This window comes from Streptomyces celluloflavus (assembly GCA_000720995.1).
Classification (GTDB): domain Bacteria; phylum Actinomycetota; class Actinomycetes; order Streptomycetales; family Streptomycetaceae; genus Streptomyces; species Streptomyces celluloflavus.
Window position 1 is genome coordinate 53209 of the sequence record JOEL01000010.1, and the last position, 115343, is coordinate 168551.

Below are 115343 nucleotides of genomic sequence, written 5' to 3' on the forward strand. Positions count from 1 at the left end.
GGATGGACGGGCTGACCGCCGCCCGGCGGCTGCGGTCGGGCGGGGTGACCGTACCGATCCTGATGCTGACCGCGCGCGACACCGTCGGCGACCGGGTCACCGGACTGGACGCCGGCGCCGACGACTACCTCGTCAAACCCTTCGAGCTGGACGAGCTGCTGGCCCGTATCCGCGCACTGCTGCGCCGCAGCTCGTACGCGGCGGCGGCCGGTGCGCAGCCCGAGGAGGGCGAGTCGCTGGCCTTCGCCGATCTACGGATGGACCTGTCGACCCGCGAGGTCACCCGGGGCGGACGGCAGGTCGAACTGACCCGTACCGAGTTCACCCTGCTGGAGATGTTCCTCGCCCACCCCCGCCAGGTCCTCACCCGTGAGCAGATCCTGAAGGCCGTCTGGGGCTTCGACTTCGAACCCACCTCCAACTCCCTCGATGTGTACGTGATGTACCTGCGCCGCAAGACGGAGGCGGGCGGCGAACCGCGCCTGGTGCACACCGTGCGGGGGGTCGGCTACGTCCTGCGGGCCGACGGCGGCGCGGAATGAGCGCCACGGCACCGCCCCAGGGGCACCCGTCCGGCGAGGGACTGACCGCGCGGGCCCGCCGCCGCTACCGCCGGATGCCGCTGCGCTCGCGGCTGGCGATGCTCACCGCGCTGGCGGTCGCCGTCGCGGTGGCCCTCTCGGCCGCCGCCTGCTGGCTGATCACCCGCGACCGGCTCACCGAACAGCTCGACACGACGCTGAGCACGGTCGAGGTGGACTCCGGGTACGTCCAGGCGCTCACCGCCAAGTGCACCGGCGCCGCCCCCAACGTGCGTTTCCAGCCCACCCCGTACACGGTCCAGCTGGTGTCGGCGACCGGCGGGTCGTGCACCGCGCCGGAGAAGTCGCGGATCCCCCCGCAGCGTTCGGACGTGGCGGTCGCCGCCGGGCGGCTGGCCGATTCGGTGCACACCACCCGGGCCGACGACGGGACCGAGATGCGGGTGTCGACCGTGCCCTACCACGGTGCGGTCACCGACGCGGCGGGCGGCCGGCTGGCGATCTCCGTCGCCGCGCCCATGGGCCAGGTCACCGAGCCGCTCGATCAGCTCGCCCTGGTACTGCTGATCGTCGCCGGGGTGGGGGTGCTGGGCGCCGCGACCGCCGGGCTGGGGGTCGCCCGCGCGGGCCTGCGGCCCGTCGACCGGCTGACCGCCGCCGTCGAGCACGTCGCCCGTACCGAGGACCTGACCATCCGCATCCCCACGGAGGGCGAGGACGAGATCGTCCGGCTCTCCCGCTCCTTCAACGCCATGACCGCGGCGCTGGCCGCCTCCCGCGACCTCCAGCAGCAGCTGATCGCGGACGCCGGGCACGAGCTGCGGACGCCGCTGACGTCGCTGCGGACCAACATCGATCTGCTGGTGCGCAGCGAACGGTCCGGCCGGCCGATCCCGGCCGCCGACAAGGAGGCGCTGCTGACCTCGGTGAAGGCGCAGATGGGCGAGCTGGCGGCGCTGATCGGCGACCTCCAGGAGCTGTCCAGGACACCGGAGGCGGGGCCCGGCAGCGGGGCGGCGGTACGGGTCGTGGCGCTGCACGACATCGTGGGCGCGGCCCTGGAGCGGGCCCGGCTGCGCGGCCCGGCGCTGACCGTCACCGCGACCCTCGACCCCTGGTACGTACGGGCCGAACCGGCCGCACTGGAGCGCGCGGTGGTCAATCTGCTGGACAACGCCGTGAAGTTCAGCCCGGCGGGCGGCACCGTCCTGGTCCGGCTGGCGGCCGGTGAGCTGACGGTCCGCGACCACGGCCCCGGCATCCCGGAGGACGAACTGCCGCACGTCTTCGAGCGGTTCTGGCGCTCCCCGTCCGCGCGCAGCCTCCCCGGCAGCGGTCTGGGCCTGTCGATCGTGGCCCGTACGGCGAAGCAGGCGGGCGGCGGCGTACGGCTGCGGTCCGCACCGGGCGGCGGCACCGAGGCGGTACTGACCCTGCCAGGTGCCCCGACCCCACCACCGGATCTGCCGGGGAACGGCGCGGGGGAGAAGGCGTAGCGGTGCCTGGCCTCGGCCTGCGGCTCACCCCGCCCGGACCCAGCCGAGCTGGCCGTCCTGCGAGCGGCCGTCGAGCGCTGGTTCACGGTCTGAGCAGCCGCCCGTGTCGCCGGCCCCTCTGAAGCCCGGTGACGCCTGCGCCGCCCCGGACGGTGCCCGGGGCGGCGCGGGCGTCCACGGTCACGGTCCGGGGGTCGCGGGGGCGAGCCAGAGGCCGGTGAGCGCGTCGATGAGGCCGGTCGCGCATGCGTCCCAGCCGGGCCGTGCGGGGTGGGTGCCGTCGGCGAGCGCGCGTTCGCGTTCGGCGAGCGTATGGACCAGCGTGAGGCGCGCCATGTCGCCGCGTTCGAGCCGTACCGGCGGCGGCAGACCGGGCAGGCAGTTGTTGAGCCCTTCGAGGGCGCGCTGCACCGACGGCCCGAACGCCTCGTCGATCATCAGCTCGCGGAGCACCGGATCGGCCATCAGCTGGGCGCCGAACCGCGCGTACCAGGTGGGGCTGCCCAGCTCGGCCAGGTGCTGGATGCCGGGGCGCACCAGGCAGGCCACCCAGTCCCGTACCCGGTGCGAGTCCCCGGTCTCGGCCAGCATCCGCTCGCGCAGGGTGTCGATCCGCCCGGCGTGCCTGCGGACGACGGCCCGCAGCAGATCGGTCTTGGTGCCGAAGTGGTAGCCGACAGCGGCGTTGTTGCCCTGTCCGGCGGCCTCGCTGATCTGGCGGTTCGACACGGCGAACACACCGTGCTCGGCGAACATCCGCTCCGCCACCGCGAGGATCGTCTCCCGGGTCCCTTCGGAGCGGGGGGACCGGGCGGAGCGGACGGTGCGGACCGTTCGGACGGACTGGGCGGCCTTCCCCTCCACCGTCACCACCTGACCGGGACTTCACGGAGGCCGCCGACGAGCAGCCCTTCGATGCGGCGCAACTCCGGTACGGGGACGGCGAGTTCCAGAGTGGGCAGACGGCGCAGCAGCACGTCCAGCACGGTCTGGAGCTCCGTGCGGGCGAGGGACTGGCCGAGGCAGGAGTGCGGTCCGGTGCCGAAGGACAGATGCGGGTTGGGGCTGCGGTCCAGGCGCATACCGCCGGCGCCCTCGAAGGCGCCCTCGTCGCGGTTGGCGGCGGCCATGCTGCACACCACCGTGGTGCCGCGGGGCAGTACGGTGCCGGCCACCTCGATGTCCTCGGTCACGTAACGGGGCATACCGAACCCGGGGTTGGCGTCGAACCGCAGGACCTCCTCCACCGCCGTACGCACCAGCGAGCGGTCGGCGACCAGCCGCTCCCACCGCCGGCGGTCGGCCAGCAGCAGCGCCACCATCTTGCCGATCATGTTCGCGGTCGTCTCGTGCCCCGCGATCAGCAGTGCCTGGCCGGTGGCGATCAGTTCGGTGTCCGTGAGGCGCCCGCCGTCGGCATCGGTCGCGGTGAGCAGCGAGCTGAGCAGATCCTCACCCGGTTCGGCGCGCTTCATGTCGAGATGCGCGGCCAGGTACGCGTGGAACTCCGCCTGGGCCGTCTCTATCTCGCCCTGCCCGTACCGGGTGAGGTTCAGCAGCATGTCCGACCAGCGGGCGAACCTGTCCCGGTCGGTGTCGGGGACGCCGAGCAGATCGCAGATCACCCAGACCGGCAGCGGGAAGCCGACGCTCGCCTTCAGATCGGCCGGCCCGCCGCGCTCGACCATGTCGTCGACCAGCCGCTCGGCCATCGCCTCCATCCCCGGCCGCAGCGCGGTCATCCGCTTGACCGTGAACCACTTGGTCAGCATCCGCCGCCAGCGCTGCTGACCGGCGCCGTTGAGGGACGCGGCCATCGAGTCGTTGAACACCCCGCCGGTCTCGTTGGCGGAGATCCGGGCGGCGTCGTCCGCGTCCAGCCGGCGGGTGCACCGGGGATCGGACAGGACCTGCTTGACATCGTCGTAGCGGGTGAGCAGCGACGCGCCGTCACCGCTGGGCAGTACCACCGGTGCCACCGGACACCTGTCCCGCAACTCCGCCCATTCCGCGGGAGGTTCCAACGCCCCCTCGACCGGCAGCGGATAGGTCGGCGTACGTCCGCCGTCTTCCTGGCTCACCACTGTCTCCCCTCTCCTGGCTGTCCTCAGTGAACGCGGCCCGCTCGGGCAAGTCAATCAGCTGACTTAAGGAGAGTTCTCCCCGAACGGCAGCTGTGAGCCCGACAGTTCGGCGCGGATACCGTCCCGTTCGACGTGGATACCGCGCAGCCGGACGTCACCGGGCGTCTTCGGCAGCTGGAAGGAGAACGACAGCTGGTCGGCGATCTGGGGCTTGGTCAGCTCGGTCAGCGCGCCCAGCACCTTCGGGTCGATGCCGACCTTCGCCAGCAGCCACGGGTGGTCGACCACCACATCGACCAGGTTGACCTTCATCAACTCGGCGATGAAGCACGGCGATCCGGTCAGCTCGTGCAGCTTCTCCTCGCTGTGCAGCGCCGCCTGGACGTACTGCTCCGGGATGCCGATCCGGTCCGCGATGGCCGGGATGCTCAGCATTGCCTTGATCTTGGCCGCCTCGTGGGCGACCCGGTCGGCGGCCTTGCGGGTGAGCCGCAGGCCCTCCTCCTCGCCGGTGCCGGGACGGTAGACGGCGACATCGCCGATGTCCAGGCGCATCCGGCTGATCTCGGTGGCGATTCCCCGGTCCCCCGACCGCTGAATGCGCGCCTCGGCCCGTACGCGCAAGGTGTGCCCGGCGAGCGGCAGTTGGCCGACGGCGCGGATCCGGTCGGTGCCCAGTGCGCTGAACTTGACCTGAGAGGCGCCGAGTTCGCGGTTCATATCGTCGAAGGCGAGCAGCACGCTGCCGCGCATGGTGCCGATCGTGGCGCCCTTGACGGCGGTCGGCAGCTCGCCGTCGATCCGCACATCGTCCGCCGTCACCTCGGCCTTCGCCAGGGTGACCCGGTCGGCCGCCACATGGGGGACGATCACGCGCACCTGGTCCAGGCGCTTGCCGAGGACCTGGGTGAGGAAGGGGAATCCCTTGATGTCGACTTCCGGCCGGGCCGTCAGATGCAGCGCTTCCTTGATTTTCTCCTCGGCCTTGTTCTGCGCGTACAGGACGGCGAACCGGTCGGTGACGGTGAGGAGCGCCGCGCACACCAGGACGGCGACCAGCAGCTTGGCGGTGAGCGGTACGGCGGCGAAGCGGCTGATGCCGCGCTTCGCCCGGCGGTGGTCCGGCGCCTGCCATGCCTCCTCGTCGGCACCGTCATCGTCCGAGCGCAGCCCCAGGCCCAGGGGATCGTCGCTGTCGTCCCGTTCGTTGAGGTACGTACGGCGGAAGGGGGCGGGAGCGGGAGCGGGGACGGGCTCGGGGTCGGGGACCGGCTCGGGGTCCGCGAGGGCGGCCAACTCCGCGTAGGGGTTGGGTATTTCGCGGGAGGTGGCCTGGGGGTCCTGGTGCGCTTCGGTGCCGCGGTGTGCGCCGTCCGGAGGGGGCGGGGCGGGGGAGTGGGGGGAGCCTGCGGAGTGGGGGGAGTGGTGTGCCGTGGGGGTTGAGGCGGAAGGTGAGCATGATGAAGGTATGCGTGTGGGGGTTCGCATCCGCACATCCCACCATGGGCCGGTCCCTCGAACGCAAGTCTTACCAGTGGTAAGTGAGGTACGCGAAGGTTGTCCGGCCGGCCCGGCGACAACGTGTCAGGCGGTGGAAAGAAACGTGTCACACCGTGGAATGAGCACCACCGACCCGGCGTTGAACCAGACTCCCTTCGTACCGTCCGACTTCGCTCGTATCACCTGACACACCTGGCATCAGCTGCCATTGCTTGACGGGGCCTCTGCTGTCCGGCACCGCTCGTACCGTCAGGTGCCGCTCGGTTCCGTCCGTCGCGCTTCGGTTCCGTCCGGCGCCGGACCCACCGTCCACCGCTCGTCCTTGATCCACCGCTCGTCCACCACCCGCCGGAAGAAGGCTTCTGCTGTGAAGATCGCCCCCACCATCGTGGTAACCGGAGCAACCGGCAATATCGGCCGGAGCCTTGTCGGCCGACTCCTCGCGGAGGGTGCGGCGGTCCGCGCGCTGACCCGTGATCCGGCGCGCGCCGGCCTGCCGGACGGAGTCGAGACGCTGCGCGCGGATCTGACCGACGAGGCGTCGCTCGAACCGCTGCTGGCCGGTGCCGACGCCCTCTTCCTCAACCTCGCGGCCGGTGGCGGCCAGGCCGCGGCGGCGGTGACCGGCGCCGCGGTGCGGGCCGGGATCCGCCGGATCGTCCTGAACTCGTCGAGCTCGGTGACCGACACCCCGGCCGACGAGGAGAACCACATCGCCCGGATGCACGCCGGCGTGGAGCGCGCCGTACGCGACTCCGGCCTGGAGTGGACCTTCGTACGCGGCGCCAACTACGCCACCAACACCCTCGCCTGGGCCCCCTCGATCCGCGAGTCCGGCGTGGTCCGCGAGGCGCACCCGGACGCGGGCGGTGTGCCCGTGCACGAGGGCGACCTCGCGGACGTCGCCGCCGTCGCCCTGCTGGACCGCACCGGCGCCCACCTGAGCCGGGCCTATGTCGTCACGGGCCCGGAGCAGAAGACGATGGCCGAGCAGGTCGCCGAGATCGGGCAGGCGATCGGGCGCCCGACGCGGGTCGAGCGGATCTCCGAGGAGGCGGCCGCGGAGGCGATGGCGCGGCCGGGCTTCCCCAAGGAGGCCGCGCTGGAACTCGTCCGCCTCTTCGGCCGGTCGGTCGGCGCGCCCCTCTTCCCGGTCTCGGACGCCGTCGAGAAGGTCACCGGCCATCCGGCCCGGACGTTCGCCCAGTGGGCGCGGGAGCACGCCGCCGATTTCTCCTGACCGGCACGGGAACGGGTACGGGCACGGGAACGGAGCGTCCGGGGGGTGCCCGGTCAGGAGAACGCGGCCGCCGTTCCCGCTCCGCAGCACTGCGCCCCGCCGCCTGCTCCGGCAGGTGGCGGGGCGCTTCGTCGGGACTCGTCGGGACTCAGTCGGTCGCGTTCGCCGGCTGCCGCTGGACGGCGGTGACCCAGGCCGCGAGCAGTGCCTCGTACTCGGCTTGCTCGTCCGGTGAGAGGGGGCGGCCCGCGCGTTCGGCCATGAAGTCCCTGATCGCGCAGTTGGCGCTGGCGACAGACCAGCCCAAAGCCGGACCAGAGGTCATAGGTGGGCACATGCCACCGATGTTAAGGGCAAAGGGTGACAGTGCGCTCCCGATATCCCACAAGAGCCGCCCCGCCTCCGTCCCACGGCAGTCGCTTCTCCTCCTACTTCACGACCGTGATGCGGTCCGCCTTGGGCGGGGTCAGCGGGGACTGCGCCGAGGAGTGGGCGGTCAGGTAGGTGGTGAAGGCGTCGAGGTCGGAGGGGCCGACGTACTTGTTGGCGGCGTCCTTGAAGGCGGGGAAGCCGTCCCCGCCGCCGGCCAGGAACTCGTTCATGGCGACGCGGTAGGTCTTGGCCGGGTCGATCGGGGCGCCGTTCAGCTGCACCGAGTCCTTGACGACGCGGTCGGCGCCGGTCTTGGTCATGTCCAGGGTGTAGGTGAGGCCGCGGGAGATCTGGAGGATCTTCGGGGAGGCCGTGTTCGGGCCGCTGACCTGCTGCTGGAGACCGGCCAGGAGTTGGGCGCCGGTGAGGTCGATGACGTTCATCATGTTGGTGAACGGCTGGACGGTGAACGCCTCGGCGTAGGTGACGACCCCGTCGCCCTCACCGCCGGACGCCTGGTAGGCGAGGTCGGCGCGGATACCGCCGGGGTTCATCAGGGCGAGCTGTGCGCCGCCCTGGCCGGCCGGCTGGGTGGCCTCCAACTGGGCGTCGGCTATGACATCGCCGAGCGGTGACTCCGGGGCGTTGGCGCCGCGGCCCGCGATGTCCGCGGAGATGTGGCCGACGGGGCGGCCGGCGACCGGTGCGGCGAGCTTGTTCCAGCGGGCGATCAGCGACGTCATGTCCGCCGCCTTGGGCTGGGTGCGGTTCACGACGTGGTTGACCGCGCCGGGCGCCTTGACGCTGGTGCGCACGATGTCGCCGGTGCGCCGGTCGTACGTCAGCGTGGTGTCCGTGTAGAGCCGGCCGAACGAGGCGGCGGAGGTGACGGTGCGCGGCATCCCGGACGGGTCCGGGATGGTGCAGGTGTACGCCTGGTGGGTGTGGCCGGTGACCAGCGCGTCGACCTTCGGGGTGACCTTCTTGGCGATCTCCGCGATCGGGCCCGAGATGCCGTCGCCGGGGCCGGGGCTGTCGCAGTTGTAGTTGTACGAGGTGGAGGCCGGCAGACCGCCCTCGTGGAGCAGTGCGACGATCGCCTTCACGCCCTGGCGGTCGAGGATCTTGGCGTACTTGTTGATGGTCTCGACCTCGTTGTGGAACTTGAGGCCCTTGATGCCGTTGGCGTTGACGATGTCGGGGGTGCCCTCCAGCGTCACCCCGATGAAGCCGATCTTGACGCCCTTGTGCTGCCAGACCGTGTACGGCTTGAGCAGCGGCTTGCCGGTCTTCTCGTCGGTGACATTGGCCGTCAGGTACGGGAAGTCGGCGCCCCGGTACTTCTTGCCCTTCTCGAAGCAGCCCTCCGCGGGGTGGCAGCCGCCCTTCTGGATGCGCGTCAGCTCCGCCCGGCCCTCGTCGAATTCGTGATTGCCGACGGAGGTGACGTCCAGCTTCAGCTTGTTCAGCGCCTCGACGGTCGGCTCGTCGTGGAAGAGTCCGGAGAGCAGCGGGCTGGCCCCGATCAGATCGCCGGCCGCGGCCGTGACCGAGTACGGGTGGCCCTTGCGGGCGGTACGCAGCGACTGGGCGAGGTACTCGACGCCGCCCGCCTCGACCGTCTTCTTGGTGCCGTCCGGCTGTATCTCCTCGACCGTGCCGGAGGAGCCCTGTGGCGGTTCGAGATTGCCGTGGAAGTCGTTGAAGGAGAGCAGCTGCACATCGACCGTCCGGCCGGCGGGCGCCGGGTGGCGGCTGTCGGCCCCGGCCGGCATGGCGGTGGCGGTGATGCCGAGCGCGGCGGCCAGCGCGGCGGCCCCGGCCGCCGCTCTGCGCGCGATGCGGCGCCGTGGAGGTGTCGCAGACATGTGATCCCCTTCGTGGACCCCGGCAAGGTGCCGTGGTGTGTGTCCGAGCGGTCGGCAGCCTATGGTCAACGCGCGTAGCGCGACAGGGTTGCCGGGTGACGAACGGGTTGCCGGTGAGCACCGGGGCGGTGCGCCGGGGTGCCGGGCCAGGCCGCGGACCCGGCACCGGTCACCGGACCCGGCAGGGTCGTACGCTTCGGGCATGACTGACGCTGCACAGGAGACGGGCCGGACCGGCCGCAGGATTCAGGTGGCCGACGAGCTCACACCGGAGGAGGCCGCGGCCGCCCTCCGGCTGATCGAGCGGGCCGCGCGTACCGACGGACAGCCCGCCGTGTCCGAACAGGGGCGGCTGCAACTGCGGGGCGGAGGGCGGCAGGGGGTGCGCCATCTGCTGGTGTACGTCCCGGCGGAGGACGGCGAGGAACTCGTCGGATACGGGCAGCTGGAGGACACCGACCCGGTGGAGGCACCGGCCGCCGAACTGGTCGTCCACCCCGGACACCGCGGCCGCGGCCACGGCCGGGCGCTCGGCACCGAGCTGCTGACACAGTCCGGACGCCGGCTGCGGGTATGGGCGCACGGCGGCCACCCGGCCGCCCGGCACCTCGCGCAGACCCTCGGCCTGACGCTCTTCCGGGAACTGCGCCAGATGCGGCGCGGGCTGGCGGACCTGACACTGCCGGAGCCGGTGCTCCCGCCCGGGGTGACCGTACGGACCTTCCGGCCGGGCGCCGACGACGCGGCCTGGCTGGAGGTGAACGCGGAGTCGTTCGCCCACCACCCGGAGCAGGGCGCACTGACCCAGCGCGACCTGGACGACCGCAAGGCCGAGACCTGGTTCGACCCCGAGGGCTTCTTCCTCGCGGAGCGCGAAGGACGCCTGATCGGCTTCCACTGGACCAAGACGCACGCCGAGGAGGGCCTCGGCGAGGTGTACGTCCTCGGAGTCCGCCCCGGCGCACAGGGCGGCGGCCTCGGCAAGGCACTGACCACGATCGGCCTGCGCCATCTGGCGGCACAGGGCCTGCCGACGGCGATGCTCTACGTCGACGCGGACAACGCACCGGCGGTCACGGTCTACGAGCGCCTCGGATTCGTCACGCACGAGAAGGACCTGATGTATCGGTCGGAGACCTGAGGGGACCTGAGGGGACCTGAGGGGGCGTTACGGGGCGGGCGGGGGTGGTGGCGGTAGGGGGCGGCCCTTGTGGTTACGGGGTCCTGTCGTCAAGGTCCTGTCCGGCCGCCCGCCGCCGCTCCGCGAGCCGCTCCAGCGACCAGGCGGTCCACGGGTGTTCGGGCCCGAGCACCCTCGCCCGCGCATCGGCCACCAACTCGGCCTGCACCACCGCTTCTTCGAGCAGACCGAGCTCAGCGAGGACTCGGCTCAGCAAGGAGCGGGCGGCGAGGGTCTTGGGGTGGTCCGGTCCGTAGGTGCGCTCCAAGGCCGCAACCACGCCACGGACGAGGGGCAGGGCCTGCCGCTGATGACCGGTGGTGATCAAGGCGAAGCCGTGGTTCAGTTCGGCGGCCAAGGTGATCGGGTGCCCGGGGCCGACCACGCGGCGGCAGTCCGCCAGCAGCTCGGGTCCGGTGACCGGGTCCAGCTCCGGGCCGACCGTGAACTCCAGCAGATACGTCCGCGCGATGAGCGTCGACGGATGGGCCGCGCCCAGCGCGGCGGTTCGGCCCGCGACGGCCCGTCGCAACAGCGACACCGCCTCGGCCTTCCGGCCGAGCCCCCAGACCAGCACCGGGGACAACCCCACACAGCTCTCCAGTGTTTCGACGGCATCCGCGCCGAACGCGGCGGTGCAGTCCGCGAGGGCGAGGCGATGGGCCGCCTCCGCTTCCTCGTACCGTCCGAGCCGGTAGAGGGCCCGCCCGACCCGTTGACGGATCGCGATCACCACGGGGTGGCTCGCGTCCAGCAACCGCGTCCCGCGCGCGACCGCGTCCTGCGCCACCGACAGCGCGGACGCGTAGTCGCCCGCCCGGTGCAGGGCCACCACGAGCCGCAACGCGCAGTCCAGCACGCGCGTCACGGTCGCCGGACCGGCTTCCGTCCACTGGACCGCCCGGCGCAGCAACGCCCGGGTATGCGGCGCGAACGGCGCCGGCGGCGGGTCCTCGCGCGCCCACGGCCGCGTCACGTCGGGCAGCACCGCGCCGAGCAGTTCGGCGGCGGCGCCGAGAAGCGCGTCACGGTGCTCTCCCGGGGTGCCCCGGGCGATGCTGTCGAGCAGTACCCCGTGGGTGCGCACACAGCGGGGCGGACCGGGGACGAGGCGGGTGAGCGAGTGGTCGAGCAGTCCGCGGAGCGCCAGCTCCACCCGGGGGCGGGGCAGCACCGCACCGATGCCCGCACCGGCCAGCAGGTGGAGCGGCAGCGGATCGTGGGACCAGCAGGCGAGCAGCTGGATCAGGGTCGTGGCCTCGGGCAGCCCGTGAGTGCGCAGTGCGTCCAGGGACAGTTCCCAGGTGCTGCTGGCGAGATGGCGCGAGTCGTGGCCGCTGCCGTACTCGGCCCCTTGGTCCAGCAGTTCGATGGCATCCACCTCGGGACCCCGGTCGAGCGCCCGCCCGTACTCCGCCATGCTCCACGGATCGATCACCTGGTGTGCCAGGTAGCCGCCCGCGAGGGTGAGCGCCAGCGGCAGCCGCCCGAGCCGGTCCGCGATCTCGGCCGCCTCCTCCACCGTCCCGCTCTCCGGAGCCAGATCGCACAGCACCCGCGCCGCGTCCTCCCGCGGCAGCACACCCACGTGGTGCAGCTCGGCACCGGGCCACCAATGCGCGGCAACCTGCCGGGTGGTGACCAGGGTGGTGCCGCGCGGGCTGGTGCGCAGCCAGCTGCCGTCGCGCAGGACGGCCGGGTCGTCGGCGTTGTCGATCACCAGCAGCCAGGGCTGGTCGGACCGGTCCAGCCGGTCCCACACCAGGTCCGCGGCGGCCCGCAGCCCGCTGCGGGCGGCGGTGAGCTCACCTTCGCCCGCCCCGCGGTCCGCGGCGACGGCGAGCATTCCCGCGCGTAGTGAGGTCAGATCGGAGGCGTTGACCCACAGCCCGGTCCGGCCGCCCTCGGCGGTCGCGGAACGGAAGATCTCGGAGGCGACGGCGGTCTTGCCGCAGCCGCCCAGGCCGTGCAGCACGTAGACCTGATGAGTCCTGCCGTCTTCGAGGGCGGTACGCAGCCGCCCGAGCAGTTCCACCCGGTCGCGCAGGACCACCGGAGTGCGCCCTACGGCCGGTCGCCGTACGGAGTCCGGCGCCGTCCCCGGCGCGGCGGTCCGGGCATCACCGTGGTGGTGGTGCTCGGTGATGTGCTGGTCCCCACCGGACTGGTAGACCCGGCCGTTGTCCGCCGCCCGGCCCTCGGTCGGCCCAATCACGGCTCGGAGATGTGCAGGTCGCGTCCGGCCTGGTAGATCCGGGAGTCGCCGGAGGCGGTGGCGTGCTGTGAGACGGCCGGGGCGGGTGCCGCGTCGGGTGCGAGTGCGTCCAGCAGGCTCCGCAGCTCCACCACGGCCTCGGGCCGGCCGACCAGCAACCGCCTGATCCGGCCCTGCCACTCGGCTGCCAGTTCCTCCTCGGCGGCCGGGTCTCCGGCCAGATCCTCCCGGGTGCTGTCCAGCTCGGCCGCCACCGCTTCGGCCCGCTCGGGCCAGGCTCGGCGCCAGAGGGCGACGACCCCGTCCCTGGTGTGCTCCCAGGCGTCGGTCGCCATCAGTGTGACGAGGGTCAGGCTCGCGTTCTGCGCGAGCGTGGTCAGCTCCGGATCCATGGCGCACGCTCCTCGCGCTGCTGCGTACCGGTCGACATATCAGCGGACGGCGGGCGGTCCGAGCGGGGCGATCTCCCGCTCGAAGAACTCCGGGAACTCCTCGCCCTTGCGGTACAGGGACTCGAAATCGGTGACCGTCGCCGCGATCTGCCCGGGATCGATGAACCGTCGCGCGCCCGCGCCCTTCAGTTCCTCGTCGTAGATCACGGCGTACATCACCGAGTTCCCGAGGACGACGACCTCGGGCAGCGGTCCGTCGCGCTCCACGTCGGCGATCTCCCGGGCGTCCAGTACCCGGATCTCCTCGCCCAGCTCCGACCGGAGCCGGAAGGAGTTCATCTCCCATTGGAGGTACGGACTCACGGGGAATTCGACGATACGGAGCCTCCGGAACGCCAGGCCGCGTCGAGCGGTGTCCCGGAAGTACGCGGCAACGGAATCCCGCTCGGCCTCGATCAGCCGCAACGCGCCCGCCCAGTCTCCGGCGGCGAACGCGTCCCAGCTCGGCGAGCCCTGCTCCGTGAACGTCTGGCCGCGCTCGATCTTGGCAAGGAGATGGATGTCGCCCTCGTAGAACCGGCCGAAGTCGTCGAGGTAGTCCGGCCTCTTGAGAACCTCGCCGGAGCCGTCACGGAAGCACTCAAACACGGGGAATGTCCTTCTTCGCCGCGATGAGCATGCTGCGGGGGATGACCACGAGGCGTTCGTCCAGGCCGATCGAGACTCCGTCCGGCAGGCGGGTGCCGAGGGAGGCGGTGAGGTCCCGTCCGATCACGGCGATATCGCCATTCTCCAGCTCCCAGATGTCCGGGCATTCAGGACCGGAGTTGGTCGTACCCAGCTCCAGGGCCGACTTCCCCAGCCGCCTCTTGAAGTTCGTCCCCGGGTCCGCTTCCCATGGCCTGCCCATGATGCCGCCCCTCTGCTGCCTCGTTACGGAAATGTAGCAGCGGTGACCCGGTCAAGTACCTTGTGCTGCACGGCACTTGGGCTGATCGGGTGAAGGGTGTGGGGACGTGTGGCCTGGTGTGATGTGCCGGGTTCGGCTCGGGAGTCGAACGAGCATGAGGCGGAAGTATTCCTCCCGCTGAGCCGGGGCGTTTGCGACGACCACTACAACTCAAGCGGGTCACTGCCGGGGCTCCGGCTCGGTTTGGGCCACCCATGACACCGCCGCCGCGAGATCGGGTGCCGTCCCGGCGGGGGTGTAGGTGAAGCCGTCCCACTCCTCCAGGGCCCTGGGCTCCTCGGGGCGAAGGTGGCCGGCGCCGCCGTGCAGCGGCCGGTGGCGCCGGTAGATGTCCAGAGGCGGGCGGCGCCGCTTCTCGTAGGGCGCGAGCGGATCCAACGGGTCCACAGGTGCGGTCGCACGCGATGGCTGATTCGGCGGTCCGGGTCGGCTGTGCTTGCCCATGCTCTCGATGGTCTCAGGCCGCAACCGTGGTCGGGCGAGCAGCGCCGAGATCCTTCGCCCGGGTGCAGACCTCGTCCACTGTGGCGGTTGCGATTGCGTGCCGAAATGGCGGCGGCCCCGTGGCTACCGGGGCCGCGTCGTCTGGGGGTTGGGTGCCCTGGGCCACGTAGGTCAGGCGGCGGGGAATCCCCCGTGCTTGACGGCGGTGACGAACGAGGTCCAGTCGGCTGCGGGGAAGACGAGGGCTGGGCCGTCCGGGTCTTTGCTGTCGCGGACGGGGACGATGCCGTGGGCTTGGGTGAGGGCGGGGGAGAACTCGAGGCATTCCCCGCCGTTGGCGTCGCTGTAGGAGGACTTGACCCAGGTGAAGGTGCGGGAGAACTCGATGCACTGGCCTCCGTTGGCGTCGCTGTAGGACGACTTGACCCACTCGGCGGCGGAGAGATCCACGGCGGGGTTCATGCTCGGTACTCCTTCAGCAGAGTTGCGATCAGGGCTAGTGATTGGTCCGGGGACAACGCATGTGCCCTCAGCAGATCGTAGTCATCCATGGCGGCATCGACCGTTTGTGCGGAGTCGTGCATCCTGCCTCCTACCCGGGTCTCCGTGTACAGCACCGTGGGGGAGTCCGTGAAACGCAGCACAATGAAGGGCTTCGTGGACGCGGCCGGAGCACCCGCCGTGAACGGCATGATCTGAAGATTGACGTGCGGCAACTCGGCAGCCGTCAGCAGGTACTCAAGCTGCCCGGCCATGACCGCGGTGCAACCTACGACCGTGCGCAGGCACGCCTCATCAAGGATGGTCCACAGGAGCGGTGGAGTGTCCCGTTCGAAGACGTCACGTCGCCGCACGCGTGCGGCGACCTTGCCTTCGATTGCCTCTGTCTTCTCCCGGGAGAAGTAGGCTCCGAAGATGGCCCGCGCGTAGTCCTCCGTCTGGAGAAGCCCCAACACGACGCTCGATGAGTAGGCAAGTATCCGCGACGCCTTCCGCTCCAGGTTGAGGTACGGAACGAACCAGCTCGGGTGATCTCCCTCATCGATCCTCCGCAGCAGCCCCGCGAATAGCTCACCGGTCCCGAACACGGTGTCGCAGCCCTTGGCGAACTTCTCGCTCGGCCTGGGCAGCAGCGTCCCGGACTCGACCTTGCTGACGTAGCCCTCGGAGTAACCCGTGGCATTGCCCAGATGCTTCTGCGTGAGCTTGCGGGCCTGACGTACCTGTCTGACGTCACGCCCGAAGCGCTGGAGCGGATTCAAGTGCTCGGGTGGGGATGTCTCGTCCAACGCTATGACCTCTCGTCATGTCGGTGCACGGCAGCATCGAGGCAGGTCACTGTCTTGAACGGTGCCTCCTCAAGCAACCCGATTCTATTGCCCGTTGCGTTGCCCTGGTGACCAATTGACTACACCCGGTGTCCAGTCGGGTCGGTCGAACGCCAGCCCACCGCCACACGCAGGACCCCCGCGACGCGCGAACGTCCGGGGGCGTGGCCCTCAACCCCCTGGAGGTTGACGACATGTCGCACCCTAGCCGAAGGCGGGAAACCCCCGTTCCGTACATCACGGCCTGGAGTGAAGAGCGGGTCGCCGTCAGGACGCTCACGGTGCGCGGCGATGGTGCCGGGCTGTGCTACCGCGACGAGACGCCGGCCGACCGGGATGCGCAGGGTGTGCTGTGGAGCCGTCTCATCGAGGCGCCGGGGTGTGGGAAGCCCAACTTCCGCTCGGTGCACCCGGTTCGCCAGCGGCGGGCCGTGCTGGAGGGGCTGTGTCAGGTCTGCGGGGGACCGGCCAGCCGGACCTCCCGGGGATGGCTGTTCCTCCTGCCCAGGTCCGGTCCCGCCGAGCTGTCGGCCGGCTGGCCCGAGGGTGCGCACTGCACCAAACCGCCGGTCTGCGTGCCCTGCGCCGCCACCGCCGTCCGTTACTGCCCGCACCTGTCCGAGCCGGTCGCCGTCCGCGTACGTAAGCCCCGGCCGCGCGGTGTCTTCGGCGGCTTCCACGCACCCGGCGCCACCGGGCGGCTCGCCTCGTCGGACGACGGCTATCTGCCCTACGGCCACCAGCACACGTCGTGGTTCCTCGCCTCCCAACTCGTCGTCGAGCTGCGCCGCTGCACCGTGGTCGACCTCGACTCGGAACTCGTATGACTCCCGGGCCATCTGTTTGCCGTTGCCCCGAGACCGAGTGGCGCGACGACGGCACCGGTCAGGCCATCCACGACGTGCTGCGCCGGCAGGTGCGGGAGAGGGTGCGGCGGAAGGCGGCCGGGTCCGGCCATGGAGCGGATCAGCTTCACCGTTCTGCTGCAGGCCGCCGCCGATCAGGTCACCACCGCCACCGGCATACACACGGCCGGACCCGACCCCTTGCTCGGACCGTTGGGCCGGATGGTCCTGGACAACCTGCTGCCCACCGCGCGGCGCCGGCGCGTCAAGGCCCGCAGCCGCAAGAACCCAACGAGCAAGTACGGGCCGAACGCAGGAAAACACCCGCAAACCACCCGGACCTACGCCCTTTCTGTCGAGATCCACGTCATGGAAGACGGACTCGCATCACGCCGCCGCCGGTAAACGCAACGGCGTTGGTCTCCGGCTGCTGAATCGATCACCTGCTCGGGCTGCCCATCACGCCTTGGGCGACTTGTAGATGGTGGCGGCCATCGCTCCCAGTTGCTTGTTGGCCTTGAGCGCGAGGTCGATGGCATCGCTCACGGAGTCACTGGGCACCGGAATGTTGTTCACGTAGATCGCGAAGGCGTAGCGGCGGCCGTCCTTCGCATCGATATAGCCTGCGAGCGCCTTCGTGCCGAGAGCCAGCTTGCCCTGGTAGGAACTGACCAGGGTGCCGGTCTTCGCACGGATGTGTCCTGCGGCGGGATCGGTGCGCTCGATGACGTCGGCAAGCGAACCGTCGACGCCCATGCTCGGCATGGAGTCGTAGAAGACGTCGAAGTCGTCCTGTCGTGCCAGTTGCCGCAGCAGCGCCACCTGGGCAGTCGGCGTCGCCTTGTCGCCGGGGAGGCCCTGGGCATCGACGAGGCTCACTGAATTCGGATCCACACCTGAGTGAGTGAGGAACTCCTTCTCGATCTTCATGCCGTCCGCATAGGTTCGTTGCCCGTTGTGTGCTGCCATCAGTGGCGGCAGAAGGTTCGCCCCGAGATTGTGGCTGACCTTGTTGATCAGCTTTGCGTACTCCTTGAAGGGCGGAGAAATGTAGGTCGCCGATACGGGCAGCGAGCTCACTTCCGCCGACGGAGGAAGCTTGCTGTCGGGGTTCGCTCCCAGCGAGGGGGCGGATACGCCGACGCCGTTTCTGGCGAGTGCCTCGATGAGGACGGTGCGGGCGAACGCCGCCGGGTCGGGAACCTGGTAGGTCGTCACGAAGGGAGCCTTCACGTCCGCGGGCACGGAACCTCGGACCCGAATATGACCAGGACTCACGCTTTCGGTCGTCACCGTCGGCTTGCTTCCGGCGGGTGTGGTCGTCACCTGCGCGTCGACGCCGAACGCGGCCGTCTTCGGGCGCCAGTCGACCTTGGCCGGCTCGCCGGGTGCGCCCGGCGTGATGAGCACGTCGATCAGGTTGTCGTTGACGATGGTCGGAGTGACCGGCACCCCGCCGATCGACACCGGATCCCAGAGTCGGTTGTCGATCACCACGTCGCCGTCGACATGGCGGACTCCACTGGCCGCGACCTGCCGAGCCAGCTCGTTGACACCCGCCAGCGGATCCTCTTCGGTGATGGTCGCCATGCCGGGTACGGCGTTGGCGTCATAGTGGTCGAAGTCGGGGGCGTCCAGTCCGCCTGACGCGGTGGTCCGCCCACCGAGTGCCAGATCGCCGCTTCCGACCAGGATGAGATCGCCGGAGAGCCGCCCGTCCGCGGAGACCGTACCCGAATGCACCACGGGCGTACGGAAGCGATGGTCGTCACCCAGGACATCGAGCGCAGCACTGACCGCGAAGGTCTTGGCCGTCGAACCGGTCATGAACTGAGAACCGGCGCCCTTGGATTGGACGACCTTCCCCGTCTGCAGATCGGCGACCTGCAGGCCCCACTGGCCCGACGACCACGGCGCGGTACTCATGAGCTTCTGCAGGTCGGCGCTTACCCGTGTAGCACCCGGTGCCGGAGAGGCCGAGTTGTCCGTGGAGTTGTGGGAGCACGCCGTCATCGCCACGGCAGCCGTCATCGAAGCGGCGAGCGCCAGGGCTGTACGCCGCCGTACCCGAGGTGTCTTGATTCCGGAGAGGGAGTTGCTTGACATTCGTTCTTTCCTGTTCGGCTTTCGCGCTCGATCGAACGCTTCCGGCCTGGTTGCTGCGCGGCGGCTAGGACTTTCCGCCCTTGCCGATGGCGATGCTGCCGTTGCGGGTCCGGACGGCCACGGAATGGCCGCTCGCGTCGTCCTTCGCGACGTTCACGGTGACGTCGCCCTTCTTCGCGGCCGTGCGGACCGCGTACTTCGATTCCGGCAGGCCCAGCTCGACGTCGCCGTCCCTGCTCCGCACGTCGACCAGGTCGGGCACGGCGGCCAGGCCCAGGTCGACGTTGCCGTTCCGCGACGTGACGCTGACGGACCGGGCGGAGATCCCGTCGCCCTCGATGCTTCCGTCGCCGCCTTCCAGGGCCAGCTTGGCTCCGTGGAGGTCCGACAACCGGACGTCGCCGCCGGCGGTCCTGGCCGAGAAGTCCGCGGTGAAGCCGGTGGCCTCGATGCGCCCCTTGCCGCTCTCGGCGGTGACGGCGACGGCGCGCGGCACCTTCACGGTGTACTTCGCGCTGCAGTCCACCGAGATCCCCGTGCAGTCCAGCGAGAGTGTGAGCGTGCCCCCTTCGAGCTGCCAGCCGGACCCCACCTCCCCGCCAACCTTCCTGCCGCTGACCCGTCGTTCCACCTGAACGCCCTTGATGTCGGCGGCCACCAGCGCGAGGTCGGCGGAACCGGAGTTGACGGTCAGGCTGCCACCGGCGAAGTCGAAGGACTTCGATTCCACGGTCGCGTCGGCCGATGCGCCGTCCGTGGTGCAGGCCGTGGCGGCGAGGCCGAGGAGCGCGGCTCCGCCGAAGGCGAGAAGCGTGCGCGTGGTCGGTTTCATCGAATTCTTCCTTCGTCAACGAACATGGTGGTGTGGATTCCCGCACCCCGGTTCACGAGCGCAGCGCCCGGACCGCGACCGTGCGCGACACCCGGGCCGCCTGCAGGACCAGCGCGAGGCAGGTGGTGACCAGCGTCCCGGCGGCGAGCGCCCCGAGCGTGGCCCAGGGGAGGCCCGCCAGGACCCGGACGGCGTCGATCCGGGCTCCCAGGGCGATGGTGAGACTCGACACGGCGACGAACAGCGCGCCGAAGACGATCGCCGTCCCCGCGTAGATCGCCCCCTCGTAGACCATCGACCGGGTGACCACGCCCGGCCGCGCACCGGCCACCGTCACGACGGCGGAGTCACGGGCGCGCTCCCGCCCGACGAGGGCGATCACGGCGAGGCCCCCGACCCAGGACACGACGAAGACCCAGCCCAGCACGACCAGGATGTTGTCCAGCCCGGCGCTGCCTCCGGGCATGACCTTCCCCATCACCATGAAGAGGCCGACGAACGACAGGGAGAGCGCGAAGGGCAGCACCGTGGTGACGCTCCTCGTCGCGCGGGCCCGGCACGACTGCACGGCAAGGTGCCAGGCGACGCCGCGCGAGGGCACCAGCGCCGTCCAGAGCTTCATCAGCGGGGTGAGCACCCACGGCCCCATCAGCAGCAGCAGGCAGACGAGGAAGAGGTTCCCGGCGAACGCGAAGGCCGTCCGCTGGGCCAGCCCGCCCTTGAGTTCGAGGCCCAGGCCGGGGACCCACATCCCGACCACACCGGCGAGCAGGCACAGGGCGAGGCCACCGCGTGCCACGCCCGGCCGCGCCGGGGGACCGGAGAAGTCCCGGAAGGCGCGCATCTCCGGCGTCCGGGCGGCCCGCCGGGTGACGCCCCAGCCCCCGAGCAGGCACGGAACCAGTCCGAACAGCACGCTCACGCCGACGTACCAGTATCGGAACCCGACCGAGGCCCCGTGCAGTTCGAGACCCGTCCCCTTCCACTGCGCGAGGGCGACACCCGCGACCAGCAGGGCGAGCGGTGCGGCCAGCGCGCCGGCCACCGCGCCCAGCACCACCATCTCCGTCCGCAGGATGAACCTGACCCGGTGGCGCGGAATCCCGAGGATCACCCACAGGGCGTGCTCGCGCCGCTGGGTCGTCAGCGTCAGACCGACCGCGGAGGCGACGATGCCCACGGCGGCGAGCACGGTGAAGAAGACGATGTTGCCGCCGAGGGCGATCGACGCGGAGACCATCCGTGCGTCACCCGCCGCCCGCGCCGCCGAGACGGCGGTGAACATCGCGATGGCCGAGCCCGCCGAGCACGCCGCGCCGACCGTGGCGCACAGGAGCGTCCACCACCACATCGACGCCTGCAGGCGGATGTCCGACAGCACGAGCCGGATCACGACTCCTCCCCGCCCGCTTCGTCCGCCGACTGCGCCGCGAGGACGGCGTCGCCCACCGCGCGGGAGTCGCCACCGGGGATGACGGCGTGGACCCGCCCGGACCCCATCACCACGACCTGATCGGCCCGCGCGGCCGCATGAGGGTCGTGGGTGACCATGAGCACCGTGCTCCCCTGCGCGGGAAGCGCCTGCAGCCAGTCGAGCACCACATGACCCGACTTGAGGTCGAGCGCACCCGTTGGCTCGTCGGCGAAGACGATCCGCGGCTGGTTCGCCACCACCCGGGCCACCGCGACGCGCTGGCGCTCGCCACCGGAGAGGCGGTCGGGGCGTCGCCGCGCGTGCTTGGCGATGCCGAGCCGCGCCATGGCGTCCTCGACCCGCGCCCTGGGCACCCGGCGGCCGGCGAGCCGCGCCGGCAGGGCGATGTTGTCCTCGACCGTCAGCGAGCTGACGAGGTTGTACTCCTGGAAGACGAAGCCGATGTTCTCGCTGCGGAACGCGGCCTGTTTGCGGGGGCTGAGTGAGCGGACATCCGTCCCGAGGATCTCGACGGACCCCGCGGTCGCCCGCTCCAGCCCGGCCGTGCAGAGCAGGAGCGTCGACTTGCCCGAACCGGAGGGGCCGACGACGGCGGTCAGCCGGCCTTCGGGAATCTCCAGGTCGATGTCGTGCAGGACGCGCGTCGTCTCGCCCCGGCGGCCGGGAATGGGGAATTCCGTCCGAAGGCCGCGCAAACGAATGCACGGCACGGGAGCGGTGGTGGAAAATGGCATGAATCGAGGAAAGCAGGGCCGGGCAGTGGAGTGCACGGGTGCCTGCACTGCTATTGGAGGTAGACTTGGATCTACCGCCCGACCGATCCGAACTGTGCGAAAATTTTGATCATGGCGCAGATTCGTGTTGCCCGGAGGCTGCTGACCGAATTCGTCGCAGTGGCCGCCTTTCCGATCCTCCTGATTTCCGTTCTCGCTGCGCCGGTCTCGGTTCCGGTGGTGGCCGAACTGGACCGCTCCAGGGCGCAGTGGTGCGGAGTCCGGACGATGCCGCTGCGGCCCGCCGACCGCAGCTGGCCGCAGTGGGTGGCCGGTCGGCTGCGGGCACGGTCGGTGTGGAGGACCGACCTCCCCGTGTTCGTCACCGCCGCGCTCCTGTCCGCGCTCTCGCTGTTGGTGGGCTTCTTCGGATTCTTCGGCGCTCTGGCGCTGATTTTCTCCCCCGTCTTCTGGGGTTTCGGCATCGCCGCGAAAGTCGGCCCGTTCACCCCGGCCGCCCTGTGGGAAACCCTCGTGGCGGTGCCCGCGGGAATCGCCCTCGGTGCGGTCACCGTGGGCGCGCTGGCCGGGATCTCCCTGCTCCGCGACCTGCTCCTGCGGGCCTTCTCGGGGAGCCGGAACCCCGACCTGCTCGCGAAACTGGAGGAACTCCGCGCCAGCCGGGCCTCGCTGACGGCGGCCTTCGAGAACGAGCGCCGGCGCATCGAGCGTGACCTGCACGACGGCGCCCAGCAGGAACTCGTCGCCCTCGTCATGCGCCTGGGAATCCTGGAAGCCGCAGCGACGGCCACCGACCAGGAACGGATCGTCCAGCTGGCCCGCCAGGCCCAGGCCCAGGCGGAGCGCGCGCTCGAACGGCTGAGGGAGACGGTGCGCGACATCCACCCCAGCGAACTGAGCGATCTCGGTCTCATCGCCGCCGTCCGGGAACTGGTGGCCAGATCACCGTTGCAGGTCGAACTGACCAGCACCGGTACGGACGCCTGGCTCTCCTCGCCGATCGCCACGGCCGTGTACTTCACGGCCTCCGAGGCCCTGACGAACATCGCCAAGCACGCGGGCGTCGGGAGCGCCCGGATCGAGATGCGGTGCACCGAGAGCGGCGTCCGCGTCCGGGTGGGCGACGACGGCGCCGGCGGCGCGCGGATCAGTACCGGATCCGGGCTCTCCGGGCTGCGTGAGCGGATGCGAAGCGTCGGTGGGAACCTCGAAATAATCAGCCCGCCGGGCGGCGGAACGGAGGTCGTGGCATCCGCCCCGGCCCAACCCCCGTGGTGACGGAATTCGACAGGGAAAAGCGATGGGAAATCGATTGTGAGAATCATCCTGGCGGACGACAGTCTGCTGATACGCGCCGGAATCCGGGAGATCCTGGTTTCCCATGCCCACGACGTGATCCGCGAATGCGAGGACGCCGACGAACTGGTCGCCGCTGTCGACGACCTCGCCGCCGCCGGAGCCGCCCCCGACCTGGTGATCACGGATGTTCGCATGCCGCCCGGGAACACCGACGACGGACTCCGGGCCGCGATCGACATTCGGTCGCGGCACCAGGACCTGCCGGTACTGGTCCTCTCCGCCTACGTCACGGGCCCGTACGTGCGCGAACTCCTGAACGGCCCGGGCGCCGACGGGGCAGTCGGCTACCTGCTCAAGGAGAAGGTGGGCAGAGTGGCGGAGTTCCTGCGGGCCGTCGAGACGGTCTCCGGCGGCGGAGTGGTGATCGACCCCGAGGTGATTCGCCACGTCACCCGCGCCGATCCGCCGCGGGGCCCGCTCGCCCGGCTCACGGCCCGCGAACAGGAGGTGCTCGCTCTCATGGCCGAAGGCCGCTCCAACGCGGAGATCGCGGCAGAGCTGTTCCTCTCGGGCGCCGCCGTGGCCAAACACGTGGGGAACGTCTTCCTGAAACTCGGCATGCCCTCCGGCGAGGACAACCGCCGGGTGAAGGCCATCCTGACCTGGTTCGAATACAACTAGGACTTCAACGCCGTTGCGTTTACCAGCGGCGGTGTGATGCGAGTCCGTTTTCCATGACGTCGATCTCGGCAGAATGGCATCGGCTGGTCTGAGAGGGCGAACTCCTTGGATCAAATGCCCTGTCAGAGTTCCCGGAAGTAGACCGCTACCGGTAGTTGGACGCATCCGAGGCTTTCGTACAGGGCTCGGGCCGGTGTGTGGAAGGTGTCGCCGCCGGAGCCGATCTCGACCATTTCCGCGCCGAGTTGCCGCATTTCGGCGAAGGCGTGCTCGCACAGTGCGGTCCCGATCTGATTCCCGCGCTGATCCGCCGCGACGGCGAGCATCGTGATCGTGCCGTACCCGCGCGCGGGTTCGACGCGCCAGCCGACGTACCCGGCGATACTGCCGCAGATCTCGGCGACCGCCACGTACCGGTGCTGCTCCGGGGCATGCAGCTCGGGGATCTCGGCGCGGTAGTCGTCGCGCCAGTTGCCGTGCTGAATGCCGAAGATGACGTCGCCCACCAGCGGACGGAAGGACTCCTCGTAGAACGGCTGGAATGTGTCGACGGTCAGCTCGGTCAGACGCGTCAGGTCGTTCTGGGCGAATTCGCGAATGAGCATGAAGTGCGCCTCTCGTAACCGAGGGAGGAAAAGGACACCTCTGGCCCGCTCGCGCCGCGTCGCGGCGGTGGCGGCGAGGACACCGGCCGCCGGGCAGCCGCTCGTCAGGCCGCTACCCCTCCCGCCCTTCCCGCCCCTCCCGCCACTCGCGCGCCAGCATCGCGTAGATGACCTCGTCGCTCCACGAGCCGTCCAGGAACTCGTTCTCCCGTAGATGGCCTTCGCGGCGCATGCCGAGGCGTTCCAGGAGGCGGGCGGAGGCGGTGTTGCGGCCGTCCAGTTCGGCCTGGATGCGGTGCAGGTGGAGGTCTTCGAAGCCCAGTTTCAGCAGGGCGCGGCTCGCCTCGGTGGCGTAGCCGCGGCCGGCGGCGTCCGGGTGGAAGACGTAGCCGATGCCGCCCTGGCGGTGTTCGCGGCTGGTCCAGACGAAGGTGACATCGCCCACCAGCTGTCCCGTCTCGCGGACGACGACGGCGAGTTGGAGGATGTCGCCCTCGGCGCGCAGGGTGGTGCGGGCCGTCTTGGCGGCGACGGAGGCGCGGGATTCGGCCTCGTCGAACGGGCCCCAGTACAGATAGCGGCAGACCTCGGGGCGGCGCTGGTAGGCGTGGATCGCGTCGAAATCGTCGGTGTGGACGGGGCGGAGATCCAGGCGTTCGGTGCGTATCGGGTAGTGCGGCGTGTACGGCAGCGGCGGCGTCGGTGACGCGGAAGGCGTGGGCACGGCGTCAGCGTACGCAGCACAGGTTGACAGGTGCAGCCCACTTCCCTCACCCTTTCACTACTTAATTAGTGGAATGGCTGGTGGGGTGGCCAGGAGGAGGGGAAGGTGACGCGGTCGATGGGTGGCAGGACCGGCCGGGCCTCGGGGCGCACCGCGATCGAGGTGATCGGCCTCGGCAAGCGGTACCGCCGCCGCTGGGCGCTGCGCGACTGCACCTTCCGGTTGCCGGCCGGCCGTATCTGCGCCCTGGTCGGGCCCAGCGGCGCCGGCAAGACCACGCTGCTCTCGCTCGCGTCCGGGCTGATCCGGCCCACCGAGGGGGTCGTCCGGGCCGGCGGTGCGGACCCGGCCACCGCGTCCGGCCGGGTCCGCACCGCCCACCTCACCCAGGGCAAACCGCTCTACCCCCGGCTGACCGTCGCCGAGACGTTGCGGATGGGCCGTGAGCTCAACCCCGGCCGCTGGAACGGGGCGCGGGCGGAGCGGATCGTCCGGGACGGGCAGGTCCCCCTGGACGCCCGGGTCGGCACCCTCTCCGCGGGCCGGCGCACCCGCGTCGCGTTCGCCCTCGCGCTGGCCAAGGAGCCCGAACTCCTGCTGCTGGACGAGCCGCTGGCCGATCTCGACCCGCTCGGCCGGCACCAGATCGCCGGACTGCTGCTGGCCCAGGCCGCCGAGCACGGCACCACCATCGTCCTGGCCTCGCATGTGCTCGCCGAGCTGGACGGGATCTGCGACTACCTGCTCCTCCTGGGCGGCGGGCGGGTGCGGCTGGCCGGCGAGGTCGATGACGTCATCGGGGCGCATGCCCTGCTGATGGGGCCGCACGGAACTTCCGGCGGCCCGCCGCAAGGAATCGCCGGAGGGTCGCCGCGGGGCAGCGCCGCCGCCGGGCTGCCGCCGGAGATCGCTGCCCACACCGTCGTCGACGCACAGCTGACAGCTGGTCAACTCACCGCTCTGGTACGGCGAAAGGGGCCGTTCACCGGCCCCTGGGAAGCCGTGGAGCCGTCCTTGGAGGAACTCCTGCTCGCCTATCTGCGCGCGCCCGACGCGCCCGAGCTGATCGCGCCCAGCGCCGAACCGGTCTCGCCGCGGCTGCGCCACAAGCCCGGGGTGCCGGGCCTGCCCCGTAACGGGCCCGCGGCGGGGGCGGGTGCCGTACCGGTCACCCGGACCGGGCCCGCGGGCCGGGGCACCCCACATCCCGCCGGCCGGCCGGCGGTCGCCGGACCGGCGGTGTACGACCAGCACAACGGCAAGGGAGCGGTGGCATGAGTACGACGGCACACCAGGGGACGGGCGGACGCGCGCACACCGCGGACGGCACGCAGGAGACGGGCCGTGCCGGTGAGGGGGGCGGCCGCACACCGCTGCGCGGGCTGGTCTGGCTGGTCTGGCGCCAGCACCGGGCCGCCTTCGGCGCGCTGTGCCTGATCGTGATCGGCGGCGCCGTCTGGCTCGCGGTACTGCGCGGCCGGATGGCCGGGTACCTCGACGCCCACCACATCGCCGGCTGCTCGCTCATCTCGCTGGACCCGCGGTGCGCGGGCACCCAGGAGGCGGTCTCCGACTTCCGCGGCGCCTACGCGCCGTCCCTCCGGTACGCCGCGATGGGGCTGCTGCTGTTCCCGGCCGTGGTCGGCGTGTTCCTGGGCGCCCCGCTGATCGCCCGCGAGCTGGAGAGCGGTACCCACAAGGTCGTCCTGACGCAGTCGGTGAGTCCGCTGCGCTGGCTGGCGGCGAAGACCGCGCTGCCCGCGCTGGCGGTGCTCGCCGCCACATCGGCGCTCTCGGCGGTCTTCGCCTGGGTCTGGCAGGTCGGCGGCGACGAGGTGTCCGGCACCTACTGGTACTCCGTGCTCGGCTTCAACGCGCTCGGCCCGGTGCCCGTCGCCTACGCGCTGCTGGCCCTGGCCGTCGGCACACTGGCGGGTCTGCTGCTGCGCCGTACGGTCGCCTCGATGGCCGTCACGCTGGGCGTCATGGCGGTCGTCCAGAACCTGTTCCTGCTGGTCAGGCCGTATCTGCGGCCCACCGCGAGCGCCGTGTTCCCGAACCACGAGTCGGTCCAGCTGCCGGACGGCAGCTGGCCTCAGCAGCAGGGCTACGTCACCGGTTCCGGCGCCCGGCTCGCCGACAACGCGTGCGCGTCGTTCACCGGCGATTACGAAGCGTGCCTGCGCGACCACGGCGTGGCCGGCACGTACTACGACAACCACCCGGTGTCGCACCACTGGCCGCTGGCGTGGACGGAGGCCGGGATCGTGCTGGTCCTGGCGGTGGCGCTGACGGTGATCGTGTTCCGGGTGTTCAAGCGGCGGTTCGGCTGAGACGGCCGCCCCCGGGCTCCGTTCCAGGCCCCGGTTCCAGGCCCCGCCCGTGGGCCCGGAGCCGGGGCCGCCGCGGGTAGCGGGCCGCCCGGGGCACCGCCCTCCCCGCGCAGCCCAAGATCCGGTAAAACCCCGGGGAGTGGTGTCCCGCTTGCCTGGCCGCCATATCCGCGTTACCGGCGATTCAATATCGCTTGCGAGCATCACTGAATGCAGCCCGCTGTGCCGAACACCCCCACCACGAGGCTCCGTATCGCTCCGTTCTTCCCGTCCGACGCGCCCGGAATCCCCGGAGCGCGGAAGAATGAGGACATGAACCAGCAGCCCGGTTCCCAGGTCCCGGCCCGGCCCGAGACGCCGCCGGTGCAGCCGGCCGCGCCGGGGGCCGCGGTTCCCCCGGCCCAGCCGTCGGTGGGTTCCATCGCCGCCCACCGCCCGCACGCCGCCGGTATGCCGCTGCCCGAGCTGGAGCCGGACCTCGACGCCGACGCGGACGCGTACGAGGAACGGGGCGTCCTGGGCGCGAACGGCGAGGAACTGCCGACCGGCCGCTTCCTGGACCGGGAGCGCAGCTGGCTGGCGTTCAACGAGCGGGTGCTGGAGCTGGCCGAGGACCCGGCCACCCCGCTGCTCGAACGAGCCAACTTCCTGGCGATCTTCGCCAGCAACCTGGACGAGTTCTTCATGGTCCGGGTGGCCGGCCTCAAGCGCCGGATCGCCACCGGAGTCGCCACCCGCTCCGCATCCGGCCTCCAGCCCCGCGAGGTGCTGGAGCTGATCTGGACGCGCTCACGCGAACTCATGGCCCGGCACGCCGCCTGCTACCAGCAGGACATCGCCCCCGAACTGGCCGAAGAGGGCATCCACCTCATCCGCTGGCCCGAGCTGACGGAGAAGGAGCAGGCCCGCCTGTTCACCCTCTTCCGCCAGCAGATCTTCCCGGTCCTCACCCCGCTCGCCGTGGACCCCGCGCACCCCTTCCCGTACATCTCCGGCCTGTCGCTGAATCTGGCCGTCGTCGTACGCAACCCGGTCAGCGGCCACGACCACTTCGCCCGGGTCAAGGTGCCGCCGCTGCTGTCCCGCTTCCTGGCGGCGTCCCCGCAGCGCTACGTCCCCCTGGAGGACGTCATAGCGGCCCATCTGGAGGAGTTGTTCCCAGGGATGGAGGTGCGCGCGCACCACATGTTCCGGGTCACCCGCAACGAAGACCTCGAAGTCGAGGAGGACGACGCGGAGAATCTGCTCCAGGCGCTGGAGAAGGAGCTGATGCGGCGGCGGTTCGGCCCGCCGGTCCGCCTGGAGGTCGAGGAGTCCATCGACCCAGCCGTCCTCGATCTGCTCGTCCAGGAGCTGAAGATCTCGGAGGCCGAGGTCTATCCGCTGCCCGGACCGCTGGACCTGACCGGCCTCTTCGGCATCGGGGCGCTGGACCGGCCGGAGCTGAAGTACCCCAAGTTCGTGGCCGGCACCCACCGCGATCTGGCGGAGGTGGAGTCCGCGTCCGCCCCCGACATCTTCGCCGCGCTGCGCGCCCGCGACGTCCTCCTGCACCACCCCTACGATTCCTTCTCCACCTCCGTGCAGGCGTTCCTGGAGCAGGCCGCCGCCGACCCCGACGTGCTCGCCATCAAGCAGACGCTCTACCGCACCTCGGGCGACTCGCCGATCGTGGACGCCCTGATAGACGCCGCGGAGTCCGGCAAACAGGTCCTCGTCCTCGTCGAGATCAAGGCGCGCTTCGACGAGCAGGCCAACATCAAGTGGGCCAGGAAGCTGGAGGAGGCCGGCTGCCATGTCGTCTACGGACTGGTCGGCCTCAAGACGCACTGCAAGCTCTCGCTCGTCGTCCGCCAGGAGGGCGAGGTCCTGCGCCGCTACTCCCATGTGGGCACCGGCAATTACCACCCCAAGACGGCCCGGCTCTACGAGGACCTGGGGCTGCTGACCGCCGACCCGCAGGTCGGCGCCGACCTCTCGGACCTCTTCAACCGGCTCAGCGGCTACTCCCGGCGGGAGACCTACCGCCGGCTGCTGGTCGCCCCCAAGTCGCTGCGGGACGGCCTGGTGCAGCGCATCGCCACGGAGATCGCGCACCACCGGGCGGGCCGCCCCGCCTACGTCCGCATCAAGGTCAACTCGATGGTCGACGAGGCCGTCATCGACGCGCTCTACCGCGCCTCGCAGGCCGGTGTGCCGGTCGATGTGTGGGTCCGCGGTATCTGCGCGCTCCGCCCGGGGGTCGCGGGCCTGAGCGAGAACATCCGGGTCCGCAGCGTCCTCGGCCGCTTCCTGGAGCATTCGCGGGTGTTCGCCTTCGGCAACGGCGGCGAGCCCGAAGTGTGGCTGGGCAGCGCGGACATGATGCACCGGAACCTCGACCGGCGGATCGAGGCGCTGGTGCGGGTGGCCGATCCGGCGCACCGCGCGGCCCTCAACAGACTGCTGGAGACGGGGACTTCGGACACCACGTCCTCCTGGCACCTCGGCCCGGACGGCGACTGGACCCGGCAGGCGGTGGACGCGGACGGCGTGCCGCTGCGCAACGTACAGGAAATGCTCATTGACGCCCGGAGGCGCCGGCGTGGCCCAGCGACATGATCTGCCGACCGGGGCGACGGCCGGTCCCCCCGGCACCGGACCCGACCCCGGCGGGGTGCCCGGCGCCCGTGCCGCGGTGGCGGACGGCCACCGCGCGCGCGGCGGCGGACCGGACGGGCGGTACCGGCCGGCGGACGCGTACGGACCCGTGGATGCGTACGGGCCGGTGGACGCGTACGAGCTGTCCGGGGCGTACGAACTGCTCGCGCCGAACGGGCTGTTCGGGCCGTACGGCGTCGACGAGCCGGGGCTCGGTGCCCGGACGGCCGGTGAGGTGTTCGCCGGCTATCTGCACCGGCACGCCGCGGACTTCCTGCGCAGCCTGCGGCTGCACCGCGAGAGCGGCTCGGACGCGGAAGGCGCCGGGGAGGCCGCCCGGCAACTGCGCGGCGCCGCCCGCCGGATCAGCGCCACGCTGCACACCTTCCGGCCGCTGACCGAGGAGGCGTGGGCCGACCAGCTCCGGGCGGAGCTGAGCTGGCTGTCGGGCACGTTCGCCCGCGAACAGACCTGCGCGGCCCGCCGCGACCGGCTGATGGCGGCGTTGCAGCGGCTCACGGGCCGGGGGGAGCGGGCCGGGGGGAGCGGCCGCGGTGACCGTACGGGCGCGGGGGCGGGCGCCGGGGCGCGGACCGCCGGGCGGGACGCCGAACCGGACGCCGAGCAGGATGCCGGGAGTGCGCTGTCGGCCGGTGCGGCGCGGGCCGGGGCGCTGCTGGACCGCCAGCTGACCCTCGCCCGCACCCGCGCGCACTCCGCCGCGCTCCAGGCGCTGGGTTCCTCCCGTTTCCACGCGGTGGCGGACTCCGTGGCGGTGCTCGCCTCCGAGGCGCCACTGGTCCGGCCGGCCGCGGAGCTGCCCGCCGCCGAGGCGCTGCCGCCGCTGGCCGGGCACGCGTACCGCCGGCTCGCCGAGGCGGTCGGCACGCTGCCGCTCTCCCGTACCGGGCACCCGTACCACGCCGACGCGCTGGCCGCCGACCACCGCCAGGACACGCCCTGGCACCAGGTGCGGCTGCTGCTGCGGCTGAGCCGTTACGCCCAGGAGGTGATCGCGCCGGAGCGCGCCGATGCCCGGCTGGCGGAGGCGGGCCGGGCGCTGGAGCGGCACCGGGACGCCGCCGAGGCCGCCACCGCTGCCGCCGCCGCGGCCCGTACGCCCCGGATCGCCCCGGCCACCGCGTACGCGCTGGGGGTGCTCCACGCCGACCAGCGGCACGAGGTGGCGGCGGCCCGGTTCGCGTTCGGCCGGGTGTGGCTGCCGGCCCCCGCGCCCGCGCCTGGTTCCGGACCGGGGCACGGAGCGGGCTGAGCCGGCGGCGGCCTGGCAGGCTTCGAGGGCACGGACGGCCGGACGGCCGGGCAAGGGGAAAGGACGGAGACGTGACGGTGGCACAGAAGCCGGTACGGGCGGCGGGGTGTGTGCTGTGGCGCCGCGCACGGTCCGCGGACGGACTGGAGATCGCGCTGGTGCACCGCCCGAAATATAACGATTGGTCGCACCCCAAAGGCAAACTGAAGCGGGGTGAGGACGCCGCGGCCGGTGCGCTCCGCGAAACGCTGGAGGAGACCGGTATGACGTGCGACCTGGGGCCGGAACTCCCCACCGTCCGGTATCCGGTCAACGGCCGGCCGAAGGAGGTCCGCTACTGGGCGGCCGAGGCCACCGGCGGCTCGTTCTATCCGAACGCGGAGGTGGACCGGATGCTCTGGCTCCCGCCCGCCGACGCGCGCCGCGTCCTCACCCAGGGATGGGACAGGGAGCTGGTGGACGCCCTCCTCGACGCGCTCGACGCGACCCGGGGCGCGTCGTAACGGCGAGCGCGGCGACGCGGGGCGGTGCGGGGCGGTGCGTGCGCGCGTCCGGCCTCAGCGCCGCCGCAGCGCCGGGTCGGCCACGGCCGGCGGTACGTAGTAGCTGTCCGCCCGGTTGAGATCGGTGCCCGGCGGCACGATCGCGTCGATCCGGTCCAGCACCTCCGCGCTCAGCGTCACCTCGGACCCCTCCAGCAGCCCGTCGAGCTGGTCGAGGGTGCGCGGGCCGATGATCACGGAGGTGACCGCCGGGTGGGACCGGACGAACGCGGTCGCCAGATGCGGCAGCGACAGGCCCGCCTCGGCCGCGACCTCGGCCAGCGCGCTGACCGCCGTCGCCTTCCGCGCGTTCTCCGGGATCGACAGATCGAACTTCTGCGCCTCCAGCCCGGCCCGCGAACTGGCCGACAGAGCACGCCCGGAGAGCCAGCCCGCGCTCAGCGGACCCCAGGTCAGCACGCCCATGCCGTAGCGCTGCGCGGTCGGCAGCACCGCGGCCTCCACGCTCCGCGCCAGGAGCGAGTACGGCGGCTGCTCGCTGCGGAAGCGGATATGCCCGCGGCGCTCGGCGGTCCACTGTGCCTCGACGATCGCCTCGGCGGGGAAGGTCGAGGTGCCGACCGCCCGCACCTTGCCGGACCGTACGAGGTCGGAGAGCGCGGACAGCGTCTCGTCGATGTCGGTGGCCGGATCGGGGCGGTGCACCTGATAGAGGTCGATGTGGTCGGTACCCAGCCGGCGCAGGCTGTCCTCGACCGCCCGGACGATCCAACGCCGGGAGTTCCCGCCCTGGTTGGCGTCCGGGCCCATCGAATTGAAGAACTTCGTGGCCAGCACGACCTCGTCGCGCCGCCCCTTGAGGGCCTTGCCGACGATCTCCTCGGACTCGCCCGCCGCGTACACGTCCGCGGTGTCCACGAAGTTGATACCGGCGTCCAGCGCGCGGTGCACGATGCGCACCCCGTCGTCGTGGTCCGTGTTGCCCCAGGCGCCGAGCATCATCGCGCCCAGCGCGTACTCGCTGACCGAGATACCGGTGCCGCCGAGGATCCTGCGCTTCATGAGCCGCTCCTTCTCCGAATGGCCGGTGGGCACGGGCGCCGCGTACGGGCCGTGACCGGTGTGCGCACCACCTTGCTGCCCCGCCGCGGGGGCACCAGGCCCGTCGCAGCCCGGGTCCGGCGGAACCACCCGACCGGCCGGACCGCACGCCCCGGGATACGGCAGCTCCTGGACGCGCCGGAGCACCCCGTCCCGGCCGTGGTCACGGGCCGGGGCCCGGACACCCTGGCCCGGAACACGCCGGGCGCCCGGCTCACCCCCGAGGCGCCAGCGCCTCCCACCGCACCGTGACCTCGCCCTGGCGCCGGCGGCGCGGGTCGCCGGTGAGCGGCCAGTCCGCCGCCAGGGCGCGGACGGCGGCGAGCCAGCGCTGTCGCGCGCCCAGGGCGCCCAGCGGCGCGGCGCCGGCCCAGGCGCGGTCGAAATCGCGCAGGAAGGCGTGCACGGGCTCGCCCGGCACATTCCGGTGGATGAGCGCCTTCGGCAGGCGTTCGGCCAGGTCGGACGGGGTGTCCAGGGAGCCGAGCCGGGTCGCGAAGGTGACCGTGCGCGGCCCCTCGGGGCCCAGCGCAACCCAGACGTGCCGCCGCCCGATCTCGTCACAGGTGCCCTCGACCAGCAGCCCGCCGGGCGCCAGCCGCGCGCACAGCCGCTGCCACACGGCTGCCACCGCGTCCTCGTCGTACTGGCGCAGCACGTTCGCCGCCCGGATCAGGACCGGCGCGCGGCCCGGCCCGCCCGGCAGCGGCACCTCGAAACCGCCGTGGACGAAGTCCAGCCCCGCCCGCTCGTACGGCCGGGCCGCCTCGACCCGCGCCGGATCGATCTCGACGCCGACGACCCGCACCGCGGGGCAGGCCGTACGGAGCCGGGCCAGCAGCTCCACCGCGGTCCAGGGCGCGGCGCCGTACCCGAGGTCCACGGCGACGGGATCCGCGCTGCGCCGCAGCTCGGCGCCGTGCTCCGCGGCGATCCAGCGGTCCATGCGGCGCAGCCGGTTCGGATTGGTGGTCCCACGGGTGGCCGTTCCGACGGGCCGCACGGGCCGGGCGGGCCGGGCGGGTCGTACGGGCATGGATGCCGGAGCGGCGGGGGCGGAGGAGCGGCGGGCCATGGCATCGAGCCTAAGCGCCGGGGGCCGCCCGTCCGGCGGCTGGTCACGTTTTGGCAAAGTGCGGTGTGCGGGCGCCGGACGGAAATGGATGGCTGAGTTCCGTTGTTTCAGGGGGTCGGAGACGAGCAGCCGTCCCGGCTAGGAGGTAGCCCGCAGTGAGCCCAAAGGTGTCCCGGCTCCGCAGTCGTGGCCCCGGACCGTTCGCGGGCCCGTCCCGGCTGCGGCTGCCCGGCGGTCCGCGGCGGCCGCGCCGGGTGGCGATGCTCAGCGTGCACACCTCCCCGCTGCACCAGCCCGGCACCGGCGACGCGGGCGGGATGAACGTCTACATCGTCGAGCTGGCCAAGAAGCTCGCCTCGATCGACATAGCCGTGGAGATCTTCACCCGCGCCACCACCGGCGGCCTGCCGCCCACCGTCGAACTCTCCCCCGGCGTGCTCGTCCGGCACGTCGACGCGGGCCCCTACGAGGGCCTCGCCAAGGAGGAGCTGCCGGCCCAGCTGTGCGCCTTCACCCACGGGGTGATGCAGGCGTGGGCGGGCCAGCGCCCCGGCTATTACGACCTGGTGCACTCCCACTACTGGCTCTCCGGACACGTCGGCTGGCTCGCCTCCGAACGCTGGGGCGTCCCGCTCGTGCACGCCATGCACACCATGGCCAAGGTCAAGAACGCCGCGCTCGCCGCCGGTGACACCCCCGAGCCGTCCGCCCGGGTGATCGGGGAGACCCAGGTCGTCCGCGCCGCCGACCGCCTGATCGCGAACACCGCCGAGGAGGCGGGCGAGCTCGTACGGCACTACGAAGCCGACCCCGGCCGGGTCGCCGTGGTGCACCCCGGCGTCAATCTCGACCGCTTCCGGCCCGTCGGCGGCACGGTCACCGAGAGCCGGGCCGCGGCCCGTGCCCGCCTCGGCCTGCCGCAGGACGCGGTGATCCCGCTCTTCGCGGGCCGCATCCAGCCGCTGAAGGCCCCCGACATCCTGCTGCGCGCGGTCGCCGTCCTGCTGGACGAGAACCCCGCGCTGCGCTCGCGGCTGGTCGTCCCGGTGGTCGGCGGGCCGAGCGGCAGCGGCCTGGCCAAGCCCGAGGGGCTCCAGAAGCTGGCCGCCCGGCTCGGGATCGCGGACATCGTGCGGTTCCGCCCGCCGGTCGGCCAGGAGCAGCTCGCCGACTGGTACCGCGCCGCCTCCGTCCTGGTCATGCCCTCCTACAGCGAGTCGTTCGGGCTGGTCGCCATCGAGGCGCAGGCATGCGGCACCCCGGTCGTCGCGGCCTCGGTCGGCGGTCTGCCGGTGGCCGTCCGTGACGGCGTCAGCGGCTTCCTCGTCCCCGGCCACGACCCGGCCGACTACGCCCGCGCGCTGGCCCGCTTCCTGGCCGACCCGTCGCTGGCCGGCCGGATGGGCACCGCCGCCGCCCGGCACGCCCAGTCCTTCGGCTGGGGCACCGCCGCCGCGGCCACCGGCGACGTCTACGCCGCGGCGATGCAGGAACGACGCCGCCACCTGCGCCCCCTCCACGGGTGACCGCGTCCCTTACGATCCCCCCATGGGCGAGGTGTCTGAGGTATCCGAGGAGTCCGGCGTGACGGGTGGGGCGTCGGCGAAGGGCGGGGCGAGCCCCGAGGACGGTGCGGCGACCGCGCGTGAGGTGATCGAGCGGACCCTCGGGGACGCCGGTCTGGAGTGGGAGTCCCCGTCCGGCGGCAGCTACGTCGTCAAGCTGCCCGGCACCCGCAAGCTCTCCACCACCTGCTCACTGATCGTCGGCAGGCACTCCCTCTCCATCAACGCCTTCGTCGTCCGGCACCCGGACGAGAACCACGAGGCCGTCCACCGCTGGCTCCTCGAACGCAACATCCGTCTCTACGGCGTCAGTTACGCGATCGACAAGCTCGGCGACATCTACCTCGTCGGCAAACTCCCGCTCGCCGCCGTCACCGCCGATGAACTCGACCGCATCCTCGGCACGGTCCTGGAGAACGCCGACGGCAGCTTCAACACCCTGCTGGAACTGGGCTTCGCCACGGCCATCCGCAAGGAGTACGCCTGGCGGGTGTCCCGCGGCGAGTCCACCCGCAACCTTGACGCGTTCACACATCTGACCCGGGGGGCGGGCGAGGGGGCGTCCGGCGGGGCGTCCTAGCGGTCGTCCTGGGGGCTGTCCTGGGGGCTGTCCTGGGGGTCGACCGTGGCTGGGCGGGCGCGGTGCGGTCCGCCTGCTGTACGACCCCGCCCGCTGTGCGAGGCCGCTCGCTGTGCGGGACCCCGCCCGCTGTGCGAGGCCCGGGTGCCCCGCCCGCCGCGGGCCCCTTCCGCCGCACGACCCCTTCCGCCCGCCCCGGCGGCATGGCATCCTCACGCCCGTCTCTCCTATGAACAGCGTTCACATCCATGGAAGGCGGGCGGGCACATGGAGATCAACGAACAGGACAGGGGACGGGGCGGGGAGCGGAGCGAGGCGCCCGGCAGGGGGCCGGGCGAGGCGCCGGGCAGGGGGCTGGGCGAGGCGCCGGGCAGGGGGCTGGGCGACGGGGCGGGCGAGGGGCCGGCTGAGGTGCGGGCCGGTGGGCGGGCCGGACGGCGGATCGGCCGGCGAGGGCTGCTCGGCAGCGCGATCGGCGTGGCGGCCACCGCCGCCCTGCCGCCCGGCCTGGCCGCCTCCGTGACGCCAACCGACACGGTCACCGCCGCGGCCTCGGTGGAGCGCCAACGCCCCACCCTCTGGCGCGAGTTCACAGCACGGCCGTACACCCACCCCCAGATCCCCTACATCGGCCGGGCCGGCTATCGCGGCGGCGCCGCCCGCTTCCCCCGGCGCCCCGTCGTCGCGGACGTCGTCCGGGACTACGGCGCCGCGCCGGACGGTTCGGCCGACGCCGCCCCCGCGATCAACCGCGCCCTCCGGGACGCCGGCCGCCGCGGCGGGGGAACGGTCCTGCTGCCGCCCGGTACGTACCGCATCGACGACATCATCCGCATCGGCGATGACCACGTCGTACTGCGCGGCGCGGGCAGCGGCCGCACCACCCTGCACGCCACCCGCAGCCTCACCGACCTCATCGGCCCCTACGGCAGCCGGTACGGCGGCGACAAGTCCAGCTGGTCCTGGGCGGGCGGCCTCATCTGGCTCTGCCCGCACGACCGTTGGGCATCCCTGACCGACGCCATCCGGACCGGGGACTGGCCCTTCGAGGGCTGGACGGGCAACCGCCGCGACGACTGGCGCACCCTCACCCCGCTCACCGGCCCGACCGCCCGCCAGGGCGACCACACCATCACCGTCGAGAACGCCCGCCGCTTCCGCCCCGGCGACCGCGCCCTCCTCCGCCTCACCGATGACGCCGAGCACACCCTCCTGTGGCATATGAGCGGCGACATACCCGGCGCGGCCCCGTACCCCTGGTCCGACAAGACCAAGCTCACCTCCTACGTCCCGTACGAGTGGCCCTGCCGCATCACAGCCGTCGACACCCGCCACCACCGCCTCGCCCTCGACCGCCCCCTCCCGCTCGACGCCCGCCCCGCCTGGAACCCCCAACTCACCAGCCACATCACCCCGTTGACCGGTTCGGGGGTCGAATCCCTCACCCTGGAGATGGTCGAGACCCCGCAGTCCCCGCACCTGCGGGACAAGGGCTACAACGGCGTCGCGCTGCAATGCGCCTGGGACTGCTGGCTGGACGACGTCCACGTACGCCACGCCGACAACGGCTTCCTGCTGGTCGCCGCCAAGGCGTGCACCCTGCGCCGCACCCGGGTCTCCGGCCGCGGCAGCCACCACCCGTACTGCTGCCGCGAGGGCTCGCACGACAACCTCGTCGAGGACTTCGCCCTCGACCGCCGCACCGTCCCGGCGCCACCCGGCACCCAGCTCCACGGCATCAACGTCGAGGGTCTGTCCAGTTACAACGTCTGGTCGCGCGGCCGGATGGCGATGGGCACCTTCGACAGCCACCGCGGCCTGCCGTTCGCCAACGTCCGCACCGACATCACGGTCACCAACGACGGCGCCCACGGCGGCGATGCGAGCGCGGGCCCCCTCTACGGCGCCCGCTTCACCCACTGGAACATCACCGTCACCAACCACCGCGCCGGCTGCATCAAACTCGACGACATCGCCCCGTACAGCGCGACTGTCGGCATCAGCGAGGTCACCGAATTCGGCCAGGTGGACACCCCCGACTTCACCGGCCCCCTGCACACCCGCACCGAGGCATACGGCCACCCGGACGCGGTCAACCCGCGCAACCTTTATGAGGCGCAGCGGGGCTTGCGGGACTGAGAGGCGCCGCGGCTATCGGGTGGCGCCGGGCCCGCCCTCCCCCCTCTCCGGGGATTCCGCCTCTCCCGGGGAAGCGCCGGAGCCCGGGGAGGCTTCGGCGTGCAGGAGACGGGCGCCCCGGCTCTCCGCGACCCGTACGGCATCCCGGAGTGCCTCGCTCAGCCGAGTGGCGAGATACCGCAACTGCCCGGCATCGGCGCGTGGGTCGCGGAGCAACTCCCTTGCGTGCCCGAGTAGTTCCGTCCCCATCGTGAGCTGCACGGCCTCGACCCGGTCGGCGACCCGGGATACGTGCCCAGCGCCGTCCGTCAGCAGGTGGCACGGTTGCTCGCCCGCCCCGCTCCAGGGCAGCAGACGGGCGGTGGGCCCGGCGGTACGGTGCGGCATGTCGACCTGCTTTCGTCAGGTGGGTCATGCCCCCGGGCCGTTCGCGCGGTCGCGGGGGTCCGCCATCCTTGGCGGCACCGTCACGCCAGAAGGCGCCCACTCGCACGGACAGTGACGCCCCGTGCCACTTTCCGGGGCGGGTGGGACGCCGCGTCCTACCCGTCCAGGCGCAGCCGGTCGGCCAGTTCGGTGAGGGGCGAGGTGCGACGCCGCTCGCGGTTTCGGAGGTCGGCCACGAGGCGTCGGCTCGTGGAGTGGTAGCGCATCCACTCCGGGGCCGTGCGCTCGGCCGTGAGCAGCGCTTCCAGCGCACCGTCGTCCTTGTGCAGGTCGGCGAAGGCGAGCGCGCGGTCGATATGGAACCGGGCGCGCCACGTCGGCGGCAGCGCCTGGAGTTCGGGGACGGTACGGGCGGTGCGCAGGGCCTCCGCGCTCTGTTCCATCTCCACGAGGAAGTTGACCTTCGCCACGCCCACGTTGGCCGGACCGAACGGCGTCGCGTAGTCGAGGCGGTCCGTCCCGATCCGCGCGGCGGCCGCACTCGCCATGGTGAGCAGTTCCCGGACCGCGTCCTGGCGTTCCAGCCGGACGGCGGCGGTGGCCGCGCGCAGCAACAAGACGCCCCACAAGGCGAGTTCGACAGGCGGTGAACGGAATCCGGGCTCGATGCGCTCGGCGGCGTTCAAGGCGACGCGTTCGGCGTCGGCCAGCCGGCCCTGCTTGGTCAGGACCCAGGCGAGGCTGGAGAACCCGACGGTCTCCAGGTGGGCGTCGTCGCTCTTGCCGGCGGCCTCCATGGACCGTTCGAGGGCGGTGAACGCCGCGTCCTCCTTGCCCAGCGCCGCCAGGGTGGTCGCGGCGACCTGGTACGCCTCGGCGAGCACGGAGTGGGCCGCGGCGGCCTCGTCCCCGGTGGAGGCGCGGGCCACCGCCTTGGCGTCCCGGATCAACTGCGGTAACAGCGCGCCGATTTCTCCCATCCGGCCGTCCCGGCGGATGCGTTCGGTCGACCTCAGGGAAGCGCGCAAGGCCGCGATACCGGGTGGATCCTCGGGGTCCGGCTCGTCGCCCAGGAGGTCGGAAACCGGGGAGATCGCCTGGCGCAGCGCCAGGACGGACGGCCGTTCGCCGTCGCTGCGGATCTCGAAGGTGGCGGGCTGCCCGACCAGCACCGAGGGCTCCACGTCCAGGGCCTTGGCCAGCGCGTTCAGCGTCGCCAGACGAGCCGTCCGGCGTACGCCTTGTTCGAGTTTGCGGACGACGTCGACACAGAGGCCCGCCTGCTCGGCGAGCCCTTCCTGCGTCAGTTTCCGCCGTGTACGCAGCCGGGCGATACGGTCCCCGATACCGGGTTCCTCGTGCAGTTCCATGGCCACCCCCACGAGAAGGACGTGCCGACCACGCTACGCCCGCGCGGCCGTGGACGACCGGGGCAGCCGTCACCCGGGACGCGCTGCGACACCTTGAAGGAAGCCGAGACCGGCCGTGGCGCCAGGCCGGTGGCGTGCGCACAGGGCCCGGTGTGCAGGATTTTTCGAAACCGGTCCCCCTCCGATGTCAACCAGATGGGTACCCCCAGGTCTAGAGAAGGTGAACCGACCAGAGGGAGCACGTCATTGACCGCCGAAGAATTCGAGGAGTTCTATGCCCACGCGGTCAGACGGCTCACCGGACAGCTGTACGTCATGCTCGGCGATCTGCACGAGGCGCAGGACGTCGTGCAGGAAGCGTTCGTCAAGGGCTGGAGCCGGCGCGGGAAGCTGGCCGCGGACGGTGCGCCCGAGGCGTGGATCCGTACGGTGGCGTGGCGGCTCGCCGCACGGCGCCGGCAGGTGCGCCGGCGCACCGAGCAAGCCTGGCAGCGGCACGGCGGCGCCCCGCCCGTCAGTGCTCCCGACCCCGGTTCGGTCGTACTGGTCCAGGCACTGAAGGACCTGTCACCGCAGCAGCGCAGGACCGTGACCCTGCACTACGTCTGCGATCTGTCCGTCGAGCGGATAGCTCGGGAGACGGGCCTGTCCACCGGCACGGTCAAGACGCATCTGTCCCGCGGGCGGGCCGCACTCGCCGGCCGCCTGGGGGACCTTCACGCCCAGGAGACGCACGGTGCATGAGAACCACGACGACCCCCTGGCGGCCGCGCTCAAGCACCTGGCCGCGACCGCGCGGGACGGGAGCAGCCCGGCCGCGGTCTCGGCGATCACCGCGCGCGGCGAGCGGGTGCGGCGCCGCAGGATCGCCACCCTCGCCCTCACCGGCCTGCTCCTGGCCGGCGGGGTGAGCGGCGCCGTCGCCACGGGAGCCCTGAACGGATCCCCGGCGAGCGTCGGGCCCGCCACCGAGCCCTCCCCGGGACCGTCCCCGCACGCCACCGGCCGGCCCCCCACCGGGACCTCCACCACGGTCCCGCCCAGTGGCCGCGAGACGACGCTCCCGCCGGGCGGGCGGGGGACGACGGTGCCGCCGGGCGGGCCGGAAACGACGGACCCGCCGGCCGGGCACGGCACCACCGCCCCGCCCGGTGGCCCGGTACGGACCACGTCCCCGCCGCTCGGCTCGGGCACGGCCACCGACCCGCCCGGGTGACGGAACCGGCCCCGCCCCTTCCCGGGCGGGGCCGACGCCTCACCCGACGGCCTCACTCGTCGATCTCACTCGTCCCCCCACGCGTGCCGCCGGACGGTTCCGCCCGCCCCGCACGCCCGATTGGAGTTCCCGCCATGGCCGTGGCACCCCCCGGCACCAGCCAGCGCCCCTGCCTGCCCCCACAGGAGCCCCGTACCGCGCGGCCGGACCGTGTTTCCGCGGCCCGGTGGCGGCGGCTCCGCCGACGGAGCCGGTCCCGGTGGTGGCCCCGGCGCCTCGCCACCCGCCTGGGCGACCGGCTCGGCGCCACCGACCGGCTCGTACTCCAGCTGTACCTGCTCACCCGCATCGGCCTGTGGATCACCGCCTACTGCACCGGCTGGGTGTTCGCCACGGGCCCGGACGCCCACGAGCCGGCCACGGTGCTCTCCCGGTGGGACCAGTGGGACTGGGGGCACTTCCAGCACATAGCCGAGTACGGCTACTTCGACACCGCGCACAGCGACTCCGGGCGCCCGGACAACCGCGAGGCGTTCTTCCCCGGTTTCCCGCTCGTGCTGCGCGCCCTGCACCTCCTCGTGCCGGACTGGGTGGTGGCCGGGCTGCTGATCTCGCTGGCCGCCGGCGCCGTGGCGGTGCTCGCGCTGGCCCGGATCGCCCGGCTGTCCGCGGGGGCCGGCGCGGGTGAACGGGCGGTGCTCTTCCTGCTGCTCTCGCCGTGCACGGTCTTCCTCGCCGCCGGCTACACCGAATCCCTCTTCCTGGCGCTGGCCCTGCCCGCCTGGCTCGCGGCCAAGCGGGGCCGCTGGCCGCTGGCCGCGGTCCTCGCCGCCGGCGCCACCGCCACCCGCGTCAGCGGTCTGTTCCTCGCCGCCGCCCTGGCCGCCGAATTCCTCCTGGCCCGGGACGGTCGCCGCACCTGGTGGTCGCTGCCCTGGCTGGCCCTGCCCGCGCTCCCCGCGCTGCTCTACACCTGGTACCTGCACACGCGGACCGGCGACTGGATGGCCTGGAAGCACGCCCAGGAGCGTGGCTGGAACCGTGCGTTCCACCCCCCGTGGGAAGCCTGGGCCCACACCTGGAACGCCGCCTTCGACGGCACCTACACCACCGGATACGCCCTGATGTTCCAGGCCGAACTCGCCGCCATGGTCGTCGGCGTCCTCCTGCTCGGCCTGCTGCTGTGGCGCCGCCGCTGGTCCGAGGCCGTCTACATCGGCCTCAGCCTGTGGGCCCTGGGCACCTCCTACTGGTACGTGTCCGTCCCCCGGGCCACCCTCCTGTGGTGGCCGCTGTGGGCGGGGCTGGCCGCCTGGAGCCTGCGCCGCCCCTGGGTCAAGAACGCGTACCTCTGCGCCGTGGCTCCGCTGGCCACCGTCTTCGCCGTCGCCTTCACCTCCGGACACTGGGCGGGCTGAGCCGCCCGGCCCCGCGCCCGTGCCGCCCGCGCCGCCGGGTCCCGGTAGCGGTCCCCGGGGCCCACCCGGACGGGGTATGTCCGGATCTCGATTACGCTCGATGCCATGGCCGACGCACCGTACAAGCTGATCCTCCTCCGCCACGGCGAGAGCGAGTGGAACGCCAAGAACCTGTTCACCGGCTGGGTGGACGTGAACCTCAACGAGAAGGGCGAGAAGGAGGCGGTCCGCGGCGGAGAGCTGCTCAGGGACGCCGGTCTGCTCCCCGATGTGCTGCACACCTCACTCCAGAAGCGCGCGATCCGCACCGCGCAGCTGGCCCTGGAGGCCGCCGACCGCCACTGGATCCCCGTCCACCGCAGCTGGCGCCTGAACGAGCGCCACTACGGCGCGCTCCAGGGCAAGGACAAGGCGCAGACCCTCGCGGAGTTCGGCGAGGAGCAGTTCATGCTCTGGCGCCGCTCGTACGACACCCCGCCGCCCGCCCTGGAGGACGGCTCCGAGTTCTCCCAGAGCGACGACCCGCGCTACGCCGACATCCCCAGCGAGCTGCGCCCGCGCACGGAGTGCCTCAAGGACGTCGTCACCCGCATGCTGCCGTACTGGTACGACGGCATCGTCCCGGACCTCGTCGCCGGCCGCACGGTCCTGGTCGCCGCCCACGGCAACAGCCTGCGCGCCCTGGTCAAGCACCTCGACGGCATCTCCGACGCGGACATCGCCGGCCTGAACATCCCCACCGGCATCCCGCTCGCCTACGAGCTGGACGCGGACTTCCGCCCCGTCAAGCCGGGCGGCACCTACCTCGACCCGGAGGCCGCCAAGGCCGCCATCGAGGCAGTGAAGAACCAGGGTAAGAAGAAGTAACACCCCTCGCTCAGGCCCCCTACCTGCCGTTTTCCCGGAGGATAGGGGGCCTGAGGCGTCCCATGGGCCGTCTGCGGGCCGTCAGCTCGGATTCCGACCCCGGCCGTAGACAGAGGCAATCGCCTTCCGGGTGCGCTCCTGGCTGCTCGGCATGAGGTGGGCGTAGACCCGGAGCGTCAGCCCTGGGTCGCTGTTCCCCAGGTACCCACTCACGGCTTTGACGCTCTCGCCGCCGTCCAGCAGCGCCGACGCGTAGAAGTGTCGCAACGCGTGCATACCGTGCTCCCGAGCGGCCGCATAGCCCTCCTCCTTGGTCTCAGGCTGGGGGATGACCCCGGCGGCAACGAGAGCGGGTTTCCACGCCTTCTCCTTGAGTGACGTACGCCATACGCGGTTCTCCATCGGGGCGGTGAAGATCAGGCGCTTGGTCGCCTTCGGGCCGTCGGCCGTCTTCCACGGCAGGGTGATCTCCACCGGTGGGAAGCGCTTGATATGTGTGCGCATCGCGTCGGCCACAGGGCCGGGGAGGGGCACATCCCGCAGCTTCCCGCCTTTGGGAGGGGCGAACACGGGCTTGCTCCGACTGAGCTTGAGTTGCTGTACGACGTGGAGAACATCGGCCTCGAAGTCGAAGGCATCCTCGGGCACCCCCAGGATTTCGCCCTGTCGCAGCCCGCAGCCTGCACCCAGGTCGGGCATCGCCTGGTAGCGCTCCGGGAGCGCGGCCCGGACGGCGCGCTCGGCGGTCCACGGCACGACGCGCTTCCGCTCGACGGCCGACGGCTTGACCGTGCGGGCGGCGCACGGATTGCGGTTCAGGTATCCGTCGTCCACGGCCGCGCTCAGCACGGAACGCACGTTGGAGTAGAGCGTCCGAGCGTACGGCCCACGGGTGCCGTTCTCTTCGAGCTCAGCCACCCACTCCCGTACATGCTCCGGCAGGAAGGAACCCGGCGGACGCGCCCCGACATGAGGGAACGCGTGCAGCCGGAGCTGCGACTCCATCGACGCCTGGGTGTTCGGGTCCGAACCCTGGGTCGGTAGCCACTTCTCTGCGTACTGCCGGAACGCGGTGCGGGAGCGGAGAGGGGCGATGTACTGGCCGCTGTCCATGTCGGCTTCAGTCCGCCGCCCACCCAGTAGCTGTGCATGTCCGCAGCAGCGCCCTGGGCGGGTCCGATGGTCCGTGCGTCCCTGCGGCCGCGTCACGGCCGGTGTGACGCGGGGCGTGACGCCGAGTCACGCAGGTCAACGCCGAAGAGCCGGGCACCGTCACACCGGCCGTGACGGGTGTGACACCTCCGACCGTCACACCCGCTTGTCGACCACCTTGTCTTGTCGCTTGTCGCCCACCAGGTCAAAGGGGGGAAGGCCCGTGGACGGCCCCGTCAGAGCGCCCGCCACGACAAGCGACAAGACAAGCGACAAGAAGGACTGTCCGGTGCCACTGAACCTTGACCGTTTGCCACTGAACTTTGACCGGTGACCGTCTACCCGGGCACCGGTGCCGTCCGTAGGTTGCTGGCCTACAGGGTGGCGCCAAGCCAGTCGACGCCACACCGACTCGCACCACGGGCCGATTCGGGGGATCCAACGGGGAGACCCGGCCCGTGACCGGGAAGGAAACCGACCCGATGACCATTCGCAAGCGCCTCGCCTTCTCCGTGGCCGCCGTAGCAGTGGGCTCCGGCCTAGCCTTCGCCCCGCTGGCCTCGGCTGCCCCGCAGTCCGTCGCCGCCGGCTGCTCCTACCCGTACGTCTGCTTCTACAAGGGCTCCACGAAGACGGGCCAGTTCAAGGATGTCACCAGCGGCTGGCAGGGCCTCGGTGCCAGCAAAGGCGCCACCACGATGGTGAACACCCGCCACGACGACATCGTGTACACCCACTTCACTAACGGCCAGACGTGGTGCACTCCGCCCGACAACACCACCACGTTCTACGCAGTGGTCGACAAGATCCGCATCAGCTCCGCTTCCAGCTGCTGACCCGCGCCGCCCAGCGACGGCCCGCACCCACCCGAGGTGAGTGCGGGCCGTCCGCGATATGCCAGCCGTGTCCGCGAGCCACTCCGGATTCCGTCTCGCCCACTCCGACTCCAGCAGACGGCCACCGGTCAAAGTTCAGTGGCACCGGACAAGGACGCCCTTCGGGCGGCGACCTTCGGGCGCCCACCCGCCGGCGGCGCTGGGGCCGTTCGGCGAAGCCCCGCACCGTCGGAGGAACAGAGGCCCTTCACCGGGGGGCATCGACGGGCGACAAAGGGCCGCTCAAGGAGCTCCCGCCCGCCACCGGGGAAGGGCCCCGAACGCCCGCCCGCCGGGCCCCGTCGGGGGGCCGGGGAAGCAGCCCCCGCCCCCCGCCCACCGCCCGCCGGCACCCCTTTCCCCAGCCCCGCCACAACCGCCCGCTCGCCCCCCGTCGAGAGGGCCGTCGAGGGGGCCGCGAACCCCTCCCCCTCGCTCCACACCGGCCCCCTCCCAAGGGAATAGGTAGGAAGGTAGAAGCCGCAGGTCAGCGCGCCTACCTACCTCCTCCTACCTACCGCCTGCCCCTCCTACCACCCCAAAGAGACCCAGCGAGGCGCTTCACCCCCCTGCGCCGTTCGTCGCCGACCAGCCGGACCTGTCCGGTGGTGAGCGCCCTGGGGGCATCCTTCAGCGAGGGCCACGGGCTGCCGCGCGGCAGCCCGTGGAAAACGCCCCCGGCCGCGCGGCAGCGCGCGCTTGTGCTCGGCACCCGCGCGGTTGGCGCGCGGGAGGAAGACCTGGACGCGCGGCAGGCGCGCGGAAAGCGGAAGAGACCGCCCGCGGCTCCATCAGCGGCGTCCGGCGGTGCGTTGAGCCGGGCTGAGCCGGGCAAATTCAAAAAGTTCCCGCTACAAAGCGTTCGCCTGGTGGGGACCGGGGCCCGCGACGATGCCCGAGAGGCACAGCGGCCGGCGCCGCGCGAGCGCAGCGAGCCGCCGAAGAACGGGCGGCTACGCCGCTCCTTCCTGCCCTTCAACGCCGGATTGAGAGACCCAGGGCAAGAAAGAAGCAGGACGCCCCGGAGCATCCCGGGAAGTACCCCGGAAACACCGCAGCGGCCCCGTCCGGCTTTCGCCGGGCGGGGCCGCCGTGTTCCTGTCGTGCCGCGCCAGTTGCGCCGTACCTGGTGTGCGGTGCCGTGCCGTTGTCCGTAGCGGTGGCTAGCAGGAGCCGCCGCACTGGCAGGGCCCGCCGGACTGGCAGCCGCAGCTGCAACTGGGGCCGCAGCCGCAGGCGCCGAGCAGGGGGAGCCGGGGGCGCTCGACCGCCGTCGGCTCCGCGCGGGGCGTGGGTGTGGGGTGGGGGGAGTCCGCCATGGGTGCCATGAATTGCCTCCTCTAGGGGTCAACCTGGGGCCATTGGATGCCCGGGTGACGAGGCGCGTCAACGGCGCGCGGAAGCACGTGTCAATGGCGCGCGGTGGTGCGGACAGGGCGGTCGCGCGCCCTGCGCCGCCGCCCCGGCCACGCGCCCGCCTTGCGCCGACGCACCACCCCGCACGCCCGGGTGCCGTCCGACACCGCTACGCGCCGCCCACGACCCGCCGCCCGCCGCCGTCGTCACCCGTCACATGCGGCCGCCGCCGTCACACGGCGCCCGCAGCCGTCACGCGCCGTCCACCGCCGTCGCCGTCGGCGGGGCGATCTCGTCGGCGTGCTCACCGGTCACCAGGTAGACCACCCGCTTGGCCACCGACACCGCGTGATCCGCGAACCGCTCGTAGTAGCGGCCCAGCAGCGTCACGTCCACGGCCGTCTCGATGCCGTGCTGCCAGCGGTCGTCCATCAGGTGCTGGAAGAGCGTGCGGTGCAGCATGTCCATCGCGTCGTCGTCCTGCTCCAGCTGGAGGGCCAGATCGACGTCCTTGGTGATGATGACCTCGCCGGCCTTGGCCATCAGGCGCTGCGCGAGCTGCCCCATCTCCAGGATGGTGGCGTGCAGATCGCGCGGTACGGCCGTCTGCGGGAAGCGCAGCCGGGCCAGCTTGGCCACGTGCTGGGCCAGGTCGCCGGAGCGCTCCAGGTCGGCGCTCATCCGCAGCGAGGTGACGACGATCCGCAGGTCGGTGGCGACCGGCTGCTGCCGCGCCAGCAGGGTGATCGCACGGGCCTCCAGAGCGCGCTGGAGGTCGTCGACCTTCTCGTCGGCGGCGATCACGTTCTCGGCCAGCTTGAGGTCCGCGTCGAGTATCGCCGTGGTGGCGCGCCCGATCGCGGAGCCGACGAGCCGGGCCATCTCGACCAGTCCCTCGCCGATCGAATCCAGCTCCTCGTGGTACGCGTCCCGCATCAGTGACCTTCTCTCGCATCGAGTGGTGGTGTGGGAAGGGGGATGGCGAACGGGTGTTCTGTTCCCGTGTCCCCACGTTCCCACGGGCTGGGGCCGCGCGGCCGGTACTCCGTAGACCTCGTGCCCCGGGGCGGGGGAGGCTCTCCCCGGAGCGGTGCGGTCCGCGGGCCCCGGATCCGCAGATCCCGCGGACCGGGGGCCCGTGGTGCCCCAGGCCGTGGGCCCGAGGGCCGTGGTCCCGGAGACCGCGTCGCCAGGGGGTCGCCCCGGGCTTGCGGCCACGCGCCGGTGCGGGATCGATCCGTCACCCGCACCCTCACAGTGCGGGGCCATCGCGACCTGCGGTGCCATCGGGGGTGAATCACCGCCGTCGTGAAGGTGAACTCTGGGCGACATGAGCGCTGCTCGGAGCCCAGGCGTACGGTCCGACCGGTCGCGCCCCAGGAGTTCCGCCCCGCCACAGGGGTATCCCCGCCGGCCCCGGAGCGCTCCCGGGGCGGCACCCGAACGGCGGCCACGGGCCCCGTACGGCGCTCGGGAGTGAACCGGCACCGACGCCACGGTGAATTCTGGGCGACGGGTGTTCGAGCAGAGACCCGCACGGCTGGGGAAGTGTCCGACCCGGCGCATAACCTGGGGTCATGAACGTGGACGCGGCCGTCGCCGCAGTGGCAGCGATCGCCGGGTTGTGCACCGGCGTCTTCGCCATGCTGGCGTTCCGCTGGAGCGAGCGCGATCAGGCCAAGCCCACGCGGACCTCCCTGCACACCGACGCCGTGCTGCCCCCCGGCGTGGACACCGTGCTGTCGGTGCTGCGCTCCTCCGCCGTGGTCCTGGACGAGGCCGACGCCGTCGTCAAGGCCAGCTCCGCGGCGTACGCCCTCGGGCTGGTCCGCGGCGGCAAGCTCGCCGTCGAGCCGATGATGAAGATGGCCCGGGACACCCGCAGGGACGGTGAGATACGCCAGGTCGAGCTGGACCTGCCGCGCCGCGGCACCGGCCGCGGGGAAGCCCTCGCCGTCTCCGCCCGGGTCGCCCCGCTCGGCTCCCGGCTCGTCCTGCTGCTGGTCGAGGACCTCACCGAGGCCCGCCGCATAGAGGCGGTCCGCCGCGACTTCGTGGCCAACGTCAGCCATGAGCTCAAGACCCCGGTCGGCGCCCTCTCCCTGCTCTCCGAGGCCGTGACGGACGCCAGCGAGGACCCCGAGGCCGTCACCCGCTTCGCCGGCCGGATGCAGATCGAGGCCACCCGCCTCACCAACCTCGTCCAGGAGCTCATCGACCTCTCCCGGGTCCAGAACGACGATCCGCTGGAGGACGCCGAGCCGGTGCGGGTGGACGAGCTGGTCGCCGAGGCGATCGACCGCTGCCGCCAGCAGGCCGGTGCCAAACAGATCACCATGGCCGCCGGGGGCACCGCCGACCTGCACGTATGGGGAAACCGCGGCCAGCTTGCCGCGGCGCTCGGCAATCTCGTCGAGAACGCCGTCAACTACTCCCCGGCGCGCACCCGCGTCGGGATCGCCGGCCGCCGGGTGCCCACCCCGCGCGGCGACCTCATCGAGATCGCGGTGACCGACCAGGGCATCGGGATATCCGAGAAGGACCGGGACCGCGTCTTCGAGCGGTTCTACCGAGTGGACCCGGCGCGTTCGCGCGCCACCGGCGGGACCGGCCTCGGCCTCGCCATCGTCAAACACGTGGCCGCCTCGCACGGCGGGGAGGTCACGGTCTGGAGCGCTGAAGGACAGGGCTCCACCTTCACCCTGCGTCTCCCGGAAGCCGGTGCTGTACGCGACCGCGCGCAGCCCGCCGATCTCGCTCCGGAGGCCCTCGACGACGAGGACCGCCCGTACGAGACCTTCAACGAACCGCTCCCCGCCCATCCCGCCCCGGAGGTCCTTCCGTGACCCGAGTGCTCGTCGTCGAGGACGAGGAATCGTTCAGCGACGCACTGTCGTACATGCTCCGCAAGGAGGGTTTCGAGGTCGCCATCGCGGCTACGGGCCCCGACGGACTGGACGAGTTCGAACGCAACGGCGCCGATCTGGTGCTGCTGGACCTGATGCTGCCGGGCCTGCCCGGCACCGAGGTCTGCCGCCAGCTGCGCGGCCGCTCCAACGTCCCGGTCATCATGGTGACCGCCAAGGACAGCGAGATCGACAAGGTGGTCGGCCTCGAAATAGGAGCCGACGACTACGTCACCAAGCCCTTCTCCTCCCGCGAACTGGTCGCCCGCATCCGCGCCGTGCTGCGCCGCCGCGGCGAGCCGGAGGAGGTCGCCCCGCAGGCCCTGGAGGCCGGCCCGGTCCGGATGGACGTGGACCGCCACGTCGTCACGGTCGGCGGCGGCAAGGTCGATCTGCCGCTCAAGGAGTTCGACCTCCTGGAGATGCTGCTGCGCAACGCCGGCCGGGTGCTGACCCGTATGCAGCTCATCGACCGGGTCTGGGGCGCCGACTACGTGGGCGACACCAAGACCCTGGACGTGCACGTCAAGCGGCTGCGCGCCAAGATCGAGCCCGACCCGGGCGCACCGCGCTATCTCGTCACGGTCCGCGGCCTGGGCTACAAGTTCGAGCCGTAAACCGCGGCCGGCCGCTGACCGGCCGGATACACGTCAGGGGCGCCCCTCCGGATTCGGACGGGCGCCCCTGACGCGTACGTACGGGGACGGCTGCGCGGGCCGCGCGGTCAGTGACCGGTGTGCGACGCCTCACCGGACGGGGTCCCGGAGCCGGACGGCGCGCCCGACTCCGAGGAGCCGGGGGACGGCGTGCCCGAGGGGGAGGGCTGCTCGGTGGGGCCGTAGCTCTCGAAGGCGCCCTTCGCCGGGACGACGTACGCGTTCAGCTCCACCTTGCCGGTCGCGCTGAAGTCGAACGAGAGGATCTGCGCGTTGCCGTCCTGGACGGCCTCGCGGCTGCTCGGCAGGACGGCCGAGGGGTTGCCCTGGCCGCCGATCACGACGGAACCGCCGGCCGGCACGGTGATCGGACCCGCGGCGCCCGCGGCGGACGGCGCCAGCTTGGCGCTCTTGCCGGTGCCCACCACGGTGATCGCGGTGAGCTGCTGGTCCTTGGTGCCGTTGTTGAACACCGTCACGTTGATCGCCGCCGGGCCCTTGGAGGCCGGGTCGGGCTGGGTGACCACGGAGGCGTTCTGGACCTTGATGTCGCCCACGGCGGTCGCCGCGTTGTCGGGCTTGATGTCCAGCGTCTGGGCGTCGTTCCCGGCCCCGCACGCGGAGAGCGTGGCGATCGAGAGCGAGAGGGCGGAAGCGGCGAGGACGCCGCGTCGAAGGCTGCGGCTCACGGCGGCGGCATCTCCTTGACGAGCTACGGCGGCCGAACGTCGTGCCCGGTCGCGCGGATGGACTCCTGGGACGGCCGTTGCGTACGTGTCATGACGACAGGTGCGTAAAGCCGCCCTAAGGGTGTGTCAGCGCCGCTAGGTTACCGAGCCGCCGCCGGGCCACCGCACCCGACCCGCCTCCAGCGCGATCACGCCCCCGCGAGCCCCTGGCCGGCCCGCCGACGGGCGGCCGGGCGGGGCCGGGGAACCGGGCACCAGCCAGGACCCCGCCCGGGGCGCGTTCCCCGTCCGCTCCTGCTCTCGCTCCCGCACCTGTCCGCGATGGCGTTCCCGGTGCCGCTCCCGACCCGGCTCCCGACCCCGGTCCGTTGCGCGAAGGTCTTCCGGATGCCTTCCGCGGCGCGCCCGGAGAAGATGGAGGGAATATTCGACAAGAGAGTGTTCGCATGTGGCCAGCGGTATCCCCGGTGAATAAAGGTATTCGCAGGGAATGCGCGCACCTCCCGGAAATTGATCACGTTCCTCTGTCGCCGGACGGTGATCAATTCAAGAAACGAGTCGGAGCCGTCCTCGACCAACCGAACGGAGCAGCGGAAGTCGCTCATACGGATCACCGCAAAACGGGACGTTCGGTCTGCCGGTCGGCGCGTTCCCGGCGTGCGGCGGGCGGGTTTCCGCTCACCTGTGAAGCCCCTCCGACCTGCGAATACCCGTGCCGGACAGCCCCTCGCAGCACGTTCCGGCTGCTGTTGTCAAGCCCCGAGATATGCCCTGACCTGCGAAAACGCCATTCAGAACGGCCCGTTCCCGTGTTAGCATGGATAGCCACGGAAGGGGTACCTGTCACATGACGTTCAAGGTTGGCGACACCGTGGTCTATCCCCATCACGGGGCCGCGCTGATCGAGGCCATCGAAACTCGCCAGATCAAAGGCGTGGACAAGACCTACTTGGTGCTGAAGGTCGCCCAGGGCGACTTGACTGTTCGTGTGCCAGCGGACAATGCGGAGTTCGTCGGCGTACGCGACGTGGTTGGCCAGGACGGACTGGACCGGGTCTTCGAGGTGCTTCGCGCACCGTATGCCGAAGAGCCGACGAACTGGTCCCGGCACTACAAGGCAAATCTGGAGAAGCTCGCTTCCGGTGACGTGATCAAGGTTGCCGAAGTAGTTCGCGACCTGTGGCGTCGTGAGCGTGAGCGCGGACTCTCCGCCGGTGAGAAGAGGATGCTCGCCAAGGCACGCCAGATCCTGGTGAGCGAGCTCGCCCTCGCGGAGAACACCAACGAAGACAAGGCAGAGGCCCTGCTCGACGAGGTCCTCGCCTCCTGACGACGCCGTGCCCGGCTCGGCGTCGTGCTGAAGTTTCGATCTCAGTGCTCGATGCAACCTCAGCGCGTGATGCAACTGAGCGTGATTCAACACAGCCTTGACGCAACACAGCAATGCCGCGGTGCCCGAGTGACGACCGTCTCCTCATTGGAGTGGTCTGTTGCCGGGCGCTGCGGCATATCTGCGGCCGGTCGCCATCCCCGGTGTCCGCGGTCCACGGCGTCCCACACGGCCGAGGCCGAGAGGGAAGCGGCACCGGGCGTGCCCTCCACGGCCCGCCTTCGGCCGCATCGCCCGCCGCGCATGCCGGTGGCGCGTACGCGCCCGCGGCACGCCGGGCTCGGGCAGCTGTCTCGACCAGTGTCACGGAAGGGGCTGGTCAAGGCGGCGCGCCCGGCACGCTGAGGCCATACCCATCTCCGCAGAGCAAACAAACCTTTCTGCGCCAATTCCGGGGACGTCCCGGATTCCGGAGAGCTAGATGCCAGAACCAGATCCCTCCCGCCCGGTCCGCACCGCCGCCGTGATCCCCGCCGCCGGCCGCGGCGTCCGGCTCGGCCCCGGCGCCCCCAAGGCACTGCGCGCACTGGGCGGCACCCCCATGCTGGTGCACGCCGTCCGCGCGATGGCCGCCTCGCGGGCCGTCTCCCTCATCGTCGTGGTCGCCCCGCCGGACGGCGCCGCCGAGGTCCGCCACCTCCTCGACGAGCATCCGCTCACCGACCGCACCGACCTCGTGGTGGTCCCCGGCGGCGCGACCCGCCAGGAATCCGTCCGGCTCGGGCTGGCGGCGCTCCCGGAGGCGGTCGACGTCGTGCTGGTGCACGACGCGGCGCGCCCGCTGGTCCCCGTGGACACGGTCGACACGGTGATCGCCGCCGTCCGGGCCGGCGCCCCCGCCGTCGTCCCCGCGCTGCCGCTCGCGGACACCGTCAAGCAGGTCGAGCCGCAGCCGCAGGGCACCCCGGAACCGGTGGTCGGCACCCCGGAGCGGGCCCTGCTGCGCGCCGTGCAGACCCCGCAGGGCTTCGACCGGGAGACCCTGGTCAAGGCTCACGACACGCGCGTGGAGGGCGAGGGCGCCACCGATGACGCCGGGCTCGTCGAGCGGCTCGGGGCCCCCGTCGTGGTCGTCCCCGGCCATGAGGAAGCGTTCAAGGTGACCCGGCCGCTGGACCTGGTCCTGGCCGAGTCCGTTCTCGCCCGCAGGAGGGCCACCGATGGCTATGTCTGAGCCGACCGCACCCGGGGCCGGGGGAGCGCCGGGAGTACCCGGTATCCCGCTCGTCGGCATCGGTACGGATGTGCACGCCTTCGAGCGGGGCCGCGAGCTGTGGTGTGCGGGACTGCGGTGGGAGGGCGAGGAGTACGGCCTGGCCGGCCACAGCGACGGCGATGTGGCCGCGCACGCCGCCTGCGACGCGCTGTTCTCGGCGGCCGGTGTCGGCGACCTCGGCGCGCACTTCGGCACCGACCGCCCCGAGTGGTCCGGCGCCTCCGGGGTGACGCTGCTGGCCGAGGCCGCGCGCATCGTCCGGGCCGAGGGCTTCGCGATCGGCAATGTCGCGGTGCAGGTCATCGGCGTCCGCCCGAAGGTCGGCAAGCGGCGGGACGAGGCGCAGCGGGCGCTGTCCGCGGCCGTCGGCGCACCGGTCTCGGTGTCCGGGACGACGTCGGACGGGCTGGGGCTGACCGGCCGCGCGGAGGGGCTGGCCGCGGTCGCCACGGCGCTGGTGGTCCGTACGTCCTGAGCCGGCCCCTACGGGCCGGGGCGCGAACACGCGGACGGTCCCTGACAGGGGTGTCCCGGCATTCCCCCGGATGGCGGGGGAATGCCGGATGCCTCGCGGATGTTGGGGCACGATCGGAGTGTTCATGTCCCTCGGTACGGCTCGCAGGAAGGACTCATCGTGAGCGCCACGCTGCCCGATGCCCTCAAGAACGTCCTCGACGGCCCGGTCTTCGTGACCGTGGTGACGGTCCAGCCGGACGGCAGCCCCCAGGCGTCCCCGGTATGGGTGAAGAGGGACGGTGACGACCTGCTGATCTCGACGACCGTCGGGCGCCGCAAGGAGACCAACCTCCGCCGCGACCCCCGGGTGACGGTCGTCGTCCAGCCCGCCGACGCCCCGTACACCTACGCCGAGATCCGCGGCTCCGCCACCCTCGGCACCGAGGGCGGTCAGCAGCTCATCGACGAGCTGTCCAGGAAGTACACGGGGAAGAGCTACGCCGAATTCAACGCGGCGGCCGGTTCGGACGCCGAGCGGGTGGTCGTCCGGATCACCCCGCGCAAGGTGCTCGGCCGCCTCTGACCGTCCGCCGGCCGCTCCGGCGAATCCGGGGATTGTGACGCTTGTGTATCCCCGCGGTCCAAGGGGTCGCGGGGCACTGCCCCGTTCCGATTACCCTGGTTCCGTGACCATTCGCCTGTACGACACCAGCGCCCGGCAGATTCGCGATTTCACCCCGCTCACACCGGGCTGTGTCTCGATCTACCTGTGTGGCGCGACCGTGCAGGCGGCCCCGCACATCGGGCACATCAGGTCGGGGCTGAACTTCGACATCATGCGCCGCTGGTTCGACTACCGCGGCTACGACGTCACGTTCGTACGGAACGTGACGGACATCGACGACAAGATCATCAAGAAGTCCGCCGAGCAGGGCCGCCCGTGGTGGTCGATCGGCTACGAGAACGAGGTCGCCTTCAACGCGGCGTACGACGCGCTCGGCTGCCTGCGCCCCACCTATGAGCCGCGCGCCACCGGACATATCCCCGAGATGGTCGAGATGATGCGCGGCCTGATCGAGCGCGGCCACGCCTACGCGGCGGACGGCAACGTCTACTTCGACGTGAAGTCCTTCCCCGGCTATCTGCAGCTTTCCAACCAGGAGTTGGACAACCTCCTCCAGCCGGCCGGCGAGGGCGAGACCGGCAAGCGCGACCCGCGCGACTTCGCCATGTGGAAGGCGGCGAAGGACGGCGAGCCCAGCTGGGACACCCCCTGGGGCCGCGGCCGGCCCGGCTGGCACCTGGAGTGCTCGGCGATGGCCCACAAGTACCTGGGCTCCGCCTTCGACATCCACGGCGGCGGCGTCGACCTCGTCTTCCCGCACCACGAGAACGAGATCGCCCAGGCCCAGGCGTTCGGCGACGACTTCGCCGCCTACTGGACGCACAACGCCTGGGTGACCATGAGCGGCGAGAAGATGTCCAAGTCGCTGGGCAACTCCGTACTGGTTTCGGAGATGGTCAAGCGCTGGCGCCCGATCGTGCTCCGCTACTACCTGGGCACCCCGCACTACCGCTCGATGATCGAGTACAGCGAGGAAGCGCTGCGCGAGGCCGAGTCGGCGTTCGCGCGGATCGAGGGGTTCGTCCAGCGGGTCGTCGAGAAGGCCGGGATCGTCGAGCCCGCGCCCGAGGTGCCGCTGGCCTTCGCCGAGGCGATGGACGACGACCTGGGCGTGCCGCAGGCGCTGGCGATCGTGCACACGACCGTCCGGCAGGGCAACTCCGCGCTGACCGCCGACGACAAGGAGTCGGCGGTGGCCCGGCTGGCCGAGCTGCGGGCGATGCTGGGCGTGCTCGGCCTGGACCCGCTCGACGAGGGCTGGTCCGGCGGCACGGACCGCGGCCAGGATCTGCACGGGGTCGTGGACTCGCTCGTACGCCTGGTGCTGGAGCAGCGGCAGGCGGCCCGCGCCCGCAAGGACTACGCCACCGCCGACGCCATCCGCGACCAGCTCCAGCAGTCCGGCCTCGCCATCGAGGACACCCCGTCCGGCCCGCGCTGGTCGCTGTCCTGACCTGCGGCCGAAGCCCGGATTCGCCCTTCCCGGCGCCCGCGGGCGACACTCAATCCATACGTACGTACCCACTCCACGTCGCGAGACGTCGAGAGCAGTGAAGAAACAGGTGACCCATGGCCGGCAACAGCCAGCGCAGGAACCGCCGCACGTCCAACAAGAAGGGCGCGCAGGTCGGCAGCGGCGGCAAGCGGCGCCGGGGCCTGGAAGGCAAGGGGCCGACCCCGCCCGCTTCGGACCGCAAGGGGCATGTCAAGAACCGGGTCGCCAACGCCAAGGCGAAGCAGGCCGCCTCGCGCCGCCCCGCCCCGCGCCGCGGCGGTGCGAAGGGCACCTCCGAGCTCGTCGTCGGCCGTAACCCGGTCTTCGAGGCGCTGCGCGACGGCGTGCCCGCGACGACGCTCTACGTCCAGCAGTTCATCGACTCCGACGAGCGGGTGCGCGAGGCGCTCCAGCTCGCCGCGGCGCGCGGCAACATCAACCTGATGGAGGCGCCGCGCCCCGAGCTGGACCGGATGACCAACGGCCTGAACCACCAGGGTCTGGTCCTCCAGGTGCCGCCGTACGACTACGCGCACCCCGAGGACCTGGCCGCCGCCGCCTTCGACGCCGGTCAGGAGCCGCTGATCGTGGCGCTGGACGGGGTCACCGACCCGCGCAACCTCGGCGCGGTCGTCCGCTCCGTGTGCGCCTTCGGCGGCCACGGCGTTGTCGTGCCGGAGCGCCGGGCGGCCGGGATGACGGCCGGTGCGTGGAAGACCTCGGCGGGCACCGCGGCCCGTACGCCGGTCGCCCGCGCCACCAACCTGACCCGGACCCTGGAGGGGTACCAGAAGGCGGGGCTGACCGTCGTCGGCCTGGCCGCGGACGGCGAGCTGGAGCTCCAGGACGTCGAGGCGCTGGATGGTCCGCTCGTCATCGTCGTCGGCAGCGAGGGCAAGGGCCTGTCGCGGCTGGTCGGCGAGACCTGCGATGTGCGGGTGCGGATCCCGATGCCGGGCGGCGCGGAGTCGCTGAACGCCGGTGTCGCCGCGGGCGTGGTCCTGTGGGAGGCGGCGCGCCGCCGCGCCTGAGCGCACAGCCACCGTGTACCGGCCGTCCAGGAGGCGGCCGGTACGCAGGGGGCGACGGGGTGCCCCGGAGGCGGAAAGACGCCGTAGTCCAGGGCAAAACCTGACCCTCCGTACGTCTTCCGGTGATCCCGCGAACTTTTGACGGGTCTCGGACAGATCGCCACGGCCGAGGCAGTGTCTTAACCGCGAGTCACTCGGTTAGATGAGCGTGGACACCAGAACACCCCGCACACCTACGGGGGGACGCTCGCCCGGCTTCGATGACGAGCCGGTCCTGAGCTCGGTCAAGGTGCCGTGCGATCCGGCGCAGGTCATTGTCAACCACGCCAGCTTCCGGGTGCGGCTCGCCGCACCCGTCGTGAGCAGCATCATGGCCGACACCGCGCGCGTCCCCGTCATCAGGGGATCGGCCGCCGGTACCAGACGCCGCGCGCCCGTGGTGTGGAGCGGCCGCACGGACCCGGGCGGCGCGGCCGGCGCCACCACCCAGCTCCTGCACGCGGTGCGCGACGCGGGCATCGGCCTCGACACCGGCGGCCAGGGCGAGGACGTCGGCACGACCCAGGTCCTGCCCCGGGTCCGCCTCGACGCCGCAGGCCCCGCGACCGTCGTCGGCCAGCGCGGCCCCGCCGATTCCGACACCCTGCCGCGCGGCGTACGCCCCGTGAGCGGCGCCTACGGCGGCCGCACCTACGGCGACGGCGGCCGTCTGGACGACGACGCGGACGACGGCCGCTTCGAGGCCCGGGACCGCTACGACGGCGCGCCCAAACGGCACGGTTCCGACGCGGTCCGGCACGCGTACTACCCCGGGCGCCGGATGAACCTCGGCGTCGTCCTGCTGCCGCTGCGCATCTTCCTCGGCCTGATCTCCGTCTACGCCGGTATGGGCAAGCTCTGCGACCCCGTCTACTTCGACGGCGGCGAGCGGGGCTCGATGGTCAAGTGGCTCCAGTCGCTCGACCCGTGGACGCTGGCCGTTCCGCTGCGCGACTTCGCCGTCGCGCACCCGGTCGGCGCCGGGCTGTCCGTCGCGTTCCTCCAGGTCGTGGTCGGCGTGCTGACCATCTGCGGTCTCTGGCAGCGGCTCGCCGCCTCGTTCGGCGCCCTGCTCTCCGCGGCCCTGCTGATGACCGTCAGCTGGCGCACCATCCCGGCCTACGACGCGCCCGACATCATCAACCTCGCCGCCTGGAGCCCGCTGATCATCGCGGGCGCGCCGGTCTACTCCATGGACGCCCGGCTGGCCGGTGAGGCATGGCGGCGGCTCGGCCCGCGCGTCGAGGTCGCCGACCTGCGGCGCCGGGTGCTGCGCCGGGGTGCCGTGCTGACGGCCGTGGTGGCCGGCCTGACGCTGCTCGTCGGCTCGCTGCTCGGCGGCGCCGTACGGTCCTCCTCGGTGCCGACCATGCCGCGGCCCGGTGAGCCCCCGGTCAACAACCTGCCCGGTTCGCCGCTGCCCCGCCCCGGCGAGAGCCACGCCCGGCCCGGCCAGGGCCACACCGGCAGCAGCGCGCCGCAGCACCGGGGCAAGCCCTCCGCGAGCGCCTCGCCCACGAAGGACAAGCCCGGCAAGCCGTCCGCCTCCACGCCGGGGCGGGTGCCGTCCACCGACGTCACCACCACCCGCGGCACCACCGCCCACCGGCCCGGTGCGACCACCAGCGGCACACCGGCGCAGCGGGTGCCGAGCCGGACCCCGGGAGTGACCCACGCGCCGCCGTCCTCGGGCGGCACCGGCGGGGGCACCAGCGGCGGCACGGGTGGCGGCGGCACCGGTGGCCTCGGCGGCGACTCCGGCCGCGGCAGCACACTCGGCGGTCTCCTGGGCTGACCCCGCCGGATCCCGCCGGCCCACCGACCGCGCCCTCGCCGCGCGACCTGTCCCCGACCGCCCCGATCCCGTACGGCTCGGCTCCACTCGACGAGCCGGTGCGGCGGAGGGCGGTCGGGGACAGGCGTGTGCGGGGGCGCGGGACGTACGGGAACGGGCCCGTGGTCGCGGGTTACGAGCGGGGCTTACGGCGCCGCCGGGCCGCTCCAGGTGTTCCCGGAGGGGCTCAACGGCCCTGTGCGCGCAGTTCCTCGGCGGCCTCGGTGAGGTCCTTGGCCGTGTCGATGGCGCGCCAGTACGCCCCGTGCGGGAGCGGATAGCCGGCCAGCCGGCGTTCGCGGGCGAGGCGGGGGAAGGTGGTGCGCTCGTGGTCGCCGCGGACCGGCAGCAGGTCCCTGAAGGCGGCGGAGAAGACGTAGACGCCCGCGTTGATGAGATACGGCGAGGGCGGCGACTCGATGAAGTCCAGGACGTGACCGAACTCGTCGGTCTCCACGGCGCCCCAGGGAATCCGCGGGCGGGCCAGCGCGAGGGTGGCCTCGGCGCCGCGCTCATGGTGGAAGGCGGCCATCTCGCGGAGCGGGAAGCGGGTCCAGATATCGCCGTTGGTGGCGTACCAGGGCTCGTCCGGGCGGGGGAGCGAGGCGGCGGCGTACCTGAGGCCGCCGCCGCGGCCCAGCGGCTCGGTCTCGACGACGGTCGTGACGCGCAGCGGCAGCCGGGCCCGGGACAGCCAGTCCTGGAGCACCTCGGCGAGGTGGCCGCAGGAGACCACCGCGTCGGTGACGCCTTCCGCGGCCAGCCAGGTCAGCTGGTGGCCGATGATCGGGGTTCCGGTACCGGGAATCTCGACCATCGGCTTGGGCCGGTCATCGGTGTACGGACGGAGACGCGAGCCCTGGCCGCCGGCCAGGACCACGGCCTGTGTGGGGTACGGGAACGGAGGGACGGTCATGATTCGCACCCTAGGCGGTGCGAGCGGGGGTCACGGGGCGAGCTGAGCGGGGATCACTGGGCGGCGGCGACGCCGGTGGCGAAGGAGGTGTCGCAGACGGGGCGGGAGTACGCCTGGGCGCGGTGTGCGGCACCGTACTTGGCGACCGCGGCGCGGCCGAGGGCACGGGCGATGGAGGCGCAGTGCCGGGCCAGTGACGGGCGTTCGGTGGTCGCCTCCTGGAGGTGGGTCAGGGCGACGCCTGGGTCCTTCTCCTGGAGCTCGACGAGCAGGTGGTCGCGGAGGACGTCCTGCGGGGAGCGGGGCGTGGCCTTGGTGGAAGCCTTCCCGGAGGAGGCGGTCAGCACCTGCGACCTCGTGGCCGTCGAGGACCACGGGACGCGGGTGACCGCGAGGGTCCCGGAGAGGACGAGGACGACGGGGAGGACCAGGGCGAGGGTTCGGCCGATGCGGCGGGCTGCGGAGTTCACGGAGGTGATGGTAGCGAGGAGTGATGATTTGGCGACATTTCGTCACCTTATCGGGGGACGGAATGGCTCGTCGGTGCGGTTGTGGGGTTGACGTACAGGTGCGAAAAGACGGTTCCCGGGGGCGGCGAAGACAGACGGCGGCGGTGCCGGGGTGCGGAACCCGGCACCGCCGCCGCGGTGACATGCGGGGTGCGCGGGGGCCGGTCGGCCGTCCCGCGCACCGGGGTGGATCAGTCGGAGAGGCGCTCGCCCGTCTTCGTCGAGAAGACGTGCGTTTCACCCGGCCGGGGCACGACGTGCAGCGTCGCGCCCTTGGCCGGGACCTCGCGGCCGTTGACCCGGACGACCAGGTCCTTCACCGCACCGCCGACCTCGGCGGTGCCGTACACGAAGCCGTCGGCGCCGAGCTCCTCGACGACATTGACCGTGACGGCCAGACCCGCCGGGGCGTCCTCGCTGCCCTTGGCCAGCGACTGCGCGGCGGCGCCGTTCCGCTCGACGATCTCGAAGTGCTCGGGGCGGACACCCACCGTCACCGTCGTGTCGCCGTTGTTGGCGGCCGTGGTGAGCGCCTCACGGTTGACCGGGATGACGCTGTTGCCGAACTTCACACCGCCGTCGGTGATCGGCACCTCGACCAGGTTCATCGCCGGGGAGCCGATGAAACCCGCGACGAAGAGGTTGTTGGGGCGGTCGTACATGTTGCGCGGCGAGTCGACCTGCTGGAGCAGACCGTCCTTGAGGACGGCGACGCGGTCGCCCATCGTCAGTGCCTCGACCTGGTCGTGGGTGACGTAGACCATCGTGATGCCCAGGCGGCGCTGAAGGCTCGCGATCTGCGTACGGGTCTGGACGCGGAGCTTGGCGTCCAGGTTGGACAGCGGCTCGTCCATGAGGAAGACCTGCGGCTCCCGGACGATCGCCCGGCCCATCGCGACACGCTGCCGCTGACCGCCCGAGAGCGCCTTGGGCTTGCGGCCCAGGTACTCGGTGAGGTCGAGCATCTTCGCCGCGTCCTCGACCTTCTGGCGGATCTCGGTCTTCGACACACCGGCGATCTTGAGCGCGAAGCCCATGTTGTCGGCGACGGTCATGTGCGGGTAGAGCGCGTAGTTCTGGAACACCATGGCGATGTCCCGGTCCTTGGGCGGCAGATGCGTGACGTCGCGGTCGCCGATGCGGATGACGCCGCTGTCAACGTCCTCCAGCCCCGCGAGCATGCGCAGCGAGGTGGACTTTCCGCAGCCGGACGGGCCGACCAGGACGAGGAATTCGCCGTCCTCGATGGCGATGTCGAGCTTGTCGACGGCGGGCTTTTCGGAACCCGGGTAGATGCGGGTTGCCTGTTCGTACGTGACCGTGGCCATGTCGAGGTGTCCCTTCACCGGCAGGAACGTGCCGGACGATCCGAGTAAAGGAGTGGCGCGGCCGAATGGGCCGCCCAGTGGTGTAGTCCACTGCCGCGGACTGTGCGCGACGTTACCCGCGCCGGGGTCCGGTGTCAGTAGTACGAAGGTCACGAAATTATGGGGACCGGCATCCGGCGCGCCTGGGTACACTTCTTCCGGCACGCCTCCTTAGCTCAGCTGGCCAGAGCACCGCTCTTGTAAAGCGAAGGTCGTCGGTTCGAATCCGACAGGGGGCTCTGTGTTTGAGCAGGGAAGAAGCCCCGAGCCGGTGATGGCTCGGGGCTTCTGGCATCTGTGGGTGACATCGACGGGGACGGGTGGTTCCGGTTGATCCTGCGTTTCAGCAGTTGGTCCAAGTGGCTGATCGCTTCTTGATGGGCGTCCTGGGTGTCCTGGGCGACGTGGGTGTGGCGGGTGTAGACGTTCGTGGGCATGGTCATGCCGATCTGGCTGTGGCTGTGGATCTCCATCAGGACGGGTGGGGCACGTCGGCCGTGGTGAGCGGGGTGGCGCGGCGGTGTCGGGCGTCGTGGAGGCGGATCGTTACGGAGCAGAGGTTCTCCGTGCCACACCCGGGCCATATCCAGCGGGAGTCACGGGGAACAGCGATGATCGGCGGGCGAACGTTCCCCGGTCCGCCTGCATGGACAGTTCGCAGGTCGGAGGGATTCTCGCCCCACCTCGCCCCTAAAAAGCGGTTGTCCATCGCGCTCACTGAGTCCACACCTGCTGGAACTCTTCAGCCGGGATGGCCTCCACGGGATCCTCTTCGGGGTCGATCGCTTGGTCCGTGAGGAAGCCGTGGCCGTCCTCCAGGTGCTGCCAGCTGTACCGGTGGAGTTGGCCGGTCGAAGTCAGCTCGGCTTGCTTGATGACGATCAACTCGCCGCGGTCGTGTACGGCCTCGAAGTGCCAGAGACCGCCGTCCTCGTCGGCGTGGCGGAAGTGGTGGCGCAGGGTGGCGCTCTCATCGAGCGCTCGGTAGTACGCCACGGTCTCAGCGATGCGTGCCAGGTCAGCCATAAGAGCATCGTGTCAGCGAGCGCACTTGGGTGCACCGGTCCGAGATCTGCGAGGTGGTGTGGACGGTGGGGCGCAGGTCGCTCGCTGTCGGGGCGGGGGAGGGGAGGGGGAAGGGCCTGGGTGGGGCTGGTGGGGTCGATGGAGCGGGTGGGGTGGGGTTTTGGACGGGCCGCGGGGCGTCGGCGGCGTAAATTCACCGGCATGGTGATTTCGATGACGCGTGACGACTACGAGCGGCGGATGGAACGGGCGGGCCGGGTCGCCGCCAACGTCGGGCTGGCCGGGCTGATCGTGACGCCGGGGCCGGATCTGACGTGGCTGTGCGGCTACCGGCCGACCGCGGAGACCGAGCGGCTGACCGCCCTGGTCATCGCCGCCGGCCGGCGGCCGCGGCTGCTGGTGCCCGTACTGGAGCAGCCCGACGCGGAGCGGGCCGCCGGCGCCGGGGCCATGGACGTGACGGGCTGGCGGGACGGTGCGAACCCGTACAACGAGCTGGCGAAGTGGCTCGACCCGCAAGGGCGTTACGGGATGTCGGACGCGACGTGGGCGATGCATCTGCTGGGGCTTCAGCGGGCGCTGCCGGAGAGCGCGTACGGCGCACTGACGGAGGTGCTGCCGATGCTGCGCGCCGTCAAGGACGTGCACGAGGTGGAGCGGCTGGCGGCGGCCGGGGCGGCGGCGGACGCGACGTACGAGGCGATCCTCGGCGTGCGCTTCGCCGGGCGGCGGGAGCACGAGGTGGCGGCGGATCTGGCGCGGCTGCTGACCGAGCACGGGCACAGCCAGGTGGACTTCACCGTCGTCGGATCGGGCCCCAACGGTGCCAATCCGCACCATGAGGCGGGCGACCGGGTCATCGGCGACGGCGACATGGTCGTGCTCGACTTCGGCGGCCTCAAGGACGGGTACGGGTCGGACACGACGCGGACCGTGCACGTGGGCGAGCCGACCGCGGAGGAGCGGAATGTGCACGACATCGTGCGGGAGGCGCAGCAGGCGGCGTTCGAGGCGGTGCGGCCCGGGGTGGCGTGCCAGGAGATCGACCGGGTGGCCAGGAAGGTGATCAAGGCCGCGGGGTACGGCGAGTACTTCATCCACCGGACCGGGCACGGCATCGGGGTGACCACGCACGAACCGCCGTACATGGTCGAGGGCGAGCATCTGCCGCTGGTACCGGGGATGTGCTTCTCGATCGAACCGGGCATCTATCTGCCGGGCCGGTTCGGGGTGCGGATCGAGGACATCGTGACGTGCACGGAATCGGGCGGGCGGCGGCTGAACGAGACGGCGCGGGAGATGGCGGTGGTGAGTTAGGCGGGGTGGGGCCTGCTTTCGGCGGTGCGGGAGGAGCGGACAGGGGCGGACGGGGATGGGCGGTAGGGCCGTCCGTGACCTGCTCGTCCCTGTTTCCGCTCCCGGCTCCGTCCCCGCTTCCGTCCCCCGCTTCCGTCCCCCCGTCCTCCTCATGGGGACGGGGGACAGCGACGGAGCCGGGGATGACGGTCGGCGGGAGTCCGTTACGGGATCAGGACGACCTTCCCCATGGTGGCGCGGCTTTCCAGGGCGTGGTGGGCGGCGGACGCCTCGGCCAGGGGGAAGCGCTGGACCTCCGGTACGAGCCGGCCGGCCGCCGCCTCCGCCAGCGCCGCGGTTTCCAAGGTGCGGATCGGGTTGTCGCCGCCGGCCCTGGCCAGCATCGGCGGGCCGACGACCCGCTCGGAGGTGATGCCGCGGGCTGCCAGTTCGTCGTCCGTGAACTCCAGCGGGCCGCCGGTGAGCAGGCCGCCCGAGGACCAGCCGGAGACGAGGTGCCGGCCCCCTCGGGCGAGCAGGTCCACGGCGGCCAGGCCGGCTTCGCCGCCGACCGAGTCGAAGACGATGGTGGCACCGGCCGCGGCACGCTCGTCGAGGAAGACGCGGACCAGGGACGGCCAATCGGTGTCGGTGTAGTCGACGGCGAGGTCGGCGCCCAGTTCGCGGACCCGCGCCACCTTCGTCAGGCCGCCGGCCAGGCCGATGACCGTCGCTCCGGTGTTCTTCGCGTACTGGACGAGCAGTGAGCCGATGCCGCCGGCCGCCGCGGTGACGATCACGGTGTCGTCGGAGGTGAGGTCGGCGAAGAGCAGGATGCCCATGGTGGTGCGGCCGGTGCCGATCATGGCGACGGCCTGGCCCGCGTCGAGTCCCTCGGGAATCGCGTGCAGCCGGTCGGCGGCGACCACGGCCAGTTCGGCGTAGCCGCCGGGGACCATGCCGAGGTGGGTGACGACCCGGCGGCCGAGCCAGGCGGGGTCGGTGCCCTCGCCGAGGGCGTCCACGGTGCCGGCGACCTCCCGGCCGGGGATCGTCGGCAGCTCGGGAAGCGGCGCCGGGCCGCCCTGCTTGCCCGCGCGCAGAGCCGCGTCCAGGACGTGGACGCCGGCCGCGGCCACGGCGATGCGGACCTCGCCGGGCCCCGGTCGGGGGTCCTCGGCCGTCTCGTAGGTGAGATTTGCCGCGGGGCCGAAGGCGTGCAGGCGTATGGCGTGCATGGTGGTGCGTCTCCTTGAGGCGGGGAGGGAAGGGAGCGGAGGGAGGGCGGGATGGGGCGCGGGTGGTCGGTGGGGTCGGCCACGTCTGCCCCGTGCGGCTGGTGTGCAACTGCCGTCACTCTGCTACCTCAAGGTTGGTTGAGGTCAACTGTTTTCTCGTGGCGCCGGCCTCTCGTGCTGTACGGCGTCTTTGCGTCCTGCGGCGTCTTTGTGGAGTGAGGCGTCTTTGGGCAGCGCGGCACCTTCCTGCCGTGAGATGGCGTGAGGTGGCGTGGGATGCCGTGTGGCGTCGGCGGGCAGGGCGAGTGCCGCTGTCTTGATGGCGCTGTGGAAGGAGACTTCGCAGCGCAGACGCGGCGCCGAGACCTGGTCGCCCCGTCAGTGGAAGGGCGTGGGTTGGGGCGCCGGATGGGCCTGTGGATTGCGCTGTGTGGTGGTGGGCTGGGACGGGTGGCGGGGTGCCGGATGTGACACGCGCTTCGGGGATTTTCTGTTTTTGCAGGTCAAGCGGTGGGTGCAGGGTGAGCGGCGGGGCGTTGTCAGTGGTGTGGTTCACGATGGGGTGTGCGGACAGTGACGGGGTCTGCGAGCGGTGACCGGTTCGGGGGCCGAGCGGTTCGTGGGCATCGATCGCGGGCGGCGGTCCCCGTCACGGGATGCGGAAGACGGATGCGGAAGAACGAACGGGCACGAGCGGTACGGAAAGGCGGTGGCTCGCGTGGCTGGGCGCGGTAAGGAGACGGTGCGGGCGGTACGGCGGCCGGAGGTGCGGTTGCCCGAGTTGCAGCCGTACGACGGCGGGGAGCTGGAGTCCGAAGGGGATTACGACGGGCTGGAGTTCGCGGATGCCGACTGGGTGGGCCAGGTGGCGCGCGGCGCGCGTTTCATGGACTGTGCCGTGCGGCGGTGTGCGCTGGACGAGACGGTGCTGAGCCGGGCGCGGATCATCGACAGCGTGCTGAGCAGTGTGCGGGGCGTCGGGACCGACCTGTCCCAGGCATCACTGCGTGATGTGGAGGTGTCGGACGCCCGGCTCGGCGGGGCGCAGTTGCACGGTGCGGTGCTGGAGCGGGTCGTGGTGCGCGGTGGGAAGATCGACTTCCTCAATCTGCGCACAGCGAAGCTGCGGGATGTCGCCTTCGAAGGGTGCGTGCTGGTCGAGGCGGACTTCTCGGGCGCGGAGCTGCAGCGGGTGACGTTCGACGACTGCACCATCGCACGGGCGGATTTCACCGGCGCGCGGATGAAGGATGTCGATCTGCGCGGTGCGGCCGCGGTGGACATCACGCGGGGGATCGACCGGCTGGACGGAGCGGTGATCAGTCCGACCCAACTGCTGGATCTGGCACCGGCGTTCGCGACGGCGATAGGCGTACGGGTGGAGTGAGTGAGTAAGGGGAGAGGGGCGGGGGAGTGAGGGAGCGGGGGGTGACGGTCGGGAGCGTCGACGGGGCGCGGACGCGGGCGTGGGGCGCCGAAGGGGGCGGTGGTCGGCCGGTCCGGTGATGGCCCGCTGGTGATCCGTTGGTGATCAGCGGGTGGTCCGCGGGTGATCCACGGTGGCCCGAGTGTGGTCCGGCTGCTGCCCGGTGGTGATCCGGGCGTGGTCAGACGCGGGGGAAGCGGGCCTGGAGGTCCCAGATGACCGGGTTGTCGTCGAGGCCGTCGTGCATATCGGTGAGGTCGGCGATCAGGTCGTGCAGAAAGTCGCGGGCCTCCCGGCGCAGGGCGGAGTGGTTGAAGCTGAGCGGGGGCTCGTCGGCCGGCATCCAGTCGGCGTCGATGTCCACCCACCCGAAGCGGCGCTCGAAGAGCAGCCGGTCGCTGGACTCGGTGAAGTCCAGCTCGGCGTGGATGGTGCGGGCGGAGCGGTTGCCGCGCGGGTCGCGATCGAGCTGTTCGACGATGTCGCACAGCGCCCAGGCGAAGTCGAGGACCGGTACCCATCCCCAGGAGGTGGACAGCTCGCGGTCCGCCTTGGTGTCGGCGATGTAGACATCGCCGCAGAAGAGGTCGTGGCGCAGCGTGTGCACGTCCGCGGTCCGGTAGTCCATCTGAGGGGGGTCCGGGAAGCGGCGGGAGAGGGAGTAGCCGAGGTCGATCACCCCTTGATGGTGTCACGCCGGTGGGACGGACCGCCCACACCGGCCGGTCCACGGCCCGCCAGGGGAATGCGCGGCAAACGATCAGAGCGTCGCGCTGCTTCACGGGAACGGCGCTGCTTCATGGGACCGGCGGTTCATGGGACCGGTGGTTCACTGATCCGACGGATTGCCGATCATGCGGTTTCGCTGGTCCGGCGGATCACTGCGATCACTGAGTGCCTCACTGGTTCGCCGGTTCGCCGGTTCGTCGTCGTTCCACGGGTTCGGGCCACTGATTCGTCCCGCTGATTCGTCCCAGCAGTCCGGTGGTCCGTCCCACTGTTTCGTCTCTGTTTCGTCTCTGTGCTTCAGCGATTCCGTGGGTAGTTATGGAGACCCCATGGATTCAGAGGGTGGGGAGAGGGTGGGGAATAGTCATGTCTGGTTCCATATTGCGGCGTTCAGGTATCGCCCTGATCTCGACGGCCGTGCTGGTGGCGTTACCGGTGCTGCCGTTCCGGCCGGCCGGACTCGGGGTGCAGGGGGCGGCGGCGGTAACGGCGTCCGCGGCCTCCGGACCTGAAGGGGCAGTCGCCGGTCAGCGCACGGGTCAGGGTCAGGGGCACAGCGCAGGACGCGTGACACCCGGCGACAGACCCGGCAGCGGGCTCGGCGGCCGGTGGCGTGGTGGCTGGGCCGCCTCGCCGCAGGCGCCGGCCGGCGGGAACGGTCAGAACTGGTCCGAGACCGGGTTCGTCCGGCAGACGGTCCGGCAGGTCGTCCGCGTCAGTACCGGCGGTTCGCGGGCCCGCATAGAGCTGTCGAACCGGTACGGCAGTACGCCGCTGAAGGTGGCCGGCGCGTCCATCGCCCGTACGGCGCGGGGTGCTTCGGTGCGGCCGGGGTCGGTACGGGCGCTGACCTTCGGGCACGGCCGGTCGGCGACCATACCGGCCGGCGGCGAGCTGCGCAGCGACGGCGTCGGGCTGACGGTCGGCGCCCTGGAGTCGCTGACCGTCACGCTGTATCTGGACGCGCCGACCGGCCCGGCCACGTTCCACGCACTGGCCATGGCCACCAGCTACCGGGCGGCCGGCGATCACCGCTCCGACACCGGGGCCGCGGCCTTCGCCGAGACCTCGCGGTCCTGGTACTACCTCTCGGGCATCGAGCTCTCCGGCGGCCGGGCCGCGCATCGGGACGCCGTGGTGACCTTCGGGGACTCCATCACCGACGGCTACGGCTCCACACCCGATGCCAACCGCCGTTATCCGGACGCGCTGGCCGAGCGGTTCGCCGCCACCGGGCGGTCGCGGAGCGTCCTCAATGCAGGCATCAGCGGGAACCAGCTGACCAACGACACGAGCGGGTCCGGTGAGAAGGGTGTGGCCCGCTTCCGGAAGGACGTACTGGACGAGTCGAATGTCGGCACGGTCATCGTGCTGGAGGGCATCAACGACATCGGTGCGAGCGAGCGGAGCATCACATCGGACAGCCTGACGCCGGAGGTATCGGTGCGGCAACTGATCGCCGGGCAGCGGGAGTTGATACGGCAGGCGCACAGCAGGGGTGTCAAGGTGATCGGCGCGACGCTGACTCCGTTCAAGGGTGCCTCGTATTACACCGAGCGGGGCGAGGCCAAGCGCGATGCGCTCAACGACTGGATACGGACCTCCGGTGAGTTCGACGGGGTGCTGGACCTGGATCACGCCCTGTCCGACCCCGCCGACCGGCACCGGATCGCGGCCCCCTATGACGTCGGCGACCATCTGCACCCGAGCGACGCCGGCTACCGCGCGATGGCCGCGGCGGTGGACCTCGACGCCCTCTGAGGCGGCGGTGCGGGGGATGGATGGACGGACGGGAGGTGGGCAGGTAGGCGGATGGCCGGGTGCGGGCGTGAAGCTCGGCGCGGTGATACGAGCCGCGATCCGGCCCGTGACCGGAACCCTGAGCCGAACCGTATGGCCCGCCTCGCTCCAGGGCGCCCCGCGCACCCCGGCGCTCCCGCCGGTCCTTCCTCATCCCGCCCCGTGCCGCACGCGCCGCGCCGTCTCGCGTACCCCCGCTACGGCAGGGTCAGCACCCGCGGCCCCTCGTCCGTGATCGCGACGGTGTGCTCGAAGTGGGCGGCGCGGCTGCCGTCCGAGGTGCGTAGCGTCCAGCCGTCGGTGGCGGCGTAGTAGTCATTGCCGCCGCCGGCGAGGAACATCGGCTCGATGGCGATCACCAGGCCGTGGCGGAGGCGGAATCCGCGGCCGGGGCGGCCGTCGTTGGGGACGGGCGGGTCCTCGTGCATCCGGCGGCCGATGCCGTGGCCGCCGAAGTCCTCCGGGATGCCGTAACCGGCCGCCCGCCCGATGCTGCCGATCGCGTGCGCGATGTCGCCGATCCGGGCGCCGACTACGGCCGCCGCGATCCCCGCCTCCAGCGCCTGCCGGGTGGTGTCCATCAGGCGGCGGTCCTCGGGGCGCGGTGTGCCGATGGTGAAGCTGAGGGCCGCGTCGCCGGCCCAGCCGTCCACGATGGCGCCGCAGTCGATGCTCACCAGGTCGCCATCGCGCAGCCGGTAGGTGTCCGGGATGCCGTGCACGATTGCGTCGTTGACGGAAATGCAGATGACCGCGGGGAACGGGGTGGGCGCGAAGGACGGCCGGTAGTTGAGGAACGGTGAGGTGGCGCCGGCCTCGCGCAGGACCGTACGGGCAACCTCGTCCAGGTCCAGCAGCCGCATCCCGGGGGCGGCCGCCGCGCGCACCGCCGCCAGCGCGTCGCCGACGACCCGGCCGGCCACCCGCATCGCGTCCAGCGCTGCATCCGTCTTGATCTCCACCATGGGTACGACCTCCTGCCCGGCCCTGCCGCGGTGCGGTGGGCGGTATTTATTTACCGGTATTTGTATACCGGTATTAGTATCACGGGCATGGTGCGAACTCCATTGACCCCTTGGGAACGTGAGCGCGGCGAGCGGCTGGGTGCGCTGCTGCGCGCGGCGCGCGGCGACCGCAGCATGGTCGAGGTCGCGGCGGGGGCGGGACTGTCCGCCGAGACGCTGCGCAAGATCGAGACGGGGCGTGTGCCGACCCCGGCGTTCTTCACCATGGCCGCCCTCGCGGGCGCGCTCGGCCTGTCGTTGGACGAACTGGCCGTCCTGGCGGCACCTGACGCCGAGGCGGAGGGGGCGCGGGACGGTACGGAAGGCGGGGCGCGGAGTGTGGTGCGGGGTGGGGCGCGGCGCGGAGTGGCTGCGTAGGCGGCGCGTGCGGCTGGTTCGGTCGGTTCGGCCGGTTCGGGCGTTTCAGCCACGTTCGCGCTTCGGCCCGCCTGCGCTCTCGTCGCGGGCCCGGCTCGTCTCCGGCCGGCCCCTGTCCCCGTCTCCGTCCCCGGGCATGACGGAGGGCCGGCCCCCGTATGGGAACCGGCCCTCTGTGCGGTCATGCGGCCGCATGCTCCGGCGTCGGCGCGGTCATCCGGCGGCCGTGGCCGTCCTGCCGTCGTAGCCGTCCGGCGGCCGGGGTCACCCGGCCACCACGATCACCACGGCCGCCGCGATCACCGCGCGCACCGCCGCCAACCAGGCATTCGGACTCAGACGTTGACGCCGAAGTCCTGGGCGATGCCGGCGAGGCCCGAGGCGTAGCCCTGGCCGACGGCGCGGAACTTCCACTCGGTGCCGTTGCGGTACAGCTCGCCGAAGACCATGGCGGTCTCGGTCGCGGCGTCCTCGCTGAGGTCGTAGCGCGCGATCTCGGCGCCGCCGGCCTGGTTGATGATGCGGATGAAGGCGTTCCGCACCTGGCCGAAGTTCTGGCTGCGGTTCTCGGCGTCGTAGATGGAGACCGGGAAGACGATCTTCTCGATGTCGGCCGGCAGGCCCGCCAGGTTGACCTTGATCTGCTCGTCGTCGCCCTCGCCCGCACCGGTGGTGTTGTCGCCGGTGTGCTCGATGGACTTGTCGGGCGTGACCTTGTTGTTGAAGAAGACGAAGTGCTGGTCCGAGAAGACCTTGCCGCTCGGGTTGACCGCGATGGCGCTCGCGTCGAGGTCGAAATCCGTGCCGGTGGTGGTGCGGACGTCCCAGCCGAGGCCGACCGTGACGGCGGTCAGGCCCGGGGCTTCCTTGGTGAGCGAGACGTTGCCGCCCTTGGACAGGCTTACAGGCATGGGATGTCCCTTTCCTCGTGGGTTCGTCGGGCTCCGTACTGCGGACGAAGCTGCCGTCACCCACCACAACGCAGGCAAGGCGCCACGGGGTTCCAGCCCTCTTTACTTTCTTTACTGATTCCTGACGCCGAGGTTACCGAGACGGGGGTGGGGTGGGAGGGGTGGAGGGGTGCGCGTGGCCGCATGTGCTGGCGGGGCGGGACGGGGCGTATCCCGGCAGCTTGCCCTGCGGCGCACGTCGGTGCTTCCGGCCGCCTGTCCTCCCGTCCGCGCTCTTGTCTGACGGTGCGTCAGGCGCGACGATGGCCCGGCCCTGCCGCCCTTTCTTCCGCCGTCGCTCCCGTTCACCGTCTTCGGTGCGTTATAGGGCGTCAGGGCCGTATTCGGTACGGCTCGCGGTGAAGGAGTCCAAGTGGTGCGGATACTGCCCGAGGGGCGGCTGTCGTACGGGATGCAGCTGCCCGTCCAGTCGCAGAGCACGATCTACGCGGAGGAGTGGGAGGCGGCGGCCGGGCCCGCGGACCTGGTGGAGATCGCGCGGGCCGCGGACCGGTACGGGTTCGCGTATATCGCCTGCTGTGAGCACATCGCGATTCCGCGGCGGCTGGCCGGGCCGATGAGCACCGTCTGGTACGACCCGGTCGCCACGCTCGCGCATCTCGCGGCCGTCACGGAGCGGGTCCGGCTGCTGAGCCATGTCGCGGTGGTCGGGCTCAGGCATCCGCTGATCAGCGCCAAGCAGTACGCGACGCTGGACGCGCTCTCCGGCGGGCGGCTCATTCTCGGAGTCGGCGCCGGGCACGTCCGGGAGGAGTTCGAGGCGCTGGGGGTGGCGTTCGAGCGGCGTGGGGCGGTGCTCGACGAGACGATCGACGCGCTCAAGGCGGCGCTCGGACCGGAGGAGTTCCCGGAGTTCCAGGGGAAGCGGTTCGGCTTCTCGGGGCTGGGGCAGGCGCCGCGGCCGGTGCAGACGCCGCGACCGCCGATCTGGGTGGGCGGTTCCTCGCCCGCCGCCGTGTGCCGGGCGGCGGTCCGCGGGGACGGCTGGCTGCCGCAGGGCGACCGGCGTGAGCAGTTGCCCGCGCAGATCGCGAAGTTGCGACGCCTGCGGGAGGAGGCGGGGATCGAGGAACCGGTGGAGATCGGGACGATCGCCGAGCCGCTGTACGTCGGTGAGCCGAGGTGGGAGGTCGGCCGGCGGACCCTGTCGGGGACGCCGGACCGGATCGCCGCGTCGCTGCGGGAGTACCGGGCGATGGGCGTGGCGCAGATCCAGGTGCGGTTCCGCAGCCGGAGCAGGAGCGAACTGGTCGACCAGATGGCCGCGTTCGCGACGGATGTCGCGGGACAGCTGGACGCGTAACCGGGGCTGCTCGACGCGCAACCGGGCGGGATGGCGGCTGCCCCGTGGCGGAAGGCAGGCGCTGCAAGGCGGTGCCGCGATTCGGCAGTACGCGATGTGGCGGAGGGCCGGGAGGAGAGGCGGGCAAATGGGGAAGCTGGACGGTCGGGTGGTTGTCGTTACGGGTGGGGCGCGGGGGCAGGGTGAGCAGGAGGCGCGGATCTTCGTGGCGGAAGGGGCGCGGGTGGTGATCGGGGATGTGCTGGACGGGCCGGGGGAGGCGCTCGCCGCGGAACTGGGCGGGGAGCGTGCCCGGTATGTGCATCTGGACGTGGGCCGGGAGGCGGACTGGCAGGCGGCGGTGGCGGCCACGAAGGCCGCGTTCGGGAAGCTGGACGGGCTGGTCAACAACGCCGGGATCCTGCGCTTCAACGAGCTGGTGAACACCCCGCTCGCGGAGTTTCAGCAGGTCGTCCAGGTCAATCAGGTCGGTACGTTCCTGGGGATGCGGGCGGTGGCGGCCGAGCTGGCGGCGGCCGGCGGCGGCACGATCGTGAACACCGCCTCGTATGCCGCGCTGACCGGTATGGCGCTGCTGACCTCGTACGCGGCCACCAAGGCGGCGATCGTCGGGATGACGCGGGTCGCCGCGCTGGAGCTGGCGGACAAGGGGGTCAGGGTCAACGCGATGTGCCCGGGGGCGATCGATACGCCGATGACCAACCCGGGCAAGGCGACGGCCGACGGCGGGCCCGGGACCGATGGCGGCCCCAGGGCCAATGGCAAGGCCATCGGCAAGCCCGACGCCGACGGCGGCCCTGAAACCGACAGCGGCTCCCGATCCGACTCCGACTCCGTATCCGACTCCCGATCCGGTGCCCACCAAGAAGCCGTCGGCAGCCGATCGCCGGACGACTTCTACCGCAAGCTCGTCCCGATGGGCCGGATCGGGCAGCCGGTGGAGGTCGCCCGGCTGGCCCTCTTCCTGTCCTGTGCGGACTCGTCGTACATCACCGGCCAGCCGTTCGTCATCGACGGCGGATGGCAGGCGGGGGTTTCGCTGCGCTGAGCCGGCGGGTGGCTGTCGGCCGCCCGCTGCCGAAGTCCGGATCGACGGCGGATGGCAGGCGGGGGTTTCGCTGCGCTGACCCGGCGGGGGCTGCCGGCCGCCCGCCGCCGAAGTCCGGATCGACGGGGGATGGCAGGCGGGCGTTTCGCTCCGCTCAGCCGACGGGGAGCCGTCGGCCGACCGCTGCCCAAGTCCAGAACGGCATCCGGGCGAACCTGACTCCACGTCAGCTATTGACGATGCGTGCACCCGATGTCAGAGTCGGGCACTATCTGATGGAGCGTCAGATACGCCAGCGGATGGTTCAGCCGGTGCCGGTTCGAGAGGTCGCGGCGGCGGGTGTGACCGGATCGGGTCCGGTCGTACGCCGTCGCACGCACGCGTACGGAAACTTCCGGGGGGCGACCCCCGCACCCCGAAGGAGTGAACTCCCTTGGAATTCGGGCTCTTTGTGCAGGGTTATGTGCCCGCGGCGCGGGCGAAGGTGGACCCCGAGGCCGAGCACCACGCGCTGATGGAGGAGACCGAGTACGTCATTCAGGCGGACAAGTCCGGCTTCAAATACGCCTGGGCCTCCGAGCACCACTTCCTGGAGGAGTACTCGCACCTCTCCGCCAATGACGTCTATCTCGGCTACCTCGCGCACGCCACCGAGCGCATCCACCTCGGATCCGGCATCTTCAACCCGCTCGCACCGGTCAACCATCCGGTAAAGGTCGCCGAGAAGGTCGCCATGCTCGACCATCTCTCCGGCGGGCGCTTCGAGTTCGGGACCGGGCGGGGCGCCGGCAGCCACGAGATCCTCGGGTTCATGCCGGGCGTGACCGATATGAACCACACCAAGGAGCTCTGGGAGGAGACCATCGCGGAGTTCCCCAAGATGTGGCTCCAGGACGAGTACGCCGGCTTCAAGGGCAAACACTGGGAGCTGCCGCCGCGCAAGGTCCTGCCCAAGCCGTACGGGTCCTCGCATCCGGCGATGTGGTACGCCGCCGGGTCACCGTCCTCGTACGCGATGGCCGGCAAGAAGGGCCTGGGAGTGCTGGGCTTCAGCGTGCAGAAGGTCGCCGACATGGAGTGGGTCGTCGACTCGTACAAGACGGCCGTCAAGGAGGCGGAGCCGATAGGGGACTTCGTCAACGACAACGTCATGGTGACGTCCACGGCGATCTGCGCGGAGACACACGAGAAGGCGGTGGAGATCGCGGTCGGCGGCGGGCTCAACTACCTCCAGTCGCTGCTCTTCCGCTACCACGACACCTTCCCGCGGCCCGAGGGCATCCCGCGCTGGCCGGAGCTGCTGCCCGAGTACACCGAGGAGGTCATCGAGCTGCTGATCGCCGAGGAGCTGCTGATCTGCGGCGATCCGGACGAGGTGCTCCGGCAGTGCAAGCGGTGGGAGCAGGCCGGCGCCGACCAGCTCTCCTTCGGCCTGCCGATCGGCATCGGCTACCAGGACACGATCGACTCCATCAAGCTGATCGGCGAGCACGTCATCCCGAAGATCGACACCGATCCGGTGCACCGCACCACCCGCTTCCGGCAGACGGCGGGACGGCGCTAGCCGCCACCACAGGCCCACGCGCCCCGTCGCCAGAGCTCGTCCGAGGCGCCGCCCCGCGCCCGTACACCGCCCGCCCCACCACTCGCGAACGCCCGTACCGCACCCGTACCGCACCGAGAAAGGGAGCCAGGCATGCTCGACCACCTGATCAAGGGCGCGACCGTCGTGGACGGGACGGGCGCGCCCTCCCACGTCGCCGACCTCGGCATCCGGGACGGGCGGATCGCGCTCATCGCGGAACCCGGGACGGCCGGCGAAGCGGCCCGGACCAGTGAGGACGCCACCGGTCTGGTGCTCGCCCCCGGCTTCGTCGACCCGCATACGCACTACGACGCCCAGCTGTTCTGGGATCCGTACGCCACCCCCTCGCTCCACCACGGCGTCACCACCGTCGCGGGCGGCAACTGCGGTTTCACCCTCGCCCCGCTCCACCCCGACCGGCCCGGGGATGCCGACTACACCCGGCGGATGATGAGCAAGGTCGAGGGCATGTCGCTGGTCGCGCTGGAGGAGGGCGCGCCCTGGAACTGGCACACCTTCGGCGACTTCCTGGACGCGCTGGAGGGCCGGATCGCGGTCAACGCGGGCTTCATGGTGGGCCACTGCGCGCTGCGCCGGTATGTGATGGGCGCCGACGCGGTGGGCGGACAGCCGACCGACGACCAGCTCGCGGCGATGGAGCGGCTCTTCCACGAGGCGATGGACGCCGGCGCCTGGGGGCTGTCCACGACCCAGTCGGGCACCCACTCCGACGGCGACGGGCAGCCGGTCGCCTCCCGGTACGCGCGCCCCGCCGAACTCCTCGCCCTGTCCCGGGCGGTGGCCGACCACGAGGGCACCCAGCTGGAGGCCATCGTCGCGGGCTGCCTCGACCAGTTCGACGACGCCGAGATCGATCTGCTGGTGCAGATGTCGGTGGCCGCCGGCCGCCCGCTGAACTGGAACGTGCTGACGATCGACGCGGCCGTCCCGGAACGGGTGCCGCGCCAGCTGACGGCCAGCGCACGGGCCCGTGCGGCGGGCGGCCGCATCGTGGCCCTGACCATGCCGATCCTCACCCCGATGAACATGTCGCTGGGCACCTTCTGCGCGCTCAACCTCATCCCGGGCTGGGGCGAGATCCTCGGCCTGCCGGTGCCCGAACGGATCGCCAGGCTGCGCGAGCCCGGCGTCCGCGCCGAGCTGCTGCGCCGCGCCGGCAGCAAGGAGGCCGGGGTCTTCCGCCGGCTCGCGCGCTTCGACCGGTACGTCATCGGCGACACCTACTCCGCGGCGAACGAGGGACTCAGCGGCCGGGTGGTGGGCGACATCGCCGCCGAACGCGGTCTGGAACCGTTCCACTGCCTCGTCGAGATCTGCGCCAACGACCAGCTGCGTACGGTCCTGTGGCCGATGCCCACCGACAACGACCCGGCCAGCTGGGCGCTGCGCCAGGAGACCTGGCGGCACGAGGACGTCCTGCTGGGCGGCTCGGACGCGGGCGCCCATCTGGACCGGATGTGCGGTGCGCCGTACACCACCCGCTTCCTCGGGGACTGTCTGCGCGGGCGCCGGCTCGTCGGCCTGGAGCGGGCCGTGCAGCTGCTGACCGACGAACCGGCCCGGCTGTTCGGGCTGCGGGAACGCGGCCGGATCGCCGAGGGGTACCACGCCGACCTGGTGCTCTTCGACCCGGCGCGGATCGACGCGGGCCCCGCCAGGCTCGTGCACGATCTGCCGGGCGACGGGCCGCGGCTGGACTCGCGGGCGGTCGGGATCGTGAGCGTACGGGTCAACGGCGTGGAGACGATCAGGATGGACGAGGTGACCGGCGCGGTGCCCGGGACGGTACTGCGGTCGGGCCGGGACACCAGGACGGTGAGCACCCGGTGACCGGCCGGGCCGGGGCGGGCGTCAGCGAAGTGGCCGGTGCGTGGCGGCTGTTCATCGGCGGGGAGTGGACCGAGCCGGAGCTGGGGTACTACGACGTGCTGAACCCGGCGACCGAGGAGGTCGTCGGACGGGCGCCGGAGGCGAGCGGGGCGCAGGTGGCCGCGGCGGTGGACGCGGCCCGCGACGCCTTCGAGAGCTGGTCGCGGACGGCCCCCGAGGAGCGGGCCGCCGTCCTGGACCGTACGGCGGCGGTGCTGCGCCGCGAGTCCGCCGGGTACGCGGAGCTGGCGCAGGCGGAGAGCGGCGCGACGGCCGCCACCGCGCGGGGGATGCAGGTCGGGGTGGCCGCTGCGCGCTTCCGGCGGTACGCGCGCGGCGCCCTGGAGCCGCTGGAGACCGGGCTGCCGCCGCAGGTCAACGAGGCGGGGCCGCTGGGGAAGGCGGGCGTCCTCGGGGCGCTCGCGGTGCGCCGCCCGGTGGGCGTGGTCGCCTGCATCACCTCGTACAACAACCCGTGGGCCAACCCGGCGGGCAAGGTCGCGCCGGCGCTGGCGATGGGCAACACGGTCGTCGTCAAACCGGCGCCGCAGGATCCGCTGTCGGTGTACCGGATGGCCGAGGCGCTGGCCGAGGCCGGGGCGCCGCCGGGGGTGGTCAATGTCGTCACCGGTGCGCGCCCGGAGGTCGGGGAGGCGGTGGTGGCGGCGGACGGTGTGGACATGGTCAGCTTCACCGGTTCGACGGCCGTCGGGCAGCGGATCGCGGAGGTGTGCGGCCGCGGGATGAAGCGGCAGCTGATGGAGCTGGGCGGCAAGGGCGCGGCGCTGGTCTTCGACGACGCCGATCTGCGCTCGGCGGTGGCCGGTATCGGCACGACGTTCTCCTTCTACAGCGGGCAGATCTGCACCGCGCCGACCCGGGTGCTGGCGCAGCGCGGGATCTACCGGCGGCTGGTGGAGGGACTCGCCCGGTACGCGGAGCAGTTGACGGTCGGCGATCCGCGGGAGCGGGGGACCGTCGTCGGCCCGGTGATCTCCGCGGCGCACCGGGACCGTATCGAGTCGTATGTGGCGCTGGCGGCCGAGGAGGGCGCGCGGCTGGTGACCGGCGGCGAGCGCCCGGCGCGGGAGCGCGGCTTCTATGTCGCGCCGACGCTCTTCGCGGACTGTACGCACGCGATGCGGGTGGTGCGCGAGGAGATCTTCGGCCCGGTGGTGGCGGTCGTGCCCTTCGACGACGAGGAGGAGGGCATTGCGCTCGCCAACGACAGCGACTACGGGCTGCTGGACTATGTCTGGTCCGGCGATGTGGCCCGCGCCTTCCGGGTCGCGGGGCGGCTGCGGGCCGGCGGGGTCGGGGTCAACACCATCGGCCGGCACATGGAGGCCCCGTTCGGCGGCTTCAAGCGCAGCGGGGTCGGCCGCGATGTGGGCTCGTACGCGCTGCACGCGTACAGCGAGTTGCAGTCCGTCGTCTGGCCGGGGTGAGGCGTCGCGGAGGCCGGCGGGAAATTTTTGAACCGCCATAAAACGGACAGCGCTGCGGTTATCGCAATGCGGAAGAGTTGGGTTGTGCCCCGTAAGTCAAAGGTGCAGCCCGGCTTCTTCTCCCTATTGCTTGGTCATCATTGAAAATTCACCTGTGTAGCGAAGGTGTCGACGGCGGAGCTTGGTGCTCCGGATGCGGAAACAGCAGCGCTTAACGTCCTGTTCATGGTTCAGGTAGACCCCCGGCCCCAGACCGGAGACACGGTAACGAGCGTCGTCGGTACCAGCAGCGACACCCGTAACAAGGGCCTCAGCGGCAACTCCGTCGGCCTGCTCGGCAGCTCGGTGATCGGCATCTCGACCGTCGCGCCCGTGTACTGCCTCACCTCCACCCTCGGGCCGACCGTCAGCAAGGTCGGCCTCCAGATGCCCGCCGTCTTCCTCGCGGGCTTCCTGCCGATGCTGCTCGTCGCCTTCGCCTACCGCGAGCTGAACAAGGCGGTCCCCGACTGCGGCACCTCCTTCACCTGGTCGGTGAAGGCGTTCGGCCCGCGCATCGGCTGGATGTGCGGCTGGGGCCTGGTGATCGCGACGATCATCGTGCTCTCCAACCTGGCCGGCGTCGCCACCTCGTTCTTCTACCTCCTGCTCGGTGAACTCACCGGCAATCCGGCCGTCGCCGCCCTGGACGGCAACAAAGTCGTCCACGTCCTGACCTGCCTGGCCTTCATCGCCGTCGCCACGGCCATCAGCTACCGCGGGATGACCGCCACCAAGGGCGTGCAGTACGCGCTGGTCGGCCTGCAGCTCGCGGTGCTCGCCGTCTTCATCGTGATGGCCGTGATCAAGGCCCGCGCCGGCGAGTTCGCCGGCTCCCTCGACTTCTCCTGGACCTGGTTCGACCCGTTCGCCGTCGAGTCCTTCTCCGCCTTCACGGCAGGTCTGTCGCTCTCCATCTTCATGTTCTGGGGCTGGGACACCTGCCTCACGGTCAACGAGGAGACCGAGGGCAGCAAGCAGACGCCCGGCCGCGCCGCCCTGCTGGCCATGGTCGTGCTGATCGGCTCCTACCTGCTCACCGCGGTGGCCGCCCAGATGTTCTCCGGCGTCGGCGACAAGGGACCGGGCCTGGGCAACCCGGACACCGCCGACAACGTCTTCGCCACCCTCGCCAACCCCGTCATGGGCACCGTGCTCGGCGTGCTGCTCTTCGTCGCGGTCCTCGCCTCGGCCGCCGCCAGCCTCCAGACCACCTTCATCCCGGTGGCCCGTACGGTCCTGGCGATGAGCGCGTACGAGGCGCTGCCGCCGTCCTTCGCCCGGATCCACCCGCGGTTCCGCTCCCCGGGCAAGGCCACCGTCGCGGCCGGTGTGGCCACCGGCGTCTTCTACGCCGTGATGACCTTCCTCAGCGAGAACGTCCTCGTCGACACCATCTACGCGCTCGGCCTCATGATCTGCTTCTACTACGCGATCACCGCCTTCGCCTGTGCCTGGTTCTTCCGCCGCGAGCTGCGCAACTCGACCCGCGACCTGCTGTTCAAGGGCGTTTTCCCGGCCCTCGGCGGGGTCGTCCTGACGGCCGTCTTCCTCAAGACGCTGATCGATATGTGGAACCCCGCCTACGGCTCCGGCAGTTCGGTCTTCGGTATCGGCTCGGTCTTCATCATCGGCGTCGGCCTGCTGCTCGTCGGCTTCCTGATCATGCTGGTGATGCAGCGCCGCAGCCCGGGGTTCTTCCGCGGCGAGGTGCTCACGCGGTCCACCCCGGCGATGGTGGTGGAGGAGTAGGGGTAGGAGTCGGGGTAGCGGCGGGGCGGCTTTCCCGTGGGTGCGGACCCCGTTCGCTGTGCTCGGACGGGGTCCGCATCCGTCCGCGCATAACGGCCGGGGCTGCGCCCGTTGGCGGATGGCATCCGGCGTACGGCGCTCCGTCCGCGGGTACCGGTCCGCCCCGCCCGCGGCCCGCGCGGTCAGCTGACGGTCAGGATCGCCTTGCCGCGGATCTCGCGGTTGACGAGGGCGGTGGCGGTCTCGCCGGCCTGTGCCCAGTCGGCCACCCGATCCACGCTCGGCTGGAGGCGGCCCTCGGCCGTGAGGCGGACGAGGTGGGCCAGATCGGCGCCGGTGTCGCCGCCGGCCTGGATGCCGACGAGGGTCAGCCGGCCCAAGGGCAGCTGGTAGGGCTGGATCGGGGTCGGCTCGCCCGAGGTGGAGCCGATGGAGATGACCGTGCCGCCCGGGGCGGTACGGCCGAGCAGTTCGGCGAGGAGTGACCCGCCGACGTTGTCCAGCACGATGTCCACCGGGGTGTCGAGGCCGGTCGGGTCGGTCAGCACATGGTCCGCGCCGAGCGCGGCCAGACCCTCGCCACGGGCCGGGCTGCCGACGAACGCGTACACCTCGGCGCCCGCCTGATGGGCGAGCTGGACCGCGAAGCGCCCCACACCGCCCGAGGCGCCGGTGACGGCCACGCGCTGTCCGGGGCGGACCTCCGCCGTACGGAGCGCGCGCAGCGCCGTCAGGCCCGCCACGGGGAGGGCGGCGGCCGTGCTGAAGTCCACCGTGTCGGGCAGCACCGCGAGTTCACCGACCGGGACGGCGCGCAGCTCGGCCCAGCCGGCGTCCCAGCCCCAGGTGACGACCCGGTCGCCGGGCCGGGGTCCGCGACCGCTCGCGGCGGCCCGCTCGACCACGCCCGCCGCGTCCCAGCCCGGGACGGTCCCCTCGGCGACCTCCTCGGACTTGGGCAGTTCGCCGTAGTTCAGCGATACCGCGCTGATTTTGACCAGTACCTCATCGGGCCCGGGGACCGGGTCGGGGACGGTACCGAGAGCGAGCCGACCGGGCGCGGAATGATCGACAACGAGCGCACGCATCAGAGATTCCTCCTCGATGGAGCAGAACCGGAACTGTCTGTGCGCCGCAACCGGTGGGTGGCTCCGGTTATTCCGCGGTCCGGGCGGAAGCGGTTCCGGGATTCAGTCGCGGCCCAGGAAGACCGGGTTGGTGAGGGCGGCCATCGGGCCCGGGAGCCCCGGGACGGTCGCGGGGTGGCGGACCTCGGCGCGTATGTAGGCGGCGTGGTCGGGGGTGGTCTGCCAGCTGACGGTGCCGGTACCGGCGGGCGGGAGCGGCGCCGTGTACACGCTGCCCTGGTCGGTGACGAAGCCGACCGTGCAGCCCGGGGCGCCGGAGACCGCCAGCCGGGCGGTGACCCGGTCCGTGCGGGGAACGGCGAGGCGCTCGGAGATGCCGGCGTGCGCACCGCGCTCCCCGCTGACGGTGAAGGTGAGGTCGATCTCCGAGGACTCGGCTATCCAGACCCGGCCGGCCCGGATGCCGTCCTGGAGGGCGCGCCGGGAGAGGTCGTCGGCCAGTACGACGGTCTGCGGGAGGCCGACGACGTCCGGGTCGCGATGGGCGTCGCTGTGGCCGACGGCGGGCAGCCAGGCCGCCCGGCCGCGGGTGTGGGCGACGAGGGTGTTGTCCCATTCGGCGAGGGTGATCTCGTCATCGGGGGTGTACGGGCCGTTCCAGACCTCCACCGCGTCCGCCTCGGTCAGGCCGAACTTCCAGCCGCAGCCCAGGCAGGTGGCGTGCGGATGCGCCGGGATGACCAGGCCGCCGGCCCGCCGGATGGCGCGCGCGTATCTGCCGAAGGCGTTGTCGCGGGCCCGGTAGCGCCAGTCGATGAACGTGCCGGCGTCGGTGCCCATCGCCACCACGTGGCCATTGCGGGTGGTGATCTCCTCGCCGGTGAGAATGAGCAGGTCATCGCCCCACAGGCCGGCCCAGGCGCCGTGTGCGGAGGTGGTGTTGTGCTCGGAGGTGTTGATGAAGTCCAGCCCGGCGGCGCGGGCCAGCGCGGCGATCTCGGCGGGCGTGCGCCTGCCGTCGGAGTGGACCGAGTGCAGATGGCTGTCCCCCCGGTACCACGCCCGGCCGCGGCCCCGGGCGCGCTCGGGCGGATGGACGGGCGCGGGGGTGTGCCCCCGGGGGCCGTAGCGCAGGGTGACACTGACGTCGTAGACCAGGCCCTGGGGCGCGATGGTGTACGGACCGAGCGCGATATGCCAGGTGCCGGCGTTGACGGGGCCCGGGAGGTACCCGGGGGTGGCGTCGTCGGCGCGCAGGAAGAACTCCGTACGCGCCCCGCCCGACCAGCCGCGGAAGCCCGCAACGCCCAGGGCCGTACCGCGTTCGTCGAAGATCCCGATGTCGCAGGCGTTACCGGACGTGCCCTCGGGGACGGCGGGTCTGTCATAGCGGTAGGCGACGGCGATCTCGCGGACGCCGGGCGGCACTTCGACCGGGAGATAGACGAAGTCCGGTGCGCCCGCCGGCAGCCGCCCGGTGACCCTGCGGGTCTGCTCGCCCCGGGCGCGGCCCGCCCCCGCGGGGTGCCCGGCCGCGGGCGCCGCGGCGGCGAAACTCACGCCGTTGAGCGTGAGCGCACCCGCCGCACCCGCGGCTGCCGCAAGCTTCAGAACGTCGCGCCGGTCCATGCCGCCCCCTGTCCTCTGCCGCGGCCGCGTACTGCCCCGTACCGCCGCATACCGATTCGTAGCGCTGGGTATCGCCGTGTATCGCCTCGTGTCGTCGTCTGAAAACTGTTGTACGCGGGTGTGACACGAAGGAAAAGGGCTGTGGATAACCCGCGGTCGGTAAGGCAACATGCGGTCACTCACACGCCTGACGCGGAGGTACCCCGCATGCGGATCGCGACCACGATCTTCCTGACCGACGAGACGATCCGGCCGGACCGGCTGGCCCGTGAGCTGGAGCAGCGTGGCTTCGCCGGCCTCTATCTCCCCGAGCACACCCACATCCCGGCGAGCCGCGACACCCCCGCCCCCATGGGCGAGCCGCTGCCCCGCGAATACGGCCGCACCCTCGACCCGTTCGTCGCGCTCGCCCAGGCCGCCGCCGTCACCGGGCGGCTCGGCCTGGGCACCGGCATCACCCTCGTCGCCCAGCACGACCCGGTCGCCCTCGCCAAGCAGATCGCGACCCTCGACTTCCTCTCCGGCGGCCGTTTCACGCTCGGCGTCGGCTTCGGCTGGAACGTGGAGGAAGCCGCCGACCACGGTGTCCAGTGGTCCACCCGGCGCGAGCTGACGCGTGACCGGATGGCGCTGATGCGGGCCCTGTGGGCGGCGGAACCGACGGCGTACAAGGGCGAGTTCGGATCCGTACGGGCCTCGTTCGCGTACCCCAAGCCGGCGAACGGCGCACCGCGCACCCTGGTCGGCGGCGCGGCCGGCCCCCGGCTCTTCGGGCAGATCACCGGGTACGCGGACGGCTGGCTGCCGATCGGCGGACGGGGCCTCGGCGAGAGCCTTCCGGAGCTGCGCCGGGTGTGGGCGGACGCCGGGCGGGCCGGTGACCCGGTGGTGGTGCCGTACGCCGTCAAACCGTCGGCCGGAAAACTGGCCTACTACCGGGACCTGGGCCTGACGGAGGTGGTGCTGCAGCTGCCACCGGCCGACGAGGCGACGGTGCTGCGGACCCTGGACGATTTCGCGCAGTACTTGTGACGGGTTCGGCCATTCGCGAGAGGGGGCGCCCGCCCGGGGGCATCGCGGGCGCGTCGGGCCCGCGACCGGCCGGCTGCCTAGGACCATCGGCGTACGGCGCCCGGGGCGGTTCCGGTACCGCAGACCGATCCGCGGCGGCCCCGGCCGGTCGTAGCGTCGATGGGGAAGTCCCGCGGAGCGGAAATCGGCGGAGCGGAAATCACGGAGCGAAAGCCCGCGAAGCGAAGGCCCGCGGAGCGGAAATCACGAAGCGGGAGGCGCCCAGCCGGAGACACGGAGCCGGAACCGACCAACCGCACAGCCGTCACGTCGGACCGGATCCACCGACCAGATCCACCGACCAGCCCCCCCAAGCAGACCCATCGAGCAGATCCACCAAGTAGATCCACAGATCAGATCCACAGATCAACGGTCCAAGGAGATCACCATGCCTCGACTCGACCACACGATCGTGCACAGCACCGACCGTCGCGCCTCCGCGCGGTTCCTGGCCGACCTTCTGGGGGCTCCCGAGCCCAAGGAGTACGGCCCGTTCGCCGCCGTCCGGCTGGACAACGTGGTGCTGGACTACGCGGAGCATCTCGCCGCCGGAGGGGAGTTCGTCCCCACGCACTACGCGATCCTGGTGACGGAGGACGAGTTCGACGCGATCCTGGCCCGCATCCAGGCCCGTGAGCTGCCCTACTGGGCCGACCCTCAGCACAGCCAGCCGCAGGTGATCAACCACCTGGACGGCGGCCGCGGCGTCTATCTGGACGACCCCGACGGCCACAACCTGGAGTTCCTGACCCGGACTTACTCCGACGAGCTCCTGGCGGGCCTGTAACCGGGGCGGCCGCTCCGGTGGCCGGACGCACCCCGCGTGCGCGGACGTGCCCCGATCCGCTGCGGAGGCAACCTCCGTCTGACGTGATCAGCGGCACACCGGCCACCGGTTGTCCGGCGGCGGCGCTGTCGGTGGGCGCTCGTATGCTCGGAGGATGACTTCCAGCGTGCAGGGACCTGACCAGGGATCCGATCGAGGCGGCGACTCCGGCACGGGCGTCGCGGCCGACCGGCCGGAGCGGCCGACGGCGAACTCCATGCGCCGCGCCCTCAAGCGGGCCCGCGACGGCGTCGCGCTGGACGCCGCCGAGGCCGCGGTGCTGCTCCAGGCCCGCGGCGACGACCTCCAGGACCTGTGCGCCTCGGCGGCCCGGGTGCGGGACGCGGGCCTGGAAGCCGCGGGCCGACCGGGCGTCATCACGTACTCGAAGGGGGTCTTCATCCCCCTCACCCGGCTCTGCCGCGACAAGTGCCACTACTGCACCTTCGTCACCGTCCCCGGCAAGCTGCGCCGCGACGGCCACGGGATGTTCATGTCGCCCGACGAGGTGCTCGACATCGCGCGGCGCGGCGCCGAAATGGGCTGCAAGGAGGCCCTGTTCACGCTCGGCGACAAACCGGAGGAGCGCTGGCCCGAGGCCCGCGAATGGCTGGAGGCGCACGGCTACGACGACACGCTCTCGTACGTACGCGCCATGGCCATCCGGGTCCTGGAGGAGACCGGGCTGCTGCCGCACCTCAACCCCGGGGTGCTGTCCTGGACGGACTTCCAGCGCCTCAAGCCCGTCGCGCCGTCCCTGGGCATGATGCTGGAGACGACGGCCGAGCGGCTGTGGAGCGAGCCCGGCGGCCCGCACCACGGCTCGCCCGACAAGGAACCGGCCGTCCGGCTGCGCGTCCTGGAGGACGCGGGGCGCTCCAACGTCCCCTTCACCACGGGACTGCTGATCGGTATCGGTGAGAACTACGCGGAGCGCGCCGAGTCCCTCTTCGCGCTGCGCCGCATCCAGCGTGCCTACCACGGCATCCAGGAACTCATCATGCAGAACTTCCGCGCCAAACCGGACACGGCCATGCGCGGTATGCCGGACGCCGAACTGGAGGAGCTGGCCGCAACCATCGCGGTGGCCCGGCACATCATGGGCCCCTCGACCCGCATCCAGGCGCCGCCCAACCTGGTCGACGGGGAATTCGAGCTGCTCATCGCGGCCGGCATCGACGACTGGGGCGGCGTCTCCCCGCTGACCCGCGACCATGTGAACCCCGAGCGCCCCTGGCCGCAGATCGACGACCTGGCCGCCCGCACCGCCGCCGCCGGGTTCGACCTGCGTGAACGGCTGCCCATCTACCCCGAGTTCATCCAGCGCGGCGAGCCCTGGCTGGACCCCCGGCTGCTGCCGCACGTCCGCGCGCTGGCCGACCCGGAGACGGGCCTGGCCGTCGAGGACGCGGCCGTCGTCGGCCGGCCCTGGCAGGAGCCCGACGAGGGCTTCTCCCTGGGCGCCTCGGGCCGTACGGATCTGCACCACACCATCGACACCGAGGGCCGCACGGGCGACCGGCGCGACGATTTCGACGAGGTGTACGGCGACTGGGAGGCGCTGCGCGAGGCCGCCGCCCCCGGGATGGTGCCGTCCCGGATCGACACCGACGTCCGCGCGGCGCTGTCCGTCGCCGCCGACGACCCCACCAAGCTCACCGACGACCAGGCGCTGGCCCTGCTGCACGCCGACGGCCCCGCACTGGACGCGCTCTGCAAGATCGCCGACGAGCTGCGCCGGGCCACGGTCGGCGACGACGTCACCTACATCGTCACCAGGAACATCAACTTCACCAACGTCTGCTACACCGGCTGCCGGTTCTGCGCCTTCGCCCAGCGCCGTACGGACGCCGACGCCTACACCCTCTCGCTGTCGCAGGTCGCCGACCGCGCGCAACAGGCGTGGGACGTGGGCGCGGTGGAGGTCTGCATGCAGGGCGGTATCCACCCGGATCTGCCCGGTACGGCCTATTTCGACATCGCGCGGGCCGTCAAGGAGCGCGTGCCCGGTATACACGTGCACGCCTTCTCGCCGATGGAGGTCGTCAACGGCGCGACCCGCACCGGTCTGTCGATCCGCGAATGGCTGACCGAGGCCAAGGCCGCCGGTCTGGACACCATTCCCGGTACGGCCGCCGAGATCCTCGACGACGAGGTCCGCTGGGTCCTCACCAAGGGCAAGCTCCCCACCGCCACCTGGGTCGAGGTCATCAAGACCGCCCATGAGCTGGGCATCCGCTCGTCCTCGACGATGATGTACGGCCATGTCGACCAGCCCCGCCACTGGCTCGGCCACTTCCGGCTGCTCGCCGAGATCCAGCAGGAGACCGGCGGTTTCACGGAGTTCGTCACCCTCCCCTTCATCCACACCAACGCCCCCGTCTACCTCGCCGGTATCGCCCGCCCCGGCCCCACCACCCGCGACAACCGCGCGGTGACGGCCATGGCCCGGGTGCTGCTGCACCCGCACATCACCAACATCCAGACCAGCTGGGTCAAGCTCGGCAAGGAGGGCGCCGCCGAGATGCTGCGCTCGGGCGCCAACGACCTGGGCGGCACCCTGATGGAGGAGACCATCTCCCGGATGGCGGGCTCCAGTTACGGCTCGTACCGCTCGGTCCAGGACCTGGTCGCCATCGCCGACGAGGCGGGCCGCCCGGCCCGGCCCCGTACGACGCTGTACGGCCAGGTCAGCGACGAGCGGCAGTCCGTGGCGCGGGCCTCGGACGGCCATCTTCCGGAGCTGCTCCCGGTCTTGGAACAGTAGCCGGAGGAGCGTGAGCCGGAGCCCGAGCCGGGGGAGCGGGGCCGGGCTCCGGGGCGCGCCGGAACCGCCCGGCATCCGGGACCCGGGACCCGGGCTCACGGACCGCGCGGCGGCGCTCCGCCCCATCCCCCGTACGCCGCCCCGTCCCCCGTACTCCGTCTCACTCCTCGGACTCGGTCTCGTGCTGGAGGATGCACTGCTGCCACTGCGACAGCGCCTCCTCCCGGTCGCCTCCGGCGTCCTGGGCCGCGGCGATCAGCGCATCGGCGGCCATCGCGGCCAGCCGGACCGCGATATGGCAGACATCGCGCTGGGGGAGCGGCCGGAGGAGTTCCACCGCGCCGTCGCTGTCGCCGGAGAGCGCGGAGGCGACGACGGCCATGGTGGTGCGGTCCCACTCGTACTCGGACATGCGGAGAGCATGCCCAGCGGACGCCCGTAGCAGTATCGAACGGGCGGGTGTTCGGGGCGACGTGCGGAGCGGCCCGCCCGCCCCCGGCCGGGGTACCGCACCGCCACCTGGTGCCGATCGGGCCGACGGGCCGGTGAAGGCCGGTGGAGATTGCCGACGGCCGGTGGGCGACCGGTGAAGGTTACCCGCCGGTTGTTTACCGATCGGAAACCGTCTCCCGGGCGACTGTGCGCAATACGCCGCCGACCCCGAACCGATCAGTCGTGGTCGATTACAGTGCTGCGCCAAGGGAGCCCGCCGGGCCCCCGGGACGAGGCGAGCTTCGGGAGGGGCGCAGTGAGCGCAGCGGCAGACAACACCGCTATCTGGGGCCGCGCCGAACAGCAGGACTTCCGCAGCCGGGTGCGCGGCTGCCTGCTCGGCGGCGCCATCGGCGACGCGCTCGGCGCGGGGATCGAATTCGACTCCCTGGCCGCGATCCGCCAGGCGCACGGCCAGGAGGGCGTCACGGATTACGTGCCGGCCTACGGGCGGCGCGGTGCGGTCACCGACGACACCCAGATGACCCTGTTCACGGTGGACGGCCTGATCCGGGCCCAGGTGCGCCGCGACACCGGCGCCTGGCACCCGCCCACCGACGTCCACCGCGCCTATCTGCGCTGGGCCGCCACCCAGCGCGACTGGGGCCCGGACGAGCGCAAGAAGGACGACGGCTGGCTCGCCCGCGAGGAGTGGCTGTACTCCCGGAGGGCGCCCGGCCGGGCCTGTCTGTCGGGTCTCGGCGACGACACGATGGGCACGCTGGACCAGCCCAAGAACCCCGGCTCCAAGGGGTGCGGCGCGGTGATGCGCTCCGCGCCGTTCGGTCTGCTGGTCGGCTGGGAGCCGCAGCTGGTCTTCCAGCTCGCCGCCGAGTGCGCGGCGCAGACGCACGGCCACCCCACCGGCTATCTGGCGGCCGGCGCGTTCGCGGTCATCAGCCATGCGCTGGCCCGTGGCGAGGACCTCGACGGCGCCGTGCGGAAGACGCTGGCGCAGCTGGCCGCCCGCCCCGGCCACGAGGAGACCACCGAAGCCCTCCAGCGCGCGCTCGCCGCCGTACGGCAGGGCGCGCCGACGGCGGAGCGGGTGGAGTCGCTGGGGGAGGGCTGGACGGCGGAGGAGGCGCTGGCGATGGGCGTGTACTGCGCGCTGGTCGCCGAGGACATCCGCCACGGGCTGCTGCTCGCCGTCAACCACGGCGGAGACAGCGATTCGACCGGTGCCATCTGCGGGAATCTGCTGGGCACGCTGCACGGCGAGACGGCGCTGCCGCCGGTGTGGCTGGTCGAGCTGGAGGGCCGGGACACGATCCTGCAGCTGGCCGACGATTTCGCGATGGAGATGACGCAGGGGGCCGCGTTGCACAGCCCGGCCGGTTCGGCACCGGGCTGGCTCGCCCGGTACCCGCGCGCCTGACCGGATCCGCCCGCCCGTCACGTCCCCCTGGGCGCATCCCCCGCGACAGCGGCCGCCCCCGCGGCCGCACCGTCACCACGCTCCCCGTCTCCGTCCCCGTCGCCACCGGAGTTGATACGCGCCAGCAGCGCATCCCGTTCCGGGGTGTCCTCCGGCCTGAGGAACCCGATCAGGACGAAGAGCACCAGCGAGGTGGCGACCGGCGACACGATCTGGATCTGCAGCTGGACGCCGTCCAGTCCGTAGTTCGTCAGCCAGAAGGCGAACAGGCCGGCCGCCCAGGACACCAGGGCCGCCGTCGGACCGGACCGGCGGAACACCGGCAGCATGCCGAGCAGGAACGGGATGGAGATCGGCCCGACGAGTCCGGCCACCCACTTGATGACGACCGTGATGATGTCCTTGAACGTGGGGGAGTTGACCTGCGTCGCGATGGCCATCGACAGCGCCAGGAAGGACACCGTCGACAGCCGCGCGGCCAGCAGCCCCGCCTTGTGCGACCAGGTGCGGGCCTTCGCGCCGAGCTTCGGCAGTGCGGGCGCGATATCGCGGGTGAAGACCGCGGAGATGGCGTTGGCGTCCGAGGAGCACATGGCCATCGTGTGCGAGAAGAAGCCGACGACCACCAGGCCCAGCAGACCGTGCGGCAGCAGGCGCTCGGTCAGCAGCGCGTACGAGTCGGAGGCGTCCGGCTTCGCCGCCTTGACCAGCAGGGGCGCGGCCCACATCGGGAAGAAGAGGACCAGCGGCCAGACGAACCACAGCGCCGCCGACAGCCGCGCCGACCGCTTGGCCTGCCGGGCGTCGCGGGTGGCCATATAGCGCTGGGCCTGGTTCCACATGCCGCCGCTGTACTCGAAGGTCTTGATGAAGAGATACGCGAGCAGGAACGTGAGGGTGTACGGGCCGACGGTCGGCTGGGTGTGGGTGTCCGGCAGCTTGTCCCATACGGTCCACAGCGCGCTGAAGCCGCCCAGTTCACCCAGGACGGTGACCAGCATCGCCACACCCGCCAGCAACTGGATGACGAACTGGCCCAGCTCGGTGAGCGCGTCCGCCCACAGCCCGCCGACCGTGCAGTAGATGCCGGTGATCACGCCGGTGATGAGGATGCCCTGGTTCAGTGACATCCCGGTGAAGACGGACAACAGGGTGGCGATGGCGGCCCATTTGGCGCCCACGTCCACGATCTTCAGCAGCACACCGGACCAGGCGAGCGCCTGCTGCGTCGGCAGGTTGTAGCGGTCCTTGAGGTACTCCAGCGGCGAGGCGACACCGAGCCGTGAGCGCAGCCGGTTCAGCCGCCCCGCGAAGAGTCTGGCGCCGATGGCGATACCGATGGCGATGGGGAAGGACCAGGTCACGTAGGAGGTGATGCCGTACTGGTAGGCGATGCCCGCGTAGCCGGTGAACATCACCGCGCTGTAGCCGGACATGTGGTGGGAGATGCCGGACAGCCACCACGGCATCTTGCCGCCCGCGGTGAAGAAGTCGCCGACGTCGTCCACCCGCCGGTGCGACCACACACCGATCGCGATCATCACGCCGAAGTAGCCGATGAGCACGGCCCAGTCGAGACTGTTCATGCCCCCTCCAGGGGTCCGCCTTGTGAACGTGGATCACTTCGCCGTGACGTCCTGTGGGGCGGTATCCCCGCACAGGAGCGGGGACTTGGGGGATTGAACCGCTCAACGAGCGGACCGGTCAAGAGCATGAAGGGTCATGGATATGAACAGGGATCAGCTAACCGAACGATTTTGCCGTCTCTTGACCCGCTTGGGCGTTGTCCCGAACATGACGCCGAACACACGATGAGCGGACACTTCGCCGGGCGCCGTCTGCCCGTACGCACCCGCTTGCCCGTACGTAACGAGTTGTCCGGCTACACCCGCATACCCGTACGCACCGACCCGCCTGTCCGCACCGACTTGCCCGTACGCGCAGACGTGCCGGTCCGCGCCGACCTGCCCGGATGCGCCGACTCGCCCGTACGCGCCGCCGAACACCGACCGGCCCGTAGGCGCCGCTGCGCACCGATGGATACGCGCTTCCTCGAAGGAGGGGGCGGAAGGGGCGGCTAGCGCATCAGCTCGCCCGCGTTGACCAGCAGGGACTGGCCGGTGATGGCGCGCGCCCGGTCGGAGGCCAGGAAGACCGCGGTCTCGGCCACGTCCGCGTCCGTCGCGAGCTCGGGCAGCGCCATCCGCTCGGTCAGCCGGCCGAGTACCTCGGATTCCGGTACGCCCTCGGCATCCGCCGTGAACCGTACGTACGCCGCCACCGGCGGGCCCCACATCCAGCCGGGCTGCACGGTGTTGACCCGTATCCGGTCCGGGCCCAGCTCGCGCGCCAGCGAGTACATCGCGGAGACCAGCGCGCCCTTGGACGCCGCGTACGCCGCCTGCTGCACCTGCGAGGGCGCGGCCACCGACGACTGGGTGCCGATCAGCACCACCGACCCGCCGCCGCGCGCGGTGAGCGACGGCAGGCAGGCGCGGGTCATCCGCAGTGTGCCGAAGAGGTTGACGTCCACGACCGCGCGCCAGGAGTCGAAGTCGGCGTCCCGCAGGCCGCCGAAGACCGAGTCGAGCGCCGCGACATGGATCACCGCGTCGACGCCCCCGAACCGCTCCACGGCGAGCGCCGCGAGCGCCTCGCACTGCGCCTCGTCGCCGATATCGGTCACCCGCCAGGCCGTGCGCGCGCCCGAGGGGTCGATCCGCGCGGCCGACGCGGCGAGATTCGCCTCCGTACGGGCTCCCAGGACCACCGTCGCACCGTCCCGCACACAGGCCGCCGCGACCTGGTGGCCGAGTCCGGCCCCGACGCCGGAGACGATGACGGTCTTGTCGCGCAGCAGCATGGGTATCTCCCGGGCTCCGGGGGCGGTCTGACGGGCCGTCAGAGTAAGCCTGGAGGCGTCGGGAAGGCCAGGGGTGCTCGTCCGTCAGTCCGGATGTCCGTCCGTCGGCCGTCCTGTCCCGGGGTGGACGTCCTGGGACAGGACCGTCCCGTCCGGGGCGGGACCGGATGATCTGCCGCCTCGCGCGCCGGGCACGCCCCGCGCGATCCGGCCCCACGCGGCACCGCGGGACGGGTGGGGGTGTGCCGGACGCGCGCGAGCAGCCGCGGGACGTCGCCCAACAGCAGTGTGTGGGTGCTCCCTGGACCCGGGCGCCTCACCCCTCCCGGCGAGCGCCCCGCAGTGCCTCCGCCAGTCGGCCCAGCCCCTCGGTGATCTCCGTCGGCGAATGCGTCACGAACGACAGCCGGGCGGCGGCGGCATCCGGCGGCCCGGCGAAGAACGGCGCCCCGGGGACGTAGGCGACATCGTGCCGGACCACCTCGGGCAGCAGCGCCGTCGCGTCGTACCCCTCGGGCAGCGTCGCCCACACGAACATTCCGCCGGCCGGACGGTTCCACCGCGAGCCCTCGGGCAGCGCGGCGGGCAGTCCGTCCACCAAGGCGTTGCGCCGCTCGCGGTACGCGTCGCGGACCCGCACCAGATGCGCGTCCAGGTCCTCGACCGCCAGGTACCGGGCCGCCGCTGCCTGGTCGACGGTCGAGGTGTGCAGATCGGCGGCCTGCTTGGCGATGATGCAGGCGCGCCGCAGAGCGGCCGGAGCGCGCAGCCAGCCCAGCCGCAGACCGGGCGCCACCACCTTGGAGAACGAGCTGAGCAGCGCCGTACGGTCCTCGGCGCCCGGGAAGGAGGCGACCCACGGCACCGGCTCGCCCTCGAAACGCAGCTCACCGTACGGATCGTCCTCGGCGATCCACAGCCCGCGCCGGGCGGCCACCGCCGCGACCGCGGCCCGCCGCTCCGCGGACAGCGTCCGGCCGGTCGGGTTCTGGAAGGTCGGCACGATGTAGAGCAGCTTGGGGTGCTCGCGGGTGGCGATCTCGTCCAGCGCGGCCGGGTCCAGGCCCTCGTCGTCGGTCGGCACCGGCACCACCCGGGCGCCGGCGAAGGAGAATATCTGGAGCGCCGCGAGATAGCAGGGGTCCTCGACCAGCACCACATCGCCCGGTTCGAGCAGCGCGGTGGACAGCAGCGAGAGGCCCTGCTGCGAACCGGTGGTGACGAGCAGATCGTCCGGAGCGGTGGCCAGTCCGCGCGCGGTGGTACGCGCCGCGACGGCCGCGCGCAGCGCCGGATCGCCCTCGGTGGTGGAGTACTGGAGGGCCCGCCGCGGGTGCTCCGTCAGCACATGCTGGAAGGCCGCCGCGATACCCGGCGCGTCGAACAGCTCCGGCGCGGGCAGGCCACCGGCGAACGAGATGACCTCGGGGCGGGCGGTGAGCGCCAGGATGTCCCGTACGGGCGAGCTGCCGGTACGCGCCGCGCGGGCGGCGAGCTGGGGGACGGGGACGGATGCGGCGGCGGGGATCGCGTCCGGCATGGCGGCTCCAATCGCTCGTACTACGCGCCAGATGCTGCGTCGACCGGCGATAGTTGTGGTGTGCAGCGAGTTTAGGCGGCCGTGCTGCGTCTGTGCAGGGGTGCCCGCATGGTGAGCCGATTGGCCTTTTCATCCGCTTGATTCAGCTTTGAGCCATTCCGCCCTGCTCGGCGTTCGGGCCGGGTCCGGCCAAGTTCGCACCCTCCCATTCTGACGATGCGTCAGCTACACCTGTCTGTCATGACGGAAGACATCAGGAACGAGGCAGTCGGGACGGACGAGGCAGCCAAGACGGACGAGGCGAGCGGAGCGGGCGGGACGAGGGAGGCGCGCAAGCCGTGTGATGAGACGCGTGAGCCCGGTGAGATGGACGCGCTCTACGCCGACCTGGCGGCCATCGGCCCGTACGGCGTGCACCCCGGGCATGCGCTGATCACCATGGTCGAACCGCATCCGGGCCATGAATACGCCTACAACCGCTGGTACGAGGACGATCACTACATCGCGGGTGCGATGGCGATGCCGTGGATATTCGCCGGCCGCCGCTGGGTTGCCACCCGCGAACTGCAACTGCTGCGCTACCCGGAGCGGTCCGCGGTCGCCCGGCCCGTCACGGCGGGCTGCTACCTCTCCACGTACTGGGTCACCGAGGGCCGCTACGACGCGCACATGAAGTGGACCGTCGGCATCAACAAGCGCCTCCACCGGGACGGCCGCGTCTACCAGGGCCGTACGCATGTCTTCACGGCCTTCCAGGACCATGCGGCGACGGTCTACCGGGACGGCGCGGCGGGCCCCCGGGACTTCCATGCGCTGGACCACCCGTACGCCGGGCTGGTCCTGGAGGTCATCGACGCGGACGGGCCCGAGCAGCGGGCCGAACTGCTGGAGTGGCTCCGCACCCGGCGGCTGCCGCGACGCCTGGCGGGCTCACCGGCCGCGATGGTCACCGTCTTCCGGCCGACACCGCTGCCGGCGGACCGGATGGCGTATGTGAAGCAGGTCGAGGGGGTCGGCACCCGGCTGACACTGCTGTGGTTCCTCCAGGAGGACCCGCGCGACGGCTGGGCCACGCACTTCGCGGACCTGGGAGCCGATGTCGAGCGGTCGGGGCTGGGCCGGGTGGAGCTGGTGGCGCCGTTCATCCCGACCGTCCCGGGGACGGACCGGTACGTCGCCGAACTGCGCTGAGCGGGCAGGCCGACCGGTACGGGAGGCCGACGGGTACGGGAGGCCGCTCGGCGCGGCGGCTGTACGGAATGACGGCCGTACGGTGTGACGGGCTCGAACCCGGTGCCCGGCCGTCGGCGGACATGGCCGAGCCCCCTCGGCCGGGACGGCGATCCAGTCGAGAGGGCCCGTATCTGTGGTGCGGTTACGCGAACTGCGTCAGGTGAGAGGTCAGATCACGCGAGGGGGTACGCGCCACCGGCGACATCCGAGACGAAGGTGCTCCACGCGGAGTTGTCGAACGTGAGACGCGGACCGTCGGGGTCCTTGGAGTCACGTACCGCAATGGCTTCGGTGGTCGGGACGGCGATTTCCACACAGGCGCCGTTGCCACCGGAGTACGAGGACTTCGTCCAAGAGAATGCGGAATTGGGCTGAATAACCATGTTCACTCCGACTCATTCTGAGTTGCCGCGGATTCGGTAGCGCTGACGCTACGCGCCAACACCACTGGCGACAGGGGGTATTCACCCGTCCGAATGGCGTATTCCCTGATCTCTTTTCAAGGCGGGTGACCCCGGTGTACCGTGCGGCCCTTTTCGTCGGGATGCCTTCACCCGCAGCCGCGCCCGGCCCTCTCACCTCGCACTCGACCCGTCCTCGGCCCGTCCCGGGCCCCTCCCCGCCTCGCCCTCACCGCGGTCTCGCCTTACCCCGCGGCATCCGCGTGCAACTGCGCCGTATCGGCGATGAACTGCCGGCTCTTGTCGGCGTTCAGCGCCTGTGCGCGCAAATGCTCGTACATGATCGTGTACTTGTGCACATCGTTGGTTTTCTCCAGATAGAGATCGCTGGTGACACCCTCGATGTAGACCACGCTCGAATCGGCGGCATCGTCGAATTCCAGAATGGAGAACGTCCCCGACATCCCGGCGTGCGCACCGGTGTCGTAGGGCAGTACCTGGACGGTCACATGCGGCAGCAGGCTCACCTCGACGAGATATTCCAGCTGCTCGCGCATGATCAGATGGCTGCCGACCACCCGCCGCAGCGCGCTCTCGTCCAGCACCACCCACAGCCGCAGCTGGCGATCGGGGTCATTGACCCGCTCCTGGCGCCGCATCCGGACCTGGATGCGCTTGTCCAACTGGTCGGGCGCCAGCTCCGGGACCGTGCCGGGGATCACCGCCTCGGCATAGCCAGGGGTCTGCAACAGGCCGGGCACCAGCAGCGATTCGTAGACCCGCAGCGAGGCCGCCTCGGTCTCCAGGCCGATGTAGACGCTGTACGGGATGTCACCGAACGCGTGCCACCAGCCTTGCTGCCGCGAATCCTTGGCCATCTGCATCAGCGAATCCACTATGCGGTGATCGTCCACCTCGTAGACACCGCAGAGATCACGGACATCGCGCTGGCTGATGCTGCGGCGGCCGTTCTCCAGCCTGCTGATCTTCGATTGGGAAACGAGCAGACGCTCGGCCACCTCTTCCGCCGTCATGCCCTTGAGCTCCCGGAGCCTGCGCAGCTCCTGGCCCAACCGGCGTCGCCTGACGGTGGGATTGACGTTGGACGCCACGGGACGTGCACCTCCGGCTCCGTACTGCTCTCTGTTCTTGCTCAGCAGAGTGCCACTCCAGGTAGACGCTGCGCAGTGAAATGCACACAGAAGGCAATCGAGCATGCGCACGCGGGGTGGCGGAACGGCCGTCGTCCGGAACGGCCGGCCCGCCACCCCGCGCTTCTTGCCGCGGCTCCCGAACGGGATGGTGGGGACGGTGGTGCGGTCGGTGCGGTCAGGGCGGACGCGGTGCCGGGGTGTCCGTGATGCGGGTGGTGCACCTGATGCCCGGCGCCGCGGTGCCGTACGTCAGCGGGCGCCGACTCGGGCCATGCTGCCGTGGCCGTGCCGCGACTGGAGCGGCACACCGGCCGCGTCCGCCGTGGCACGGGCCGCCGGCTGCCGGACCGGCCCTGGTCCCGGACCCGGTCCCGGGGGCGCACCCGCGGCCTGGGCCCGCCGGGGCTGTGCGGCGGCGCCGTTCTGCACATCCATGACGGCGTGCGCGACCAGCCCGCCCATCGGGTCGTGCCGGATCAGGTCACGGAGACGGGAGCGCGAGGAGCGCCCTTCGTTCCCCGGGTAGAGATGCTTGCCGAGCCCGACCGCATGGGCCAGCGCGGCGAGCGCCGCGGTCCGCGGGTCCGGCGGTACGCCGGTGCGGATCGCGTTGTCCAGCCGGGCCCTGATCTCCCGGCTGATGGCCGTCTCCGTCGCCTGATAGCGCGTCGTCGGCAGTACCCCGCACATCTGTCCCGCCACGGCATGCACCATGCCGCACCGCTCCAGATGCGAGAGATACGTCTGGCGGAGCCCCAGCCGGGGCCCGCCGATCCAGTGGACCGCCCGCACCGGACTGCCGCGTCGGCGCAGCAGTTCGAGCGCGGAGTCCAGAGTCGGATCTCCTGTCGGCCGTGGCATCACCACGGCGATACGATCCCCGTCCGGGGCTATCCGTCCTGCCAGAGCCAGCTCTACTAGCTGGGCCCCGGCCAGGCCGAGGTCGAGCGACTGCGGCTGCGCTGTGGTGCCCGTGGTCGGGTCCAAAGCGAGCAGCAGAAGCTCCTCCGGAATTGTTCTGCGGCTCCTGCCCATCCATGCCTCCCCGCGTGGATGAATGACAGGGTGACCCCTCTCACATTCATCTGTCGAGAGTGCGTGGGGGGTTCGGTAGGGAACCTGTAGGTATGTCGTGCTCGTCTAGCACGTCGGCGACGCCTTCCGTGGGGCGCGGCGGCCAATGGTTCGCGTGGCGGCGGGGTGCCGCCCCGCGAACACAGGACACTTGGGAACACTGGGCCAGGCAGCAGTACGACGTACGAAGGAGACATCGGTGGCGGGCGAGTCCCCCGACAAGTCGGACAGGAAGCAGCCGTCGGGGGAGACGGCGCGGAGTGAACAGGATCCGCGCTTGGCGGTCTTCCGTCGGGAGCCGGACGAGACGCAGGCCGGGAAACCGGCCGACGGGTCCGCGCAGGGGCCTGAGGCGGCTCAGGGGGCCACTGTGGGCGCTGTGGCGACCCCGGGCGGCGGTGATCGCCCGCGGGGCGCCACGGCCGCGCGTACGGCCACCGCGGACGGCGGGGACGGGAACGACGGGGACGGCGACGGCGGGGCCGGTGGCCCGGTGGACGCTGCTCGGATGGCCGGGGATGGCGACGAGGATGCCGTCGCAAAGCCGGGAGCAAAGACCGCGGTGACGGCTGAGAAGAAGGCTGAGAAGAAGGTGGAAGCGAAGGCGGAGGCCACTCCGGAGAACGGACCGGAGGCTGGGCCGAAGGGCGAGCCGGCAGCTGTGACCGCCGGTGCGGAGCACGGCGCGAAGGCCGGTGCGAAGGCGGCGGTCGCCGGGGGCGCGGACGGCGATGCCGGCGCGGACGGGGCTGCGGACGTGGACGGTGCTGCGGACGCGGAAGCGGCCGTGGTTGCGGGCGGCGGCAAGTCCGGGGCGGAGGCCAAGTCCGGGGCGGAGGCCGAGCCGGGTGCCGGCGCCAAGTCGGCGGGCGCGGCTGAGGACGGGGCCAAGGGCGGCGTCCCGGGCGACGAGCCCGCACCGGACGCTGTGGACAAGGCGACGGCCGTGTTCGCGACGCTCGGCGCGCAGAAGAGCGGCGACAAGGGGCGGAGCGCGGGTCAGAGTCTGAGCCAGGGCAAGGGTGAGGACGAGGCTGCCGGCGCGGGGCGGGCCGAGGGTGCCGCCGATGAGGCGTCCGTCGATACCGCAACCCGTACGTTCACTATCGCGAAGACCAAGGCGAACGGGACGGCGAAGGGGGGCGGCACCACCGAGGAGCAGGCGGAGCAGCCCGTCGACCAGCCGACCGCCATCTTCAAGATCGCGCCGCCTGTTGGGGACAAGCCCGTTGGCGACAAGCCCGAAGGCGGCAAGTCCGACGGTCCCAAGCCCGGGGCCGACGACGCCGAGCCCGCAGGCGGCGCCAAGCCCGTGGACGGCGGTAAGACGTCCAAGTCCGGATCCGGCGAAGCCAAGAGCAGCGAAGGCAAGGACAGCAAGGCCAAGGCCAAGGCCAAGGACGGCAAGGACGGCAAGGACGAGGCTCAGGGCAAGGAAAGCCGCCAGAGCAAGGGCGACGGCGCCAAGGCCGACGGCGCCAAGGCCGACGAGGTAAAGGGCGACGGCGCCAAGGCCGCGGCTGGATCGCGTGCGGCCGAGCGGGATGCCGAGCGGACCAGCCAGTTCGTGGCGCTGAAGTCGACGGACACCGGTGCGGCGGAGCGGTCGCTCGGCAAGACGGCGGACCGGGCGCCCGGCTGGGGCGGGGCCACGGCCCCCGGCAAGGCGTCGGACAAGGCGTCGGAGAAGGACACCGGCGAGGAGTCGGCCCCCGCCGCGAAGGACAAGGCCGCCGCATCCGGCGCCAAGCCGTCCGCCGCGGTCACCGGAGCCACCGCGGCCGCCCCCGGCACCACTGCCCCCGGCACCACTGCCCCCGGCACCACTGCCCCCGGCACCGCCGCGACCGGAGCCTCCGCGGCCGCCCAGCCGAAGGCTGGGTCCGGCGCGCTGCCCGACTCCGAGCAGACCCGGCAGCAGCCGCTGCCGCCGCTCGACCTGCTGGCGAAGCTCACCAACACCCCGCCGCCGCCCGAGACCAAGCTGCGTACGACCGTCCGCCGGTTCAAGATCTGGACCCCGCTGGTCGTCCTGCTGGCGATCATCTTCGTGGTCGTTCAGGCGGTGCGCCCGGTGCCGGCTCCGAAGCTGGCCGTCGGCGCGGAGGCCGCGTTCACCTTCAAGGGCGGCGAGCTCAATCTGCCCTGGCCCGATCAGGGGCAGGCCACGGCGGAGGTCGTCGGCGTGGGCAGCCTGGGCACGTCGGGCCAGGAGAAGCCGGTACCGACCGCGAGCGTCGCCAAGGTGATGACCGCGTATGTGATCCTGCGCGACCACCCGCTGAAGAAGAAGCAGCAGGGCGAGTCGATCACGATAGACGCCAAGGCGGAGGCGGACTCGAAGAAGGGGGACGAGTCGCGGGTGCCGGTCAAGGAGGGACAGAAGTTCAGCGAGTACCAGATGCTCCAGATGCTGATGATCCCGTCCGGTAACAACGCCGCCCGCCAGCTGGCGCGTTGGGATGCCCAGTCCGAGGAGGCGTTCGTGAAGAAGATGAACGACGCCGCCAAGAAGATGGGGATGACCAAGACGACGTACACCGACCCCAGCGGCCTGGACGAGAAGACCGTCAGCACCCCCGCCGACCAGCTCAAGCTGGCCGAACTGGTGATGAAGAACGATGTCTTCCGGGAGATCGTCGCCATGGAGAACGTCAAGATCGATGGTCTGCCGGAGACGCTGTACGCCAACAACAGCCTGCTCACGACGATGCCGGGCGTGGTGCGCGGTATCAAGACCGGTTCGAGCTCGGCGGCCGGCGGCGCGTTCATGTGGGCCGCGTACCGCACCGTCGGCGGTGAGACGCAGACGCTGCTCGGCGTGACCATGGACCAGCGCACCACCAGCAAGGACTCCAACGCCCACCTGGCGCTCGCCCTGAAGAACAGCGAGAAGGTGATCAAGGCGGTGCGGGACGCGCTGGTCTCGGACACCGTGGTGAAGAAGGGCCAGGTCGTCGGCTACGTGGACGACGGGCTCGGCGGCCGGACGCCGGTCGTCGCGACCAAGGACCTGAAGGCGGTCGGATGGCCCGGCATGAAGGCGACCTTCTCCATGAGCGACGGCGGCAAGGCCGTCCCGCACACGGCGAAGGCCGGTACCGAGATCGGTGTCCTGACGGTCGGCAACGGCGAGAGCGTGCAGAAGGTGCCGGTGGCGTTGCAGAAGGATCTGGTCGAGCCGTCGTTCGGCGCGAAGCTGACGCGCATCAGCTGACCAGGGGTCGCTCCGGGCCGGGCCACCGGTCCGGAGCGACCGCCGCCCGGCCCCGGGGAGCCGGGCCCCGTCCCGGTCCACCGCCGCAGGCCGTCGGATCGGGTCGTCCCAGCAGGCCATCGAAGTCCGCCGGTTCGCCACCGGAGTTCGTCCTCGGAGTCCGTCATCGACGTAGCGCAAGCACAGAAGACGTACGCGTCCGCCGTGCCCGCCCGGAGCGCGTGGGCGGCGCGGTGCGCGGTGGTGCTGACGCCCTCGGGGCTGATGCTGCTCCTGGGCATGTGGGGCATCCGGCGGCAGGACGCCATCTGGCGGGACGAGGCCGTCACCTACGACATGGCGCACCGCAGCCTGGCCGACCTGTGGCCGACGCTGCAGCACGTCGATGTCGTGCACGGCCTGTACTACGTGCTGATGCACGTCTGGTTCGTCGTCTACGACGGTACCCTCGACGGCTTCCTCGGCCCGGTGATCGGCCTGCGGCTGCCGTCCGTGGCCGCGATGACGGCCGCCACGGCGGGCGTCGCGCTGCTGGGCCAACGGCTGGTCGGGCGGCGGGCGGGGCTGCTCGCGGGCATCACCTTCGCGCTGATCCCCGTCGTGCAGCAGTACGCGCAGGAGGGCCGCTCCTACGCGATGGTCTGCGCGCTGGTCGTCTGGGCCACATATCTGCTGGTGACGGCCGCCGCCCGGCCCCGCCGGGCGCTGTGGCTCGGCTATACGGCCCTGATGCTGGTCGCCTGCCTGCTGCACGAGTTCGCCGCGCTGGCACTGCCGGCGCACGGTGCCGCGCTGGTCCTGGCGCGGCTGCCGCGCGGCGTCCGGCGCTCCTGGCTCCTGTCGGCCACCGCCGTACTCGCCGGTCTGGCCCCGCTCGCGATCTTCAGTGTCCGGCAGTCGGCGCAGGTCAGCTGGCTCATGTGGCCGGACCCCGTCCAACTGCTGACCTTCGCGGTGCTCGCGGTCGCCGGTATCGCCTGCGCCCGGGTCCCGGTGCGCTCCCGCGGCCCGATCGGCCTGCGCGCGATGGGCATCGCCCTCCTCCTGCTCCCCACCCTCCTCCTGCTCCTCCTCTCGCACGTCGAGCCCGCCTACGTCGACCGCTACGTCCTCTACTACGTGACCGGCTTCGCGCTGCTCGCCGGTGCCGCGCTGGCCCGGTTGCTGCGGCCGGCCGGTGAGCGGGGCCAGACCCGCGGCCGGCGGCTGCGGTGGACGATGGCGGTGGTGCTGGTCCTGGCGGCGCTGCTGCCCGTCGACGTCCATCTGCGCAGCCCGGACAGCCGGGTCGATGACGTGACCGCGGTCGCCCAGGCCGTCCGCGAGGTGGCCCGGCCGGGCGACGGGCTGCTGTTCATGCCCGCCCGCCGCCGGGTCTGGTCGGCGGTGGAGCCGCATCAGTTCCGCGGTCTGACCGACCTCGCGCTGGCCAAGGGGCCGGTGGCCTCGCACACCCTCTACGGCACCGAGCGGTCCGGCGACACGATCCGCGACCGGATGCTGACCGCCCGCCGGATCGTCGTCGCCGGCGACCCGGACGATCAGCCCCTCGACGGCAACGACCAGGAAATCGCCAAACGCACCACGCTGCGGGACGCGTTCGTGGTGTGCGGCAGCACCGAGGTCCACGGCGCCCGCATCACGGTGTACGCGCGGCCGGGGGAGTGCGGGGGGTCCTGACGGCGGCGGGCGGGGCTGGTGTGCCTGCTGAGGGGGTGGAGGGCTGCGGGGGCCGGTTTACGCCGGGTCCGCTGGTTCACGCCAGGTCGGTTGGCTCACGCCGGGTACGTCGGGTCACGTCAGGTCCGCCGGGTCGCAGCGGACGGACTGGTCCGCGTCGGATCTGCAGGTTCGGGTCGGACGTGCTCGTACGCGTCACGTCCACTCGTACGCGGCGGGTCCGCTCGTAAGCGTCGGATCCCCCGGTTCATATGAGGCCCGCCGCGTGGCCGTCGAGGCCCAGGAGGTCGTGCAGTGCGGTCGCGCCGTCCGGGGTGAGGCGTACGGCGCGGCCGGTGCCGATCCGCCGGATCCAGTGCCGGTCCAGCAGCCGGTCGCAGAGCCGGGCGCCGGCCACGCCCGCGAGATGCTGCCGCCGCTCGGTCCAGTCGAGGCAGCCGCGGGCCGACGGCCGGCGTCCGGCGCGCAGCGCGGCCGGTTCGATCCCCAGGTCGTCGGTGAGCCACGCGCGGCCCGCGTCGGTGAGCGCGAACCCGCCCTCCTGGTCGAGCAGCCCGCGCCCGGTCATCGCGTCGGTGACGGCCACACCGAGCCGCCCCGCCAGGTGGTCGTAACAGGTGCGGCCACGGGCGAGCGCCGCGGACGCGTTGGCGGCGCGCAGCCCGCGCGGCTGCACGGCCGGCGGATCGAGATGGGCGGTCAGGGTTTCCAGCAGCTCGGCGACGAGCGGGCTCGCGAGCTGGACGTAACGGTGCCGGCCCTGGCGCCGCTCGACGAGCAGTCCGCCCTCGGTGAGCTGGTTCAGATGCTCGCTCGCGGTCGACGGCGCCACCTGCGCGTACGCCGCCAGCTCACCGGCCGTCCAGGCCCGGCCGTCGAGCAGCGCCAGGCAGAACGTGGCCCGGGTGCGGTCCGCGAGCAGTCCGGCCAGCTGGGCGAGCTCGGCGCTGTATGCCCTGTTCGTCATGGGTCCATTGTCCGCCGCGACGCTTCGGCGGCCACCGAAACGTGCCACCCCTACGGTGCCTGTATGAGCACCTCCGGCCCCGCTTCCGCCGCCTCCCGCGAGCCCGCCTTCCGAGAGCCGGGCACCTGCGCGTCCGTCTCCCACACGTCCGTCTTCCACGCGTTGCATCACGCCGACGGACCGCTGCTGTTGCCCAACGCCTGGGATGTCGCCTCGGCCGTCGCGCTCGCCGGTGCCGGGTACGCGGCGATCGGCACGACGAGTCTGGGTGTCGCGGCGGCCCACGGCCTGCCCGACGGGCAGGGCCTCGCCGAGGTCGGGGACGCGACGCTGGCTCTGGCGCGGCGGCTCGGCGAGCGGCTGCCGTGCCCGTACACGGTGGACATCGAGGGCGGGTTCGGCGGCGGCGCCGAACGTGTCGCCGGGCTGGCGGCCGAGGTGGCGGCGGCGGGCGCGGCGGGCATCAATCTGGAGGACGGGCTGCCGGGCGGCGGCGGGCTGCAAGTCCCGTCCTGTCAGGCCGAGTTGATCCGCGCGGTCAAGGAACGGGTGCCGGGGCTCTTCCTCAACGCGCGCATCGACACCCACTGGCTGGTGGACGCTCCGCCGCCCCTGTCGGTGACCCTCGCGCGCGCCGAGACCTATCTGGCCGCGGGTGCGGACGGCATCTTCGTACCGGGCGTCGTCGCGGACGAGGACGTATCGGCCCTGGTCGCCGCGGTCCCGGCCCCGCTGAACATCCTCTTCGCCCCCGGACGGCACACCGTCAGCTGTCTGGCGGAACTCGGTGTGCGCCGCATCAGCACCGGTTCGCTCCTCTTCCGTACGGCCTTGGGGGCCACCTTGGCGGCGGCGGAGTCCGTCCGTACGGGACAGGAGCCGGGCGGGGCGGCCGGGGCGGGGTACGGCGTGCCGGGGTACGCGGAGGTGCAGCGGCTGGCGGGGGAGGGGAGCGGTGGGGAGCGGTGACCGGCGGTAGGTGGCAGGCGCAGGCAGGCCCGGGGCCGGGGCTGAGGGGCTGCGGGCCGAGTGGGCGCGGGCCGGCCGGTGGTGGCCGTACGGCGCCGGGATCCGGCGGGGCCGGGGTCCCGTTCAGGCGTGTTACGCGTGGCTTCCCTGGTGTGCCTGATGCGTGCGGACGGTCAGGTGTCCGTGACGCCGGCGGCGCCAGGCGATGCCGACGCCCGCGACGGCCAGGGCGCTCGCGCCGCCGATCAGTGCGGCCTTGGGCAGGTGGCCGACCCGCTCGGCCACTCCGGCCAGCCCGTCGTCGGGCAGCATGATCGATGTCCGGCCGCCCGTGGGCATGGTGGAGTCGGCGGCGAAGGCGGCGCCCATCGGCAGGAGCAGCGCGGCCAGTGCGCCGGTCGCGACGGTGGCGGAACGGATCACGGAGCGGCGCTGGGCCCGCATGGGTACTCCTCGTTGCCGGCGGCTGCTGCCGCCCTGGGTGCTGATGGCCGCGCGGCCCGGAGCCCGGTACGGGCCGTGGACGGCGGCTTGCTGACAGGGTGAACGCTATGGAGCGTCCTTAACGGCGATCCGTCCGTTGTGTAACAGTCACCAAGATCTCTACGGTCAGTCGTGTCACAGAACACCATCGGCACGGCCGCCGGAACGCCCCGGAACGGGCATCGGAACGACTACCGGAACGCCCCGAAACGGGCGCCGGAACGACTGCCGGGACGGCCGCCGGAACCGCCAACGGGATCGCCAACGGGACCGTCATCACCACAGCGGCCGGAACCGCCATCGGTGCATCCGGCCGGCGCGTCCGCCGGGACACGGGTCGGGCTGACAGCCAGCCCGGCCGCCGGGAGAGCCGTTCCGGCCGTCGGCCGGGCAGCCGTCGGAATGGCCCTCTGGAGATTCCCTCCTCCGCCGTCTTGGGTAATTTGGTGATGTTCTGTTCCGCTATGCACTGCTGGACGCGGCACACGGCACGGCAGGCGCGACAGATCTGACGGGTGCGGCGGGCATGACGATCGCGCGCACCGGACGCGGCAGGCGTGACGCATACGAGAGGCGTGCGGCCCGCACCGGATGGCCGGCCGGTGCGCCCGGGAAGGCGGTGGCAGCATGCGGCGACGCCGGGCGCGGGCGGCGCTGGCCTCCCTTGCCGTGCTGGTGCCGCTCGCTCTCGGGTCGGGATGCGCGAGCCTGGAAGGGCTCAAGAGCGACGGACGGGCCAGGGAGGTGAAGGCGCCGCTCGCACTGTGGCCGGAGTATTCGCCCGCGCCGCCGAACCGCGAGGACAACCCGGCCGCCCTCAAACCCGTACCGGGCGTGCCGCGCATCCCCGGCGGCGATATGGCGGCCGCGGACCCGCTCACCGTCCTCGACGCGGACCTGGCCGCCGAAGGACGCCCGCCACCCGATCCGAAAACCGTGCGCCGCCCCTTCCTGTACGACCTCACCGACAGCGGCAAGCCCGACCTGATCACCGTCGTCGACCTCGACCGCCGCACCAGCGAACTGCGCGTCTACAGCGTCCGGGACCAGGTCGTCACCCGCGTGCTGTTCGTGCGCGGGGTGCTGGCCGGAGTCGAACTGGCCGCCGGGCATCTCGCCGTCCGCCAGCCCACCGAGGACCCGCGTTACGTCAGCGTCACCGACTATGTCTGGAACGGCGACTCGATGGGCCTGTGGGACCTCACCCTCGACGAGGCCCGTAAGCCGACGGCCGCGCCGGGCGCGGGGACGCGGACCGCCGGTTCCCGGCGCACCGGCGCGCCCTCCGCCGCGGTGCGGCCGTCACCCCCTGGCGGCGGTCCGTGAGACGCCCGGCGGTCTCCCTCCGCTGGAAGATCGCGCTGACCGTGACGGCGGTGTGCTGCGCGGTGGCCGCGGTCCTCGGCGTCCTCGTCCACAACGCGGTGGCGCGGCAGACCGTCGGCCAGGTCCGCAAGGAGGCCCGCGCGGACCTCGACACCGCGCTGGACCTCTTCGAGTACGGCACCTCGCGCGAGGGCATCAACTCCGTCCTCGACCCACCCGACATCCCGGAACCGCTGCGGCAGCTGGTGCGCAAGGGCGATCGCGGCAGCATGGTCGGGACGTACCGGGGGCAGCCCGTCATGTGGGCGGCGGCGCCCGCGGGCGATCACGTCATGGCGGTGTGGACGCGGTACGGCACCACGCAGCGCTCCCTGGAGAAGTTCGATACGGCCATCCTCGGCTCGGCCGTGCTCGCCGCCACCGCCGTCGCGCTCGCCGGGCTCTTCCTCGCCCAGCGGATCAGCCGCAGGCTGGTCGCGACCGCGGCCGTCGCCCGCCGGATCACCGCGGGCGACCTCGACGCCCGGGTCGGCGACGCCGCGGGACCCGGCCCTGGCGCCGGGCCGGGTCCGGTGCCGGGCGGCGGTCCTGCGGGTGGTCCCCGCGGCCCTTCACGCGACCGGCCGTCCCGTGGTCCGGCGGGCCATGACGAGGTGGCGGCGGTCGCCGCGGCCCTGGACTCGATGGCCGGTTCGCTCCAGAGCCGCCTGCAGGCCGAACAGCGCTTCACCGCCGATGTCGCGCACGAACTCCGTACCCCGCTCACCGGCATCCTCGCCTCGGCCGAGCTGCTCCCCGAGGGCCGTCCGAAGGAGATGATCAACGACCGGCTGCGGGCGCTGCACCGGCTCACCGAGGACCTGCTGGAGATCTCCCGGCTGGACTCGGGCACCGAGCACGCCGACCTCGCCCCGTACGGACTCGGCACGCTGGTCGAACGCTCGGTACGGGCCACCGGGCTCGACACCGAGGTGCGGATCGCCGCCGACCCGGTCGTCGAGACCGACCGGCGGCGTCTCGACCGCATCGTCGCCAACCTCGTCATCAACGCGCACCGGCACGGCGGGCCGCCGGTCGTGGTCACCGTGGACGCGCCGCCCGGGGGCACCCCGACCGTCGAGGTGCGCGACCACGGGCCCGGCTATCCCGACGAACTGCTGCACCACGGCCCGCAGCGCTTCCGGACCGACGCCCCCGGCCGCGGCAAGGGCCACGGTCTCGGCCTGACCATCGCGGTCGGCCAGGCCACCGTCCTCGGCATCGGCCTCCGCTTCACCAACGCCCCCGACGGTGGTGCCCGCGCGCTCCTCCGCCTGCCCCCGTCCGAACCGGCACCGGGCCCCGCCGCCGGCCACGGAGCCCGGCCGCCGGACCGGCCGGGGCCCCCGGCTCCGCCCTGACCCTCTCCCGCGCCCTCGGCTTCCTCAGCTCACCAGTCGATGTCGTCCTCCGGCTCCGGCGGGACGCCCTCCTCCTCCGGCGGTTCCTCCAGCGCACCGGCCCCGAACGCACTGGCCCCCGGCCTGCCCGCCCTCGCCGACGACCTGCCCGGAGCCGAAGCCGGAGCCGATCCCGAGGCCGATGCTGATGCCGGCGGTGCTGACGCCGACCCCGACGTCGCCGACCCCGCCGACGCCGGATCCGAGGCGGTGCCGTCCGTCGCTCCGCCGTCCGGTTCCCGCCCCGCCAGCACGTCCAGGATCTGCGGCCCGTACTTGGCGAGCTTGTTCTCGCCGACGCCGGTGACCGTGCCCAGTTCGGCCGTGCTCGACGGCCGGGCGGTGGCGATCTCGCGCAGCGTCGCGTCGTGGAAGATCACGTACGCCGGGACGCCCTGCTCCTTGGCGGTGCGGCCCCGCCAGGCCCGGAGGGACTCGAAGACCGGCAGCGCCTCCTCGGGCAGATCCACCGGTGCCGCCCGCCGGGACTTCGCCTTCGCCGCGCGCGGGGCCTTCTCCGGCTCCCGCCGCATCGGGACCTCGCGCCCGCCGCGCAGCACCTCGGCACTCGCCTCGGTGAGCACCAGGGTGCCGTAGTCACCCTCGACCGCGAGCAGCCCCTGTGCGAGCAACTGCCGTACCACGCCCCGCCATTCGGCCTCCCGCATATCTTCGCCGATGCCGAAGACGCTCAGCGAGTCATGGTCGAACTGGATGACCTTGGCGGTCTTCTTCCCCATCAGGATGTCGGCGATCTGGCCCGCCCCGAACTTCTGCCCCCGCTCGCGCTGCAGCCGCACGATCGTCGAGAGCAGCTTCTGCGCGGGCACCGTGCCGTCCCACGTCTGCGGCGGGGCGAGGCAGGTGTCGCAGTTGCCGCACGGGCCGCTCTGCTGACCGAAGTACGCCAGCAGCCGCACCCGCCGGCACTGCACCGTCTCGCAGAGCGCGAGCATCGCGTCGAGATGCGCGGACAGCCGCCGCCGGTGCGCGTCGTCCCCCTCCGACCCGTCGATCATCTTCCGCTGCTGCACCACATCCTGGAGCCCGTACGCGAGCCAGGCCGTCGACGGCTGTCCGTCACGCCCCGCACGGCCCGTCTCCTGGTAGTACCCCTCGACCGACTTCGGCAGATCCAGATGTGCCACGAACCGGACGTCCGGCTTGTCGATGCCCATTCCGAACGCGATCGTGGCGACCACGACCATGCCGTCCTCGCGCAGGAACCGTGACTGGTTCTCGGCACGGGTCCGGGCGTCCAGCCCCGCGTGATAGGGGAGCGCGTCGATTCCGTTCTGCACCAGGAACTGCGCGGTCTTCTCCACCGAGGCGCGCGAGAGGCAGTACACGATCCCCGCGTCCCCGGCGTGCTCGCTCCGCAGCAGCTCCAGCAGCTGGCGCTTCGGCTCGTTCTTCGCCGCGATCCGGTACTGGATGTTGGGCCGGTCGAAGCTCGCGACGAAGTGCCGGGCGTCCGGCATCCGCAGCCGGGAGGTGATCTCGGTGTGGGTGGCGTCGGTCGCGGTGGCGGTCAGGGCGATCCGCGGCACATCGGGCCAGCGCTCGTGCAGCATCGACAGGGCCAGGTAGTCCGGCCGGAAGTCGTGCCCCCACTGGGCGACGCAGTGCGCCTCGTCGATCGCGAAGAGCGAGATCTTCCCCCGGTCCAGCAGATTCAGCGTCTGCTCGACCCGCAGCCGCTCCGGGGCGAGATACAGCAGATCCAGCTCCCCGGACAGGAACTCGGCCTCCACCAGCCGCCGCTCCTCCAGGTCCTGCGTCGAGTTGAGGAACCCGGCCCGCACGCCCAGCGCCCGCAACGCGTCGACCTGGTCCTGCATCAACGCGATCAGCGGTGAGATCACGACGCCCACACCGCTGCGCACCAGCGAGGGAATCTGGTAGCAGAGCGACTTCCCGCCGCCGGTCGGCATCAGGACGACCGCGTCGCCGCCCCCGATGACATGATCGATGATCTCCTGCTGGCTGCCGCGGAAGGCGTCGTACCCGAACACCCGGCGCAGCACCTGCACCGCCTCGCTCACGTCATCCGACGCGCTGTCCACATCCATGTCCACGACCACTTCCACGTCCGCCAGAGCCATCCCTGAAGCGTACGAGTTCGCGAGTGCGCCCGCTGAGCCTGTGGACAACTCACGACCGCCGCCCGCCCCCGTCCGGCGGCAGCACCGGCCCTCCGCATCGCTGACCTGGGGCGGGAGCCCGTGTCGGTGACCGTTCACAGTGAGCGTCGCCGGCCGCCGGCCGCCCGGAAAAGGCGGCTGCAAACCCGCTTCGCGGCATCCGCGGCCACCGTCGCCTGAACCCCGTCACCCCGGTACGGCACGTCCCCGACCTGCTCCCGGCCCGGCCCCGCGCGCCGCCGACCCCGCCGTTCTCTCCCGCGGAAGCGGCTGTGACCTGCGGAGACCTCGACGCCAGGGCCGCAAGCGCCGACGTCGGTGCGTCGGGCCCGGGAGGGTGGGCCGCTGCCGCAAGACCGGGACGCCCCTGAGAGACGCGAGCGGGCGTCCCGCGATGCTTCGTCGAAGGGCCCGGACAGGAAAGTGTGCTCACCGTCGTACGGACTCCGACAGCGCCCGGCCGGTCCGCGCGGAAGAACCGCCGCGGCGACCGATCGACAAGTTTCCGGAGCCGCCCCCTAACCGTCCAGCCCCGCGGCCCACCCGGAAGCCACCTCGGAGACCGGACCGGGCCTGCCGAGGACGACCAGGGTCATGGCGTCGACGGGGAACAGCTCGGCGCACGCCGCGTCGACCTCCGCCGCCGTCGTCCGCCGCAGGAGGTCCGGGAGGCGCTCCGCCCAGTCGACCGGTCGGCCGGCGGAGGCGCCGTCGCGCAGCAGATCGGCCTTGGCCGCCGGGGAGTCGAACGCGCCGAGCAGTTGGGCGGCGCAGAAGGTACGGACCGGTTCGAGCTCGGACTCGGTGACGGGAGCGGCACGGGATGCCCGCAGCGCTTCCCGGACGGCCGCGATACCGGGTGCCGCGTCCGCCTCGGGCAGGGTCGCCCTGAGGTAGGCGCGGGAGAGGCCCAGGCAGACGTCGCGGGCGGCGTACAGCGTGGGTTCCGGACCGGTGCCGGGGGTGCGCGTCGGCAGGTGGGACCGGTAGCGGGTGCCGGTTATCGCGGTGGCCAGATAGCGGGCCGCCGCACCGATGCCGTCCGCGGGTTCGGGCGCGCTCAGCGTCACCTGTACGTCGTGCGCGGCAGCGTGGTGGAGCGCCAGTACGGCTCTCCCCGGCCGGGCGGTCCCGGATTCCGGCGGAGCGGTCCCGGCGCCGTGGGACGCGGCGGACCAGGCGGACAGCGCCCGTTCGGCGTCGGCGGTGAACCGCTCGGGGTCGAGAGCGCCGACGGCGGTCAGCCGGCCGCCGCCCCGCCGCAGGACCGATGCGTGCAGCGCGCCGAGGTCGCCGGGGACGGCCGCCGGGAGCGCCCGCCCCAGCCAGTGACGGCGCAGCGCGGTATCCATCACCTGCTCGGGATCGCGGCGGCGCGGCAGTGGCGTCGGCGGGGCCGCCGGGCCGTGCACCGGCGCGGCCAGGCCGGCGAGGCGCGCCAGCCAGGCACCGGTCGTGTCCGGGGTGGCGTAGCCGGTGACATCGAGCCACTGGCCGTCGGTGGCCAGTTGGAAGCTCTCGGCCTCCGTACGAGCGGCCGCCGGGTCGCGCCCGGCCAGCAGCTGAACCAGGGCCTCGACCTCGTCCGGGCGCTGCCACCCCGACGCGCCCAGCGGCAGCCGGAACCGCAGCTCCACCAGGGGGGCCCGGTCGTCCCGGACGGCCACGATGCCGGTTCCGCCCGCCGTCGTGGCCGTGTGCCGGGGCCCGTGGCTCGGCGGCGGCTGCACGCCCAGCGGGGGAATCGGGCGGGCAGCGGTGGCCGTGGCGGGAGTGGTGGCCGCGGTGGTGGTGGCGGTCCCGGTCGCTGACGCCGCCGGTGCGTTGGCGGCGCGGGGGGTCGCCGTCGTGGCCGGTACGGGGCCGGGCTCGTGGACGGGGGCGGGGCGGGTCCGGGTGGGCCCGGGGGTCATGACCAGGATCCCCTTGGGCGCCGTGCCCAGGCGGCGGGCGGCCGCGGCGACCTGTTCCGGGCCGACCCCGGCCAGCAACGCGGGGTACTCGGTGAGGAGTTCGGCGCGTCCGAACAGCAGCTCCAGACGGCCGAGAGCGCGGCTGCGCGGATACGCCTCGGCGTGCTCGCGGTGGTGCCGGGTGACGAGGCGCCGCACGGCCTGCGGCAGCGTTCGCCCGAGGTCGGCCGTGTCCGGCCAGTGCGCCCACCGCTCGGTCATCGCCGTTACCGCGTGCCGCGGTGTGCCGGCCGGCGGTACGAGGGCGGTGATGACCAGGAGATCGGGATCCGCGGCGTCGAGCGGTCCGAAGACCCCGCAGCCGGCCGACACCGCCTGGAGGCCCGCCAGACCGTCCTGGCTGATCATGTCCGCCAGCACGGCATGGGCCAGGTAGTCCGTCATGTCCTGCCGGGGGTCGGGCAGCCGGTAGCCGAGCGCGAGGGCCGCGGCGGACACTCCGGGCTCGGTGCACGTCTGCCACCGGTCCGCGACGAGACCGGGCTCCCGCAGCTCCGGCGCGGGGGCGAACGGGCGGGGCGGTATGTCACCGAAGTGCCGCTCGACCAGCGTCAGCAGCTCTTCGGGGGCGTGGTCACCGACCACGGTGAGGACCGCGTTGCCGGGTGCGTAGTGGGCGTCGAAGAACTCCTCGCACGCGGCGACGGTGGCGTCGCGCAGCTGCGCCACCCGGCCGTAGCCGTCGTGCGCGTTGGCGAAGCGGTCGAAGACCACGCCGGGGAGCAGCGGCCACGGCAGTCCCCCGTAAGGCCGGTCCGTCACCGCCTGGCGGATCTCCTCCTCGATGCCGTCGAGTTGTTCGGCCAGCGTCTCCTCGGTGAACACCGGCGCCCGCATCCGGTCGGCCTCGCTGAACAGCGCGCGCTCCAGGGCCGCCGACGGGACGAGCTGGTGGTAGTCGGTGTAGTCCTGGTGCGTGGTGCCGTTGGCCCGACCGCCCAGCGGGTGGATGTGCGCGAAGAAACCGTCCGGCGGCAGGCTCGCGCTGCCGCGGAACATCAGATGCTCGAAGAGATGGGCGAACCCCTCCCGTTCGGGCCTCTCGGACCGGTACCCGACGCCGTAGTGGACGCAGACCGCGGTACGCGGCGAGTCCGGCCGGCGCTCGAAAACCACCCGCAGGCCGTTGCGGAGGGTCGTCTTGTGCACCTGGCTTGCCGTCACGGAACCCCCGTGGCTAGAGATCGATGAGGAAGCGGAGAAAGTCGCAGTAGTGGTCGAAACCGCGGTCGAAATCGTCCAGGTAGGCGGCGATGTCATGGACGTGGAGCAGGATCCGCAGCGCGGCGAGCTCCTTCCAGCGCGGGCCCAGGTCACGGCCGTACCCCTCGAACAACGCGTCGGTGAGGGACTGCCACGCCCCCTTGTCGCCGCCGACCTGCCACTGCAGCTCCACCAGTTCCCCGACCACCCAGCCCAGGTCGACGTACCAGGGCGCCAGGCAGACGTCCTCGCCGGTGAGCAGGTCGACACCGGACGGGTCGCGGCCGACGACGAGCGCGCCGAGACCGGCCGCGCCATGGGCGACGGCGGTGTCGGTGTCGGTGACCGTCCGGGTGTGCCAGGCGCGCACCTGCGCCCAGCGCTCCTCACCGAGGCTCCGGCGCACCTGCCCCTGGGCGCAGGCCGCACGCGGGTCGGCGGCCCGGCCGGTCAGCCAGTCGTCGAGCCGTGCCAGCCCCCGGGACGTCCCGGTCGGCGTCCCGGCCGGGGGCTCCAGGTCGTGCACGGCGCGCAGCAACCGGCCCAAGTGGCGCAGGGGTTCCGCCAGTTCGGCGGCGGGCCCCTGGTGCAGCAGCAGATGCGCGGCAGAGACCTCGCCGCGTACGTCGTAGCGGCGGGCCGGGCCGTCCGGGGTGCCCAGCGCCAGCCGGGCGTCGCCGAGCTCCCCGACGCCCTGGAGCAGCCGGTACATCTCACCGCCGGCGGCCCGGAAGGGCGTCGGCGCGAGCGGGCCCGGCTCGCGGCGCCAGCGGTGGCCGCCGGCCGGCAGCGCATGGCAGGAGGTCCGCAGGAGCCCGGTGCCGAACTCCGCGCCGGGCCGCGGCTGTTCGGGAGCGGCGGCCGCTGCGGCACGGTGCTCCACGAGCAGCCGGAGCGCCTCGGGCAACGGGGGCGGCACCCAGGCGTCCTCGCGCCCCGTGGTCAGGCTCCGCCCGGCGACGGGCGGCACCAGGACGACGTTGGGCCGGGCCGCCAGGGCGGCCCAGTGCCGGCGGACCGCGGCGCCTTCCAGGGCACCCGGCGGCAGCGCGGGCGCCAGGACGACCGGCGCCCGGGTGCACTGGGCGGCGAGCAGCGCCGGGCTGTCCGCCAGCCCCAGCGCGAAGCGCGCCATGAAGTGCAGGGTCGCGGGGTAGACGAGGATGACCTCGGCCCACTCCGCCCACTCGACATGCCGTGCCGTGGACTCGTCGTCGGGCCAGACATCGGACGAGACGGCTCCGCCCACCCGGGCGCCGATGGCCTGCGGCGTCACGAACCGCTCCGCGCTCCGGGTCAGTACGACCCGGACCTCCAGGTCGGGGCAGTGCTGACGCAGCAGCTCCAGCCAGTACGGGGTGGACCAGGCATAGGCGGAACCCGTCACCACGAGGAGGAGCCGGCGCAGCCCCGGGTCGAGAACGCCGTCGTACGGCTCGTCGGTCATCGGGCGACCGCCGACAGCAGGGCTTCCAGCTCCGTGAGGGAGGCGCGCTCACCGTATTTGAGGTGCACCCCGGTGACGTTGAGCACGATCTCGTCCGCGCCCGCGTCCGCGAACTCCTGGAGCCGGGCGGCGAGTTCCGCCTTGTCGCCGTAGAGGAACGCGCCCCCGGACAGCA

97 protein-coding genes, 1 tRNA gene and 2 pseudogenes (2 of these 100 only partly in view) are annotated in these 115343 nt (G+C 72.0%); 51 read left to right on the plus strand and 49 right to left on the minus strand.

Going from position 1 to position 115343, the window contains the following annotated elements; genetic code table 11:
* A protein-coding gene (locus tag IH09_RS11220) for a response regulator transcription factor (RefSeq protein WP_052856006.1) crosses the window boundary here: on the plus strand, positions 1-542 show its 3' portion. Its footprint begins 196 nt before the window's first position; the window shows 542 of its 738 coding nt (coding positions 197-738); its start codon lies off the left edge, out of view; the stop codon is at positions 540-542.
* Complete coding sequence (locus tag IH09_RS11225; protein ID WP_052856007.1) at positions 539-2038, plus strand: sensor histidine kinase; 1500 nt, start codon at positions 539-541, stop codon at positions 2036-2038. The genes IH09_RS11220 and IH09_RS11225 overlap by 4 nt, the downstream gene beginning before the upstream one ends.
* 180 nt (positions 2039-2218) lie before the next feature.
* On the opposite strand, the gene IH09_RS11230 is transcribed toward IH09_RS11225, so the two are convergent.
* From IH09_RS11230 to IH09_RS11240, 3 genes are all read right to left on the minus strand, one after another.
* Entirely contained in the window at positions 2219-2902 is a 684-nt protein-coding gene (locus tag IH09_RS11230) for a TetR/AcrR family transcriptional regulator (protein WP_052856008.1), read from the minus strand.
* 2 nt (positions 2903-2904) lie between these two features.
* Positions 2905-4119 (minus strand): cytochrome P450, encoded by a 1215-nt coding sequence (locus IH09_RS11235; RefSeq protein WP_052856119.1) that lies wholly within the window; start codon positions 4117-4119, stop codon positions 2905-2907.
* Between the two features lie 66 nt (positions 4120-4185).
* Positions 4186-5418 carry an LmeA family phospholipid-binding protein gene (locus IH09_RS11240; protein WP_240151100.1) on the minus strand — a complete coding sequence of 411 codons (1233 nt, stop codon included), beginning with the start codon at positions 5416-5418 and terminating at the stop codon, positions 4186-4188.
* Between the two features lie 571 nt (positions 5419-5989).
* On the opposite strand from IH09_RS11240, the gene IH09_RS11245 reads away from it, so the two are divergent.
* On the plus strand, positions 5990-6862 hold the full coding sequence (locus tag IH09_RS11245; protein ID WP_244934159.1) for an SDR family oxidoreductase: 873 nt from the start codon (positions 5990-5992) through the stop codon (positions 6860-6862).
* A 148-nt stretch (positions 6863-7010) separates the two neighbouring features.
* Here the strand turns inward: IH09_RS11245 and IH09_RS38955 are convergent, their stop codons facing one another.
* Entirely contained in the window at positions 7011-7169 is a 159-nt protein-coding gene (locus IH09_RS38955) for a hypothetical protein (RefSeq protein ID WP_165484774.1), read from the minus strand.
* A gap of 121 nt (positions 7170-7290) precedes the next feature.
* Positions 7291-9102: a bifunctional metallophosphatase/5'-nucleotidase gene (locus IH09_RS11250; RefSeq protein WP_052856010.1), complete on the minus strand. Its 1812-nt coding sequence runs from the start codon at positions 9100-9102 to the stop codon at positions 7291-7293.
* A gap of 202 nt (positions 9103-9304) precedes the next feature.
* Here IH09_RS11250 and mshD point away from each other — a divergent pair, with 202 nt between their 5' ends.
* Positions 9305-10243, plus strand: a complete 939-nt coding sequence (gene mshD / locus IH09_RS11255) for a mycothiol synthase (RefSeq protein ID WP_052856011.1) — start codon at positions 9305-9307, stop codon at positions 10241-10243.
* 73 nt (positions 10244-10316) lie between these two features.
* On the opposite strand, the gene IH09_RS11260 is transcribed toward mshD, so the two are convergent.
* The 7 genes from IH09_RS11260 to IH09_RS11290 form a co-directional block, all read right to left on the minus strand.
* Positions 10317-12497: a tetratricopeptide repeat protein gene (locus tag IH09_RS11260; protein ID WP_052856012.1), complete on the minus strand. Its 2181-nt coding sequence runs from the start codon at positions 12495-12497 to the stop codon at positions 10317-10319.
* Entirely contained in the window at positions 12494-12889 is a 396-nt protein-coding gene (locus IH09_RS11265; protein WP_052856013.1) for a hypothetical protein, read from the minus strand. The genes IH09_RS11260 and IH09_RS11265 overlap by 4 nt, the downstream gene beginning before the upstream one ends.
* 39 nt (positions 12890-12928) lie before the next feature.
* Positions 12929-13537 (minus strand): DUF6879 family protein, encoded by a 609-nt coding sequence (locus IH09_RS11270; protein ID WP_052856014.1) that lies wholly within the window; start codon positions 13535-13537, stop codon positions 12929-12931.
* Entirely contained in the window at positions 13530-13799 is a 270-nt protein-coding gene (locus IH09_RS11275; protein ID WP_052856015.1) for a hypothetical protein, read from the minus strand. The genes IH09_RS11270 and IH09_RS11275 overlap by 8 nt, the downstream gene beginning before the upstream one ends.
* Before the next feature lie 219 nt (positions 13800-14018).
* Positions 14019-14246, minus strand: a complete 228-nt coding sequence (locus tag IH09_RS11280; RefSeq protein WP_318279429.1) for a DUF6087 family protein — start codon at positions 14244-14246, stop codon at positions 14019-14021.
* A gap of 228 nt (positions 14247-14474) precedes the next feature.
* A complete protein-coding gene (locus IH09_RS11285; protein WP_052856017.1) occupies positions 14475-14765 on the minus strand; it encodes a DUF397 domain-containing protein in 291 nt (96 codons plus the stop codon).
* Positions 14762-15592, minus strand: coding sequence for a helix-turn-helix domain-containing protein (locus tag IH09_RS11290; RefSeq protein WP_052856018.1), 831 nt, complete (start codon positions 15590-15592; stop codon positions 14762-14764). The genes IH09_RS11285 and IH09_RS11290 overlap by 4 nt, the downstream gene beginning before the upstream one ends.
* A 320-nt stretch (positions 15593-15912) precedes the next feature.
* On the opposite strand from IH09_RS11290, the gene IH09_RS11295 reads away from it, so the two are divergent.
* Positions 15913-16458, plus strand: a complete 546-nt coding sequence (locus IH09_RS11295; RefSeq protein ID WP_052856019.1) for a hypothetical protein — start codon at positions 15913-15915, stop codon at positions 16456-16458.
* Positions 16459-16587: 129 nt separating this feature from the next.
* Positions 16588-16881: a hypothetical protein gene (locus IH09_RS11300; protein WP_052856020.1), complete on the plus strand. Its 294-nt coding sequence runs from the start codon at positions 16588-16590 to the stop codon at positions 16879-16881.
* A gap of 54 nt (positions 16882-16935) precedes the next feature.
* On the opposite strand, the gene dacB is transcribed toward IH09_RS11300, so the two are convergent.
* The 4 genes from dacB to IH09_RS11320 form a co-directional block, all read right to left on the minus strand.
* Positions 16936-18582, minus strand: coding sequence for a D-alanyl-D-alanine carboxypeptidase/D-alanyl-D-alanine endopeptidase (gene dacB, locus IH09_RS11305; protein WP_110952213.1), 1647 nt, complete (start codon positions 18580-18582; stop codon positions 16936-16938).
* A 64-nt stretch (positions 18583-18646) separates the two neighbouring features.
* Positions 18647-19414, minus strand: coding sequence for a DUF4097 family beta strand repeat-containing protein (locus IH09_RS11310; protein ID WP_052856024.1), 768 nt, complete (start codon positions 19412-19414; stop codon positions 18647-18649).
* A 52-nt stretch (positions 19415-19466) separates the two neighbouring features.
* On the minus strand, positions 19467-20807 hold the full coding sequence (locus IH09_RS11315) for an FtsX-like permease family protein (protein ID WP_052856026.1): 1341 nt from the start codon (positions 20805-20807) through the stop codon (positions 19467-19469).
* Positions 20804-21544 (minus strand): ABC transporter ATP-binding protein, encoded by a 741-nt coding sequence (locus IH09_RS11320; RefSeq protein ID WP_079136449.1) that lies wholly within the window; start codon positions 21542-21544, stop codon positions 20804-20806. Before IH09_RS11320 ends, IH09_RS11315 begins: the two co-directional genes overlap by 4 nt.
* A gap of 150 nt (positions 21545-21694) precedes the next feature.
* On the opposite strand from IH09_RS11320, the gene IH09_RS11325 reads away from it, so the two are divergent.
* Positions 21695-22861: a sensor histidine kinase gene (locus IH09_RS11325; RefSeq protein WP_240151101.1), complete on the plus strand. Its 1167-nt coding sequence runs from the start codon at positions 21695-21697 to the stop codon at positions 22859-22861.
* A gap of 36 nt (positions 22862-22897) precedes the next feature.
* Positions 22898-23563 (plus strand): response regulator transcription factor, encoded by a 666-nt coding sequence (locus IH09_RS11330; protein WP_052856028.1) that lies wholly within the window; start codon positions 22898-22900, stop codon positions 23561-23563.
* A gap of 122 nt (positions 23564-23685) precedes the next feature.
* Here IH09_RS11330 and IH09_RS11335 read toward each other — a convergent pair whose 3' ends face one another.
* Complete coding sequence (locus tag IH09_RS11335) at positions 23686-24168, minus strand: GNAT family N-acetyltransferase (RefSeq protein WP_052856030.1); 483 nt, start codon at positions 24166-24168, stop codon at positions 23686-23688.
* 112 nt (positions 24169-24280) lie between these two features.
* Positions 24281-24892, minus strand: a complete 612-nt coding sequence (locus IH09_RS11340) for a GNAT family N-acetyltransferase (RefSeq protein ID WP_094793955.1) — start codon at positions 24890-24892, stop codon at positions 24281-24283.
* A gap of 117 nt (positions 24893-25009) precedes the next feature.
* Between IH09_RS11340 and IH09_RS11345 the strand changes: the two genes are divergently transcribed.
* The 5 genes from IH09_RS11345 to IH09_RS11365 all read left to right on the plus strand — a co-directional run bounded on the left by IH09_RS11345 (position 25010) and on the right by IH09_RS11365 (position 31641).
* Positions 25010-26170: an ATP-binding cassette domain-containing protein gene (locus IH09_RS11345; RefSeq protein WP_110952214.1), complete on the plus strand. Its 1161-nt coding sequence runs from the start codon at positions 25010-25012 to the stop codon at positions 26168-26170.
* Positions 26167-27225 (plus strand): ABC transporter permease, encoded by a 1059-nt coding sequence (locus IH09_RS11350; protein ID WP_052856033.1) that lies wholly within the window; start codon positions 26167-26169, stop codon positions 27223-27225. The genes IH09_RS11345 and IH09_RS11350 overlap by 4 nt, the downstream gene beginning before the upstream one ends.
* Before the next feature lie 312 nt (positions 27226-27537).
* On the plus strand, positions 27538-29826 hold the full coding sequence (locus IH09_RS11355) for an RNA degradosome polyphosphate kinase (protein WP_052856124.1): 2289 nt from the start codon (positions 27538-27540) through the stop codon (positions 29824-29826).
* The gene (locus IH09_RS11360) at positions 29789-31138 is read left to right on the plus strand and encodes a CHAD domain-containing protein (RefSeq protein ID WP_052856035.1); all 1350 of its coding nucleotides are present in this window, start codon (positions 29789-29791) and stop codon (positions 31136-31138) included. Before IH09_RS11355 ends, IH09_RS11360 begins: the two co-directional genes overlap by 38 nt.
* A 71-nt stretch (positions 31139-31209) precedes the next feature.
* Complete coding sequence (locus IH09_RS11365; protein ID WP_052856037.1) at positions 31210-31641, plus strand: NUDIX hydrolase; 432 nt, start codon at positions 31210-31212, stop codon at positions 31639-31641.
* Positions 31642-31695: 54 nt separating this feature from the next.
* Here IH09_RS11365 and IH09_RS11370 read toward each other — a convergent pair whose 3' ends face one another.
* Positions 31696-32703 (minus strand): aldo/keto reductase, encoded by a 1008-nt coding sequence (locus IH09_RS11370; protein WP_052856038.1) that lies wholly within the window; start codon positions 32701-32703, stop codon positions 31696-31698.
* Between the two features lie 253 nt (positions 32704-32956).
* A complete protein-coding gene (locus tag IH09_RS11380) occupies positions 32957-33817 on the minus strand; it encodes a class I SAM-dependent methyltransferase (protein WP_404827252.1) in 861 nt (286 codons plus the stop codon).
* 155 nt (positions 33818-33972) lie between these two features.
* Between IH09_RS11380 and mshA the strand changes: the two genes are divergently transcribed.
* The 3 genes from mshA to IH09_RS11395 all read left to right on the plus strand — a co-directional run bounded on the left by mshA (position 33973) and on the right by IH09_RS11395 (position 38101).
* Positions 33973-35343 (plus strand): D-inositol-3-phosphate glycosyltransferase, encoded by a 1371-nt coding sequence (mshA, locus tag IH09_RS11385; protein WP_404827253.1) that lies wholly within the window; start codon positions 33973-33975, stop codon positions 35341-35343.
* A gap of 31 nt (positions 35344-35374) precedes the next feature.
* Positions 35375-35962 (plus strand): type III secretion system chaperone family protein, encoded by a 588-nt coding sequence (locus IH09_RS11390; protein WP_404827254.1) that lies wholly within the window; start codon positions 35375-35377, stop codon positions 35960-35962.
* 267 nt (positions 35963-36229) lie between these two features.
* Entirely contained in the window at positions 36230-38101 is a 1872-nt protein-coding gene (locus IH09_RS11395) for a glycosyl hydrolase family 28-related protein (protein WP_110952215.1), read from the plus strand.
* Between the two features lie 542 nt (positions 38102-38643).
* Here the strand turns inward: IH09_RS11395 and IH09_RS11405 are convergent.
* Positions 38644-39858, minus strand: coding sequence for a helix-turn-helix domain-containing protein (locus IH09_RS11405; protein ID WP_052856048.1), 1215 nt, complete (start codon positions 39856-39858; stop codon positions 38644-38646).
* 246 nt (positions 39859-40104) lie between these two features.
* On the opposite strand from IH09_RS11405, the gene IH09_RS11410 reads away from it, so the two are divergent.
* The 4 genes from IH09_RS11410 to IH09_RS11425 all read left to right on the plus strand — a co-directional run bounded on the left by IH09_RS11410 (position 40105) and on the right by IH09_RS11425 (position 43359).
* Complete coding sequence (locus IH09_RS11410) at positions 40105-40602, plus strand: SigE family RNA polymerase sigma factor (RefSeq protein ID WP_052856049.1); 498 nt, start codon at positions 40105-40107, stop codon at positions 40600-40602.
* Entirely contained in the window at positions 40595-41074 is a 480-nt protein-coding gene (locus IH09_RS11415; RefSeq protein ID WP_052856051.1) for a hypothetical protein, read from the plus strand. The genes IH09_RS11410 and IH09_RS11415 overlap by 8 nt, the downstream gene beginning before the upstream one ends.
* 134 nt (positions 41075-41208) lie before the next feature.
* Positions 41209-42492 (plus strand): glycosyltransferase family 39 protein, encoded by a 1284-nt coding sequence (locus IH09_RS11420; RefSeq protein ID WP_110952216.1) that lies wholly within the window; start codon positions 41209-41211, stop codon positions 42490-42492.
* Positions 42493-42597: 105 nt separating this feature from the next.
* Positions 42598-43359: a phosphoglyceromutase gene (locus IH09_RS11425; protein ID WP_052856052.1), complete on the plus strand. Its 762-nt coding sequence runs from the start codon at positions 42598-42600 to the stop codon at positions 43357-43359.
* Positions 43360-43440: 81 nt separating this feature from the next.
* On the opposite strand, the pseudogene IH09_RS11430 reads toward IH09_RS11425, so the two are convergent.
* Positions 43441-44484, minus strand: a pseudogene (locus IH09_RS11430) (site-specific integrase); the annotation flags it as partial.
* Positions 44485-44993: 509 nt separating this feature from the next.
* Here IH09_RS11430 and IH09_RS11435 point away from each other — a divergent pair.
* Complete coding sequence (locus tag IH09_RS11435) at positions 44994-45347, plus strand: hypothetical protein (protein WP_052856053.1); 354 nt, start codon at positions 44994-44996, stop codon at positions 45345-45347.
* A gap of 1202 nt (positions 45348-46549) precedes the next feature.
* Here the strand turns inward: IH09_RS11435 and IH09_RS38960 are convergent.
* Entirely contained in the window at positions 46550-46714 is a 165-nt protein-coding gene (locus IH09_RS38960; protein WP_172450911.1) for a hypothetical protein, read from the minus strand.
* 280 nt (positions 46715-46994) lie between these two features.
* Complete coding sequence (gene phoU, locus IH09_RS11440; protein ID WP_052856054.1) at positions 46995-47678, minus strand: phosphate signaling complex protein PhoU; 684 nt, start codon at positions 47676-47678, stop codon at positions 46995-46997.
* 641 nt (positions 47679-48319) lie between these two features.
* On the opposite strand from phoU, the gene IH09_RS11445 reads away from it, so the two are divergent.
* Positions 48320-49588, plus strand: a complete 1269-nt coding sequence (locus IH09_RS11445; protein WP_052856055.1) for a sensor histidine kinase — start codon at positions 48320-48322, stop codon at positions 49586-49588.
* Positions 49585-50265 carry a response regulator transcription factor gene (locus tag IH09_RS11450; protein WP_052856056.1) on the plus strand — a complete coding sequence of 227 codons (681 nt, stop codon included), beginning with the start codon at positions 49585-49587 and terminating at the stop codon, positions 50263-50265. Before IH09_RS11445 ends, IH09_RS11450 begins: the two co-directional genes overlap by 4 nt.
* 107 nt (positions 50266-50372) lie before the next feature.
* On the opposite strand, the gene IH09_RS11455 is transcribed toward IH09_RS11450, so the two are convergent.
* Positions 50373-50993 (minus strand): hypothetical protein, encoded by a 621-nt coding sequence (locus IH09_RS11455; protein ID WP_052856057.1) that lies wholly within the window; start codon positions 50991-50993, stop codon positions 50373-50375.
* 847 nt (positions 50994-51840) lie between these two features.
* Between IH09_RS11455 and IH09_RS11460 the strand changes: the two genes are divergently transcribed.
* The 7 genes from IH09_RS11460 (at position 51841) to IH09_RS11490 (ending at position 59040) form a co-directional block, all read left to right on the plus strand.
* Positions 51841-52323 carry a CarD family transcriptional regulator gene (locus IH09_RS11460; RefSeq protein WP_052856058.1) on the plus strand — a complete coding sequence of 161 codons (483 nt, stop codon included), beginning with the start codon at positions 51841-51843 and terminating at the stop codon, positions 52321-52323.
* 481 nt (positions 52324-52804) lie between these two features.
* The gene (ispD, locus tag IH09_RS11465) at positions 52805-53557 is read left to right on the plus strand and encodes a 2-C-methyl-D-erythritol 4-phosphate cytidylyltransferase (protein WP_052856059.1); all 753 of its coding nucleotides are present in this window, start codon (positions 52805-52807) and stop codon (positions 53555-53557) included.
* Positions 53550-54074 (plus strand): 2-C-methyl-D-erythritol 2,4-cyclodiphosphate synthase, encoded by a 525-nt coding sequence (gene ispF / locus IH09_RS11470; RefSeq protein WP_110952218.1) that lies wholly within the window; start codon positions 53550-53552, stop codon positions 54072-54074. Before ispD ends, ispF begins: the two co-directional genes overlap by 8 nt.
* 159 nt (positions 54075-54233) lie before the next feature.
* The gene (locus IH09_RS11475) at positions 54234-54638 is read left to right on the plus strand and encodes a PPOX class F420-dependent oxidoreductase (protein ID WP_052856061.1); all 405 of its coding nucleotides are present in this window, start codon (positions 54234-54236) and stop codon (positions 54636-54638) included.
* 103 nt (positions 54639-54741) lie between these two features.
* Complete coding sequence (gene cysS, locus IH09_RS11480) at positions 54742-56133, plus strand: cysteine--tRNA ligase (protein ID WP_052856062.1); 1392 nt, start codon at positions 54742-54744, stop codon at positions 56131-56133.
* A 116-nt stretch (positions 56134-56249) separates the two neighbouring features.
* Complete coding sequence (rlmB, locus tag IH09_RS11485) at positions 56250-57206, plus strand: 23S rRNA (guanosine(2251)-2'-O)-methyltransferase RlmB (protein ID WP_052856063.1); 957 nt, start codon at positions 56250-56252, stop codon at positions 57204-57206.
* A gap of 202 nt (positions 57207-57408) precedes the next feature.
* A complete protein-coding gene (locus IH09_RS11490; RefSeq protein WP_110952219.1) occupies positions 57409-59040 on the plus strand; it encodes a DoxX family protein in 1632 nt (543 codons plus the stop codon).
* Between the two features lie 226 nt (positions 59041-59266).
* Here IH09_RS11490 and IH09_RS11495 read toward each other — a convergent pair whose 3' ends face one another.
* From IH09_RS11495 to IH09_RS11505, 3 genes are all read right to left on the minus strand, one after another.
* Entirely contained in the window at positions 59267-59995 is a 729-nt protein-coding gene (locus IH09_RS11495; RefSeq protein ID WP_052856065.1) for a nucleotidyltransferase family protein, read from the minus strand.
* A gap of 53 nt (positions 59996-60048) precedes the next feature.
* Positions 60049-60465: a hypothetical protein gene (locus IH09_RS11500; RefSeq protein WP_052856066.1), complete on the minus strand. Its 417-nt coding sequence runs from the start codon at positions 60463-60465 to the stop codon at positions 60049-60051.
* 230 nt (positions 60466-60695) lie between these two features.
* The gene (locus IH09_RS11505; protein WP_052856067.1) at positions 60696-61832 is read right to left on the minus strand and encodes an ABC transporter ATP-binding protein; all 1137 of its coding nucleotides are present in this window, start codon (positions 61830-61832) and stop codon (positions 60696-60698) included.
* 204 nt (positions 61833-62036) lie between these two features.
* Between IH09_RS11505 and IH09_RS11510 the strand changes: the two genes are divergently transcribed.
* Positions 62037-62110, plus strand: a tRNA-Thr gene (locus IH09_RS11510).
* Positions 62111-62197: 87 nt separating this feature from the next.
* On the opposite strand, the pseudogene IH09_RS40830 reads toward IH09_RS11510, so the two are convergent.
* Together IH09_RS40830 and IH09_RS11515 are read right to left on the minus strand one after the other, a co-directional pair.
* A pseudogene (locus IH09_RS40830) lies at positions 62198-62415 on the minus strand (hypothetical protein); the annotation flags it as partial.
* A gap of 170 nt (positions 62416-62585) precedes the next feature.
* Positions 62586-62897: a hypothetical protein gene (locus IH09_RS11515; RefSeq protein WP_052856068.1), complete on the minus strand. Its 312-nt coding sequence runs from the start codon at positions 62895-62897 to the stop codon at positions 62586-62588.
* Between the two features lie 213 nt (positions 62898-63110).
* On the opposite strand from IH09_RS11515, the gene IH09_RS11520 reads away from it, so the two are divergent.
* Positions 63111-64214 (plus strand): aminopeptidase P family protein, encoded by a 1104-nt coding sequence (locus tag IH09_RS11520; RefSeq protein ID WP_052856069.1) that lies wholly within the window; start codon positions 63111-63113, stop codon positions 64212-64214.
* A 203-nt stretch (positions 64215-64417) separates the two neighbouring features.
* On the opposite strand, the gene IH09_RS11525 is transcribed toward IH09_RS11520, so the two are convergent.
* Positions 64418-65431 carry a zinc-binding dehydrogenase gene (locus IH09_RS11525; protein ID WP_052856070.1) on the minus strand — a complete coding sequence of 338 codons (1014 nt, stop codon included), beginning with the start codon at positions 65429-65431 and terminating at the stop codon, positions 64418-64420.
* A 742-nt stretch (positions 65432-66173) separates the two neighbouring features.
* Between IH09_RS11525 and IH09_RS11530 the strand changes: the two genes are divergently transcribed.
* Positions 66174-66818, plus strand: a complete 645-nt coding sequence (locus tag IH09_RS11530; protein WP_052856071.1) for a pentapeptide repeat-containing protein — start codon at positions 66174-66176, stop codon at positions 66816-66818.
* A gap of 220 nt (positions 66819-67038) precedes the next feature.
* On the opposite strand, the gene IH09_RS11535 is transcribed toward IH09_RS11530, so the two are convergent.
* On the minus strand, positions 67039-67536 hold the full coding sequence (locus IH09_RS11535) for a hypothetical protein (RefSeq protein ID WP_052856072.1): 498 nt from the start codon (positions 67534-67536) through the stop codon (positions 67039-67041).
* 416 nt (positions 67537-67952) lie between these two features.
* Here IH09_RS11535 and IH09_RS11540 point away from each other — a divergent pair, with 416 nt between their 5' ends.
* Positions 67953-69347, plus strand: coding sequence for an SGNH/GDSL hydrolase family protein (locus tag IH09_RS11540; protein ID WP_110952220.1), 1395 nt, complete (start codon positions 67953-67955; stop codon positions 69345-69347).
* 236 nt (positions 69348-69583) lie between these two features.
* Here IH09_RS11540 and map read toward each other — a convergent pair whose 3' ends face one another.
* Positions 69584-70351, minus strand: coding sequence for a type I methionyl aminopeptidase (map, locus tag IH09_RS11545; RefSeq protein WP_052856073.1), 768 nt, complete (start codon positions 70349-70351; stop codon positions 69584-69586).
* Positions 70352-70438: 87 nt separating this feature from the next.
* Here map and IH09_RS11550 point away from each other — a divergent pair, with 87 nt between their 5' ends.
* Positions 70439-70768: a helix-turn-helix domain-containing protein gene (locus tag IH09_RS11550; protein WP_052856074.1), complete on the plus strand. Its 330-nt coding sequence runs from the start codon at positions 70439-70441 to the stop codon at positions 70766-70768.
* A 335-nt stretch (positions 70769-71103) separates the two neighbouring features.
* Here IH09_RS11550 and IH09_RS11555 read toward each other — a convergent pair whose 3' ends face one another.
* Positions 71104-71679 carry a TerD family protein gene (locus IH09_RS11555; protein WP_052856075.1) on the minus strand — a complete coding sequence of 192 codons (576 nt, stop codon included), beginning with the start codon at positions 71677-71679 and terminating at the stop codon, positions 71104-71106.
* Between the two features lie 415 nt (positions 71680-72094).
* Here IH09_RS11555 and IH09_RS11560 point away from each other — a divergent pair, with 415 nt between their 5' ends.
* The 6 genes from IH09_RS11560 to IH09_RS11585 all read left to right on the plus strand — a co-directional run bounded on the left by IH09_RS11560 (position 72095) and on the right by IH09_RS11585 (position 80804).
* Positions 72095-73042: an LLM class F420-dependent oxidoreductase gene (locus IH09_RS11560; RefSeq protein WP_318279435.1), complete on the plus strand. Its 948-nt coding sequence runs from the start codon at positions 72095-72097 to the stop codon at positions 73040-73042.
* Positions 73043-73169: 127 nt separating this feature from the next.
* Entirely contained in the window at positions 73170-74090 is a 921-nt protein-coding gene (locus IH09_RS39795) for an SDR family oxidoreductase (protein ID WP_052856076.1), read from the plus strand.
* A 433-nt stretch (positions 74091-74523) separates the two neighbouring features.
* A complete protein-coding gene (locus tag IH09_RS11570; RefSeq protein WP_052856077.1) occupies positions 74524-75654 on the plus strand; it encodes an LLM class flavin-dependent oxidoreductase in 1131 nt (376 codons plus the stop codon).
* A gap of 132 nt (positions 75655-75786) precedes the next feature.
* Complete coding sequence (locus IH09_RS11575; RefSeq protein ID WP_052856078.1) at positions 75787-77526, plus strand: N-acyl-D-amino-acid deacylase family protein; 1740 nt, start codon at positions 75787-75789, stop codon at positions 77524-77526.
* On the plus strand, positions 77523-79013 hold the full coding sequence (locus IH09_RS11580) for an aldehyde dehydrogenase family protein (RefSeq protein ID WP_318279430.1): 1491 nt from the start codon (positions 77523-77525) through the stop codon (positions 79011-79013). The genes IH09_RS11575 and IH09_RS11580 overlap by 4 nt, the downstream gene beginning before the upstream one ends.
* A 225-nt stretch (positions 79014-79238) precedes the next feature.
* Positions 79239-80804, plus strand: coding sequence for an APC family permease (locus tag IH09_RS11585; protein ID WP_052856079.1), 1566 nt, complete (start codon positions 79239-79241; stop codon positions 80802-80804).
* A 182-nt stretch (positions 80805-80986) separates the two neighbouring features.
* Here the strand turns inward: IH09_RS11585 and IH09_RS11590 are convergent, their stop codons facing one another.
* The gene (locus tag IH09_RS11590) at positions 80987-81892 is read right to left on the minus strand and encodes a zinc-binding dehydrogenase (RefSeq protein ID WP_052856080.1); all 906 of its coding nucleotides are present in this window, start codon (positions 81890-81892) and stop codon (positions 80987-80989) included.
* 102 nt (positions 81893-81994) lie between these two features.
* Positions 81995-83521 carry a CehA/McbA family metallohydrolase gene (locus IH09_RS11595; RefSeq protein WP_110952221.1) on the minus strand — a complete coding sequence of 509 codons (1527 nt, stop codon included), beginning with the start codon at positions 83519-83521 and terminating at the stop codon, positions 81995-81997.
* A 207-nt stretch (positions 83522-83728) separates the two neighbouring features.
* Between IH09_RS11595 and IH09_RS11600 the strand changes: the two genes are divergently transcribed.
* From IH09_RS11600 to IH09_RS11610, 3 genes are all read left to right on the plus strand, one after another.
* Positions 83729-84553: a TIGR03619 family F420-dependent LLM class oxidoreductase gene (locus IH09_RS11600; protein WP_052856081.1), complete on the plus strand. Its 825-nt coding sequence runs from the start codon at positions 83729-83731 to the stop codon at positions 84551-84553.
* A 427-nt stretch (positions 84554-84980) separates the two neighbouring features.
* Complete coding sequence (locus IH09_RS11605) at positions 84981-85379, plus strand: VOC family protein (RefSeq protein WP_052856082.1); 399 nt, start codon at positions 84981-84983, stop codon at positions 85377-85379.
* Positions 85380-85533: 154 nt separating this feature from the next.
* The gene (locus tag IH09_RS11610; protein ID WP_110952222.1) at positions 85534-88185 is read left to right on the plus strand and encodes a bifunctional FO biosynthesis protein CofGH; all 2652 of its coding nucleotides are present in this window, start codon (positions 85534-85536) and stop codon (positions 88183-88185) included.
* Between the two features lie 160 nt (positions 88186-88345).
* Here the strand turns inward: IH09_RS11610 and IH09_RS11615 are convergent, their stop codons facing one another.
* On the minus strand, positions 88346-88597 hold the full coding sequence (locus IH09_RS11615) for a hypothetical protein (protein ID WP_052856083.1): 252 nt from the start codon (positions 88595-88597) through the stop codon (positions 88346-88348).
* Positions 88598-88933: 336 nt separating this feature from the next.
* Here IH09_RS11615 and IH09_RS11620 point away from each other — a divergent pair, with 336 nt between their 5' ends.
* Positions 88934-90055 (plus strand): ADP-ribosylglycohydrolase family protein, encoded by a 1122-nt coding sequence (locus tag IH09_RS11620; protein WP_052856084.1) that lies wholly within the window; start codon positions 88934-88936, stop codon positions 90053-90055.
* A gap of 17 nt (positions 90056-90072) precedes the next feature.
* Here IH09_RS11620 and IH09_RS11625 read toward each other — a convergent pair whose 3' ends face one another.
* The 3 genes from IH09_RS11625 to IH09_RS11635 all read right to left on the minus strand — a co-directional run bounded on the left by IH09_RS11625 (position 90073) and on the right by IH09_RS11635 (position 94458).
* Entirely contained in the window at positions 90073-91641 is a 1569-nt protein-coding gene (locus IH09_RS11625) for a sodium:solute symporter family protein (protein ID WP_052856085.1), read from the minus strand.
* Between the two features lie 491 nt (positions 91642-92132).
* The gene (locus tag IH09_RS11630) at positions 92133-92918 is read right to left on the minus strand and encodes an SDR family oxidoreductase (protein WP_052856086.1); all 786 of its coding nucleotides are present in this window, start codon (positions 92916-92918) and stop codon (positions 92133-92135) included.
* Positions 92919-93234: 316 nt separating this feature from the next.
* Complete coding sequence (locus tag IH09_RS11635; protein WP_052856087.1) at positions 93235-94458, minus strand: aminotransferase-like domain-containing protein; 1224 nt, start codon at positions 94456-94458, stop codon at positions 93235-93237.
* A 366-nt stretch (positions 94459-94824) separates the two neighbouring features.
* On the opposite strand from IH09_RS11635, the gene IH09_RS11640 reads away from it, so the two are divergent.
* The gene (locus IH09_RS11640; RefSeq protein WP_052856088.1) at positions 94825-95649 is read left to right on the plus strand and encodes a hypothetical protein; all 825 of its coding nucleotides are present in this window, start codon (positions 94825-94827) and stop codon (positions 95647-95649) included.
* A gap of 215 nt (positions 95650-95864) precedes the next feature.
* Here the strand turns inward: IH09_RS11640 and IH09_RS11645 are convergent, their stop codons facing one another.
* From IH09_RS11645 to IH09_RS11655, 3 genes are all read right to left on the minus strand, one after another.
* The gene (locus tag IH09_RS11645) at positions 95865-96074 is read right to left on the minus strand and encodes a DUF397 domain-containing protein (protein WP_052856133.1); all 210 of its coding nucleotides are present in this window, start codon (positions 96072-96074) and stop codon (positions 95865-95867) included.
* Positions 96075-96337: 263 nt separating this feature from the next.
* Positions 96338-97204, minus strand: coding sequence for a helix-turn-helix domain-containing protein (locus IH09_RS11650; RefSeq protein WP_052856089.1), 867 nt, complete (start codon positions 97202-97204; stop codon positions 96338-96340).
* A 291-nt stretch (positions 97205-97495) separates the two neighbouring features.
* Entirely contained in the window at positions 97496-98281 is a 786-nt protein-coding gene (locus tag IH09_RS11655) for a GOLPH3/VPS74 family protein (protein ID WP_052856090.1), read from the minus strand.
* Between the two features lie 418 nt (positions 98282-98699).
* Here IH09_RS11655 and IH09_RS11660 point away from each other — a divergent pair, with 418 nt between their 5' ends.
* Together IH09_RS11660 and IH09_RS11665 are read left to right on the plus strand one after the other, a co-directional pair.
* A complete protein-coding gene (locus IH09_RS11660; protein WP_318279431.1) occupies positions 98700-101537 on the plus strand; it encodes a serine hydrolase in 2838 nt (945 codons plus the stop codon).
* Positions 101538-101801: 264 nt separating this feature from the next.
* The gene (locus IH09_RS11665) at positions 101802-103217 is read left to right on the plus strand and encodes a glycosyltransferase family 39 protein (protein WP_205380332.1); all 1416 of its coding nucleotides are present in this window, start codon (positions 101802-101804) and stop codon (positions 103215-103217) included.
* Positions 103218-103464: 247 nt separating this feature from the next.
* Here the strand turns inward: IH09_RS11665 and IH09_RS11670 are convergent, their stop codons facing one another.
* Positions 103465-104184, minus strand: coding sequence for an ArsR/SmtB family transcription factor (locus IH09_RS11670; RefSeq protein WP_052856093.1), 720 nt, complete (start codon positions 104182-104184; stop codon positions 103465-103467).
* Positions 104185-104247: 63 nt separating this feature from the next.
* Here IH09_RS11670 and IH09_RS11675 point away from each other — a divergent pair, with 63 nt between their 5' ends.
* Positions 104248-105153, plus strand: coding sequence for an isocitrate lyase/PEP mutase family protein (locus IH09_RS11675; RefSeq protein WP_110952223.1), 906 nt, complete (start codon positions 104248-104250; stop codon positions 105151-105153).
* 132 nt (positions 105154-105285) lie between these two features.
* Here IH09_RS11675 and IH09_RS11680 read toward each other — a convergent pair whose 3' ends face one another.
* Positions 105286-105597: a hypothetical protein gene (locus tag IH09_RS11680; RefSeq protein WP_052856094.1), complete on the minus strand. Its 312-nt coding sequence runs from the start codon at positions 105595-105597 to the stop codon at positions 105286-105288.
* A gap of 666 nt (positions 105598-106263) precedes the next feature.
* Between IH09_RS11680 and IH09_RS11685 the strand changes: the two genes are divergently transcribed.
* Together IH09_RS11685 and IH09_RS11690 are read left to right on the plus strand one after the other, a co-directional pair.
* Positions 106264-106962 carry a hypothetical protein gene (locus IH09_RS11685; protein ID WP_240151105.1) on the plus strand — a complete coding sequence of 233 codons (699 nt, stop codon included), beginning with the start codon at positions 106264-106266 and terminating at the stop codon, positions 106960-106962.
* Positions 106959-108362 carry an ATP-binding protein gene (locus tag IH09_RS11690; protein WP_052856095.1) on the plus strand — a complete coding sequence of 468 codons (1404 nt, stop codon included), beginning with the start codon at positions 106959-106961 and terminating at the stop codon, positions 108360-108362. The genes IH09_RS11685 and IH09_RS11690 overlap by 4 nt, the downstream gene beginning before the upstream one ends.
* Before the next feature lie 29 nt (positions 108363-108391).
* Here IH09_RS11690 and recQ read toward each other — a convergent pair whose 3' ends face one another.
* The 4 genes from recQ to IH09_RS11710 all read right to left on the minus strand — a co-directional run.
* Positions 108392-110473 carry a DNA helicase RecQ gene (gene recQ / locus IH09_RS11695; RefSeq protein WP_110952230.1) on the minus strand — a complete coding sequence of 694 codons (2082 nt, stop codon included), beginning with the start codon at positions 110471-110473 and terminating at the stop codon, positions 108392-108394.
* 590 nt (positions 110474-111063) lie between these two features.
* Positions 111064-113682, minus strand: a complete 2619-nt coding sequence (locus tag IH09_RS39800) for an insulinase family protein (protein ID WP_205380305.1) — start codon at positions 113680-113682, stop codon at positions 111064-111066.
* A 13-nt stretch (positions 113683-113695) separates the two neighbouring features.
* Positions 113696-115168, minus strand: coding sequence for a flavoprotein (locus IH09_RS36995; protein WP_110952224.1), 1473 nt, complete (start codon positions 115166-115168; stop codon positions 113696-113698).
* Positions 115165-115343, minus strand: the end of a protein-coding gene (locus IH09_RS11710) for an LLM class flavin-dependent oxidoreductase (RefSeq protein ID WP_052856098.1). Its footprint extends 784 nt past the window's final position; the window shows 179 of its 963 coding nt (coding positions 785-963); its start codon lies off the right edge, out of view — the gene reads right to left on this strand; the stop codon is at positions 115165-115167. Before IH09_RS11710 ends, IH09_RS36995 begins: the two co-directional genes overlap by 4 nt.

What these genes read in the sequence shown, in the direction of transcription:
- IH09_RS11225 (WP_052856007.1), top strand. Translation starts at nt 539, where the DNA reads ATGAGCGCCACGGCACCGCCCCAGGGGCACCCGTCCGGCGAGGGACTG.
- IH09_RS11250 (WP_052856010.1), bottom strand. Translation starts at nt 9,102, where the DNA reads ATGTCTGCGACACCTCCACGGCGCCGCATCGCGCGCAGAGCGGCGGCC.
- mshD (WP_052856011.1), top strand. Translation starts at nt 9,305, where the DNA reads ATGACTGACGCTGCACAGGAGACGGGCCGGACCGGCCGCAGGATTCAG.
- IH09_RS11265 (WP_052856013.1), bottom strand. Translation starts at nt 12,889, where the DNA reads ATGGATCCGGAGCTGACCACGCTCGCGCAGAACGCGAGCCTGACCCTC.
- IH09_RS11275 (WP_052856015.1), bottom strand. Translation starts at nt 13,799, where the DNA reads ATGGGCAGGCCATGGGAAGCGGACCCGGGGACGAACTTCAAGAGGCGG.
- IH09_RS11285 (WP_052856017.1), bottom strand. Translation starts at nt 14,765, where the DNA reads ATGAACCCCGCCGTGGATCTCTCCGCCGCCGAGTGGGTCAAGTCGTCC.
- IH09_RS11300 (WP_052856020.1), top strand. Translation starts at nt 16,588, where the DNA reads ATGGAGCGGATCAGCTTCACCGTTCTGCTGCAGGCCGCCGCCGATCAG.
- dacB (WP_110952213.1), bottom strand. Translation starts at nt 18,582, where the DNA reads ATGTCAAGCAACTCCCTCTCCGGAATCAAGACACCTCGGGTACGGCGG.
- IH09_RS11310 (WP_052856024.1), bottom strand. Translation starts at nt 19,414, where the DNA reads ATGAAACCGACCACGCGCACGCTTCTCGCCTTCGGCGGAGCCGCGCTC.
- IH09_RS11325 (WP_240151101.1), top strand. Translation starts at nt 21,695, where the DNA reads ATGGCGCAGATTCGTGTTGCCCGGAGGCTGCTGACCGAATTCGTCGCA.
- IH09_RS11335 (WP_052856030.1), bottom strand. Translation starts at nt 24,168, where the DNA reads ATGCTCATTCGCGAATTCGCCCAGAACGACCTGACGCGTCTGACCGAG.
- IH09_RS11345 (WP_110952214.1), top strand. Translation starts at nt 25,010, where the DNA reads ATGGGTGGCAGGACCGGCCGGGCCTCGGGGCGCACCGCGATCGAGGTG.
- IH09_RS11350 (WP_052856033.1), top strand. Translation starts at nt 26,167, where the DNA reads ATGAGTACGACGGCACACCAGGGGACGGGCGGACGCGCGCACACCGCG.
- IH09_RS11355 (WP_052856124.1), top strand. Translation starts at nt 27,538, where the DNA reads ATGAACCAGCAGCCCGGTTCCCAGGTCCCGGCCCGGCCCGAGACGCCG.
- IH09_RS11370 (WP_052856038.1), bottom strand. Translation starts at nt 32,703, where the DNA reads ATGAAGCGCAGGATCCTCGGCGGCACCGGTATCTCGGTCAGCGAGTAC.
- IH09_RS11380 (WP_404827252.1), bottom strand. Translation starts at nt 33,817, where the DNA reads ATGGCCCGCCGCTCCTCCGCCCCCGCCGCTCCGGCATCCATGCCCGTA.
- IH09_RS11395 (WP_110952215.1), top strand. Translation starts at nt 36,230, where the DNA reads ATGGAGATCAACGAACAGGACAGGGGACGGGGCGGGGAGCGGAGCGAG.
- IH09_RS11405 (WP_052856048.1), bottom strand. Translation starts at nt 39,858, where the DNA reads ATGGAACTGCACGAGGAACCCGGTATCGGGGACCGTATCGCCCGGCTG.
- IH09_RS11420 (WP_110952216.1), top strand. Translation starts at nt 41,209, where the DNA reads ATGGCCGTGGCACCCCCCGGCACCAGCCAGCGCCCCTGCCTGCCCCCA.
- IH09_RS11425 (WP_052856052.1), top strand. Translation starts at nt 42,598, where the DNA reads ATGGCCGACGCACCGTACAAGCTGATCCTCCTCCGCCACGGCGAGAGC.
- IH09_RS11435 (WP_052856053.1), top strand. Translation starts at nt 44,994, where the DNA reads ATGACCATTCGCAAGCGCCTCGCCTTCTCCGTGGCCGCCGTAGCAGTG.
- IH09_RS38960 (WP_172450911.1), bottom strand. Translation starts at nt 46,714, where the DNA reads ATGGCACCCATGGCGGACTCCCCCCACCCCACACCCACGCCCCGCGCG.
- phoU (WP_052856054.1), bottom strand. Translation starts at nt 47,678, where the DNA reads ATGCGGGACGCGTACCACGAGGAGCTGGATTCGATCGGCGAGGGACTG.
- IH09_RS11445 (WP_052856055.1), top strand. Translation starts at nt 48,320, where the DNA reads ATGAACGTGGACGCGGCCGTCGCCGCAGTGGCAGCGATCGCCGGGTTG.
- IH09_RS11460 (WP_052856058.1), top strand. Translation starts at nt 51,841, where the DNA reads ATGACGTTCAAGGTTGGCGACACCGTGGTCTATCCCCATCACGGGGCC.
- ispD (WP_052856059.1), top strand. Translation starts at nt 52,805, where the DNA reads ATGCCAGAACCAGATCCCTCCCGCCCGGTCCGCACCGCCGCCGTGATC.
- ispF (WP_110952218.1), top strand. Translation starts at nt 53,550, where the DNA reads ATGTCTGAGCCGACCGCACCCGGGGCCGGGGGAGCGCCGGGAGTACCC.
- rlmB (WP_052856063.1), top strand. Translation starts at nt 56,250, where the DNA reads ATGGCCGGCAACAGCCAGCGCAGGAACCGCCGCACGTCCAACAAGAAG.
- IH09_RS11490 (WP_110952219.1), top strand. Translation starts at nt 57,409, where the DNA reads ATGAGCGTGGACACCAGAACACCCCGCACACCTACGGGGGGACGCTCG.
- IH09_RS11495 (WP_052856065.1), bottom strand. Translation starts at nt 59,995, where the DNA reads ATGACCGTCCCTCCGTTCCCGTACCCCACACAGGCCGTGGTCCTGGCC.
- IH09_RS11505 (WP_052856067.1), bottom strand. Translation starts at nt 61,832, where the DNA reads ATGGCCACGGTCACGTACGAACAGGCAACCCGCATCTACCCGGGTTCC.
- IH09_RS11515 (WP_052856068.1), bottom strand. Translation starts at nt 62,897, where the DNA reads ATGGCTGACCTGGCACGCATCGCTGAGACCGTGGCGTACTACCGAGCG.
- IH09_RS11520 (WP_052856069.1), top strand. Translation starts at nt 63,111, where the DNA reads ATGACGCGTGACGACTACGAGCGGCGGATGGAACGGGCGGGCCGGGTC.
- IH09_RS11525 (WP_052856070.1), bottom strand. Translation starts at nt 65,431, where the DNA reads ATGCACGCCATACGCCTGCACGCCTTCGGCCCCGCGGCAAATCTCACC.
- IH09_RS11540 (WP_110952220.1), top strand. Translation starts at nt 67,953, where the DNA reads ATGTCTGGTTCCATATTGCGGCGTTCAGGTATCGCCCTGATCTCGACG.
- map (WP_052856073.1), bottom strand. Translation starts at nt 70,351, where the DNA reads ATGGTGGAGATCAAGACGGATGCAGCGCTGGACGCGATGCGGGTGGCC.
- IH09_RS11550 (WP_052856074.1), top strand. Translation starts at nt 70,439, where the DNA reads ATGGTGCGAACTCCATTGACCCCTTGGGAACGTGAGCGCGGCGAGCGG.
- IH09_RS11555 (WP_052856075.1), bottom strand. Translation starts at nt 71,679, where the DNA reads ATGCCTGTAAGCCTGTCCAAGGGCGGCAACGTCTCGCTCACCAAGGAA.
- IH09_RS39795 (WP_052856076.1), top strand. Translation starts at nt 73,170, where the DNA reads ATGGGGAAGCTGGACGGTCGGGTGGTTGTCGTTACGGGTGGGGCGCGG.
- IH09_RS11575 (WP_052856078.1), top strand. Translation starts at nt 75,787, where the DNA reads ATGCTCGACCACCTGATCAAGGGCGCGACCGTCGTGGACGGGACGGGC.
- IH09_RS11585 (WP_052856079.1), top strand. Translation starts at nt 79,239, where the DNA reads ATGGTTCAGGTAGACCCCCGGCCCCAGACCGGAGACACGGTAACGAGC.
- IH09_RS11590 (WP_052856080.1), bottom strand. Translation starts at nt 81,892, where the DNA reads ATGCGTGCGCTCGTTGTCGATCATTCCGCGCCCGGTCGGCTCGCTCTC.
- IH09_RS11595 (WP_110952221.1), bottom strand. Translation starts at nt 83,521, where the DNA reads ATGGACCGGCGCGACGTTCTGAAGCTTGCGGCAGCCGCGGGTGCGGCG.
- IH09_RS11600 (WP_052856081.1), top strand. Translation starts at nt 83,729, where the DNA reads ATGCGGATCGCGACCACGATCTTCCTGACCGACGAGACGATCCGGCCG.
- IH09_RS11605 (WP_052856082.1), top strand. Translation starts at nt 84,981, where the DNA reads ATGCCTCGACTCGACCACACGATCGTGCACAGCACCGACCGTCGCGCC.
- IH09_RS11610 (WP_110952222.1), top strand. Translation starts at nt 85,534, where the DNA reads ATGACTTCCAGCGTGCAGGGACCTGACCAGGGATCCGATCGAGGCGGC.
- IH09_RS11615 (WP_052856083.1), bottom strand. Translation starts at nt 88,597, where the DNA reads ATGTCCGAGTACGAGTGGGACCGCACCACCATGGCCGTCGTCGCCTCC.
- IH09_RS11625 (WP_052856085.1), bottom strand. Translation starts at nt 91,641, where the DNA reads ATGAACAGTCTCGACTGGGCCGTGCTCATCGGCTACTTCGGCGTGATG.
- IH09_RS11630 (WP_052856086.1), bottom strand. Translation starts at nt 92,918, where the DNA reads ATGCTGCTGCGCGACAAGACCGTCATCGTCTCCGGCGTCGGGGCCGGA.
- IH09_RS11635 (WP_052856087.1), bottom strand. Translation starts at nt 94,458, where the DNA reads ATGCCGGACGCGATCCCCGCCGCCGCATCCGTCCCCGTCCCCCAGCTC.
- IH09_RS11640 (WP_052856088.1), top strand. Translation starts at nt 94,825, where the DNA reads ATGGACGCGCTCTACGCCGACCTGGCGGCCATCGGCCCGTACGGCGTG.
- IH09_RS11645 (WP_052856133.1), bottom strand. Translation starts at nt 96,074, where the DNA reads ATGGTTATTCAGCCCAATTCCGCATTCTCTTGGACGAAGTCCTCGTAC.
- IH09_RS11655 (WP_052856090.1), bottom strand. Translation starts at nt 98,281, where the DNA reads ATGGGCAGGAGCCGCAGAACAATTCCGGAGGAGCTTCTGCTGCTCGCT.
- IH09_RS11665 (WP_205380332.1), top strand. Translation starts at nt 101,802, where the DNA reads ATGCTGCTCCTGGGCATGTGGGGCATCCGGCGGCAGGACGCCATCTGG.
- IH09_RS11670 (WP_052856093.1), bottom strand. Translation starts at nt 104,184, where the DNA reads ATGACGAACAGGGCATACAGCGCCGAGCTCGCCCAGCTGGCCGGACTG.
- IH09_RS11675 (WP_110952223.1), top strand. Translation starts at nt 104,248, where the DNA reads ATGAGCACCTCCGGCCCCGCTTCCGCCGCCTCCCGCGAGCCCGCCTTC.
- IH09_RS11680 (WP_052856094.1), bottom strand. Translation starts at nt 105,597, where the DNA reads ATGCGGGCCCAGCGCCGCTCCGTGATCCGTTCCGCCACCGTCGCGACC.
- IH09_RS11685 (WP_240151105.1), top strand. Translation starts at nt 106,264, where the DNA reads ATGCGGCGACGCCGGGCGCGGGCGGCGCTGGCCTCCCTTGCCGTGCTG.
- recQ (WP_110952230.1), bottom strand. Translation starts at nt 110,473, where the DNA reads ATGGATGTGGACAGCGCGTCGGATGACGTGAGCGAGGCGGTGCAGGTG.
- IH09_RS36995 (WP_110952224.1), bottom strand. Translation starts at nt 115,168, where the DNA reads ATGACCGACGAGCCGTACGACGGCGTTCTCGACCCGGGGCTGCGCCGG.